We start from the raw sequence: 115,343 nt of genomic DNA, 5'->3' as shown, positions 1-115,343 counted from the left end.
CATGAGCGCGAAGCGGGTGGCGTTCCAGATCTTGTTGGCGAAGTTGCGCGAGCCCTGGACCCAGTCCTCGCCGATGGGCACGTCGGTGCCGGGGTTGGCGCCGCGGGCGAGGGTGAAGCGGACGGCGTCCGAGCCGTACTTGTCCATCCAGTCCAGCGGGTTGACCGCGTTGCCGAAGGACTTCGACATCTTCTTGCCGCGCTCGTCGCGGACCATGCCGTGCAGGGCGATGGTCTTGAACGGCGGGGTGCCGTCCATCGCGTACAGGCCGAACATCATCATCCGGGCGACCCAGAAGAAGAGGATGTCGTAGCCGGTGACCAGGACCGAGTTCGGGTAGAACTTCTCGACGCTCGGGGTCTTCTCGGGCCAGCCGAGCGTGGAGAACGGCCACAGGCCGGAGGAGAACCAGGTGTCCAGGACGTCCGTGTCCTGCGTCCAGCCCTCGCCTGTCGGCGCCTCGTCGTCCGGTCCGACGCAGACGACCTCGCCGTTCGGGCCGTACCAGACGGGGATGCGGTGGCCCCACCACAGCTGGCGCGAGATGCACCAGTCGTGGAGGTTGTCGACCCAGCCGAAGTAGCGGGACTCCATCTCCTTGGGGTGGATGTCCACCTTGCCGTCGCGGACCGCGTCACCGGCGGCCTTGGCCAGCGGGCCGACCTTGACCCACCACTGCATGGACAGCCGGGGCTCGATGGTCGTCTTGCAGCGCGAGCAGTGGCCGACCGAGTGGGTGTACGGGCGCTTCTCGGCGACGATCCGGCCCTCGGCGCGCAGCGCGGCGACGATCGCGGAGCGGGCCTCGAAGCGGTCCAGGCCCTCGAACGGGCCGTGCGCGGTGATCACGCCGCGCTCGTCCAGCACCGCGAGGTTGGGCAGGTCGTGCCGGCGGCCGATCTCGAAGTCGTTCGGGTCGTGGGCCGGGGTGACCTTGACCGCGCCGGTGCCGAACTCCGGGTCGACGTGCTCGTCCGCGACGACCGGGATGCGGCGGCCGGTCAGCGGCAGCTCGATCTCCGTGCCGACCAGGTGGCGGTAGCGCTCGTCGTCGGGGTGGACCGCGACGGCGGTGTCACCGAGCATCGTCTCGGCGCGGGTGGTCGCGACGACGATCGAGGCGCCCGCCCGTCGCCCGCCACCGCCCCCATGGGAGTCGCTTCGCTCCACACCTTCTGCATCCCCGTACCGGATCGAGACCAGCTCGCCCTCGTCGTCCTGGTACTCCACCTCGATGTCCGAGATGGCGGTCAGACAGCGCGGGCACCAGTTGATGATGCGCTCGGCGCGGTAGATCAGCTCGTCGTCGTAGAGCCGCTTGAAGATCGTCTGGACGGCCTTGGACAGGCCCTCGTCCATCGTGAAGCGCTCACGCGACCAGGCGACGCCGTCACCCAGGCGCTTCATCTGCCCGGAGATCTGCCCGCCGGACTCGGCCTTCCAGCGCCACACCCGCTCGACGAACGCCTCGCGGCCCAGGTCGTGGCGGGACACGCCTTCCTTGGCCAGCTCGCGCTCGACGACGTTCTGGGTCGCGATGCCGGCGTGGTCCATGCCGGGCTGCCACAGCGTCTCGTGGCCCTGCATCCGCTTACGGCGGGTGAGGGCGTCGATCAGGGTGTGCTCGAAGGCGTGCCCGAGGTGGAGCGAGCCCGTGACGTTCGGCGGGGGGATGACGATCGTGTACGGCGGCTTGTCGCTCTTCTCGTCCGCCTCGAAGTAGCCCCGCTCCACCCAGCGCTCGTACAGCGGCCCCTCTACCTCGGCCGGCGCGTACTGGGTCGGCAGTTCAGTGGGGCTGCTGTTCGTCGGCCCGCCGTCTCGGGGGCTCTGCTGAGTGTTCTCGGTCACGACGCTCAGTGTACGGGCGCGGATGTCGCGGTCTCGAATCGGTTTGGCCCCCGGGGCACCGGCTGACAGTGGCGTCGTACAGGATGTGGGAAACGCAGAGACATCAACTGTGACAGGCGTCATCGAGCGCCGTCAGTTGCCACGAGGGGAACCCGCTCCATGAGCTTCAACCAGCCGCCTCCCGGCCCGTACGGCCAGCCGCCCCAGCAGCCCGGCCCGTACGGACAGCCCGTACCGCAGCCGGTCGGGCAGCCCGGTCACGGCTATCCGCAGGGCGGCCAGGTTCCCCCGCAGCAGCCGTACGGCTACCCGCAGCAGACCCCCCAGCCCGGCTACCCGCAGCAGCCCCAGGCGCCGTACGGCCAGCCGCCGCAGCAGCCCCCGTACGGCCAGCAGGCCCCCTACGGCCAGCAGCCGCCCCCGAACGGCGGCAAGGGCAAGGGCCTGAAGATCGGCCTGAGCGTCCTGGCGGTGGCGGCCGTGGCGGGCATCGGCGTGGGGGCGTATTACGCGTTCGGGCCGGGCGGGGATGTGAAGCCGTACACGATCGCCCTGACGACCGCCGTCCTCGACGGTACGTTCAAGAAGGTGCCGGGCAAGGCCGACAAGGACGAGAACCTGGCCAATGATGCCGAGACCAAGGCGATGGGCATCACGGAGGCCAGGGGCGTCCAGGGGACCTACAAGAACGACCGGGAACAGGAACTGGTCATCACGGGTGTCTACGGCAAGGTCGCCGACCCCAAGAGCGCGGTGAACAAGTTGTTCGCCCGGTTCGACAAGAAGCTCGACGACACGGGCACCAAAGGCGCGAAGGTGGAGACCGTCACCCCGGTGACGGAGTTCTCCCCCGCCGGGTTCGACGGCTCGGTCATGAAGTGCAAAGCGCTCAAGAGCACCGCGTCGAAAGGCGTTCTCACCGCGACCGCCACGGTGACGTATTGCGCCTGGGGCGACTCCAGCGCGGTGGGCGTGGTCGTGAACAGCGGGCTGGAGGCGCCCACCAAGTCCACCGGCGCCGCCTTCCCGGCCAAGGAGTTCGCCGAGAAGACCAGCCAGATCCGCTCCGAGCTGCGGCGCGAGAAGTAACCACCGCGTCCGTACAAAGGACCGCCTCAGGGGGGACACAACATGAGCTTCAACCAGCCGCCGCCCGGCCCGTACGGCAGCAGCGGGCAGCCGCCGCAGGGCCCGTACGGCAGCAGCGGTCAGCCGCAGCCACAGGGCGGGGGCTTCGGTCCGCCCCAGGGGCCACCGCCGGGACCGCCGCCGCAGCAGCCCGGCCCGTACGGGTACGGGGCGGCCCCGCAGCCGCCGCAGTTCCCGCCGCCCGGCCCGCCCGGCGGCCCCAACGGCAGCAACACCGGCAAGATCATCGCCGGGGTGGCCGCGGGCGTCGTCCTCATCGGCGCCATCATCGGCGGGGCCGTCATGCTCACCACGAGCGGCGACAACGGCGGCCGGGCGCGGGCCGACGGCAACAACTCCCCCGCCCCCACGGCCGGATCGGACGCGAACAACTCGTCCGAGGAGTCGCCGGCCGCGGAGGGCACCGGTCGGCGGATGCGGCTGACGACGCCCCGTACGGTCGACGACGGCGCGTACACCCTGGAGAAGGACAAGGCGGCCCTCCAGCGCGACGGTCTGAAGCTGGGCTCGCCGCCGCCCGGTATGACGCAGGAGATCGCCCGCTACCGGGGCACCCGGGACAGCCGGACCACCGGTCTGATGATCTCCGGCGGCTACGGCACCATCTCCGACCCGGACAGCGTGGTGGACGGCATGTTCAGCGGCGTGGCCGACGGGGGCACCACGGTCGTGAAGCGGCGCGAGACGTTCCGGCCCGGCGGGGCCGGCGGCAGCGTCAAGATCGACTGTGAGGTGGTGCGGAACGCGACGTTCGGCTACGCGCCGGTGTGCGGCTGGGCCGACGGCTCGACCGCCGCGGTGCTGCTCTACATGAACGGCTCACTGCGCTCCTCCTCGGACGTCAACCTGTCGCAGTACGCGGACACCACCGCCGTGGTGCGCGGCGAGGTCCGTAAGCCGGAGTAGGCGCCGGGCGCGGACGAGGACAAGCGAAGGGCCGCCCCGCGACCAGTGGTCGCGGGGCGGCCCTCGCCGTCCGTGCGGGGGGAACGGACGGCGCGTGCTACGCGCTCTTCTCGTGGTGCTCGCCCGACTCGCCGCCGCGGTTGCGCGGCACCAGGGTCGGGTTCACGTTCGAGTGGACGACCTCTTCGGTGATGACGACGCGGGCCACGTCCTTGCGGGACGGGACCTCGTACATCACCGACTGGAGGACCTCCTCCATGATGGCGCGCAGGCCGCGCGCGCCGGTGCCGCGCAGGATCGCCTGGTCGGCGATGGCCTCCAGGGCCGGGCGGTCGAAGTCCAGCTCGACCCCGTCCAGTTCGAACAGGCGCTGGTACTGCTTGACGAGCGCGTTGCGCGGCTCCAGGAGGATCTGGAGGAGCGCCTCGCGGTCGAGGTTGTGCACCGAGGTCAGCACCGGCAGCCGGCCGATGAACTCCGGGATCATCCCGAACTTCACCAGGTCCTCCGGCATGACGTCCTGGAGCTGGTCCTTGGCCTCGACCTCGCGCTTGGAGCGGATGTTGGCGCCGAAGCCGATGCCCTTGGCGCCGGACCGGGCCTCGATGATCTTCTCCAGGCCGGCGAACGCGCCGCCCACGATGAACAGCACGTTCGTCGTGTCGATCTGGATGAATTCCTGGTGGGGGTGCTTGCGGCCGCCCTGCGGCGGCACCGAGGCGGTGGTGCCCTCCAGGATCTTCAGCAGGGCCTGCTGGACGCCCTCGCCCGAGACATCACGGGTGATCGACGGGTTCTCGCTCTTGCGGGCGACCTTGTCGATCTCGTCGATGTAGATGATGCCGGTCTCGGCCTTCTTGATGTCGAAGTCCGCGGCCTGGATCAGCTTGAGGAGGATGTTCTCGACGTCCTCGCCGACATAGCCGGCCTCCGTCAGCGCCGTGGCGTCGGCGAAGGCGAACGGGACGTTGAGCATCCGGGCGAGCGTCTGCGCGAGCAGCGTCTTGCCGGAGCCGGTGGGGCCGAGCAGCAGGATGTTGGACTTGCCGAGCTCGATGCCGTCGTCGCCGCCGCGGGCGCCGCCGTTCTCGCCCGCCTGGACCCGCTTGTAGTGGTTGTAGACGGCGACCGAGAGCGCCTTCTTCGCCGGCTCCTGGCCCACGACGTAGCTCTCCAGGAACTCGTAGATCTCCCGGGGCTTGGGCAGTTCCTCCCAGCGGACCTCGGAGGTCTCGGCGAGCTCCTCCTCGATGATCTCGTTGCAGAGGTCGATGCACTCGTCGCAGATGTACACACCAGGACCCGCGATGAGCTTCTTCACCTGCTTCTGACTCTTCCCGCAGAACGAGCACTTGAGCAGGTCGCCGCCGTCACCGATGCGTGCCACGAGGTGCTTCCCCTTCGCCTGGGATCCGCATTGCTCCGCGGACCCGGGTGCTTGCCTATCGACGGTACCTTGCCGGGCCCCCCGTACGGGCCCCCCTTGGACCGACTCGGTCAACCCGGTCCAAGGGGGCGTGTCTCCGGCTCACTTCGCGATGGGACGCGATCAGACCGAGGCGGCCGTCTTACGGGTCGAGACGATCTGGTCGACCAGACCGTACGCCAGGGACTCCTCGGCGGTCAGGATCTTGTCGCGCTCGATGTCGTCGCGGATCTTCTCGATCGGCGTGGTGGAGTGCTTGGCGAGCATCTCCTCCAGCTGCGTGCGCATCCGCAGGATCTCGTTGGCGGCGATCTCCAGGTCGGAGACCTGGCCGCGGCCGGTCTCGCTGTACGGCTGGTGGATCAGCACCCGGGCGTTGGGCAGCGCCATCCGCTTGCCGGGGGTGCCGGCGGCGAGCAGCACGGCCGCGGCGGACGCCGCCTGGCCCATGCAGACGGTCTGGATGTCCGGCTTGACGAACTGCATCGTGTCGTAGATCGCGGTCAGCGCCGTGAAGGAACCGCCGGGCGAGTTGATGTAGATCGAGATGTCCCGGTCCGGGTCCATCGACTCCAGGCACAGCAGCTGCGCCATGACGTCGTTGGCGGAGGCGTCGTCGATCTGCACGCCGAGGAAGATCACGCGCTCCTCGAAGAGCTTCGCGTACGGGTCGTACTCGCGCACGCCCTGCGAGGTGCGCTCGACGAAGCGCGGGACGATGTAGCGGGACTCGGCGGGCATGCCCTGGAACTCGGCCTGCGCGGCGTCGGGGCGCTCGTAGAGGCTACGGCCGGGGAAGTTGTTCATCTGGAGGTTCACCGTCCTGGTGGCGGTCAGAAGAGGCTGGGTCGGCTGCTGGGTGCGTCGTGCGGGGCGCTCAGGCCCCGGTGCCGCCCCCGCCCGGAACGCCCGCCGCGGTGGTCATGACGTCGTCGATGAGGCCGTACTCCTTGGCCTCCTGCGGGTCGAACCAGCGGTCCCGGTCGGAGTCGCGGGTGATCTGCTCGACGGTCTGGCCCGTGTGCTGGGCGGTGAGCTCGGCCATGCGCCGCTTGGTGTGCAGCAGCCGCTCGGCGTGGATCTTGATGTCCGACGCGGAACCCGCCAGGCCCGCGGAGGGCTGGTGGATGAGGATCTCGGCGTTCGGCAGCGCGAAGCGCTTGCCCGGGGTGCCGGCGCTCAGCAGGAACTGGCCCATCGAGGCGGCGAGGCCCATGGCGATGGTGACCACGTCGTTCTTGATGTACTGCATGGTGTCGTAGATCGCCATGCCGGCCGAGATCGAGCCGCCCGGGCTGTTGATGTAAAGGAAGATGTCCTTGTCCGGGTCAGCGGCGAGGAGCAGCAGCTGCGCGGTGATCTTGTTGGCGATGTCGTCGTCGACCGGCTGGCCGAGGAAGATGATCCGCTCGCCGAGCAGCCGGTTGTAGACCTGGTCGCCGAGGCCACCGAAGGTCGGCTCAGCGGCGGCGGAAGGCATCGGGATCGTCACGTGTCCACCTGCTCGTTGTCGGACGGCCCGAGGCCGTCTCAGCGTCGTCTTCTGGGGGCGTGGGGAGGGCGCGGCGTGGTCCGCCGGCGCGGTTTCGGGTACTCCCCTGCCCTCGTATCTACGGACCCTAACGCGCTGGTCGGCGGGCGCCATCCCGCATTGTCAACTGTTCGCTGTGAGCGCAGGCTCACCGGCGTCCGGAGGCCGTTCCGGGGCCCCGATGACGTACGGGCCCGAACACGCGGGCGTGGCGTGTTCGGGCCCGTACATACGACTGGCGCTGGCGGGCGGCCGGGGCCGCCCGTGCCACCGGGGCGGCCGGGGCTCAGCCCTCGGTCTTCTCGGCCTTCTCCGCCTGCTCGGCGTCGGTGCCCTCGGCCTCGGAGGCCTCGACGGTCTCCGCCGTCTCGTCCTCGTCGTCGAGGTCGACGACCTCACCGTTGGTGTCCTTGACCGTGGCGGCCTCGACGACGACCGCGAGGGCCTTGCCGCGGGCGACCTCGCCGACGAGCATCGGCACCTGGCCGCCCTCGACGACGGCCTGGGCGAACTGGTCGGGGGACATGCCGGAGGACTGCGCGCGGCGCATGAGGTGCTCGGTGAGCTCCTCCTGGCTGACGTTCAGCTTCTCCTTGTTGACCAGCTCGTCGAGGATGAACTGGGTCTTGATGCCCTTCTCCGCCTGCTCCTTGGTCTCGGCGTCGAACTCCTCCTCGGTCTTGCCCTGGATCTCCAGGTACTTCGCGAGGTCGAGGCCCATCTGGGCGAGCTGGTGGTTGACCAGGTTGTGCTTGCGGGTCTCGATCTCGTCCGCGAGCAGCTTCTCCGGCATCGGGACCTCGACCAGCTTCAGCAGCTCGTCGAGGACCTTCTCCTGCGCCTGGGTGGCCTGGTCGTACTTCTTCATCTGGGCGAGGCGCTTGGCGCTGTCGGCGCGCAGCTCCTCCAGCGTGTCGAACTCGCTCGCCAGCTGGGCGAAGTCGTCGTCCAGCGCCGGCAGCTCACGGGCCGCGACGGCGGTGACGTCGACCTTGACCTCGGCCTCCTTGCCGGCCGCCGAGCCGCCCTTCAGCTCGGAGGTGAAGGTGCCGGACTCGCCGGCCTTCAGGCCCTTGACGGCGTCGTCGATGCCGTCGAGCAGCTCGCCGGAGCCGACGGTGTAGCTGACGCCCTGGGCGACGCCGTCCTCCAGGACCTCGCCGTCGACCTTGGCCTCCAGGTCGACGGTGAGCACGTCGCCGTCCTCGGCGGCGCGCTCCACCGGCGTGGTGGACGCGAAGCGCTCGCGCAGCTGCTCGACGGACTTGTCGATGTCCTCGTCCGACACCTCGACGGCGTCGACCTCGACCTCGATGCCGGAGTAGTCCGGGATCTCCAGGGCCGGGCGGATGTCGACCTCGGCGGTGAAGGCCAGCAGCTCGCCGTCCTTCAGCTCGGTGATGTCGACCTCGGGCTGGCCGAGGACGTTCAGCTCACCCTCGTTGACCGCTTCGGTGTAGAACTTCGGGAGCGCGTCGTTGACGGCCTCCTCCAGCACGGCGCCGCGACCGAACCGCTGGTCGATGACGCGGGCCGGGACCTTGCCCTGGCGGAAGCCCTTCACCGTGACCTGCTGGTTGATCTTCTTGTACGCCGCGTCGAGGCTGGGCTTGAGCTCCTCGAAGGGCACCTCGACAGTGAGCCGAACCCGGGTCGGGTTCAGGGTCTCCACGGCGCTCTTCACGGTTCGGTCTCCTTGGGGCTGACTTCTGGGGTTCTGCTTGAGATCTGCCGGCGCCCGGGGTCCAGGCGCCCTGCGGATCGCGCCCGGGAGAAAGACACACGGGCACGCAGCTTGCATAGTAACCGCAAGCGGGTTGGCGGCCGCAATGTGATCTTGACGGTCCGCTTACGGGCGGGCCGGTCGGCGGCCGGGTGGCCGGTGGCCGGGACGGCCGGGTGACCGGGGCGCGGCGGCGCCACCGCGCCGTACGGCCGGCCGGGAGAACGGGCCGGGACGCCGTACGGCTGAACGAGGAGAACCTGCTGGTCGGGGTGGCCGGATTCGAACCGACGACCTTCCGCTCCCAAAGCGGACGCGCTACCAAGCTGCGCCACACCCCGTCGGTGCGACACGTAGGGTACATGGCCGCGGACGGCACGGCTGCCCGATATCCACGGGCGCCGGCCCCGGGCACGGGGCCGCGCACCGGCGCGCGGCGGGTGGAACGGGGCGGAGTGTGCGGCGGACCCGGATGACCCGCTACGATGCATCGCGTGCCACGGTCACCCGACCGGCGGCGCACGCGGGCGTAGCTCAATGGTAGAGCCCCAGTCTTCCAAACTGGCTACGCGGGTTCGATTCCCGTCGCCCGCTCCATAGGGTTCAGGGCCAGGTCAGAGGGTGTTTCCTCGATCTGGCCCGGATCTTTTCCCGGCTTTCTCCCCCAAAGCGGCCCTGGCGCCGCGCGAGCGGTACCAGACCTACGGCCCTCCGTGGCCCCGCCCGAGAACCCGCCCGCAATTTCTTGTCATCCGCCGAGCAGGACCGGCCGTTCCCCCCGAGCGCCTGGCTAGTACTCCAGCAGGACTTCGCTGTCTGACCTGTGGGTTTGGCTGGGCGGCTGGAGTGTAGCGGGCCGGAACATGGTCAGGGACGGTCATACGAAGGCCGCCCCTCGAACGTGTGATCCCGCCGTCGGTAATGACAGCGACGAGCGACTGCCTGGCGCCGACGGCGCCAGTTCGACCAGTTCACCGCGTGGTGTCTGCCTCGGTGTCCGTGTAGGTGCGGGGGCCGGGGACGACAAGCTGCCAGGAGTCGCCGAACCTCCGCCACGGTGAGCGCGGTGGCCCCGACTCTCTCACCGGTGGCGCCCCCTTTTCGCTCGCTTGGTGGGCGGTGACGGCCAGGAAGGCGTGGGCGAGCATGGCCAGGGTGATGTGCCGATACCAGCCCACGTAACGGCGGACTTCGTACTGGTCCAGCCCGCACTCGTTCTTCGCCGCCTGGAAACACTCCTCGATGGCCCACCGCGACCCGGCGATCCGCACCAGTTCCCGGACGGTGGCCTCCAGGGGGCCGTAGGCGAGGTAATAGGCGATCTCATCTGGGCGGGACATGCTGCGGCGGGCCAGCGCCCACCGCATCCGGAACGGGACGTCGCCCTGGTAGTCGAACTCGGCAACGGCCGGCAGCCGCACGGCCGCCCAGTGGTAGATGCGCGGTCCCTTCGCGCCGTCGCCGCAGGAAAGCGTCTGCCATGCCTCGGCCGGGGCCTGCGCGAACAGGTGGTCGATGCGGGGGCAGCCCACGGTGGACTGGGACTTGGGCACGGCGAGCACGTAGCCGACGCCGGACTGTTCCAGCAGCCGGCGCAAGCGGTCTTCCTGTCCGTAGGCGGAATCCGCGGTGACCCAGGTGACAGGCAGTGCTGAGGCCAGGGCCCGCAGCACCATGCGCCGCGCCAGTTGCCCCTTGGTGGCGAACGCCTGGGCCTCGGGGATCTTGGCCGCGCGGCAGCGTGTTTCGTCCTCGGCCCAGGACTTGGGGATATACAACTCCCGGTCTACCAGGGCCCGTCCGCGGCGAGAGGCATAGGCGGCGAAGACACCGATCTGACAATTCTCTGTACGGCCGGCGGTGCCGGAATATTGGCGTTGAACCCCGGCGGAGGTGCTGCCCTTCTTGAGGAAGCCGGTGTCGTCGACGATGAGGACGCCTTCATCCTCGCCGAGCTGGTCGGCGACGTATTGCTGCAGGTCATCACGGATGTCGTCAGGCTGCCACTTCGCGCCGGCCAGCAAGTGCTGCAGACCGTCGGGAGTGGCGTGGCCTGCCTGCTCGGCCAGCTGCCAGCTGTTCTTCCGGGCGACCGGGGCAAGCAGCCCGCGAACGTAGTCACGCATGCGGCGGCGAAGCTCCACCCGGCCGAAACGATGGCCGATGGTGATGAGAAGGTCATCGAGTTCCAGGTCCCACTGCGCGGCAGCCCGCTCTGTCATCACGAGGAAACCTTGCCCTCGTCGCTGTCATTACCGACGGCGGGATCACACGTTCGAGGGGCGGCCTTCGTATGACCGTCCCTGACCATGTTCCGGCCCGCTACACTCCAGCCGCCCAGCCAAACCCACAGGTCAGACAGCGAAGTCCTGCTGGAGTACTAGGCTGCCCCCATGGAGATCTGGCTCAATCCCGCGTGTTCCAAATGCCGTTCCGCCGTCGATCTGCTCGACGGGGAAGGGGTGCGGTACACGGTGCGGCGCTACCTCGAACAGCCGCCGACCGCCGCCGAGTTGCGTCAGGTGCTGGACCGGCTCGGGCTGGAGCCGTGGGACATCACGCGTACACAGGAGGCCGAGGCGAAGGAGCTGGGGATCGGCGACTGGGAGCGTACGGACGCCGAGCGCGAGCGGTGGGTCGAGGCGCTGGCCGGCCATCCGCGGCTGATCCAGCGGCCGATCATCACGGCGGACGACGGCACGGCGCTGGTGGGGCGCAGCGAGGAGGCCGTACGGGAGGCGGTCGCGCGGAGCGGACGCGACGACCGCTGACGTGCCGGCCGGGCCCCTGCGGGCGCGGTAGGGGCCCGGATGCGCTAGAAGCTGATGTTGTTGATCGTCTCGGCCACCGAGTTCAGGAACCGGTTGATGGACGGCGCGATGCCCGTGGAGGCGAGGAAGAAGCCGAAGAGGATGGCGACGACCGCCGGACCCGCCTTGAGCGATTTACCGCGTATCAACACGACCATGATGATGCCCAACAACAGCACGACGGACAGCGAAAGAGCCACAACTGATCACACCCTCGGTCGGAACGCCTGGCCGGCCCCGGAAGCATGCAGCCGCGCACACCCCCGCTCGGCACCATCGTGCCACCAAGTCCTTGCCCAGTGGAGGCGGGTGGCGAATCATCGGCCAAGGCTTTGCCCGGCCACGGGACGGCCGGGCGCCGGCCCGTGGCCGGACGGCGGTCGGCCGTACGGGAATTGACGTCACCGGCCGCGTTCCGGCCAACGGCCGGATCCTTTCGCAGGGTTCGGGTGAAGGTCCGCACGCTTCCCGGCCCCTCCTTTGTGCGTACGTGAATTCATCTGACGTGGACACGACCAACAGCCATCTCACCGCACCGACATACCGGTAGCGAAGTGGACATCACCCCCCGGTTTGACCGTAAGACATAGGCCCTTCGACGGCCGGACGTGATATGCGGAACCAGTTGTTCACCGGCACTCCGCAAAACAGCCGGAAGCACTTCCCCGGCACCATCCCGAACGCCACCCGAACGGGAATTCCCCGCCACACCGCCCGCAATACACATTCGACGGCGAGGGATTTACGCATTCACCGGCCTCCACCAGGGTGCGGCAGATGCTTTCCGCCGCACCGGCCTCACGACGTGTGCCCCCGCCGACCGCACGGGCTCCGGACCGGGACCCGGCGCCCGCGGCGGAGACCATACGGACCGGCGGCGGAAGCGGCCGGGACGCCTTCTTCGGCAATGCGAAGTACCTGGCGATCGTGCTGGCCGTCATGGGCCATTCCCGGGAGCCGCTGACCGGGCAGAGCCGCGCCGCCGATGCGCTCTACATGACGGTCTACGCCTTTCGCATGCCGGCATTCATCGTCATCTCCGGATATTTCTCGCGCGGTTTCGATCTGCGGGCGGACCGGCTGCGGCGGCTGGTCACCGGCGTCGTGGCGCCGTATGCCGTCTTCGAGACCGCCCACACCCTCTTCGCGCGCCGGGCGGCCCCCGACCCGGAAATGCCGGTCAGCCTCCTGGGCCCCTGGTACCTCACCTGGTTCCTGGCGGCGCTGTTCGTGTGGCGGCTGACCACTCGGCTGTGGTGGACCGTACGGTGACCGGTTCCGCTCGCGCCGGCCGTCGCCCACCGGCCTCGGTGTCCCCGGAGATCGGCGACGGCCTGGACATGCAACGGCTGCTCCAGTTCCTGCCGTTCTTCGTGCTGGGGCCGCGCCTGCGGCCGGAGCACTTCGCGCCGCTGCGGCGGCGGAGCCCAGGATGGCGTGGCGTTCCGAAGGGAACCGGCCGGGCACCGAGAGCCGGCCGCACCGCTCAGGCCGCCGCCCGCCGGGCGTGCCGGGCGAGGGCCGCCATCCGGGCCGCCACCTCTTCGGCCGAGGGCCGTTCTAGGCTGCCGGTGAGCGTGCCGTCGGCGAGGAAGAGGACCCGGTCGGCCCAGGAGGCGGCCACCGGGTCGTGGGTGACCATGACGACGGTGGTGCCGAGCGCGTCGACGGCGTGCCGCAGCAGGGCGAGGACCTCGGCGGCGGTGGCGGCGTCGAGCGCGCCGGTCGGTTCGTCGGCGAAGACCACGTCGGGGCCGGTGACCAGGGCGCGGGCGACGGCGACGCGCTGCTGCTGGCCGCCGGAGAGCTGACCGGGGCGCCGCCCGGCGTGCTCCGCGAGGCCCACCCGGGCCAGCGCCTCGGCCGTCCGCCGCCGGTCGGCGCGCTGTCCGGCGAGCCGCATCGGCAGGGCGACGTTCTGCTCGACGGTCAGCGACGGCAGCAGGTTGAACGCCTGGAAGACGAAGCCGAGGCGTTCGCGGCGCAGGGCCGTGAGCCGGCCCTCCCGCATGCGGGTGATGTCCGTGCCGCCGACGCGGACCGTGCCGCCGGTCGGCCGGTCCAGGCCCGCGGCGCACTGGAGGAACGTGGACTTGCCGGAGCCGGAGGGCCCCATCACGGCGGTGAAGCTGCCGTGCGGCAGGGCGAGGTCGATGCCGCGCAGCGCGTGCACGGCGCCCGCGCCGCGGCCGTACTGCCGCCGGACCCCGCGCAGCTCCACGGCGCAGGCGCCGCCGTCCGGCCCCGGCCGGTGCCGGCGTGCCTCGCCCTTCGGGCCCATCGCGTCGCCCCCCGTCTCCCGCATTCGGTCCATCCCTCGACCGTACGGAGCCGGGGTGAACCTGGGCCATGACGGCTGCCGGTGGCTTCGGGGTGGGGAAAACCCCAGGCAGGGCTCTCGACGGGAGGGCCGGGAAGGTCCCGGAGGCGGGTCGGTGGAGCGGTGGGCGGCAGTCCGGCGAAGCGGGAGGCGGAAGCGGACGTTCCAGCCGGAAAAGTCGTTTGGTAAACTAACTACTAACGCTTTCTTGACTCCCCCTTGACCGAACATCGTCCGGCCGAACCCCTGGAGGAGCCATCGGACACGCAGAAACCCTCCTCGCGATGGGCGGGGCCTTCCTGGCCGCCGCCGTCCTCGCCCGCCTGGGCAGCCGCATCGGGCTCCCCACGATCCCCCTGTTCATCCTGGCCGGAATACTGCTCGGCCCGCACACCCCCGGCATCGCCCTGGTCGACGACCCGCACGAGCTGGAAATGCTCTCCCTGCTGGGTCTGGTGCTGCTGCTCTTCTACCTCGGCCTCGAATTCCATATGGACGACCTCAAGGAGGGCGGCCGGAAAATGGCCGTCGCCGGGGCCGCCTACCTGGCGCTGAACGTCGGCGCCGGCCTCGTCTTCGGCTTCCTGGTCGGCTGGGGCACCTCCGAGGCGCTGGTCCTGGCCGGGGTGCTCGGCATCTCCTCGTCGGCGATCGTCACCAAGGTCCTGATGGACACCGGCCGCCTCGGCAACCCCGAGACCAAGCCGATCCTCGGCATCATCGTGGTCGAGGACATCTTCCTCGCGCTGTACCTGGCCGCCCTCCAGCCGGTGATCTCCGGCGCCGACTCGATGGCCTCGGCCGTGCTCGACGCGGGCAAGGCGTTCGGCTTCCTGCTGCTCCTGGCCGTGGTCGCCCGCTGGGGCACGACGGTGATCGGCAAGCTGATCGCCACCAAGGACAACGAGCTGCTGGTCATCTCCTTCCTCGGGGCCGCCGTCTTCGTGGCGGGCGTCTCGGAGTGGTTCGGCGTGGCGGACGCCATCGGCGCGTTCATGGTCGGCCTGATGCTCGGCAGCACCGGCTCCGGCAAGCGGATCATGGAGCTGGTGCACCCGCTGCGGGACGCCTTCGGAGCGATCTTCTTCTTCGCCTTCGGCCTGTCCATCGACCCCGGCGACCTGCCGTCGGTGGTGTGGCCGGTGCTGATCGCGGTGGCGCTGACGCTGGTCATGAACGTGGTCGCGGGGCTGGTCGCGGCCCGGATCTACGGCTTCGGGCCGCGCCCGGCCGCGAACATCGCCACCGCGCTGCTCGCCCGCGGCGAGTTCGCGCTGATCCTGGCGACGATGGCGGCGGGCGCCGGGCTGGACGAGCGGCTGGCGCCGTTCATCGCCGGGTACGTCCTGATCCTGGCCGTACTGGGACCGCTGGCGGCCGGCCGGTCGGCGTGGCTGGCCCGGCTCCTGCCGGGCGGCGGGGACCGGACGCTCACGGCATCGCCCACGGCTCCCGCGGCAGCGGGCGGCCGGTCTCCAGAAGCGTCTTGAGGTTGGCGAGCACCGCGGACCAGCCCCCGGCCGCCGCCTCCCGCGCGGCCTCGTCGGCCAGGTCCTCGTGCGTCAGGGTCAGCCGGACGATCTCCTCGTACGGCTCGACGCCGAACGTCACGGCGGAGACGCCCGGCTCGCCCCGGCCCGTCGGCCCGCCCGGCTCCGCCCACGTGGTCACCAGCCGCGTGGGCGGCGCGCTCTCCAGGACCACGCCCTCGACGTCGGCGATGCCCGAGCCGTCGGTGCGCCGGTGCTCCCAGCGCGAGCCGGGCCGCCAGTCGGAGACGTTGCCGTGCCCCCAGTACGCGGCCGACAGCTCGGGGTCGGTCAGGGCGTGCCAGACCTTTTCCGGTGTGCTCGCGAGGTACGTGACGTAGCGGAAGGTGAGGGTGCCGGCCATGCGTCCTCCATGGATCGTTCGAGGCGTCGGGTTCCCATGAAGCGCGGCGGGGCCGGGGCGACGGGGCTTTTCCCTCCCCCGGCGCAGCGTGTTCACCGGGTTGGCGGCCCGGGCACGGCCCGGCCGCGCCGTGAGGCTCGCCCTCGGCCCTCAGTCGCGGCAGATCAGCAGCAGCGCCCGGTCGTCGTTCACGTCCTTGGCCACCGCCTCGATCAGATGCCAGGCGGCGCCCGCGAAGCCGCAGGCCACATAGCGGTCGGCCTCGCCGGTCAGCCGGTCGATGCCCTCGGCGATGTCCCGGTCGGCGGCCTCGACCAGGCCGTCCGTGAAGAGCATCAGCACATCGCCGGGGCGCAGCGTCCCTTTGACGGGGTCGAACTGCGCCCCGTCGTACACCCCGAGCAGCGGCCCCTCCGCCGCCTTCTCCTCCCAGCGGCCGGTGCCCGCGCTGAGCTGGAGGGCGGGCAGGTGCCCGGCGGACAGCAGCTCGTAGTCGCCGGACTCCAGGTCCAGCACCAGGTGGATGGAGGTGGCGAAGCCCTCGTCCCAGTCCTGGCGCAGCAGGTAGCCGTTGGCGGCGGGCAGGAAGCCGTGCGGCGGCAGCGAGCCGAGCAGGCCGCCGAAGGCGCCGGACAGCAGCAGCGCGCGGGAGGCCGCGTCCATGCCCTTGCCGGACACGTCGGTCAGCACGACTTCGAGGATGTTGCCGCCGTGGGTGCGGGAGGCGACGACGAAGTCGCCGGAGAAGGACTGCCCGCCGGCCGGCCGCAGCGCCATCTCGTGGTGCCAGCCGGCCGGCAGCTTGGGCAGCTTGCTCTGGACGCGGATGCGTTCGCGCAGGTCGAAGAGCATCGTCCCGCCGCGCCGCCACGGCACGCCGACCCGGCTGCGGAACTGGGCGATCAGCAGCCCGGACAGGCCGACCGCGGCGACCACCAGGACGGTGCCCGGGGTGATCCGGTCGCGGCCCTGGTCGTACGGGCCGAGCAGCGACGCCTCGACGATCAGGGCGGCGGCGGACGTGCCGTACAGGGCGAGCAGGTTGGCCGGGCGCAGCAGCAGCCCGCCCGCGATGACCGGCAGGACCAGCGCGGTCGGCGAGATCCAGTCGGGCCGCCAGATGGTGCCGCAGGCGATGGCGGGGATGGCGATCAGGAGGGCGGCCAGGGCGATCCAGTCCGAGCCGTCGCCGCGGAAGTAGTCGACCCCGGCTTTGCGCACGCTGATGCGGGCCCGGTGGAACGCCTTGCGCCACCGGGCCGTCAGGGACTCCGCTCCCGTGCTGCTCGCCATTGTTCTGGGACCTTATCCACCCGTTCGGCGGCGCGTCGATTCGCGGCGCGCCGCCTGGCGCAATCGCCCGGAAACGGCGTTCGAAAAACGGTCGCGCGGCCGTAAGGCGTCCTGCTACGCATGGCCCATGACGACAGAGTTACGGCAGCTGCGTCCGGACGACTGGGACGACTGGTACGCATCGCTGGAGCGGGTGTTCGGCGGCACTCCGGAGGCCCCGGAGGAGCGCGCCCTGTGGCGGGGGCTCGGGGAGCCCGAGCGCAGCCTGACCGTCCGGGACGGGGGCGACGTCGTCGGCACGGCGGGGGCGTTCACCTTCCGGCTGTCGCTGCCCGGCGGCGCCGTCGTCCCGGCGGCCGGCGTGACGATGGTCAGCGTGCAGCCGACGCACCGGCGGCGCGGCCTCCTGCGCGAGATGATGCGCCGCCAGCTCGCGGACGTACGGGCCCGGCGCGAGCCGCTGGCCGTGCTGACCGCCTCCGAACCGGCCATCTACGGGCGCTTCGGGTACGGCACCGCGACCGAGGCGGTGGCCATGACGCTCGACACGCTGCGGCTGTCCGTGGCCGCGCCGCCCGGCGCCGACGCCGTACGGCTGCGGCTGGCCGACCCGGAAGCCGCGCTGACGGACTGCGAGAAGGTCTACGAACAGCTGGTCGCCGGCCGTCCCGGGATGCTCGCCCGGCAGCCCGGCTGGGAGCGGCTGCCGCTGCTCGACCCGGAGGCCGACCGGGACGGGGCCGGTCCGGTGCTGTGTGTGCTGGCCGAGGTGGACGGCGAGGTGCGCGGGTACGCGCGCTACGCGGTCACGGCGGGCTGGGACGCGGGCGGCCCGGACGGCACGGTGACGGTGCGCGACGTCGAGGCGCTGGACCCGGTCGTCTACGCGGCGCTGTGGCGCTATCTGTTCGGCATCGACCTGACGTCCCGGGTGCGGGTGCGCAACCGGCCGGCCGACGATCCGCTGCTGCACCTCGTCGACGACATCCGGCGCTGCCAGGTCAAGGTGCGCGAGTCGCTGTTCGTACGGCTGGTGGAGGTCGGCGAGGCGCTCGCGGCGCGGGCGTACGCGGCGCCGGTGGACGTGGTCCTGGAGGTGGCCGACGCCTTCTGCCCCTGGAACGAGGGCCGGTGGCGGCTGGCCGGCGACGGGCGGGGCGCTTCGTGCGAGCGGACCGGGGACCCTGCCGACCTGGCCCTGTCCGTACGGGAACTGGGCTCCGCGTATCTGGGCGGGTTCTCGCTGAGTGCGCTGGCGGCGGCGGGCCGGGTGCGGGAGCTGCGGCCCGGCGCGCTGCGCGAGGCGTCGGTGGCCTTCGGCTGGCACATCAAGCCGTGGCTGCCGCACGGCTTCTGAGGACCGCGCGGGGTGCCCCGGCCGGGGCCCTCACTTCGGCTGGCAGGTGGGGCACCAGAAGAGGTTGCGGTTGGCCAGGGGCGCGGTGCGGATCTCGGAGCGGCAGATGTGGCACTCCTGGCGGGCACGGCGATAGACGTAGACCTCGCCGCCGTGGTCGTCGACGCGCGGCGGACGGCCCATGGCCTCGGGGAGGTGTTCGGCGCGTACGGTGTCGATGCGATTGTGCCGCACCCCTTCGCGCATCAGGGCGACCAGATCCGCCCAGATCGCGTCCCATTCGGACCGCAGCAGATCACGCCCGGCACGGTACGGGTCGATGTTGTGCCGGAAGAGCACTTCGGCGCGGTAGACGTTGCCGACGCCCGCGATCACCTTCTGGTCCATCAGCAGCGCGGCGACCGACGTACGGCTGCGCGAGATCCGCGCCCAGGCCCGCTCGCCGTCGTCCCCGGGACGCAGCGGGTCGGGGCCGAGCCGGTCGTGTATCGCCTGCTTCTCGGCGTCGGTGAGCAGCGCGCAGGCGGTGGGCCCGCGCAGGTCCGCGTAGGACGCGTCGTCGGCCAGCCGCAGCCGTACGGTGTCGGTGGGCGGCGGCGCGGGGGCGTCACCGAAGTTCAGCTTGCCGAAGAGACCGAGGTGGACGTGGACCCACCCGGCGGGCCCGAAGCCGAGGAAGAGGTGCTTGCCGTGCGCCTCGGCGGTGGTCATGACCCGGCCGTCGATCAGCGCCGCGCTGTCGGAGAACTTGCCCTGGGGGCTGCTCGCCCGGACCGGCGCGCCCTCGAAGCGCGCACGGTGGTCCAGCGCGAGGCGGTGGATCGTGTGCCCCTCGGGCATGGGCCGGTGCCTCCTCGGCGGGGTGGGACGGGGTGCGTACGGCGTCCGCCCGCGCCGGCGGCGGCGCGGGCGGTACGACGGGCGGGGCTCAGCCCTGCTGCGGGTGGTGGGCCGGGATCTCCGGGAGCTCGCCGGTGGTCTCGTAGCGGGAGAGCATCTCGATGCGGCGGGTGTGCCGCTCCTCGTTCGAGTACGGCGTGGCGAGGAACGCCGCGATGAACTTCGTGGCCTCGTCCTGGGTGTGCATCCGGCCGCCGACCGAGATGACGTTGGCGTTGTTGTGCTCGCGGCCCAGCTTGGCGGTCTCCTCGCTCCAGGCCAGCACCGCCCGGACGCCCTTGACCTTGTTGGCGGCGATCTGCTCACCGTTGCCCGAGCCGCCGATCACGACGCCCAGGCTCTCCGGGTCGGCCGCGGTCCGCTCGGCGGCGCGCAGGCAGAACGGCGGGTAGTCGTCCACGGCGTCGTAGATGTGCGGGCCGCAGTCCACGGGCTCGTGGCCGTTGGCCTTGAGCCACTCGACGAGGTGGTTCTTCAGTTCGAAACCGGCATGGTCGGAGCCGAGATACACGCGCATGTGCTGAGTGTTGCACGAGTGTGTGGCCGATCAGGCCCGGGGTAGGCGTCGCCGGGGCTTCGGCCCGTCGGCCCTCCGGGTCCCCGCCCGCCATACATGCCATGTACACGCGATGACATGCGGAAATGAGATCCACGCAACGATCCGGATTCAGATCTTCCAAAGCGGCCGTTGACGAAGTTCTAATGCGGGGACTCGACACCGAGAACCACAGAAGGACGGTGCACATGGGCGCGCACCCGCCGACCATGAACGCGGGCCGGGCGACCGGGGATCCCGGTGGCGGCCCCGGCGGAGACCGGTCTCCCGACGGACTCAAAGCAGGTCTCAAGAACCGCCATCTGTCGATGATCGCCATCGGCGGTGTGATCGGCGCGGGCCTGTTCGTGGGCTCCGGCGCGGGCATCGCGGCCGCCGGCCCCGGCATCCTGATCTCGTACGCGCTCACCGGCCTGCTGGTCGTCCTGGTGATGCGGATGCTGGGCGAGATGGCCGCCGCCTCCCCCACCTCCGGCTCCTTCTCCGCCTACGCGGACCGGGCGCTGGGCCGCTGGGCGGGCTTCACCATCGGCTGGCTGTACTGGTTCTTCTGGTCGGTCGTGCTGGCCGTCGAGGCGACCGCCGCCGCCTCGATCCTCACCGGCTGGGTCCCCGCCGTCCCGCAGTGGGCGTGGGCGCTGCTGGTGATGATCGTGCTGACCGGCACCAACCTGATCTCCGTCGGGTCGTTCGGCGAGTTCGAGTTCTGGTTCGCCGGGATCAAGGTCGTGGCGATCGTGGTGTTCATCGTGATCGGCGCGCTGGCGATCTTCGGGCTGCCGCCCGGCGACCACGCGGTGGGCATGGCGAACCTGACCGGCCACGGCGGGTTCCTGCCGAACGGTCCGGGCGCGATCCTCTCCGGCATGCTGCTGGTGGTCTTCTCCTTCATGGGCAGCGAGATCGTCACGCTGGCCGCGAGCGAGTCGCCCAACCCGGTACAGGCCGTCCGCAAGGCCGTCAACAGCGTCATCTGGCGGATCGCGCTCTTCTACATCGGCTCGATCACGGTGATCGTGACGCTGCTGCCGTGGGACGACCCGGCGCTCGACAAGAGCCCGTACGTGGCCGTCCTGAAGTCGCTGGACATCCCGGCGGCCGGCACCGTCATGGACGTCGTGGTGCTCACCGCCGTGCTGTCCTGCCTGAACTCCGGCCTCTACACCGCCTCCCGGATGGCGTTCTCGCTCGGTGAGCGCGGCGACGCGCCCAAGTCCTTCGCGCGGGTGAACAAGGGCGGCGTCCCGGCGACCGCCATCTGGGCCTCGGTCGCCTTCGGCTTCGTCGCGACGATCTTCAGCTACACCTCGAAGGACACCGTCTTCGAGTTCCTGCTGAACTCCTCCGGCGCGGTGGCGCTCTTCGTCTGGCTGGTCATCTGCTTCTCGCAGCTGCGGATGCGCAAGGTCATCGAGCGGGACATGCCGGAGCGGCTGACCGTACGGATGTGGCTCTACCCGTACCTGACGTACGCGACGATCGCGCTGATCCTGTTCGTCGTCGGCTACATGTTCTACAACCCCGACGGCCGCAAGCAGATGGTGCTCTCGGTGGTCGCGGCCGTGGTCGTGCTGGCCGTGGGGCTGGTGCTGGACCGCCGGCGCCGGGCCGCGGGCGGCGCGGCACAGGCCGCCGCGGACGGCGGCGACGGCGGGCCCGCCGGTCACGGCGACGTGCGGAAGGACTCCTTGACCCGGTCGTAGGCGCGCCGGGCGGCGGCCCCGGCGGAGTCCAGGTACCAGAGGTTGATCTGGTAGGTGCGGTCCCCGGTACGGAAGCCGAGCTGCCGCCCGTGCGCCGGTTTGCCGTCCCTGAGGTAGGCGAAGTCCCACACGACGGCCGGGTGCCCCTGGAAGGTGGCGCGCTCCAGCCGCGTCCTGCGGTAGCCCGGCACATCGTGCTGCTGCGCCTCGTACTGCTGCCAGACGGTCAGCAGATCGCCGCCGGAGGACGGGTCCTGGCGCGCGGAGACGAGCGTGGAGCCGTCCTTCGTGCTGTAGGTGACGTGGCTGGACGACTCCTCGGTGCGGTTCCAGCCGGCGGGCGGAATCCAGCTGAACCCGTTCTCCGTACGGCGGGACCCGGCCGTGTCCGCCGGGCCGCCGGTCGTGGGCGCGGTGCCCGCGCCGGCCGTGGTCGGACGCCCGGACCCCGCCCCGGCCCCGGCCGTGCCGCCGGGGTCCGCGCCCTGGGCCAGCACGACGACCACCACGACCGCGGCGGCCGACACGGCGACGCCCCCGGCGGCGAGCAGCGCGTGGCGCTTGCGGCGGGGGCGGGCCGGTGGGGCTGCGGGTAAGGGTGAGGGTTCCGTGGCGGGGGGCCGCGCGGGGGCGGCTTCGGGCACCTGCGCTTCGGACGCCTTCGCTTCGGGCATCTGCGCTTCGGGTACCTGCGCTTCAGGCCGTATATGGGCTCCGGGCGGCACCTCGGCCCCCGGCGGCACCTCGGCTTCCGGCAGCGCCTCCGCTGCGGATGGTTCCACCGCCTCCCGCTCCCCCGCCCGCTTCCCCTCCGGCGGTGTACGCGTCGCGAAGGCCCCGGCCGGGAGGGCCCCGGCCTCCACCACCTCGATGCGCTCCGGTGCCGGATCGGCCACGGTGGGCGTACGGACGTCCACGGTCCCGGCCGCGCTCATCGCCGCCGTCGGGGCCGCCGCCGCGGCCTGCCGTGCCAGCGGCTCCAGCCGTGCCTCGACCTCCGTGAGGGTGGGGCGCGCCTCGGGCGCCTTGTCGAGCAGGGCGACCAGCACCTCGCGCAGCGGGCCCGCGGCGGGCGGGATCGCGGGCTCCTCGTGCAGTACGGCGTGCAGCGTGGCGAGGGTGGTGGCGCGGGTGAACGGTGACCGGCCCGCCACCGCGGCGCACAGGGTGGCGCCCAGCGACCACAGGTCGGAAGGCGGGCCCTGCTCCTGGCCCGCCACCCGCTCGGGCGCCATGTAGTCCGGCGAGCCGATGAGCATGCCCGCCATGGTGAGGGCGGTGGCGTCCTGCATGGCCGCGATGCCGAAGTCGGTGAGGACCACCGCGCCGCGGTCGTCGATCAGGACGTTGCCGGGCTTGATGTCCCGGTGCAGTACGCCCACCGCGTGCACCTCGCGCAGCGCGCGGGCCAGTCCGGTGCCGACCCGGGCCGCCGCTTCCGGGGACAGCGGGCCGTCCTGGGCGAGGACCTGTTCCAGGGAGCGGGCCTGGACCAGCTGCATCACGATCCACAGCCGGTCGCCCTCCTCGGCCACGTCGTGCACGCGCACCACGTTGGGATGGTCGATACGGGCGGTGGCGCGGGCCTCGCGCAGGCTGCGCTCGCGCTGCACCACGCTCTCCTCGCCGGCGCGTTCGTCGATCCGTATTTCCTTGACCGCGACCCACCGGTCGAGGATTTCGTCGCGGGCGCGCCACACCCGGCCCATTCCGCCGCGGCCGATCAATTCCAGCAGACGGTAACGGCCGGCCGCCAGCCGGCCGGGACCCGCCTCGCTCGTATTCCCCACCATGCCCAGCCCCCACAGCACCCGTGGAATCTTGTGGTACCCATCAAATACCTCGGCCGAGGATGCGGAAAAGGGGGGATCGAGAATGTACACGACCCGACCGGGAAATCGTGTGCGCATGGTGGCGGCGGTCGCGGCGGGGCTGGCCCTGGCGGCCGGTCCGGCGGCGCTGGCGGCCGATCCGACGCCCGGCAGCAGCGCGGGCGGGAAGGCCGGTTCCGCAGCGCCGGCCGGCTACCGGGTGACCACCGAGCTGCCGGAGCGGATATCGGTGAAGACCGCCACCGGCGCGACCACGCTGACCGCCAAGGTCACCAACAAGGGCGGCAAGGACACCGGCGCGATCCGGCTCACGGTGGCCGGATTCCAGGGGCTGACGGTGAAGAACGTGACCGGCTGCACGAAGGTGCCCGAGGCGCGGCTGCCGGAGGGGGCGAACAGCGCGTATTCGTGTGCGATCAGTTCCCTGGCGAGCGGCAAGAGCCATACGTTCGACGTCACCGCGCATTTCGATCTGAAAAAGCAGGGGCAGATCTGTCTGCCGGTGACACTGGGAAACTCGGAAACCGTGCTGTGGCAGCAGGGACCGGTGAATTTCGGCACCCGTAATCCGGTGTCGGACGCGCCGGACACACCGCTGATGCTGAACACGGCGAATGTGCCGGCCGGTTCGTCGACCACCTCGCCGGCGCCGTCGGAGTCCGGCTCCGCGGCGCCCGGGGAGCGGCTGCCGCAGACGGGCGCCCCTTCGGTGCTGCCGCTGGCGGGCGCCGCCGCCGCGCTGCTGGCCCTCGGCGGGGCCGGGGTCTGGATCACCACCCGTCGGCAGAGCCGCAGGTGAGCACGGGCCGCAGGGCCCGTACGGACCCGGAACCCGGCCGGGCCCCGCGCCGCCACGCGAGGTGGTGGTGCGGGGCCCGGTCCGTGCGGTGCGGGGCGCGGGGGGTCAGCCGCGGCGGCCGAGCAGCTTCCACGCGGTGGGCAGCGCGCCCATCGCCAGCGCGGCCTTGAGGGCGTCGCCGATCAGGAACGGCACGAGGCCGGCCGCGACCGCCTGGCCGAACGGCATGCCGGTGCTCAGCGCGAGGAAGGGCACGCCGACCGCGTAGATCAGGGCGGTGCCGACGGCCATCGTGCCGGCCGTGCGCAGCGGGCCGCGGTCGCCGCCGCGGCGGGCCAGCGCACCGACCGCGGTGGCGGCGAGGAGCATGCCGAGGACGTACCCGAAGGTCGCGCCGCCGGCGCCGGAGGCGCCGTTCGCGAACCAGGGCAGGCCCGCCATGCCGAGCAGCGCGTACAGGCCGAGCGACGCGAAGCCGCGGCCGGCGCCGAGCGAGGCGCCCACGAGCAGCGCGGCGAAGGTCTGGCCGGTGACCGGGACCGGGGAGCCGGGGACCGGGACGGCGATCTGCGCGGCGATGCCGGTGAGCGCGGCGCCGCCGGCGATCAGCGCGGCGTCGCGGACACGGGCGCGGGTGGCGCCGGCTGCGGGCAGCAGATCGGCGAGGACCGCACCGGGCCTGGTGGTTGCGTCGGCAGTGCTCATCGGGACTCCGCGGGTGTGAGGTCGTGCGGGGACAGTCTGGGGACGCGTTGACGTTAGTCCAGCGCCCCACGGCCGATCATCGTGTGGCGGCGACAAAGGCGCAATGGTCTCCTTGGAGAGTTCCGAACAACGCGCCGGGCCCCGGCCGGTGCCGGCCCGTCGGCGGTCTTCGCAGGTCACGTGATGCTCATCACGGAAGACGCCGCGGACGGGCGCGCATTTTGTGGTAGCGCGCGACGGGCGGGGAAACTGGGGGAACGACGCGGGGCCCTGTGGAGTTCCCCAAAGACCTTTTGCGAGAGTACGAGCCCATGCACGACGCACCGACCGCCGCCGGAACGCCGCCGCTCAGCGATGGGGCCGGGGAGCGCGAACCGCTGTCCGCCGGGCTCAAACAGCGCCATCTGACCATGCTCGGGCTGGGCGGGGTGATCGGCGCGGGCCTGTTCGTGGGCTCCGGCGCCGGCATCGCGGTGGCCGGGCCCGGCATCGTGCTGTCGTATCTGATCGCGGGCGCGCTGGCCATGCTGATCATGCGGATGCTGGGCGAGATGTCCTCGGCGATGCCCGCTTCCGGCGCCTTCTCGGTGCACGCGGAGCGCGCGCTCGGCCGCTGGGCGGGCTTCAGCGTGGGGTGGCTGTACTGGTTCCTGCTGGTGGTGGTGCTGGCGGTGGAGGCCACCGGCGCGGCGCAGATCGCCAACGGATGGGTGCCCGCGGTCCCGCAGTGGGGCTGGGTGCTGATCTTCATGCTGGTGTTCACGGCCGCCAACCTCACGGCGGTCAAGAGCTTCGGCGAGTTCGAGTTCTGGTTCGCGACGCTGAAGGTCGCCGCGATCGTGCTGTTCCTGGCGCTCAGCCTGCTCGCGATCTTCGGTGTGCTGCCGGACACCGACCCGGTCGGGCTGACCAACCTCACCGGTCAGGGCGGCTTCCTGCCCAACGGCTGGCAGGGCGTGGTCTCCGGCGTGCTCGCCGTCGCCTTCGCGTTCGGCGGCCTGGAGGTCGTCACCATCGCGGCGGCCGAGTCCGACGACCCGGCGCGCAACGTGGCGCGCGCGGTGCGCAGCGCGGTGTGGCGCATCCTCTTCTTCTATGTGGGCTCGATGCTGGTCGTGGTGACCCTGCTGCCCTGGTCGTCGATGCAGCCGGGCAAGAGCCCGTACGTGGCGGTGCTGGACAGCATCGGCGTGCCGGGCGCGGGCCAGATCATGAACGTGGTGGTGTTCGTGGCGCTGCTGTCGGCGCTCAACGCCAACCTGTACGGCTCCTCGCGGATGGTCTTCTCGCTGGCCGAGCGGGGCGAGGCGCCGCGTTCGCTGCTGAAGGTGACGGCGGGCGGGGTGCCGCGCCGGGCGGTGCTGTCGTCGGTGGCGTTCGGCTTCGTCTCCGTACTGCTGAATCTGCTGTGGCCGGACACCGTCTTCCTCTACATGCTCAACGCGGTCGGCGCGGTGCTGTTGTTCGTCTGGGGCCTGATCGCGGTGTCGCAGCTGCGGCTGCGGCGGCAGATCGAGCGCACGGCGCCGGAGAAGCTGACCCTGCGGATGTGGGCGTTCCCGTATCTGACCTGGACGGCGCTGGCGGCCATGGTGGCGGTGCTGGTGCTGATGCTCACCGACGACGGGGCGCGGCCGCAGCTGCTGTGGTCGGCCGCCGCGACCGGCGTGGTGCTGGCGGTCGCGGGCGTACGGGAGCTGCGGGCGCGGCGGGTGCGCGGCTGACCGCGCCGGGGGGCGCGCGGCGGGGCGGGCGAACGGCCGGAACCGGTCGCCCCACTTCCGCTCCGAATCACCCAGGGTCACGTGTCACAACGGTGTGAATGCGGCCAGTCACGATCTCGTCTGAATACCGAACAACTGCTGCACGACTGTTGCCCTGAGCGGACACGGACACTCAAACTGAGCGCGTTTTCCGTCGATCGTCTCGCTCCGCTCTCACTTAATGGGACAGGTACGACCATGAATCGGACACCTTCGTCCACCACGCCCGAGCGCGAGCGGACCGGCCGGGTCCCGGGCGCCGGGTCGTCCCCGGACGGCACCGGACCGGCCGCGGCGGGCCCGGACGCCGGCCCGCCGCTGTCCAACGGACTCAAGCAGCGGCACCTGTCGATGATCGCCCTCGGCGGTGTGATCGGCGCCGGGCTGTTCGTCGGCTCCAAGGAGGGCATCGCGGCGGCCGGCCCCTCGATCGTCCTCGCCTACGCCGTCTCCGGCTGCCTGGTCATGCTGGTGATGCGGATGCTCGGCGAGATGGCGGCGGCCAGCCCCGCCTCCGGTTCGTTCTCCGTGCACGCCGGGCGCTCGATCGGCCCGTGGGCGGGCTTCACCACGGGCTGGATGTTCACCGCGCAGCTGTGCGTGGCGGTCGCGGCCGAGGCGATCGGCGCCGCCGGGATCATGACCGGCTGGTTCCCGGACACGCAGCCCTGGATGTGGGTGCTGCTGTTCATGGTGGTCTTCTGCGGCGCCAACCTGGCGGCGGTCAGCAACTTCGGCGAGTTCGAGTTCTGGTTCGCGGCCCTGAAGATCACCGCGATCGGCATCTTCCTGGTCCTCGGCCTGCTGGCCATCTTCGGTGTGCTGCCCGGCACGTCCGCGCCCGGCGCGGCCCATCTGACCGGCGACGGCGGCTTCCTGCCCAACGGCTCGGACGGCCTGGTGATCGGCCTGCTGGCCTCCGTCTTCGCGTACGGCGGCCTGGAGACCGTGACGATCGCGGCGGCCGAGTCCAAGGACCCGGTGCGCGGCGTGGCGCGGGCCGTGCGCACCGCGATGTGGCGCATCGCGCTGTTCTACGTCGGCTCGATGGCGGTCATCGTGACCGTCATCCCCTGGAACAACGCGGACATCGCCAAGAACGGCCCGTACGTCGCGGTGCTGGACTACCTGCACATCCCCGCGGCCGGCCAGATCATGAACGTGGTCATCCTGATCGCGCTCCTGTCCGCGATGAACGCCAACATCTACGGCTCCTCCCGGATGGCGCACTCCCTGTCCGCCCGCGGGCAGGGCCCGCGCTTCCTGCGCACGGTCAGCGGCGGCGTGCCGCGCCGCGCGGTGGTCCTCTGCTCGGCCTTCGGCTTCCTCGCGGTGCTGTTCAGCTACTGGTGGCCGGAGACCGTCTTCCAGTGGCTGCTGAACATGGTGGGCGCGGCGATCCTCGTCGTGTGGGGCTTCATCGCCGTGGCGCAGCTGCGGATGCGCCGCCGGCTGGAGCGCGAGGCGCCGGAGAAGCTGGTCGTACGGATGTGGCTCTTCCCCGTGCTGACGTGGGTGGCGCTGGCCGGTGTGGTGGCGGTCCTGGTGCTGATGCTGCGGGACGAGAACCAGCGCATGCAGCTGTACTTCACCGGGGGATTCGGCGTGGTGCTCGTCGTCGTCGGTCTGCTCCGGCAGCGAATGGCCGGCCGGAAAACAGCCGAACGGGATCTGCCGGCCGTCACCCCGCCGAATTCCCACTAGTTCGGTAAGCCTTACCTCACTAATAGCGCGGCTCTTTTCGGAGACGGCGCCCGGCCTCGGACCGAGGTCGGGCGCCGTCTCCTTCTTTTGGCCCAGTCCCCTCCCCACGGCCGGTTCGTGATCACTCATGCTGATAACGTGCAGATGCAAGTCGGTTGCAATTAAAGGTCGTAAGCAGCTGGAGGGCTCGACATGGCCACGTACACACTTCCGGAACTTCCGTACGACTACTCGGCGCTCGCGCCCGTCATCAGCCCCGAGATCATCGAGCTGCACCACGACAAGCACCACGCGGCCTACGTCAAGGGCGCCAACGACACCCTGGAGCAGCTCGCCGAGGCGCGTGACAAGGATCAGTGGGGCTCGATCAACGGCCTGGAGAAGAACCTCGCGTTCCACCTCTCCGGCCACATCCTGCACAGCATCTACTGGCACAACATGACCGGCGACGGCGGCGGCGAGCCGCTGGAGAAGGACGGCGTCGGCGAGCTGGCGGACGCCATCGCGGAGAACTTCGGCTCGTTCGCCAAGTTCAAGGCGCAGCTGTCCAAGGCCGCCGCCACCACGCAGGGCTCCGGCTGGGGCGTACTGGCCTACGAGCCGGTCACCGGCCGCCTCATCGTCGAGCAGGTCTACGACCACCAGGGCAACGTCGGCCAGGGCTCGGTCCCGATCCTGGTCTTCGACGCCTGGGAGCACGCCTTCTACCTCCAGTACAAGAACCAGAAGGTGGACTTCATCGAGGCGATGTGGAAGGTCGTCAACTGGCAGGACGTGGCCAAGCGCTACACCGCCGCCAAGGAGCGCGCCAACAACCTGCTGCTCGCCCCGTAAGCGGCGGGCGCGGTCCGGCGCCGACAGGCGTCCTGCCTCGTGATCGTCTTCTCACCCTTCACCTGGCAGGCGGATGAAGGAGAGGCCCCCGTGAGGACGTGACTCGCGGGGGCCTTTCTGTGCGCGGCGGCGTGCCGGACCGACGCGCGCCGCGCCTCAGTCGAAGACCGGCCCCCGCGTCCGCGTCCGCTTGATCTCGTAGAAGCCGGGGATGGAGGCGACCATCAGGGTGCCGTCCCACAGCTGGGCGGCCTGCTCGCCCTTGGGTGCCGGGGTGACGACCGGGCCGAAGAAGGCGATCGGATCGCCGTCGGGGCCGGGGACCGCGATGACCGGGGTGCCCACCTCCTGGCCCACCAGGTCGATGCCCGCCTTGTGGGAGGCGCGCAGCTCCTTGTCGTACGTGTCGGTGCCGGCCGCGTCGGCCAGTGACGCGGGCAGGCCGGCCTCCTCCAGGGCGACGGCGATCGTCTCCTCGGTGCGCGGCAGGCCCTGGTTGTGGAAGCGGGTGCCGAGCGCGGTGTAGAGGGGGGCGAGGACCTCGGGGCCGTACTGCTGCTCGGCGGCGACGCAGACCCGCACCGGGCCCCAGACCACCCCGCCGGGGCGGTTCTTCTCGCGGTACTCCTCGGGCAGTTCGTCGAGCTTGTCCTCGTTCAGCACGCCCAGGCTCATCACGTGCCAGCGCACCTCCACCGGGCGCACCTTCTCCACCTCCAGCATCCAGCGGGAGGTCAGCCAGGCCCATGGGCAGGACGGGTCGAACCAGAAGTCGGCCGGGGTCTTGGCGGTCCCGGCGGCGGCAGGAATCTCGGACACGGTGGCTCCTCGGGCGTGCGGTTCGGTGGCCGATCGGCGGATCGGTGACCGCTTCAACCGGTGTCCGGCGTGCCATGATTCCCCGTGTTCGACATACGAGACGAGGGCGAGGGAGTCACGTCGTGCCCGGTGAGAATCTGACCCGAGACGAGGCCCGGGAGCGGGCCGGACTGCTGCGCGTCGAGGGGTACGACGTGGCGCTGGACCTGCGGTCGGCCGTCGGGGAGGGCGAGGCCGCGCAAACCTTCCGCTCCCGCACCACCGTGCGCTTCACCTGCGCCGAGCCCGGCGCCGCGAGCTTCGCGGACCTCGTGGCGCCGTCGGTCACCGCCGTCACCCTCAACGGCCGCGAGCTGGACCCGGCGGAGGTCTTCGACGGCACCCGTATCGCCCTGGCGGACCTGGCGGCGGAGAACACCCTGGTGGTGGACGCCCGGTGCGCGTACAGCCGCACCGGTGAGGGCCTGCACCGCTTCGTCGACCCCGAGGACGGCGAGGTCTACCTCTACACCCAGTACGAGCCCGCCGACGCCCGCCGGGTGTTCGCGAACTTCGAGCAGCCCGACCTGAAGGCACCGTTCCGCTTCGAGGTGACCGCGCCCGACGGCTGGGTGGTGCTCAGCAACGGCGCCCAGGTGGGCGAGCCGGAGGACGGGACGTACCGCTTCGCCGAGACACGGCCGATCTCCACGTACATCACGGCCGTCGTCGCGGGCCCGTACCACTACGTCTCGGACACCTACCGGCGCACCCTCGCCGACGGCACCGAGCTGGAGATCCCGCTCGGCGCGCTGTGCCGCAAGGGGCTGGCGCGGCACTTCGACCCCGAGGACATCTTCACCGTCACCAAGCAGGGCCTGGACTTCTTCCACGACCACTTCGACTACCCGTACCCGTTCGGGAAGTACGACCAGGCCTTCGTGCCCGAGTACAACATCGGCGCGATGGAGAACCCGGGCTGCGTCACCTTCCGCGAGGAGTTCGTCTTCCGCGGCAAGGTGACCGACGCGTCCTACGAGCGCCGCGCCAGCGTCATCCTCCACGAGATGGCGCACATGTGGTTCGGCGACCTCGTCACCATGCGGTGGTGGGACGACCTGTGGCTCAAGGAGTCGTTCGCCGACTTCATGGGCGCGCTGTCGCTGGTGGAGGCGACCCGCTTCACCAACGGCTGGATCACCTTCGCCAACGGCCGCAAGGCCTGGGCGTACCGCGCCGACCAGCTCCCCTCCACCCATCCGGTCACCGCCGACATCCGCGACCTGGAGGACGCCAAGCTCAACTTCGACGGCATCACCTACGCCAAGGGCGCCGCCGTCCTCAAGCAGCTGGTGGCGTACGTGGGGCGGGACGCGTTCCTGGAGGGCGCGCGGCGCTACTTCAAGCGCCACGCGTACGGCAACACCCGCCTGGCCGACCTGCTGTCCGTCCTGGAGGAGACCTCCGGCCGCGACCTGGCCACCTGGTCGCGCGCCTGGCTGGAGACGGCCGGCGTCAACGCGCTGACCCCGCAGGTCACCTATGACGCCGAGGGCCGCATCACCGAGCTGACCATCCAGCAGGAAGCGGTCTCCGAGCGCCCCGAGCTGCGGCCGCACCGGGTCGCGGTGGGCCTGTACCGGCGGGAGGGCGCGGACGGCGCGCTGGTCCGCTACGCCCGCGCCGAGCTGGACGTCTCCGGCCCGAGCACCGTCGTCACCGAGCTGACCGGCGCCGAGCGCCCGGAACTGGTCCTGGTCAACGACGACGACCTGACGTACTGCAAGGTCCGCTTCGACGAGCGGTCGCTGGCCACGCTGCGCGGCCACCTCGGCGAGATCACCGAGCCGCTGTCGCGCGCGCTGTGCTGGTCCGCGGTGTGGGGCCTGACCCGCGACGGCCTGATGCCCGCCCGCGACTACCTCGCGCTGGTGCTCTCCTTCGCGGGCCGCGAGTCGGACGTCGGCGTGCTCCAGACGCTGCACGCGCAGGCCCGCTACGCGCTCACCCACTACACGGCCGCCGGCCACCGCGACCTGGCAGCGCGGGAACTGGCGCAGGGCGCGCTGCACGAACTGCGGCTGGCCGAGCCGGGCAGCGGCCACCAGCTCTCCTGGGCGCGGTTCTTCGCCTCGGTGGCCACCACGGCGGCCGACCTCCAGCTGCTCCAGGGCCTGCTGGACGGTACGGCGCGCATCGACGGCCTCGACGTGGACCAGGAGCTGCGCTGGACGTTCCTGGAGCCGCTGGCCGCGCACGGCGCCGCCGACGAGGCGGCCATCGACGCCGAACTGCGGCGCGACGACACCGCCTCCGGCCGCCGCCACCACGTCCGCTGCCTGGCCGCCCGCCCCTCGCCCGAGGTCAACGCGCGGGCCTGGGCGGACGTGGTGGAGTCCGACGCGCTGTCCAACGCCCTGGTCGAGGCGACGATCTCCGGCCTCGTGCAGGCGAACCAGCGGGAGCTGCTGGCCCCGTACGCGCCCAAGTACTTCGCCGCCATCGAGCGCGTGTGGCGGGAGCGGTCGATCGAGATCGGCATGGCCGTGGTGCGGGGGCTGTTCCCGATGCTCCAGGGCGACCAGGAGACGCTGGACGCGGCGGACGCCTGGCTGACGGAGCACTCGTCGGCGCCGCCCGCGCTGCGGCGGCTCGTGTCGGAGGCGCGGGACGACCTGGCGCGGGCGCTGCGCGCGCAGGCCTGCGACACGCAGGCCGCGCGGTAGGCCCGGCCGCCGATCTCCCGCCCGGCGGGCGGGCGGTATGCGCACCCGGACACCCGTACAACTGACCGGGTGCGCACGCCGGCGCTCGCCGTGCCGGGCCGAACCTGCCGTTTTCGGCAGTCGAACGCCCGTACTTTAGGACGGCGTTGTCCGGGTTTGTCGACGGGCGTGTAACAGGCGTTAGGAGGCGGGGCGGGCGCGGGAATGGCCCGGGCATGAACCACACTTCCCCTGGCTCCGGCGGGGAGTCACCCACCCCGCTCTCCCCCCGTCCGCTGCACAGCCGCCCCGGTGCCGGGCCGCGCGTCCTGACCACCCGCCAGCTGCGCGAGCACGGCGTCGACGCCGCGGAGGCCGCCGAGCGGTGCCGCCCCGGCGGCCCCTGGCAGCAGGTGCTGCCGGGTGTGCACCTGCTCCACCCCGGGCCGCCCACCAGCGAGGAGCGGCTGCACGCGGTGCTGCTCTACGCGGCGCACCGGCAGCCCCCCGTCCCCGCGCAGGGCGGCACCGCGCCCGAAGGCGAGCCGATGATCACCGGGCTGGCGGCGCTGGCCCTGCACCGCTTCTCGTCCGCTCCCCCGCTGCTGTCCCTGGACCGGATCGAGGTCCTGGTGCCGCGCACCCGGCGGCTGCGCACCTCCGGCTTCGCGCGCGTCGTCCGCGCCCAGGTCATGCCGCGCCCGCAGCGGATCACCGGGGTGCCGGTCGCCCCCGTGCCCCGCGCGCTGGCGGACGCCGTCGGCAGGCTCACGGACGCCTGCACGGTACGGCGGCTGCTGACCGAGGCGGTGCGCGGCGGACACTGTGAAGCGGCCGCGGTGGTACGCGAGTTCAGCCAGGCCCGGCTGCTGAACCAGCCGCACGTGGTGGACGCGGTGGACGCGCTGCTGGCCGAGGGCCGCGCGATGGCCGAGGGCCGGCTGTACGACCTGGTGCGGGAGTACGGCCTGCCGGACCCGCTGTGGAACGTCGAGCTGCGGCTGCCCGGCGGCCCCCACCTGGGCGGGGTGGACGCGTACTGGCCCGAGCAGGCGGTGGCCGTGGAGATCGACGCGCGGGCGCCGCGCCAGGACGAGGACGCGCTCTGGTCGGAGTACGCCCGCAAGCGCGAGCACCTGGAGCAGCTGGGCATCACGGTCGTCCACGTCACCCCGCGCGCGCTGCGCGACGCCCCGGAACAGCAGGCGGCGGTGGTCCGTACGGCCCTGATGGCGGCGGACGGCGAGGAACCGGGCTCGTACGTGGTGGTGCTGCCGCGCTGAGCCCGCAGGCGCACGTCAGCGCCGCTCCAGCAGCAGCTCGGTGTTGCGGTCGCCGGGACCGCCGGCGAGATCGCTCCGCGCTCCCGGCGCGTTGCAGGACAGTTCGCGGTAGAGCGCCGCCAGGCCCCGCTGCGAGAGATCACCGAAGTCCGTACGGGACGGCGCGCCCGACTCCACGAGCGTGGTGAACAGGGACAGGGTGCCGTCGCGGTTGTCCGTCACCTCCACGACCCGGGCCAGCTGCGGGAAGTCGACGTGCGAGGCGGTGGTGACCTCCCAGAACGTGCCGTGCGGGGTGATCAGGTTGCGGTGGCTGTGGCCGTTGATCCACGCCCGTACGTTGCGGTGCCGCGCGAGCAGCGCCACCAGCTCGGCCCCGCCGTGCCGCCGCTCGGCCGGGTGGGCCGGGTCGGGCACGGCGTTGTCCATCGACGTACTGGTGTGGTGGCTGAAGACGAGGACGTGCTCGTACGGGTGGGCCCGCAGCGTGCGGTCGAGCCAGCGCAGCTGTCCGGAGCCGAGCGAGCCGGTGTGGTGGCCGCCGGGGTCGGTGGTGTCGAGGCTGATGCCCACCACGTCCTCCGCGATGCGGAAGGTGTAGTACAGCCGGTCCGCGTCGAGGTCGGCCGCCGTGTAGCCGTGGCCGCGCGGTCCCGGGCCGGTGTACCGGGGGTCCAGGTGCGCGCGCAGGTAACCGGCGCGGGTGAAGGGGACGCGGCGCTCGTCCGGGGTGACGGTGCGCGCCCGCCGCCCGTGCGCCTTCAGCAGGTCCGCGAACTCCCGCCGCCCGGGGCCGGGGCCGCCGAGCACCGCGAGGTAGGCGCGGATCGCCTCGTCGGCGGGCAGCAGTTCCAGCTTGCGTCCGCCGGTGGCGACCTCGGCCAGGAACGGGTCGTCGGGGGCGCAGCAGCCGCCGGGCAGCGAGTCGTGGTTGCCGGCGGTCGAGTACCAGGGCAGGCGCAGTCCCGGGCTGGTGACCGTGCGGGTCGCCGCCTCCAGGAAGCCGGGCACGCCGGGGAAGCCGCGCAGCTTGTCGGCGTCGCGCAGGTCGCTGTCCGGCTGCCAGTAGAGGGGGTGGCCGCTGTTCTGCACGCCTTCGTAGTGCCGGGGGTCGCCGGAGTTGGGGGTGATCCGGCCGCCGCTCAGCGCGGTGAGGAACCAGTCCAGTTCGATGCCGGAGTTGTTGTCGGTGTTGTCGCCGGTGGTCATCGCGAAGGACAGCGGCGCCCCGGTGGCGGGCCCGCCGGGCAGGCTGTTGACGCGTTCGACGAGGGAGACGGCGCCCGCGACGGACAGTGCCTCCTGCGGGCGCCAGGCACCGGCCGCCCGCACCCGCAGGTATTCGTGGCGCAGCGGGTGCTGCACATCGACCAGGTGCAGGTCGGTGAGCTGCACGAAGGAGGCCAGTACGGTGCGCCGGTCGTCCCGGCCGGGGCGCGCGGCGGCGAGTTCGGCGCGTACGACGCGGTGCCAGCCGGGGCCCTCGGCGAGCCTGCGGTAACCGGCGGCGCCGCGCGGGGTGGCCACCGAGGCGAGGGTGGTGCCCTCGGTGTACGGCACCCGGGGAACGGGCGGCGCGGCGACCGGTTCCGGGGCGACGAGGGGCGGGGCGGATCTGTCCGGCGCGGCGGTCGGTGCGGCACCGGTCCCGTACGCCAGCGCGAGCGCGGTCGTGGCGCCGACGGCGCCGGTGGCGGTGAGGAAGGCCCGGCGGTCCAGGCCGGGGACGGTGGGGGCGGCGGACCGTGTACGGGGCATGCGCGAGCTCCCTGGTACGGACGGGCAGCGGCGAGGGCAGCGCGGGACCCCCGCAACTGCCCTTTCACCAGGGAGCGTTGGCAGCCGGGATGGACCCCGGGTGAACCGTGCGGCAACGCCGGCCGCCGATCGCCGGACAGGGATCACAGCGGTCGGCGATGGTTACCGGGCTCTCGGACCAGGGGCGGGCCGAGGTCACCGGAGGTTCATGTCGCGGGGTAGGGGGGCGGCGGCCCGGACCGGCCGGGCGCCGGGTGCCGGGCGCCGGGTGCCGGGTGCCGGGCACCGGAAACCGGGCGAGGAAGACACCCGGCGTGCGGCCCGCACAGCCCGGACGAATGTTCACAATCTTGTGATCACATTCCTCCCCAAAAACCGCCCCCTTACGTCATATTGAGCGGTCATACAGGTCCGATTTCCGGACCCTTCACCCTGAAGAGGTGTGTGATGACCCCCGACACCCCCCGCCCGGCCGCCGGCCGGGCCAGACGCACGGCCCGGCTCGCGGCCGTCGCGGCCGTCGCCGTGGCGACCGCGGCCGGACCCGCCCTCACCGCCGCCGGCACCGCCCACGCCGCCGGAACCGACGCGGACCCCCGGATATCCGCCGGCACCACGGCCGAGCCCAAGGGCCCGCACGACAAGCTCGGTTCGCAGGACGCCGAGCTGCTGGCCCGCGCGAAGGCCGGCGGCGCCCGGTTCGTCTCGATGATGCTCGCCACCGCGCCCGGCGCCACCGAGCAGGCCGCCGCCGGCCTCGACTCCCTGAAGGGCGCCTCCGTCGGCCGTACGGACGACAAGCTCGGCTACGTACGCGCCACCGTGCCCACCGCCCAGGCCGACGCCGCCATCGCGAAGATGCAGAAGCTGTCGGACGTGCACGCCATCGACCTGCGGCAGGAGATCAAGCTGCCGGACCCGCGGCCCGACGCGGGCGGCGGGGCCAAGGGAAAGCCGCAGGCCGGCGGATACCCGGCGCCCGGCAAGGACACCCCGGCGAAGAACCCGTACCAGCCGTCCTTCGAGACCGGCGCGGTGGACTTCGTCCGCGACCACCCGAAGGCCGACGGCCGCGGCGTGACCATCGGCATCCTCGACTCCGGCGTGGACCTGGCGCACCCCGCGCTGCAGAAGACCACCACCGGCGAGCGCAAGATCGTCGACTGGGTGACCGCGACCGACCCGATCAGCGACGGCGACCAGACCTGGCGCCCGATGACCACCGCCGTCTCCGGCCCGTCCTTCACCTACAACGGCCGGACCTACAAGGCCCCCGAAGGCTCCTACCGGATCAGCACCTTCGCCGAGGCCGCCACCACCGGCGGCGACATGAAGGGCGACCTGAACCGCGACGGCGACACCACCGACCGCTGGGGCGTGCTCTACGACCCGGCCGCCGGCACGGTCCGGGTGGACCTGAACGACAACGGCGACTTCACCGACGACAAGCCCATGAAGCCGTACAAGGACGGCTTCGACATCGGATGGTTCGGTGCGGACAAGCCGGACACCCCGATCGCCGAGCGCATCCCGTTCACGGTGGAGATCCGCAAGGACGTGCCGATGGACCCGTACGGCGGGGACTGGGCGGGCAAGAAGGCCGACTTCGTCAACATCGGCGTCGTGGAGTCCGAGCACGGCAGCCACGTCGCGGGCATCACCGCCGCCAACGGCCTGTTCGGCGGGAAGATGAACGGCGCGGCGCCCGGCGCCAAGCTGGTCTCCTCGCGCGCCTGCACCTGGAGCGGCGGCTGCACCAACATCGCGCTCACCGAGGGCATGATCGACCTCGTCACCAAGCGCGGTGTGGACATCGTCAACATGTCGATCGGCGGCCTGCCCGCGCTCAACGACGGCAACAACGCCCGCGCCGAGCTGTACACCCGGCTGATCGACACCTACGGCGTCCAGCTGATCATCTCGGCGGGCAACAGCGGCCCCGGCGCCAACACCATCGGCGACCCGGGCCTGGCCGACAAGGTCATCAGCGTCGGCGCGTCCATCTCGAAGGAGACCTGGGCCGCCAACTACGGCTCGGCCGTGACGCGCAAGTACGCCATGCTCCCGTTCTCCTCCCGCGGCCCGCGCGAGGACGGCGGCTTCACGCCCGTCATCACCGCGCCCGGCGCCTCCGTCAACACCATCCCCACCTGGGAGCCCGGCGGCCCCACCGCCGAAGCGGGCTACGACCTGCCGCCCGGCTACGCCATGCTCCAGGGCACCTCGATGGCCGCGCCGCAGGCCACCGGCGCCTCGGCCCTGCTGCTGTCCGCCGCGAAGCAGCAGCGCGTCGCGCTGCCCCCGGCGAAGCTGCGCACCGCGCTCACCTCGACCGCCCGGCAGATCAAGGGCTTCCAGTCGTACGAGCAGGGCTCCGGCCTGATGGACATCCGGGCCGCCTGGTCCGCGATCCGGCACGGCGCCGCCGCGCACGAGTACACGGTCCGCGCCCCGGTGAAGACGGCCCTGTCCGACCACCTGAAGACGCCCGGCTACGGCACCGGCCTCTACGACCGCGAGGGCGGCCTCAAGGTCCGGCAGTCGCGTACGTACGAGATCACCCTCACCCGTACCACCGGCCCCGACCGTCCCGTCCGGCACGAGCTGGACCTGATCAACAACGACGGCACCTTCGATCTGCCGGACGAGGACGGCGCCGTCTGGCTGCCGCTGAACCGGCCGGTGACCATCGAGATCACCGCCAAGCCGCGCGCCGCCGGCCTGCACAGCGTCACCCTGGACCTGGACGACCCGCGCACCGAGGGCGTGGACCGCAAGATCCTCGCCACCGTGGTGGCCGCCGAGCCGCTGGCCGCGCCGTCGCACACCCTCGCCAAGTCCGGCACCGTCCAGCGCAACGCCACGACCTCGTACTTCATCGCCGTCCCGCAGGGCGCCAAGGCCCTCCAGGTCACGATGGGCGGGCTCGCGGCGGGCAGCCAGACGCGCTGGATAGCGATCACCCCGCAGGGCGTCCCGGCCGACCCGACCAGCACCCCGAACTGCTACCCCAACTACCCGAACCCGGCCAACACCTGCGACCCGGCGCGGCGCACGTACCAGAACCCGGCGCCCGGCGTCTGGGAATTCGAGGTCGAGGCGCGGCGCACCTCGCCGCTGCTGGACAACCCGTACACGGTCACCGCGTCCACCATCGGCACCACCTTCGACCCGGCCGTCCGCGTCCTGCCGGAGGTCAAGGCCGGCACCGCGACCGCGGTGGACTGGAAGGTCACCAACGCTTCCGCCGCCTTCGACGGCACCCTCAAGGGCGGCGAGCTGGGCTCGTCCCGTACGCAGCGCCCGACGGTCAAGGAAGGCGAGTCGCAGCGGTACGAGGTCGTCGTGGGCAGCGGGGTGTCCCGGCTGGACGCCGCGATCGGCGCGCCCGCCGACGCCAAGGCCGACCTGGACCTGAGCGTCCTGCTCGACGGCAAGGTCGTCGCCTCCTCGGCGACCGGCGGCTCGGACGAGTCGGTCAGCGTGGCCAAGCCCGCGCCCGGCACGTACACCGTCGTCGTGGACGGCTACGCGGTCCCCGCGGGCAGCACCGCCTACGACTACCGTGATGTGTATTACGCCGCCGCGCTCGGCTCGCTCAAGACGGACGAATCGAAACCGGTGAAGCTGGGTAGCGGAGCATCGGCGCAGGTCACGGCCGAGGTTACGGCCGCGGGCCCGGCCCCCGCCGGACGCGAGTTCTCCGGCGAGGTCCGGCTGCTGAACCCGTCCGGCACGGTCACCGGCAGCGGCGCCGTGCGCATCGAAAAGGTCGTGCCGTAGCGGCCTGAGATAGTGGACAGTAACGGGGCGGGTGCCCTCGAAAGCACCCGTTCCGCTGCTGTACGTACCGAACAAGGAGTGCCATGAGGATCGGAATCGTCGGAGCCACCGGTCAGGTCGGCGGCGTGATGCGGGGCATTCTCGCCGAGCGGAACTTCCCGGTGGAGCAGCTGCGACTGTTCGCCTCGGCCCGCTCCGCCGGGCGTACGCTCCCGTGGCAGGACACCGAGATCACGGTCGAGGACGCGGCCACCGCGGACTACTCCGGCCTGGACATCGTGCTGTTCTCGGCGGGCGGCGCCACCTCCAAGGCGCTGGCGCCGAAGGTCGCCGACGCCGGCCCGGTCGTGATCGACAACTCCTCCGCCTGGCGGATGGACCCCGACGTCCCGCTGGTCGTCTCCGAGGTCAACCCGCAGGCGATCTCCGAGCGCCGCAAGGGCATCATCGCCAACCCGAACTGCACCACCATGGCCGCCATGCCGGTGCTGCGCCCGCTGCACGCCGAGGCCGGGCTGGTCTCGCTGGTCGTCTCCACCTACCAGGCGGTCTCCGGCAGCGGACTGGCCGGCGTCGCGGAGCTGGACGAGCAGGTCCGCAAGGCCGTCGAGCAGGACGCCACCAAGCTCACCCACGACGGCTCGGCCGTGACCTTCCCCGAGCCGGACAAGTACGTCCGCCCGATCGCCTTCAACGTGCTGCCGATGGCCGGCTCCATCGTCGACGACGGTCTGAACGAGACCGACGAGGAGCAGAAGCTCCGCAACGAGAGCCGCAAGATCCTGGAGATCCCGGAGCTGAAGGTCTCCGGCACCTGTGTGCGCGTCCCGGTCTTCAGCGGCCACTCGCTCCAGGTCAACGCCCGCTTCGAGCGCGAGATCACCCCCGAGCGCGCCAACGAGCTGCTGGCCGGCGCCCCCGGCGTCGCCCTCTCGCACGTCCCCACCCCGCTCCAGGCCGCCGGCCAGGACGCGTCGTACGTGGGCCGCATCCGCAAGGACGAGACGGTCGACCACGGCCTGGCGCTGTTCCTCTCCAACGACAACCTGCGCAAGGGCGCGGCGCTGAACGCGGTCCAGATCGCCGAGCTGGTCGCGGCGGAACTGCGCGGCTGAGACGTTTCAGCGAGCACGTGCCGCGGGGCCCGTACGGACGTCCGTACGGGCCCCGCGGCGTACACGCGTGCCGCCTTACGGCCGCCGCACCTCGAAGTGGAAGCACCCGTATTCGAGGGCGCGGACGTGCACCAGCACCACGTCCGGCTGCGCGAACGCCTCCGCGATCGCCGCGTCGAACCCGGCGTCCGGGTCCTCGGGGATCTCGAAGAGCCGGCCGCCGACGATGTGCCCGTCCGCGTCGTAGCGCCGGATCGTCCGCAGCGCCCCCGGCCGCGCGAAGGGGTAGCCGGTCCGCCCGGCGTCCGGCCCGCCGCACTCCCCGGCGTGGATGAACACCGGCCCGCACTCGTCGTACGCCCCGGGCCGGGCCCACTTCTCCTCGGCCCACCGCCGGAGCGGCGCGTACGAGACGAGCGCGACCCGCTCACCCTCCTCGACGGGCCGCAGACAGCAGCGCAGCGGGCTGCCCACACTGCTGACGTGATCACTCGCGCTCCCGGCGGCGAACGGTTCCATGGCCCGGCCGGAGTCGTCCGAGACGCGCAGTTCCTTGAGGGCCGCTTCCGGGATGGGGAGGGGTGTGTACGTCGTCATACGTACAGGGTGGGCGGGCATCCGGCCCGTTTCCGGCGGAAATCGGACGTGGAGCTGCCCGGCCCGTTCAGAGCGCCAGATGCCTGCGCAGGGCCGCGTCCAGCCCGACCATCACCCGCGCCGGAACGCTGCCGACCCGCCGCCCCAGCCGCTCGACGGCCACCGCGCGCACCTGCTCGCACTGGGCCTTGGAGTCGCGCGGGAGCCCACAGTCGTCGGCGGTCAGCAGCACCTGGAACGGGTAGACCCGGGCGACGTTGGCCGTCACGGGCACGACCGTGACCACGCCCCTCCCGGCGCGCTGCACGGACCGGTTGGCCGCGTCGTTGGACACCAGCACCGCAGGACGGTACTTGTCGGCCTCGCTCCCCCGGACCGGCTCCAGATCGACCAGATAGAGGTCACCGCGCCGCATCGGCGCTTCCGATCCCGTCCCCCGAGACCCCGTCCCACAGCAGCGCGTCGTCGCTCTCGTCCCACTCCTCCCACGCCGAGGCGTAGTCCGCCTCCAGCTCGGAGGCCCGCAGCAGCTCGACCGCCGCGTGGATCACCGCCGACCGCGAATCGGCGTCGGTCTTCTTGCCGTACGCGTCGAGGAAGGCGATGTCCTCTTCCGGCAGGCTGACGCTGATCTTCATACCTCTGATGCTACTCGGGTGGGAACGCCCTTGCTACCCCGGCGCCCACCCCTACGCTTTCGCGGACGCATACGACCTGAACCGCCGCGTGTCGACCGCGAACGAGAACGGCTCGGGCAGCGGCACCGGCTCGCCGAACCGGTAGCGGTCCACCCGGCCGTAATCCAGGTCACCGGGCTGCGAGCGCAGCTCGACGGCGCCCTCGTTCAAGTCGACGAGCAGATGGAGCGGAATGCGGCTCCGCGCGTACCACCTGCGCTTCCTGGCGTAGTCGCTGTCCCGCTCGGACACGGCCTTTTCCACGACTTCCACGACCAGGTGCACCCGCTCCGCGGGGTAGGGGTGGCAGTTGTCCTGCATGGCCTCGTCCGTGGTGACGGTGAGGTCCGCCTTCGGCTCGAAGCCGGGGACGCCGGAGATGAGCGCCTGGCCGGACAGCCCCGCCCAGCCCGCCCGCTCCATCTGGGAGCCGAGCAGAGCGACGGTGCAGGTACGGAACGGCGGCCCCGATCGCCGCATGACGATCCTCCCCTCGACCAGCTCGATCCTGAGGTGATCCAGTTCCGGGCACTCCTCCAGAAAACGCAGTAGCCCGTGGTCGTCCGGGCCGCCCATGATGAGCTCGGCGGTGTCGTGCTTCGTCCTGGCCATCGTTGCCTCCCTGCCGCGGAGCGTAGGGACAGGGACGGGCCGGCCGGGCCGGAATTCCCCGGATGCCCCCGACCGAGTGGTCGGGAGCTCCGTGGAAGGATGGCCCAAAGTCCGAAGCGAAGGAGATGAACGGGTGCCTGGCACGAATCTGACCCGCGACGAGGCGCAGCAGCGGGCGCGGCTGCTGAGTGTGGACGCGTACGAGATCGATCTGGACCTCTCCGGGGCGCAGGACGCCGGTGAGGGCGGCACCTACCGGTCGGTGACCACGGTGCGGTTCGACGCCGCCGAGGCGGGTGCGGAATCGTTCATCGACCTGGTGGCGCCGACCGTGCACGAGGTGGTGCTGAACGGCGAGAGCCTGGACCCGGGCACGGTGTTCGCGGACTCGCGGATCGCGCTGCCGGGCCTGCGCGAGGGCCGCAACGAGCTGACGGTCGTCGCGGACTGCGCGTACACCAACACCGGTGAGGGCCTGCACCGGTTCGTCGACCCGGTCGACCAGCAGGCGTACCTCTACACGCAGTTCGAGGTGCCGGACGCCCGCCGGGTGTTCGCCAGCTTCGAGCAGCCGGACCTGAAGGCGACGTTCACCTTCACCGTCAAGGCCCCCGAGGGCTGGAAGGTGATCTCCAACTCGCCGGCGCCGGAGCCGGTGGACAACGTGTGGCGGTTCGAGACGACGCCGCGGATCTCCACGTACATCACCGCGCTGATCGCCGGCCCGTACCACAGCGTGCACAGCACCTGGGAGGGCGACGGCCGGTCCGTGCCGCTGGGCATCTACTGCCGTCCGTCGCTGGCCGAGCACCTGGACGCGGACGCGATCTTCGAGGTCACCCGGCAGGGCTTCGACTGGTTCGAGGAGAAGTTCGACTACGCGTACCCGTTCGCCAAGTACGACCAGCTCTTCGTGCCGGAGTTCAACGCCGGCGCGATGGAGAACGCGGGCGCGGTGACCATCCGCGACCAGTACGTCTTCCGCTCGAAGGTGACGGACGCCGCGTACGAGACGCGGGCCGAGACCATCCTGCACGAGCTGGCGCACATGTGGTTCGGCGACCTGGTCACCATGGAGTGGTGGAACGACCTGTGGCTGAACGAGTCGTTCGCCACCTACACCTCCATCGCCTGCCAGGCGCACGCGCCGGGCAGCCGCTGGCCGCACGCCTGGACCACCTTCGCGAACTCGATGAAGACCTGGGCGTACCGGCAGGACCAGCTGCCCTCCACCCACCCGATCATGGCCGAGATCCGCGACCTGGACGACGTGCTCGTCAACTTCGACGGCATCACGTACGCCAAGGGCGCGTCCGTCCTCAAGCAGCTCGTCGCCTACGTCGGCATGGACGAGTTCTTCCAGGGCGTCCAGGCGTACTTCAAGGCGCACGCCTTCAAGAACACCCGGCTGTCCGACCTGCTCGGCGCGCTGGAGGAGACCAGTGGCCGGGACCTGAAGACCTGGTCGAAGGCGTGGCTGGAGACCGCCGGCATCAACGTCCTGCGCCCGGAGCTGACGGTCGCCGAGGACGGCACGGTCACCTCCTTCGCCGTACGCCAGGAGGCCCCGGCACTGCCGGCCGGCGCCAAGGGCGAGCCGGTGCTGCGCCCGCACCGCATCGCGATCGGCTGCTACGACCTGAAGGACGGCAAGCTCGTCCGTACGGACCGGATCGAACTGGACGTGGACGGCGAGCGCACCGAGGTGCCGTTCCCGGCGGGCACCCGGCGCCCGGACGTCATCCTCCTCAACGACGACGACCTGTCCTACGCCAAGGTCCGCCTGGACGAGGACTCGCTGCGCGTCGTCACCGAGCACCTGGGCGACTTCACCGAGTCGCTGCCGCGCGCGCTGTGCTGGGCCTCGGCCTGGGACATGACGCGTGACGGCGAGCTGCCCACCCGCGACTACCTGGACCTGGTGCTGTCGGGCATCACCAAGGAGTCCGACATCGGCGTCGTCCAGTCCCTGCACCGTCAGGTGAAGCTGGCGCTGGACCTGTACGCGGCCCCGGCCTGGCGCGAGACCGGCCTGGCCAAGTGGACCGAGGCGACGCTGGAGCAGCTGCGGGCCGCCGCCCCCGGCAGCGACCACCAGCTGGCCTGGGCCCGCGCGTTCGCCGCCGCGGCCCGTACGGACGCGCAGCTGGACCTGCTCCAGGGCCTGCTCGACGGCACGCAGGAGATCCCGGGCCTGGCGGTGGACACCGAGCTGCGCTGGGCGCTGGTCGAGCGGCTGGCCGCGACCGGCCGCGCCGACGAGAAGGCCATCGAGGCGGAGCTGCAGCGCGACCGCACCTCGGCGGGCGAGCGGCACGCCGCGGCGGCACGGGCGTCCCGGCCGACCGCCGAGGCGAAGGCCGAGGCGTGGGCCTCGGTCGTGGAGAGCGACAAGCTCCCCAACGCGGTCCAGGAAGCCGTCATCAGCGGCTTCGTCCAGACCGACCAGCGCGAACTGCTGGCCCCCTACGTGGAGAAGTACTTCGCCGCGGTCAAGGGCGTGTGGGACAGCCGCAGCCACGAGATGGCGCAGCAGATCGCGGTCGGCCTGTACCCGGCCCTCCAGGTCTCCCAGGAGACCCTGGACGCCACGGACACCTGGCTCGCCGCGGCCGAGCCGAGCGCCGCCCTGCGCCGCCTGGTCTCGGAGTCCCGCTCCGGCATCGAGCGCGCGCTGAAGGCACAGCGGGCGGACGAGGCGACCGCGTAGGCCGCGCCTCACTGAGATACGGGAAAGCGCCCCGGGCCGATCAGGCCCGGGGCGCTTCGCCGTTCATGACCATCGCCGGCCGGAGTGGCACCAAGTGCCGTCGTACCGGCGGTCGCTCAGTGGTTGTTCAGGTACCAGGTGGCGCCCGCCGCCACGGCGACGATGCCGCTGCTCAACCAGCGGAGCAGCCGCGGGGAGACGTAAAGGCTCAGTTCGAAGTGGCCGTCCAGGTACATCTCCAGGCGCCTGCGGTGGCCTTGCCGGGGGCCGGAGACGTCCGCGGGGGTGACCGGGACGCCGGCTGCCGGAGAGAGGCCGAGGGGCGGTCCGGAGGGGGTGTGTCCGGCGCTGCCCGTGGTGCTGCCGACGTCACCGGCGGCCCAAGAGCCCTGGTGCCGGTTGGAGGTCGGTTCGTTCATCAAGGTGTCTCCTGTGGTCCGGCCGACTTCGTTGTCGGCTCCCTTGGGCGAGAAACCCGTGCCACGCCTTTTCCAACGGCCAAGTAGGGAAGGCGCGGACGGAGTGAACGCTGCTCCCCCGCTGCATGCGTCCAGACCATTAAGGGTGCCGGGGCCCGCGCTGGCAACCGAATCCGGTGACCTTGGGACCGGGCCGGGCCGGCTGGTTGTCAGCGGGCCGGAGTATGCTGCGGACCCCTTGGCCGGACATATGACGCCCATTCAACTCAAAGACCATGGACACCCCTCTTTCTACTCACGGGTAGCGGGTCGACCCTTCGGGAGTCCGGGCCGCGGCACCCCAGCGCACGACCGATTCGGCCACCCCGTGCAACGAGTACGTAACGTTCGGTCATGAGGTGCGCGTTACGTGTGTGACCAACGCGACAAGACCAAGCCCACTGGCCGCAGGGCCCTTTCATGATCGTTGCAGCTTCCTGTTCGTGAACCGACCGCTCGATACGGACGACTGGTTCACCAGTGAACCTCTTCCGCCGCGCCCCACCCACGCCGCTCCCGTGCCGCGCGGTGCTCGCCGGTCGGACCGGGGTGGAAGCGGCCGACAAGGCCTCCGGGCATCGCATACGCCGACGCCATGACAGGCTCTCACGCAACCACCGGTGACTAGTGGTTCACGCCGAAAAAGGATCACCCTTGCAAAGAATTATCCGGCCACGGGAGCCCGGACGGCATCCGGTCCGGCCCGCGAAAGACCGATCAGGAAACCGCCGCCCCCTCCCTACCTTGGCCGTTGGAACAGGGGCGGCGGCTCTCGCCGGACGCGGAGACCACGTCCTGAGCTGGCCGTCGTCCCGCCACGGGCATGTACAGGACACACCTGCGGCAGCCGGCCGACGGCCGGGCCCAAGGATAGTGTCGCAACGCCGCAAATCCGCGACGAAGTGACGCCAAACACTTCACCCCATCAAACCCAGGACTATTTCAGCGCCCCAGGTTCGACGGTTTAAGATGCTCAAATTTCCCTCAAATTGTCTTTCGTATTGCGCACGTTGATATAGAAATCTGTCGACAAGTGCCGCTACCGGAGCCGGTTCAATCTACGGGCGCTCAGCTTCCCTGGCGCATAGTCACTGTCCAGCGACCTCTACCCATGGCACCGCGTGCCACGAACAGGGGCCCGGCTCCCCTCCCGCCGGGCCCGGTGCCGTGCGGCGGGTCAGCCGCCCAGTGCGTCGAAGCGGCGGACCAGGCCGGCGCGGCCCTCGTCGGTGAGGTCGCCGTGCAGGCGCATGCGGGCCACGCCGCCGTCGGGGAAGACGTCCAGCCGTACGTGGGTGGCGGTCACCGGGCGCGGAAGCACGAAGCGGTGCGGGGTGTCGGGCTGGAGCCCGGTCCGCGGCAGGATCTCGAACCAGGACGCGTCGTCGGACGGGTCGGCGGTCTCCGCGTCGCATCCGTACAGGGCCGCCCAGCCCGCCGCGTTGCCCTTCAGGTACGCGGTGTCGATCTCGACGGCGCGTATCTCGCCCTGCGCGGCGAGGCGGAAGCGTACCCAGTCGTTGGTGTCGCGCACCCGGCGGCGGCGGTTCTCCCAGCCGTCGTCCATCTTGCGGGAGAGGTCGGGGCGGATGATCTGGGTGGGCGAGGAGTAGAAGCGGTCGGAGGCGTCCTCGACGACGCCGCCGTGCAGGACGGACGCCAGGTCGACGGTGCCGAGCACGTCCAGCCACGCCGGGTCGGGCACGACCTCGCCGTGGACCCGCAGCCGGGCGATGCCGCCGTCGGGGTGCTGCTTGAGGCGCAGGTGGGTGAAGCGGCGCTCGGCCGTCACTGCGAAGCCGTTGGCGGCGTGGCCGCGGACCGGCGTACGGGGGACGATCTCCTCCCACTTCACGTCGGCGGCGAGCAGGTCCTCGGGGGCCGGGCTGCCGGGGACGGAGGTGGCCTCGACGGTGATTTGCTGCGGGTAGTTTCCGCGGAAGTGGGCGGTGTCGACGATGACGCCCCGGACGACGCCGGGGGCGGCGAGGCGGATCAGCGCCCAGTCGTGCTCATCGTCGGCGGGGAAGGGGTGGGCGCCGTCGGCCCCGCGCCGCCGCCGGGTCTCCCAGCCGTCCATGATCTTGCCCTTGTGGCCGAAGCGCTCGGGGTCGAAGACCGCGGGGCCGGGCGTCAGCAGGTTCTCGCGCTCGGCGAAGAACTCGTCGTTCGCGGCGATGACACCGGCGCCGAGGCGGCGGTCGGCGAGGTCGACGAGCGAGGTGAAGGGGAAGTCCCCGCCGCGGTAGTCCGCGTACGGGTCACCGCCGCCGTACGGGGCGGCGTCGTTGGCGTGCGGGTCGGTGGCGGATGCGGCGGCCGGAGTGGTGGTCATCTCTGCCCTTCGGTGAGGGGGTGACGCGGACTCTTCGACCTTCGCAGGATCGTTTACTCCAGGTCTATCGAAAGTTTCTGGATGTTATGTTCAGGTGAGCTGAATGAACGCGCGCTTCGGTCATCGACCGCCGCCCGCTTCCGGCCCTACGGCCGGCCCCTCCGCCACCTCCTTCAGCCCGGCCAGGACGCGCGCCAGCCCCGGCGCCTCCTCCGCCCCGCGGCGTACGGCCGCCACGACGTGCCGCCGCGGCTGGTCGGCGCGGAGCACCCGTACCGCCACCGCCGTTCCCTGTACGGGGCCGTCGCCGCGGTCCGGCCCGGACCGGCCCCGCGCCCCGGACATCGCCATCCGCGGCACCAGCGCCACCCCCATGCCCGCGCCCACCATGGCCAGGATCGCGTCCCAGTCGGCGGCGGCGTGCGCCTGTTCCGGCACGAAACCGGCGTGCTCGCACGCGGTGGTGGTGATCTGCGACCAGGGGCCGCTGCTCCCGTAGATCCACCGCTCGTCCGCCAGGTCGGCCAGCCGCAGCCCGGGCTCGCCGGCCAGCGGGTGCCCGGCGGGCAGCGCCACGTCCAGCGGGTCGGCGAGCAGCGAGATGCGGGTGAACTTGGGGTCGCGCGGCGTCGGCGCGTGCGCGGCGAGCGAGAGGGCGAGGTCGACGCTGCCCTCGGCGAGCAGTTCGTACGCCTCGGCCGCCTCCGCCTCCCGTACGGACACGTGCAGCCCCGGATGCGAGTGGCGCAGCTCCCGTACGGCGGGGACGACCAGCGCGGGGATCGACGTGGAGAACGCGCCGACCCGCACCTCGCCCGCCTCGCCCTGGAGGTAGCCGAGCAACTCCGCGTCCGCGCGCTCCAGTTGCGCGAAGACGGCATCGGCGTGCCGCAGGACGAGGTGCGCGGCGTCCGTCAGGCGTACGCGCCGGCCGTGCGCCTCCAGGAGCGTCACCCCGAGCTGCCTGGCCAGCGCGGTCAGCTGCTGCGAAACCGCCGACGGCGTCAGGTGCAGCGCCTCGGCGGCGGCGGTGACCGTGCCCAGCTCGTGGAGGGTGCGCAGGATGCGCAGCTTCTTGATGTCCCAGTCGGCCATGCGGGCAGCGTACGCAGGCGGGAAGGGGGGTCTCCCCCGCCCGCGCCGCCCGTCCCGCCTCCCGGCCCGTTACCCCCGCGCCGCCCGGCGGGCCTCCCGGGCCGCCAGCCGCTCGTCGAACTTGCGGGCCTGGTCGTCCAGCCCGCCCATGAACAGCCCCAGTTCCTCCTGGGCCCGCAGCCCGGCCGGGCCCAGGCCGCCGATCTCCAGGACCTTCAGGTAGCGCAGCACCGGCTGGAGCACGTCGTCGTGGTGGATGCGCAGGTTGTAGATGCCGCCGATCGCCATCCGGGCCGCGGCGCGCTCGAAGCCGGGCATGCCGTGGCCCGGCATGCGGAAGCCGGTGACCACGTCCCGTACGGCGCACATGGTCTGGTCGGGGGCCAGCTCGAACGCGGCGGCGAGCAGGTTCCGGTAGAAGACCATGTGGAGGTTCTCGTCGGTGGCGATGCGGGCCAGCATCCGGTCGCAGACCGGGTCGCCGGAGTGGTGGCCGGTGTTGCGGTGCGAGATGCGGGTCGCCAGCTCCTGGAAGGCGACGTACGCGACCGAGTGCAGCATGCTGTGCGCGTTGTCGGACTCGAACCCGGCCGACATGTGCGCCATGCGGAAGTTCTCCAGCTCGACCGGGTCGACGGCCCGGCTGGTGAGCAGGTAGTCACGCATGACGATGCCGTGCCGGCCCTCCTCCGCCGTCCAGCGGTGCACCCAGGTCCCCCAGGCGCCGTCGCGCCCGAAGAGGCTGGCGATCTCGTGGTGGTAGCTGGGCAGGTTGTCCTCGGTCAGCAGGTTGACCACCAGCGCGATCCGGCCTATGTCGGTGACCTTGGACTGCTCGGGCGCCCAGGGCTCGCCGCCCATGACGCCGTCGAAGTTCCGGCCGTCGCTCCAGGGCACGTATTCGTGGGGCATCCAGTCCTTGGCCGCCTTCAGATGCCGGTTGAGCTCCTTCTCGACGACCTCTTCGAGCGCGAACAGCAGCCGGGTGTCACTCCATGCGGCCTGGCCGCGCTCCTGGGCGTGGCGGTCGGGGGCGATGGTCACGGGGACTCCTGGGGACGGGGTTACCTACGGGCCCGTAGGTTACGCCATCGTAGGTTAGGTCCGTGTGAGTACCGGCCCCCGGGTGGAATCCCGCCTTCCGCACGCGCCCGGCCGCACCGCGCGCCCGCCCGCGCACAACGCGAAAAGGGCGCCCGCCGGTTCTCGCGAACCTGCGGACGCCCTCGAAGAGGTGCGGAAGTGAGCCCCGGGTCAGGCCTTGGGCTGCTTGCGGGACTTGTCGCCGATCATGACCAGACCGGCGATGACCAGGAAGAGGACGATGGGAGCGGCCACGTAGAGGCCGAGCGTCTGGGCGACGCTCAGGCCCGGGCCCGGGTCGTCACCATCGTCGCGGGTGAGCGCGAACGCGGGGGACGACATCAGCAGCAGCAGGGCGGTGCCGGCCGTGACGGTTCCGGCGCGCAGGGCGTTCTTCTTGACCAGATTGCTCACGAGGTCAACGTATCGGACGCCGTTCACCCTCGCGCGCCCGGGGTGGCCTAACGGCTGACCGGGCCGGTCGGGGAGGGTTCAGGGGGTGTTCAGGGCCGTGCCGGGACCGCCGCGCGCCGGATCACCGCCCGGCCGCGGGTCCGACGGGGTCCGGCAGCGGGTCCGGCCGCGGGTCCGGCAGGGATCCGGCAGCGGCCCGGTCACCGCCCCGTCACCACCCGGCCAGATGCGCGGTCACCGGCTTCAGATGCGGGGTGGCGCGGGCCGCCAGGACCCGTACGCGTACGGCGTCGGCGGTCACCGGCGCGGGCAGCGCCAGGATGCGCCGGTGGCCGGCCGTCGTCCCCGCGGCGATCCGCCGCCACGTCCCGCCGGTCCGCGCCTCGACGGCGAACCGTTCCACCCGCTGCCCGTGGCGCAGGTCCTCGCCGATCCCGACCCGGTCGAAGGTGACCGCGCCCGAGGCCCGGCCGCCCGCCAGCAGATCGCGGCCGTACGTCTCCCGCACGGCCCGCCCGAAGGCGGTGAGCGAGGCGGTGTCGGCCGCGCCGATCCGGCCGTCACGCCCCGGCGGCACGTTGAGCAGCAGCGACGCGTTGCGGCCCACGCTCTTCTCGTACAGGTCCAGCAGCTGTCCGGGCGTCTTGGGCCGCTCCCATGGATGGTGGAACCAGCCGGGACGGATCGAGACGTCCGCCTCCGCCGGGTACCACTGGAGGTACTTGGTGGTGGGGGCCAGCAGTTTGGCGCGGGAGCCGATGTCGGCGTCGGTGGAGTCGTTCGGCAGGCCGCCGGAGAGCACCGACCAGGGGTCGACGGCGGACGGGGTGACGCTCCACTCCGTCTCGCGCGCGACCCCCTTCTCGTTGCCGACCCAGCGCACGCCCTGCGGCCCCTGGAAGACGACGGTGCGCGGCGAGAGGCGGCGGACGGTCTCGAACCACTGGCGTACGCGGTACGGCTGCGTGATCCCGGCGTCCGCCCACGGGTTCGCGCCGTCCAGCCACAGTTCCTCGACCGGACCGTACTGGGTGAGCAGTTCGTAGACCTGGTTGAGGTAGTACGCGTCGTAGTCGTCGGCGCGGACGGTGAAGGAGGGCAGCCGCCCGCGGCGTACGGCGTCGGCGCGGTCGTCGCCGGGGACGAGGGTCGGGATGGTGCGCTCGGTGACGGGGCTGCCGTTGCCGAAGCGGCCCAGACCGGCGGGTGCCCGGCCGCGGTCCTCCAGGGCGACCCGCTCGGGCAGGCTCAGCGGCCCGCCCTCGGCCTGCTTGCGCCGGATCTCCTCGACCCAGCGCGCGTGCCAGGCGTGCGGCAGCTCGGCGCCGTCCGACGGGGAGAGGTACAGGCCCACCTTGAGCCCGGCCGCGCGGGCGGCCCGTACGTACGCGCCGACGACGTCCGGCTTCCCGGGCGCGGCGAGGACGGAGTGCGGGGTGTAGCGGCTGGGGTAGAGCACGAAGCCGTCGTGGTGCTTCACGGTCAGCATGACCTGCTCGGCCCCCGCCGCCTTGTACGCGCGCATCCACTGGGCGACGTCGACGCGCGGCGGCGCGAACCGCTTCGGGTCCTCGGTGCCGGAGCCCCACTCGCGGCCGGTGAAGGTGTTCATGCCGAAGTGGGTGAACGCGGTGACCTCCCGCTGCTGCCAGGCGTGCTGGGCGGCGGTCGGCACGACGTTGGCGGCCTTCTCGATGATCCGGGCCGGGGTGTCGCAGGGCTCCACGGTCAGCTGGGAAGCGGGGCGTACGGGGGTGTGGCAGGGGCGTGCGGCGGGCCGGTGCGCCGGAGCGGGAACGGACGGGCCGGCGGCGATGGCCGTGAGCGGGACCGGCGGCGTGAGGGCGGCGGCGACGGCGAGCGCCAGGACCGTGCGGAGGCGGGCGCGGGATCGGCTTCTTGCCATGGTTCCCTCCAACTCCCCGACCGGAATTGGTCGGATGTCTGGACGGCGTCCACGGCATGGTGCCGTACGGCCCGGTGGACCGGAAGAGCGGCGGGCGGAGCCGCTCGGCCGGTCACCGGCCGAGCGGCTCCGCCCGCGCCCCCTTCTCCTGCTTCTTCCTCTGCTTCTCCTTCTTCCGCTGCTATCGCGGCATCGCGCGCAGTTCGCTCATCAGCGCATGCAGCCGGGGCGACGCGGCGATCTCCTCCAGCGACAGCGGGCGCCCTTCCGGATTGGTGATCGGCAGGCGCCAGTTGGGGTATTCATCCCATGTCCCCGGGAGGTTCTGCGGGCGCCGGTCGCCCACCGCGTCCGGCAGCCACACCCCGACCATCCGGGCCGGGGTGCGCAGCAGGTAGCGGTGCAGCGCCTTGACCGCGGCCTCCTCGTCACCCCGGCCCTCGGGCAGCAGCCCCAGCCGTATCAGCACCGCCAGCCACTCGCCCACCTCGACCGCCTCCGCCGCCCGCTCCTCCTGGAGGGAGCGGTCCAGCAGGCCCAGGCCGTGGCGCAGTTCGGTGTGCTCGCCGGTCAGCCGGGCCGCCGTACTGGGCAGGTCGTGCGTGGTGACCGTGGCCAGGCAGCCGGCCCGCCAGCTCTCCGGCGGCAGCGGCCGGGCGGGCTCCTTCGCGTAGTCGCGCTCGAACCACAGCACGGACGTGCCGAGCACACCGCGCTCGGCCAGCTCCGTACGCACCACCGGCTCGACCGTCCCCAGGTCCTCGCCGATGACGGCGGCTCCCGCGCGGTGCGCCTCCAGGGCCAGGACGGAGAGCATCGCCTCGGCGTCGTAGCGCACGTACGCGCCCTCCGTCGGCGGCCGGCCCTCCGGCACCCACCACAGCCGGAACAGGCCCATGACATGGTCGATGCGCAGCGCGCCGGCATGCCGCAGGATGCCGCCCAGCAGATCGCGGTACGGGGCGTAGCCCTGGGCGGCCAGCGCGTCCGGCCGCCAGGGCGGCAGGCCCCAGTCCTGGCCGCGCGAGTTGAAGGCGTCGGGCGGCGCGCCGACGGACATGCCCGCCGCGAAGGCGTCCTGCCGGGCCCAGGTGTCGGCACCGGAGGGATGGACGCCGACGGCCAGGTCGTGCACCAGCCCGATGCCCATCCCGGCCTCCTCGGCGGCGCGCTGGGCGGCGGCGAGCTGCTGGTCGGTGAACCACGCGAGCCGGCTGTGGAAGTCGATGCGGTCCAGCAGGCAGCCGCGCATCCGGGCCGTACGGGCGGAGCGCGGGTCGTCCAGGCCCGTGGGCCAGCCGCGCCAGTCGGGACCGTACCGCTCGGCCAGCGCGCACCAGGTGGCGTGGTCCTCCAGGGTCGCGCCCTGCTCCGCGAGGAAGTCGCAGTAGGCGGCGCGCCGGCCGGGGCTCAGCGGCACCCTCCAGACCAGTTCCAGCGCCTCCTTCTTCAGCTCCCACACGGCGTCCCGGTCGATCAGCGCGCCCTCGCGGAGCACCGCTTCGCGCAGCTTCCGGGCGCGGACGAGCAGTGCGTCGACCTTGCCGCGGGCAGCGCCGTCGAGCCGGGTGTATTCGGGGATGTCCTCGATCCGGAGATGGACGGGATCGGGGAAGCGGCGGGAGGAGGGGCGGTACGGCGAGGGGTCGGTGGGCGCTCCGGGAACGGCCGCGTGCAGCGGGTTGATCTGCAGGAAGCCGGTGCCGAGCGTGCGCCCGGACCAGGCGGCCAGGTCGGCGAGGTCGCCCAGGTCCCCCATGCCCCAGGAGCGGCCGGAGAGCAGCGAGTAGAGCTGCACCATGAAGCCGTGGGTGCGGCCGGGCGGTTCGGGCATCCGGTCGGGGGCGACGACCAGATGCGCGCGGGCGGAGCGGCCGTCGGGCGTGTGGGCCCGCAGGGTGTGGACGCCCAGGGGGAGGCGGCCCACGTAACCGTCCGGCCCTCGGGCGCGGGTCCGGCCCCCGGCGCGGCCGCGGTGGGGCGTCCGGTCGCCGGTGCGGCCCGGGGACCGGCCGGAGGGCCCGTACGCGTACTCCTGGACGGCGGGCCCGTACGCGTGACGCTGCCCGGGCGGTCCGTGCGCGTGGTCCGGGTCAGGCGGCTCGTACGCGTAATCCGCACGGCCGCCGGGGTCCGGCCCCCAGTCCAGCACCTCGCCCGACTCGGTCTCCACCCGCAGGGCGGTGCCCTCGGGCAGCCGGGACAGCTCCGGGATGCGCCCGGGGCGCACCACGACGGTGGGCGGGAGCAGGGCGCGGCCGGGGCCGTGCTCGTACGCCTCCAGCGCGGCGCGTACGGCCTGCGGTGTCGAGGCGTCGACCCCGAGGGCGGCGAGGACGGCGACGACCGTGTCGTCACCGACGTGGACGGTGCGGCCCGGCGCGGGCTCGTAGGACGTGCACACGCCGTGCAGACCGGCGAGCCGCGGTCGGCCCATCAGACCTCCATGGACTCCGTGCCCAGGCCGGCCGCGGTGGGCTCGCTGGTCAGCGGAAGCTCGGCGGCGATCGGGGACTCACTGGTGAGCGGGGCGGCGTCGGCGAGCGGGGGCTCGCTGGTCAGGGGCGGTTCGCAGAAGCACAGGGAGCCGGAGCCGTCCAGGCCGGAGTCGGGGTCGGAGACTCCGGCGAACAGATCCGGCTCGGTGGGTTTCTCCGGCTCGGTTTTCTCCGGTCCCGGGGATTCACGCCGGGCTTCGGGGTACTCGGGGGCGGACGACAGTGCGTCGAGGAGGAGCTGAGCGGACGCGGCCACGGAGGGCCTCCCGTTCGTCGGTAGTGGGACACGACCTGCCCTACCCACTCGGGGCGGTCGCAGACGTACCCATTCAATCAACGTGGCCCAGGTCACACATCCCTCGTGCAGGCGATTTACCGGTGGCGGACGGGTGGCGGCGCAGAGATGCCCACCGGGGAGGCGTTCCGGAGGAAGTCCTCCGGGGCGGCCGAGCGGGGCGCGCCGCCGGGGCGGGGCGCCCCGGGCGCCACCCGGGCCCCGGCCCACGGCGCTCCGCCGACACGCCGCGACACGCCGGTCACACAGGGCATACCCGGCACTTCGCCTTCCGCCGTTGACACCCTCACCACCACAGTGGTGGGCTCACTGCCGAAGGCTTGTCCGGCGGGGTTCCACGGGGTGCAGGGCCCCGCCGCGAGAGTCGGCTCAGGGGCGCGCGGCCGCGGGGCGGCCGGGCAGCGGCCGGCCGGTGCGGACACCGGTCGGACGGTGTGCAGGATTACGGGGACTGAGGAGAGACCGTGCGAGTCCGGAACGGCGTTCGGGGCGCCGGAGAGATGGGCAGGCAGGGCGAGGGGACCGGGAGCGGCGGCACGCGCCCGGGCGGCGCGGGGGACGACGGCGCACACCGTACGAACGGCGCCGACCGCGCGTACCCGGCCGACCGCACATATACAGCCGACCGTACGTACCCGACCAACCGCCCGCACCCGGCCGACCGCACATACCCGGCCGGACCCACCAGCATCGGCACCGGCAGCGTCGGCCGCCTCGGCTCCGTACGGGCGCGGGCCCGTACGCGCGTCGCCGGGGCCACCGCCCTGGCCGCCGCCGTCATCGGCGGGCTGCTCGCCGGCACCGCCCCCGCCCACGCGGCGCCCGCCGACCCGGTCGTCGGCACGCCGGACCTGCCCCGGCAGAACGACGGCCGGACCACATCCGCCGGGCAGTTGCCCGCCGTGTGGCCGCGCCCGCAGTCGATGCGCGCGGGCGGCGCCGCCGTACGGCTGGGCGACGAGGCCGCCGTCGTCGCCGCGCCGGACTCCGACCCGTACGCCCTGGAAGCGCTGCGCGCCCTGCTGCGCGACGCCGGGGTCCGTACGGTCCACGACGTCGCGCCGGGGCAGAAGCCGCCCGGCGACGACCCGGTCTTCCGCGTCGGCGGCGCGGACGCGGAGACCGCGCTGCGGGCCCTGCGCGCACCCGCCCGTGGCGACCTGCCGTCCGGCGGCTACCGCCTCGCGGTCGGCGAGGTCGCGGGCCGGGACACCGTCGCCCTGGACGGCGTCGGCCCGGACGGCCTCTTCCACGCCGTGCAGACCCTGCGGCAGCTCGTCGTGGACCGTTCCGCGGGCGGCGCGGGCTCGGAAAGTGACGGCAAGGGCGGCAAGGAACTGGCGCCCGCGGTCGTCCGCGACTGGCCGGGCACCGCCGTACGCGGCATGACCGAGGGCTTCTTCGGCCAGCCCTGGACCTCGCAGCAGCGCCTGGACCAGCTCGACTTCATGGGCCGTACCAAGCAGAACCGCTACCTCTACGCGCCCGGCGACGACCCGTACCGCCAGTTCCGCTGGCGCGAGCCCTACCCCGCCGCGCAGCGCGAAGAATTCCGGGCGCTGGCCGAGCGGGCCCGCGCCAACCACGTGACGCTCGCCTGGGCCGTCTCCCCCGGCCAGGCCATGTGCATGTCCTCCGAGGACGACATCAAGGCGCTGCGCCGCAAGGTGGACGCGATGTGGGCGCTGGGGGTGCGCGCCTTCCAGCTCCAGTTCCAGGACGTCAGCTACAGCGAGTGGCACTGCGACGCGGACGCCGACACCTTCGGCTCCGGCCCGGAGGCCGCCGCCAAGGCGCACGCGAAGGTGGCGGACGCGCTCGCCGACCACCTCGCCAAGAAGTACCCCGGCGCGGCGCCGCTCTCCCTCATGCCGACCGAGTACTACCAGGACGGCTCGACCGCCTACCGGGACGCGCTCGCCGCCGCGCTGTCCGACCGGGTCGAGGTCGCGTGGACCGGCGTCGGCGTCGTCCCGCGCACCATCACGGGCGCCGAACTGGCCAAGGCCCGCCAGGCGTTCGGCCACCCGATCGTCACGATGGACAACTATCCGGTCAACGACTACGCGCAGGACCGTATCTTCCTCGGCCCCTACACGGGCCGCGAACCCGCCGTCGCCACCGGTTCCAACGCGCTGCTGGCCAACGCCATGGCGCAGCCCACGGCGTCCCGCATCGCGCTGTTCACCGCCGCCGACTTCGCCTGGAACCCGCGCGGCTACCGGCCCGGCGCGTCCTGGCAGGCCGCCGTCGACGACCTGGCCGGCGGCGACGCCGCCTCCCGCGCCGCGCTGCACGCGCTGGCCGGCAACGACGCCTCCTCGGTCCTCGGCACCGACGAGTCCGCGTATCTGAAGCCGCTGATCGAGACGTTCTGGAAGACCCGCGCCGCCGCCACCAACAGCGGCGACCGGGAGGACGACGAGCGCTACGCCCAGGCCGCCGCCCGGCTGCGGGCCGCCTTCCACACGATGAGCGGCGCCCCGGAGCGGCTCGCCCCCGCCCTGGCCGACGAAGTGCGTCCCTGGGCCCGCCAATTGGCCCGCTACGGCTCGGCGGGCGAGCGCGCCGTGGACATGCTGGTGGCGCAGGCCCGCGGGGACGGCGCCGCCGCGTGGTCCGCGCAGCGCGCCGTGCAGGACCTCCGCAAGAAGATCAAGAAGAGTCCGGCGACGGTCGGAAAGGGCGTTCTCGGGCCCTTCCTCGACCGTGCGATGACCGAGTCCGACGCCTGGACCGGCGCCGCCTCCGACAACAGCGCCCGCCCCGGCACCACCCCGCGGCCCGAAGAGGGCGCCGGCCCGGCCTCCCTGTCCGTCCCGTTCGGCCGTCCCCGCCCGCTGACCGCGATCACCGCGCTCACCGAGCCGAGCCCGTCCTCGGCCGCCGTCTCCGTGGAGGCGCACGTCCCCGACGAGGGCTGGCGCCGCCTCGGCGGCCTGTCCGACTCCGGCTGGACGCAGACCGAGGCACGCGGTCTGAAGGCCGACGCGATCCGGCTGGCCTGGAAGGACGGCACCGCCCCGCCGTCCGTGCACTCCTTCACCCCGTGGTTCGCCGACACCCCGGCGGCGGGCCTGGAACTGTCCCGGGACACGCTCGACGCCGACACCGGCGGCACCGCCTCCGTGGACGCCCGGATCTTCTCCCGCCGCCCCGCCGACGTGGAGGGCAAGCTCACCGCCAAGGCCCCCAAGGGCTTCACCGTACGGGCGCCGGAACACGTCACGGCCCCGCGCGGCGGCACCGCCACCGCCCGTATCGAGATCACGGTCCCCAAGGACGCGCGGTCCGGCACGTACGAGATCCCGGTCACCTATGGAGACCAGAAGCGGACGCTGACCCTGCGCACCTACCCGCCCACCGCCGGGCCCGACCTGGCCCGCGGCGCCACGGCCACCTCCTCCGGCGACGAGACGCCCGACTTCCCGGCCACCGCCGCCACCGACGGCGACCCGAAGACCCGCTGGTCCTCCCCCGCCCGGGACGACGCCTGGCTCCAGCTCGAACTGCCGCGCCCGGTCCGCCTCGGCCGTCTCGTCCTCACCTGGCAGGAGGCGCACGCCGCCGCCTACCGCGTGCAGGTCTCCGCGGACGGCGTCACCTGGCGTACGGCGGCCACCGTCCGCGACGGCAAGGGCGGCCGGGAAACCGTGCGCATGGACGCCGGGAACACCCGTTACATCCGCATTCAGGGCGACAAGCGGGCGACCCGCTTCGGCTACTCGCTGTGGAGCGTGGAGGCGTATGCGGTGAAGGGCTCGGACCAGCAGCAGCCGAAGCCGCCCCGGCCGCCGGGCAACTCACAGCCCGGCATACCCGCCCGGCCCACGCCCGCCGGGAACACGGCCGGTGGCGGGCCATCGGCCGACGGCATGTGGACGGGCGACGGCCGGTAGCCGACGCGCACCCCGGGCCCGGACGACGGCCGATGAACGATGCGCGTCCCGAATCCTGGACCGGGACGACGTCCGACAGACGACGCGCACCCCGGACCCCGGGCCCGGACGACGTCCGGGCCCGGCCGGGAGCGCCCCGCCATGCAAAAACCCGGACCTAAGCCGATACGGCGTCGATCCGGGCCAGCGCGTCATCCGCCCCGTACGGCTGCAGATATGGCAGCCAACGGGGGTCCCTATGCCCCGTGCCGATGATCCGCCAGGCCAGGCCGGACGGCGGGGCGGGCTGGTGCCGCAGCCGCCAGCCGATCTCGGCGACGTGCCGGTCGGCCTTGACGTGGTTGCAGCGGCGGCACGCGGCGACGACGTTCTCCCAGGTGTGCTGGCCGCCGCGACTGCGCGGGACGACGTGGTCGACGCTGGTTGCGACGCCACCGCAGTACATGCACCGGCCGCCGTCACGGGCGAACAGCGCTCGACGGGTCAGGGGGACGGGACCGCGAAAAGGCACCCGCACGAACCGCTTGAGGCGGACCACACTCGGGGCGGGCATCACACGGGTCGCGCTGTGCATCAGGGCGCCGGACTCCTCAAGGCTGACGGCCTTTTCGTTGAGGACGAGGATGAGCGCGCGGCGGAGCGGTACGACGCCGAGCGGCTCGTACGACGCGTTGAGGACCAGGACATGCGGCACGGGTGCCTCCTTGTACGCCGGCGGCGCGTGGCTCGCGCCGGGACGATCTCTCCACAGTGTCCCCCGGTGCCTGGTCGTGGCGCCACCATCACCGGGTAACGGGTCCGAGGTGTTTTCGACCACACACCTTTACTTCCCCCCAAAAAGTCCCGCAATTGGTCCGGTCACTCTCGAACACCGGCGCGGACCGCCCCCGTTGCCCCGTTAGTGTGGTTGGTCTGCCCGGGTCACGGTCCGTCCCGACCCTGGGTCTGCTGTCCCACACGGAGGTCCCTGCTGTGTTCTGGTCCGCTTCCCCAGCCGCCGCGACGCCCGGCCCGCACCGCCGGGCGTCACTCGACGACGCCACGGAGAAGGCCACCAACGCCGCCGGATGGGTGGAGGAGAACTGGGCGACCTGGCTCACCTCCGCCCTGCAGATCGCGCTGATCATCGTCATCGCCGTCATCCTGCGGCATGTGATCCGGCGCACGATCACCAAGCTCATAGAGCGGATGAACCGCACCGCGACGGCCGCCCAAGGCACCGCGCTGGGCGGGTTCCTGGTCAACGCCGAGCGCCGCCGGCAGCGTTCCGAGGCCATCGGCTCGGTGCTGCGCAGCGTCGCCTCCTTCGTCATCCTGGGCACCGCCGCGCTCACGGTGCTGTCCGTCCTGAAGATCAACCTGGCGCCGCTGCTGGCCAGCGCCGGCGTCGCGGGCGTCGCCATCGGCTTCGGCGCCCGCAACCTGGTCACCGACTTCCTCTCCGGCGTCTTCATGATCCTGGAGGACCAGTACGGGGTCGGCGACGAGATCGACGCGGGCGTGGCCACCGGTACGGTCGTCGAGGTCGGCCTGCGCGTCACCAAGCTGCGCGGCCCCAACGGCGCCATCTGGTACATCCGCAACGGCGAGGTCAAGCGCATCGGCAACCTCAGCCAGGGCTGGTCCACCGCCACCGTCGACGTCATGATCGCCCCGGACCAGGACCTGGACCGCGCCCGCGACGTCATCAAGGCCGTCGGCGAGGAGATGTCCGGTGCCGAGCCCTGGAACGAACAGCTCTGGGAACCGGTCGAGGTCCTCGGCCTCAGCGAGGTCCACCTCGACTCCGTGACGATCAGCGTCTCCGCCAAGACCATGCCCGGCAAGGCCCTCGGCATAGAACGCGAACTCCGCTGGCGCATCAAGAAGGCCCTGGACGCGGAGGGCATCACCCTGGCGCCGCGCCCCACCGCCGCCGCACTCGCCGACGAGCCCCCGGCCCCGGACCCCAGCGCCGCGGTCGCCGCGCCGTCGGCCCTCGCCAGCCCGACTTCCCCGCAGTCGCTGGCCACTGCGCCCATACCGGCGCCGAATCTGAGCAAGTAGGGCGCCCGACCGCTGAGACGGCACTGCCCCGGTCCGAGCATGTCCGGACCGGGGCAGTTCGCGTACAGCCGCCGCGCCGGGGAATCCCGGAGGCCGGTCCGGCTCCGCACCACCACGGACGCCCCCGATCGCCCCGACCGGCCCTCTGCCTTACGGGCGCATCACCCACATGCCCCCGTTTACCGCCCCCTCCCCTGGTGACTCGCCCCACCATGGAGACCGAGATCAGGCTGCGTGTCGACGGGCAGGAGCACGAGGTGGCGGTGGATACGCGGACCACCGTGCTGGATGCGTTGCGGGAGCGGCTGGGGATCACCAGTCCCAAGAAGGGGTGTGACCACGGGCAGTGCGGGTCGTGCACCGTGCTGCTGGACGGGCGGCGGGCCACGACCTGTCTGGCGCTGGCGGTGGCGCACGACGGGGCGGAGATCGTCACGGCCGAGGGTCTGGGTACGGACGGCGAACTGCATCCCGTACAGGAGGCCTTCGTGGACCACGACGCGCTGCAATGCGGGTACTGCACGCCGGGCCAGGTGTGTTCGGCGGTCGGTGTGCTGCGGGAGGCGGCGCAGGGGTGGCCCAGCGTGGTCACCGAGGTGGGCGCGGAAGGCGACATCGTGCTCGATCAGGAGGAGATCGCCGAGCGGATGAGCGGCAATCTGTGCCGTTGCGGGGCGTATGTGAACATCGTTTCGGCGGTCGCGGCCGCCGCCGAGGCCGAGGGAGCGGGCCGGTGAAGCCGTTCCGGTACGAGCGTGCCACCGACGCCGCGCACGCGGTGGCCACCGTGGCGGCGCACCCGGGGGCCGCGTTCCTCGGCGCCGGCACCAACCTCGTCGATCACCTGAAGCTCGGCATCACCGCCCCCGACCTGCTGGTCGACGTCAGCCGGCTGCCCCTGGACGAGGTGGCGGAGCTGGACGACGGCGGCCTGCGGGTGGGCGCCAACGTCCGTAACGCCGATCTGGCCGCGCACCCCGCCGTACGCGCGCGCTACCCGGTGCTCTCCCAGGCCCTCCTCTCCGGCGCGTCCGGGCAGCTGCGCAACCTCGCGACCACCGGCGGCAACCTCCTCCAGCGCACCCGCTGCGCCTATTTCCAGGACCCCAGCACCCCCTGCAACAAGCGCGACCCCGGTTCCGGATGCGCCGCCCTGGAGGGCTGGACCCGCTATCACGCCATCCTGGGGGCGTCCTCGCACTGCGTGGCCGTGCACCCCTCCGACATGGCGGTGGCGATGGCCGCCCTGGACGCCGTGGTCGTGACCCTGGGCCCGGACGGCGAGCGCCGTATCCCGGTCACCGATTTCCACCGGCTGCCCGGTGACGCGCCGCACCGGGACACGGTGCTGCGGCACGGCGAGCTGATCACCGCCGTCGAGCTGCCCGGCCTGCCGTGGGCGGCCCGCTCCCGCTACCGCAAGGTGCGCGACCGCGCCTCGTACGCCTTCGCGCTGGTCTCCGTGGCGGTGGCCCTCGATCTGGAGGACGACGGCCGCACCGTACGGGAGGCGCGGATCGCGCTGGGCGGGATCGCGCACAAGCCGTGGCGGGCCGAGCGTGCCGAACAGGCGCTGCGCGGGCTGCCGGCCACCGAGGAGAGCTGCCGTACGGCGGCCGACGCCGAGACGGCCGACGCCCACCCGCTGCGGGACAACGCGTTCAAGATCCCGCTCGTCCACAACACACTGGTCGCCGTCGTACGCGATCTCGTACCGGAGACCCCGGGCAGCAGCTTGGAGGGGGCACGATGACGAGCACATCCGGGAGCCGCCGGGCCGTCGGCGCGGATCTGGAGCGCGCGGACGCCCGGGCCAAGGTGGCCGGCAAGGCCCCCTACGCCTTCGAGCACCGCGTGGAGAACCCCTGCTACGCGCACGCCGTGCTGTCCTCGGTCCCCCGCGGCCGCATCACGGCCGTCGACGCCGAGGCCGCGCGCCGGGAGGACGGCGTCATCACCGTACTGACGTACGAGAACGCCGAGCGGCTGGCGTCCACGGAGGACGCGGAACTGGCGATCCTCCAGGAGCCCGAGGTGGCGTTCCGCGGGCAGATCGTGGCGGCGGTGATCGCCGAGACGCCGGAGGCGGCACGGCACGCGGCCTCGCTCGTACGGATCACCTACGCCACCGAACCGCACACGTCCGAACTGAAACCGGACGAGAACGAGCTGTACCGGCCGGAGTCGGCCAACGGCGGTGCGGACACGGACAGCATCCTGGGCGACCTGGACGCCGCCATGGAGGCGGCCGCGGCGGACCCGGACGCGGTGGCGCTGGACGAGACGTACGTGACGGCGATGACCCACTGCAACCCGATGGAACCGCACGCGACGATCGCCGTGTGGCAGGGCGACGAGCTGACGCTGTACGACTCGTCCCAGAGCGTGCACGGGCACCGCGACACCCTGGCCGAGGTGTTCGGCCTGGACCGCGGCCGGGTGCACATGATCTGCCCGTACGTCGGCGGCGGCTTCGGCTCGAAGGGCGAGCCGCACGCCCACTCCGTACTGGCCGCGCTGGCGGCCCGCGCGGTGCCCGGGCGGCCGGTGAAGTTCGCGCTGACCCGGCAGCAGATGTTCACCCTCGTCGGCTACCGCACCCCGACGTACCAGCGGGTACGGCTCGCGGCCGGCGCCGACGGGCGGCTGACCGGCATCGGCATGGACGCCGTCGAGCAGACCGCGCGCATCAAGGAGTTCGCCGAGCAGTCCGCCAATCCGACGCGCACCATGTACGCGGCGCAGCACCGGCGCACCACCCACCGGCTGGCCCGCCTGGACGTGCCGGTGCCCTCCTGGATGCGGGCGCCCGGCGAGTGCCCCGGCATGTTCGGGCCCGAGGTCGCCATGGACGAACTCGCCGAGCGCCTCGGCATGGACCCGGTCGAGCTGCGCATCCGCAACGACGCGCCGGTGGACCCGGAGACCGGCAAGGCCTTCTCCAGCCGCAATCTGGTGGCGTGCCTGAAGGAGGGGGCCCGCCGCTTCGGCTGGCGCGACCGCGACCCGCGCCCGGGCGTACGGCGGGACGGCCGCTGGCTGGTCGGTACGGGCGTCGCCTCGTCGGCCTACCCGGTCAACCGCGTTCCCGGCTCGGTCGCCGCGGTCGAGTACCTGGGCGGGGGACGGTACCGGGTGGACATCGCCGCGGCCGACCTGGGCACCGGCGCCTGGACCGTGCTCGCCCAGATCGCCGCGGACCGGCTGGACGTCCCCCTCGACGCCGTCGAGCTGCGCATCGGCGACACCGCCCTGCCCAAGGCGACCGTCGCGGGCGGCTCCGCCGGTACGGCGATGTGGGGTTCGGCGATCGTGGCGGCGGTGCGGACGTTCCGCAAGCGCCATGGGCACGACCCGTCCCCCGGCGACCACGCGCAGGCCGAGACCCCCGGCAACCCGCACGCCGAACGCTTTGCGATGCACGCGTTCGGCGCCCAGTTCGTCGAGGTGCGGGTGGACGCCGACACCGGCGAGATCCGCGTACCGCGCCTCCTCGGCGTCTTCGCGGCGGGCCGCATCATCAACCCGCGCACCGCCCGCTCCCAGCTGATCGGCGGCATGACGATGGGCCTGTCCATGGCCCTCCACGAGGAAACCGTCACCGACCCGCGCTACGGCCTCCTCGTCAACCACGACCTGGCGAACTACCACGTCACCGCCAACGCGGACGTCCGCCGGATCGAGGCCCACTGGATCGACGAGGACGACCCCTACGTCAACCCCCTGGGCATCAAGGGCATCGGCGAGATCGGCATCACGGGCACGGCGGCGGCCGTGGTCAACGCGGTGCGGCACGCGACGGGGGTGCGGGTGCGGGAGGCGCCGGTGATGTTGGACAAGGTGCTGGAGGGGATGGAGTCGGGTGAGGGGGCCGGGGCGGGTCTCGGAGAACGGGGCGGCACGTAGCCGACACTGCGGACCGGGTGCGGCGGCGATCCGGCAGGAGGCGGCCGTTCTCTCGCAGCCGAGCACATGGGCCCAGAACCCGGGCAGCTCGTGGAAGATCAGGTCGCTCTCGGCCTGCGGGGGCACTGCCCTGCCGAACCCACGCCCGCCGCTGCCCATGCATCCATGATCGGTTGTCAGTGCCGTGCGGTTCACTGTTCACAGCACGACGGACCGGTGAGGACGAAGGAAGTACGGGGGGGCTGACCGATGAGTGGGACTGCAACGGAAACGGGACAGCAGGCGGGCGCTGCCGCCGTGGACCGGGAAGCACTGCTGGCCGCGGCTCTGGAGCCGACGGCGGAGTGGCTGGAGTCGGTCTTCGGCGCCGGGGCGCTGTGGCGCCCCACGGAGGGCGAACTCCCCGAGCGACTGGAACACGCGGAAACCCGCACATTCCTCACCGAGGTCGGATTCCCGTCCGTCCACCTCGGCTTCGTGGACTACGACTCCACCGATCTGCCCCGGAAAGGCCCCTGGGCCGAAGACCCGGACGAACTGTTCGGCAACCGCTACCCGGACGACGACTCCCCGCCGAAGTCGTACGCCTACGGCATGGGCGAGTCGCTGAACTATTCCCTGATGCTCATGGGCAACACCGGCCGCATCTCCCTGTACGACCCCAACGGCTGGGACCACGCGGCCGGATACGCGGGCCACGTGGCCGACAGCCTGCCGCTGCTCGCGGGGGCACTGGGCCTGCTGGCGTCCTACGAGGACCGGCTCTTCGGGGATGACCACGAGGCGGTCCTGCACGAGCTCCGCGAGCTGATCGACGCATTGGAGCCGGTAGAGGGGTGCCGGTTCTGGGAGGAGATATTCCAGTGGCTGGAGGACCAGTAGCCGTCAGTCGCGGGCCGCTTTCACGGAGGCGATGAAGGCCGCCCAGGCCGGGGCGGGGAAGAGGAGGTGCGGGCCGTTTGGACGCTTGCTGTCACGTATGGGGACGGGTGAGTGGGCCGGGAGGCTGTCGGCTATCTCCAGGCATTCGCCTTGGCCGCCGCTGTAGGTGCTCTTGCGCCAGGTGACACCCGTGACGTTCACGCTCGGTACTCCTTGGAGATGATGCATTCGATCCGGGCCACGGACTCCGCGGGCGAGAGGGCCGACGTGCGGGCGTCGTCGAAGAGATCACGGTAGCGCGCGACCTCCGATTCCTGCTCCAGCCAGATGTGACCGGTGGGGTGCTCCATGAGCACAACGTCCAGAGCCGACACCTGCGGAAAGCTCAGCAGCAAGTACGGACCGAACATACCTCCATGAGCGCCACGCGAGAACGGGAGCACCTGAACCGTCACGTTCGCCAGCCCGGTCATGGCAACCAGGTGTTCCAACTGGGCGCGCATCACCTCAGCACCGCCCACCCGTTGGTGCAGCACGCCCTCCGCCATGACGGCCCAGACGGACAAGGGCTGCTCAGCGGTGAGCCGTTCCTGGCGGGCAGCTCGCACTTTGACGAACTGCTCGATCTCATCCGGCGTCTGCCAGGCTTTCGAGGCCACGGTGACAGCCCGCGCGTAGGCGGGTGTCTGTAGCAAACCGGGAATCAGCTGGCTCTGGTAGGTCCTGATGCTGTCGGACACGGCCTCAAGGGCGATGTAGTCCCGGTACGTGTCCTCCAAGACGGGCCCGTACTGATTCCACCAGCCCTCGCGGCGCCGCCGGTTGGCGGAGCGAGCGAGAGTCGTAAGCCGCTCCAGGACTTGGCCGTCACCGACACCGTATGTGTGCAGCAGCGCCATCAAGTCGGGTACCCGAACCGGAACACGGCCGTTCTCGATACGACTGATCTTCGCTTTGGTGCAGTCGAGAGCTTCGGCGGCAGCTGAGGTGGACAGCCCGGCAGCTTCCCGGTACTGCCTCAGTTCATCACCCAACTGTCGACCCAGGACGGTGGACGGCTGAACGGTGGAGCGTCGTGCGGACATGCAACCTCCCCTGGCGAGCGGCCAGTTTGGCGAACCCGCGACGAGGTCCGCAACGGAACTTCACTCTTTCGTGGCACCAAGAAACGTTGCTCGAAGTAATTGGATGGGTGCAGTCTGCTGAAGGTCCGTTCTCGCACCCTCCGAGGGGTTCGCCATGATCGAGCAATCGCTTCGCCCTGCCTCCGTGACCCACCGGTTCCCCCGTAACAGGCGAAGCCCCGGCCAGGCGCGGCGGGCCTTCCGGAAGTGGGCCGCCGCCCAGGGGCTCAGGCCCGTCACCATCGAGGCCGGTGAAGTGGTGCTCGGCGAGCTGGCCTCCAACGCCGTGCTGGCCGCCACCGGGCCCGGGCGGCGGATCGAGATCCACTTCGCCCTGACCGGCGACACCCTTCGCATCGAGGTCTCGGACGCCGGGGACGGAACCCCCGTCGTCCGCTCCCCCGGGCCCCTGGACGAGCACGGCCGCGGCATGGTGGTCGTGGAAGCGTTGGCCGACGCGTGGGGTGTGGTGGACCGCGCCGGGCCGGGTAAGACCGTGTGGGGCGCGCTCAAAGTCAATGGTCCAGACCCATTGACGTCCCGCTGACGCGGCGCTTACGTTCCTGTGCATCGATTGGAAACTTTCCTAACAGAACGCGACGGAGCGGGAATCGGGGCGGGCGTCATGGCCACAGGGCAGGGCGGGCAGGGGACTCCTGGTACGCCGCGGGTGTTGCGGGCCATGAACGACCGGGCCGCGCTCGACCTGCTCGTGGCGCAGGGGCCGCTGACCCGTACGCAGATCGGCGCGCTGACCGGGCTGTCCAAGCCCACCGCGTCGCAGTTGCTCGGGCGGCTGGAGGCGGCCGGGCTGGTGCGTACGACGGGCAATGTGACCGGACGGCCGGGGCCGAACGCCCAGTTGTACGAGGTGAACCCGGACGCCGCCTACGTGGCCGCGCTCGCCGTCGACCAGGGCGGGATCACCGCCGCGGTCGCCGATATCGCCGGGCGGGTGCTCGGGGAGGAGCGGGTCGGTACGGACGCGGTGGAGGACGACGCGCCCCGTAAGACGGCGCAGCTCGTGGCCTCCGCCGTGGACGGGGCGCTGGAGAAGGCCGGGCTGACGCGGGAGCGGCTGCACGGGGCGGTGATCGGGACGCCCGGCGCGCTCGACCCGCAGACCGGTGTGCTGCGGTACGCGCCCCACCTGCCCGGCTGGCACTCGCGGGCGCTCCAGGAGGAGCTGGCCGGCGTGCTGGGCGTGCCGATCGTGATCGAGAACGACGTGAACCTGGCGGCGGTCGCCGAGCAGCACGACGGCGCCGCGCAGGACTTCGACGATTTCGTGCTGGTGTGGGCCGACGAGGGGGTCGGCGCGGCCATCGTGCTCGGCGGGCAGGTGCTGCGCGGGGCCACCGGAGGCGCCGGCGAGATCGGCTACATGCCGCTGCCGGGCGCGCCGCTCGCCCGCGGCGGCGACCGCGACGCGGCCCGGCCGGACGCCGGCGGGGGCTTCCAGCGCCTCGTCGGCTCGCCGAGCGTCGTGGAGCTGGCGCGGGAGTACGGCGTGGCGGATGCGCGTACGGTTCCCGAGGCGCTGCGCGACGCCCGCGTACGTGCCGAGGTGGCACGGCGCCTGGCGACCGGGCTGGCGGCCGTGGTCGCCGTCGTGGACCCCCGGCTGGTGGTGCTCTCCGGGGAGGTCGCCCAGGCGGGGGGCGAGGTGTTGCGCGAACTGGTCGAGGGTGAATTCACCGGGCTCGCGCTGCCCCGGCCGGAGATCCGGATCAGCGATGTCGAGGGGAATCCGATGCTCATCGGCGCGCTGCGAACGGCGCTCGCCGAGGCGCGCAACGCCGTATTCGACACGGCGCGATGAGACGGTGCACAGGACCGGCAACGGTACGGACGGACACCGCCGCCACGGGCCGATTATCCGGCGGTCGGCGCATCGCTCGGGCACATCGCCCACACGCGTCGCCCAGACGCATCGTTCAGACGTTTTCACCCACACCATGAGCCCGGACGGCTCTCCTCGTGCCGGACGCGCCCGGTCCCGCACCGGCGCCGGAAGGCCCGCACACGCACCCAGTCGCACCACCTCCTGTCATCACCCCTGCCGTAAAGGAAGTCCGCCATGCCGCGTCCGCGCATGCGCATCTGCCTGTCAGCGGCGCTCGCCGGGGCCGGTCTGATTCTTTCGGGCTGCGCCAATCCGAGCGTCGGCAGCGATCGCGACGACCCGACCCAGCCCGTCACGCTGAAGTTCTGGCACGGCTGGTCCAACCAGGCCGAGGTGAAGGCGGTCGACGACAGCATCGCCCGCTTCGAGAAGCTGCATCCGAACATCAAGGTGGAGACGGTCAACAACGTCACCGACGAGACCGTGAACCAGGCGCTGCGGGCCGGCGGGGACGACGCGCCGGACGTCGTGTCGTCGTTCACCACGAACAACGTGGGGCAGTACTGCTCGTCGGGCATGTGGGCGGATCTCGACCCCTTCATGAAGAAGACGGGTGTGGAGAAAGAGAAGGTCTTTCCGAAGACGTTCCTGGACTACACGAGTTATCAGGGCAAGCAGTGCGCCCTGCCGCTGCTCGCCGACTCGTTCGGCCTGTACTACAACAAGGACGCGTTCAAGGAGGCCGGTATCGAGCGGCCGCCGCGGACCATGTCCGAGTTCAAGCGGGACGCGGCCAAGCTCACGAAGCGCAAGCCGGACGGCTCGTACGAGCGCGCCGGTTTCGTGCCCAACTTCCGGCTGTACCAGAACAGTCCGGACCGGCTGTTCGCGCAGTGGGGGCCGGCCTACTTCGACAAGAAGGGCAAGGCGCAGCTCGCCAGGGACCCGCGCACCAAGCAGTTCCTCACCACACAGCGGGAGCTGCTGGACGCGCAGGGCGGATATGCCGCGCTGGAGAAGTTCCGTACGACGTTCGGCGACGAGATGTCGTCGCAGAGTTCCTTCATGACGCAGAAGGCGGCGATGCACCTCGACGGTGAATGGCGCGGGCTGATGCTGAAGGAGGGCAAGGCGAAGTTCGACTGGGGGTCGGCGCCGCTGCCGGTGCCGGACGACCAGGCGGACACGTACGGGCGGGGCTATCTGACCGGCACCGTCGCGGGCATCGCGCACGGCAGCAAGCATCAGAACGCGGCGTGGGAACTGCTGAGGTTCCTGACGGTGGACACGGACCAGGTGGTGCGGTTCGCCAATGCCATCCACAATGTGCCGTCCACCTTCGCGGCGCTCAAGTCGCCGAAGCTCGACGCCGACCCCGCGTTCCGTACGTTCATCGACATCGCGCGGAATCCGCACAGCCAGGCGATGCCGCCGTCCATCAACGGCGGGCAGTACATCACGGCGTTCCAGGATTTCGCCTACGACGCCGAGGCCGGGAAGGTGCCCGATCTCGACAAGGGGCTGCGTGAGCTCGATGCCCAGATAGACGCCGACAACCTCCAGTCCGTGAACTGACGGAGTCCCGCCATGTCCCTCGTCGAATCCCCCGAACGCCCGGCGGCCACCGCGCCGCGCCCGAAGGCTCCCGCACTGCGCCGCAAACACCTCAGGCAGCGGCTGCGCACCCTCGGTTTCCTCTCCCCCTGGCTGGTCGGTTTCAGCGTCTTCTTCGGCTATCCGCTGCTCGCCACCGTCTATTTCTCGTTCATGCACTACAACCAGATCGAGCAGCCGTCCTTCGTCGGGCTGCGGAACTGGAAGTACGTCTTCACGCAGATGCCGCTGTTCGGGCCCGCGCTGTGGAACACGCTGTGGCTGGTCGTGGTGATGGTCGCGCTGCGGGTGGTCTTCGGGCTGGGCATCGGCCTGCTCGTCACGAAGATCAAGTCGGGCGTCGGCTTCTTCCGTACCGCCTTCTACCTGCCGTATCTCGCCCCGCCGGTCGCCGCGACGGTCGCCTTCGTCTTCCTGCTCAACCCCGGCACCGGGCCGGTCAACGAGATCCTGGAGGCGGTCGGCATCCCGGCGCCCGGCTGGTTCAACGACGCGGCGTGGGCCAAACCGTCACTGGTCATGCTCTCCCTCTGGGGCATCGGCGACCTGATGGTGATCTTCATGGCGGCGCTGCTGGACGTACCGAAGGAGCAGTACGAGGCCGCCGAGCTGGACGGGGCGGGGGCGTGGGCGCGGTTCCGGTACGTGACGTGGCCGTCGATCACGCCGATCGTGCTGTTCGCGGTGGTCACCGGGGTCGTGCAGACCATGCAGTACTACACGCAGGCGCTGGTCGCCGGGAAGCTGGCCTCCGGCGTCACCATCGGGCCCGGCACGGTCATCCAGCCCGGCTACCCGGACCACTCCACCCTCACCGTGCCGCAGCTCGTCTACTCGCTCGGCTTCCAGAACTTCAACACCGGCGCGGCGTGCGTTCTCTCGCTCGTGCTCTTCGTGATCGCCATGGCCGTCACCACCCTGCTGATGCGCAAGCGCGCCGGCCTGCTCCCGGCGGAGGACTGAACCGACATGACCACGACGACCCTGAGAGCGGGCAGCGCGCCCGCCCGCACCGGCACCACCGACCGGGGGCCCGCCGCGTCCCGCGCCCGCCGCAAGCGGCTGCTGCACTGGATAGCGGTGCACTCCGTCGCCGTCGCCGCCGCGCTGTTCTTCGTCCTGCCGTTCGTGTTCGTCTTCCTGACCTCCGTCATGAGCGACGACCAGGCGATGAGCGGCGAACTGTGGCCGCACGAATGGAACTGGTCGAACTACGCGACGGTGTTCTCCACCCCCGGATTCCTGGACTGGTGGCGGAACTCGCTGATGTACGCGGGACTGGGCACACTGTTCACCGTCTGCTCGGCGATACCGGTGGCGTACGCGCTCGCCAAGTTCCGGTTCCGGGGCCGGCGTACCGCGATGCTGCTGGTGATTTCGACGATGATGCTGCCGCCGCAGGTCATCGTGATCCCCATGTACCTGGTATGGGCGCAGCAGCTGCATCTGTCCGGGTCGCTGTGGCCGCTCATCATCCCGATGGCGTTCGGCGACGCGTACTCCATCTTCCTGCTGCGGCAGTTCCTGCTCACCATTCCGCAGGAATACATCGAGTCGGCGAAGGTGGACGGCTGCGGCGAGGCCCGTACTTTGCTGCGCATCATCGTGCCGATGGCGAAGCCGGGTATCGCGGCCGTCGCGCTGTTCCAGTTCTTCTACTGCTGGAACGACTACTTCGGACCGCAGATCTACGCCGCGCAGAACCCCGCCGCCTGGACGTTGAGTTACGGACTCGAATCGTTCAAGAGCGCGCACAGCGTCAACTGGAACCTGACCATGGCCGCGACGCTGCTCGTCATGGCACCCGTCATCATCGTCTTCTTCTTCGCCCAGAAGGCGTTCGTCGAAGGCGTCACGCTCACCGGAGTGAAGGGCTGATCGATTTCATGCTGTCGTCCGCCGGGACCCCGTCCCCATCCGCCGGGACTCCGTCCCCGTCCGCCGGGACCCCGTCTCCGTCCGCCGAGGGAGCGCCCTCGGCCGCCGGGGGCCCGCCCCCACACCCCCGCCTCAAGATCGCCGTGGTCGGCGGAGGCTCCACCTACACCCCCGAACTCATCGACGGCTTCGCCCGGCTGCGGGACGCCCTGCCGCTGGCGGAACTGGTCCTGATCGACCCGGCGGCCGACCGGCTGGAGCTGGTCGGCGGCCTGGCCCGGCGGATCTTCGCCCGGCAGGGCCACCCCGGCCGCATCTCCTGGACCGCCGACGTGGACGCCGGCGTGGACGGCGCGGACGCGGTCCTCCTCCAGCTCCGCGTCGGCGGGCAGGCGGCCCGCAACCAGGACGAGACCTGGCCCCTGGAGTGCGGCTGCGTCGGGCAGGAGACGACCGGCGCGGGCGGGCTCGCCAAGGCGCTGCGCACCGTCCCGGTCGTCCTGGACATCGCGGAGCGCATCCGCCGCCGCAACCCCGACGCGTGGATCGTGGACTTCACCAACCCGGTCGGCATCGTCACCCGCGCGCTGCTGTCGCACGGCCACAAGGCCGTCGGCCTGTGCAACGTGGCCATCGGCTTCCAGCGGAAGTTCGCGCGGCTGCTGGGCATCGCACCGGAGCGGGTGGAGCTGGAGCACGTCGGGCTGAACCACCTGACGTGGGAGCGCGCCGTACGGGTGGACGGCGAGGACGTGCTGCCCCGGCTGATCGCCGAGCACGGCGCGGCCATCGCCGAGGACCTGCACATGCCGCGTTCGCTCGTGGACCGGCTCGGCGTCGTACCGTCGTACTACCTGCGCTATTACTACCAGCACGACGAGGTCGTGGAGGAACTGCGCAGCAAGCCGTCGCGGGCGGCGGAGGTGGCGGCCATCGAGAAGCAGCTGCTGGACATGTACGGCGACCCGTCGCTGGACGAGAAGCCCGAGCTGCTGGCCAAGCGCGGCGGCGCCTTCTACTCGGAGGCGGCGGTGGCGCTGACCTCGGCGCTGCTGGGCGACACCGGCGACGTGCAGATCGTGAACACGGTCAACAACGGAACCCTGCCCTTCCTGCCGGACGACGCGGTCATCGAGGTACCGGCGACGGTGGGTGCCGGCGGGGCGGAGCCGCTGCCCGTACGGCCGCTGGAGCCGCTGTACTCCGGGCTGATCGCCAACGTCACCGCGTACGAGCACCTGGCGCTGGAGGCGGCCCTGAAGGGCGGCCGGGACCGGGTCTTCGAGGCCCTGCTCGCCCACCCGCTCATCGGCCAGATCGCCTACGCGGACCGGCTGACCGACGAGCTGATCGCGCACAACCGGGAGCACCTCACGTGGCTCTGAGCAAGGACGAGGGGGGCGGGGCGGTGCCCCGGCCGACCGGGGCACCCCGGCCGGATGGCTCACCCCGGCCGGCTGGGGCGGCCGGAGCCGACGCACACGCCGACGGGCTGTTCCTCGCCGTCGACGCGGGCAACAGCAAGACCGACGTGGCGCTGGTCGGCGCGGACGGGACCGTACTGGCGACGGTCCGCGGCGGCGGTTTCCGCCCGCCGGTGGTCGGCGTCGCACAGGCCGTGGGCGACCTGGCGGCACTGGTGGACACCGTACGGGAACGGGCCGGCGTCACCGGCCCGGTGAGCCAGGTGTCCGCCTACCTGGCCAACGCCGACCTGCCCGTCGAGGAGACGGAACTGGCCGCGGAGATCAGCTCGTACGGCTGGGCCCCCGCGGTCACCGTCGCCAACGACACCTTCGCGCTGCTGCGCACCGGACTGCCGGACAGCGGCGAACCGGTCGGCGTCGCGGTGGTGTGCGGCGCCGGCATCAACTGCGCGGGCCTGGGCCACGACGGCCGTACCGCCCGGTTCCCGTCCATCGGGCGGATCTCCGGCGACTGGGGCGGTGGCGGGCACCTGGCCGAGGAGGCGCTGTGGTGGGCGGCGCGGGCCGACGACGGGCGCGGCGAACCGAGCGCGCTGGCCTACGAGGTCCCGGCCTACTTCGGGCTGACCACCATGCCGGAGCTGATCGAAGCGCTCCACCTGGGGCACATCCCGCGCGAGCGCCGTTACGGGCTGACGCCGCTGCTGTTCGCGGTGGCCGCGTCCGGCGACCCGGTGGCGCGGGCCCTGGTGCACCGGCAGGCGGAGGAGATCGCGCTGCTGGCGTCGGTGGCGCTGAAACGGCTCGACCTGCTGGACGAGCCGACGCCACTGGTCCTGGGCGGCGGCGTACTGGCCGCCCGGCACCCGCTCCTGCACGACGAACTGACCCGCCTACTGGCGGAGCGCGCCCCGAAGGCGGAACCGCGCGTGGTGACGGAGCCCCCCGTCCTGGGCGCGGCCCTGCACGCACTGGACCGGGCCGGGGCGGGGGTGGAGGCGTATCGGCGGGTTCGGGGGGAGTTTGGGGGAGATGTTCGGAGGGGGCTTGAGGGGGCTTGAGGGGGCTGGGGGTGGGGGTGGGGAGTTTGGTGGGGGTGGGGAGTTTGGTGGGGGTGAGGGTTTGAGGGAGTGAGGGTTGACGGGATGGGTGGGATGGGTGGGATAGGCGGGATGGGCGGGATGGGAGCTTTCCGGCTACCGGGATCCTTTGGCAGGCCCGGTTCGTTCCCCCACTCAGGGGGAGTTGTCAGGCGGGATCGTTTCGCCGAGCGGGCGTTGTCGGCGCGGTCGCCCCACCTCGCGACCGCTCGTAGCGCGACAGCTCGTAAGCGACCATCCGTCTCGCGACTGCCCCTCTCTCGACCGCCCGTCTCCCAAGGGCAGGCCGGGTGGGACCCGTCGGGGGCGGGTTCCGCCCGTGCCTCGCGGCCGGGCACCGGATTCCCCGGCGAATGCCACGAATTGCGTATACGCGTGTCCTTTCGGGAACCGTGTCCGGCGGGCCGCGCGTGTTGGCGGTCGGGGGAACACGGATGCCCGCCGGACGGGAGGGTTCGGCGGGGCCTGATCCGCACATGATCCAGGCAATAACGGTGTGGTTGTCAGTCCCTGCGGCCATACTGACTGCTGGCCGTGCATCTGTTCCCGTGCGCCCGTCGCACGGGTCCGGGGCCGCCGTCCGCGACCAGGGGGAGGTTCCGTGTCCAACCCGCAGACCGGCACTGCGCCGCCGTCCGGCCGCGCCGCCGTCCCCGGTTCCTCCTCCACCGGCTTCTCCTCCGCCGCCTCCTCCACCGGTTCGGGCACGTTCGCGGGGTCCGGGTCCGCGGCAAATTCCAGCCTCTCTTCGGGTACGGGTACAGGGGCGGGGGCGGGCGCGAGTGCGGGTGCCGCCCGGCGGCGTACGGCGTGGGCCGACGGCGTGGACCAGTTGCGGGCCGCCGCCACGACCGAGCCCGGCCGGCTGCGCATCATCGGGGCCGTACTGGCCTTCCTGGTCGTGGCGTTCGGCGCCGCGACGGCCTGGCAGGTCACCGACCGGTCCGCCGCCGCGCACGACGTGGTGGAGCGCAGCCAGCCGCTGAGCGCGGACGCCGCGGACATCTACCGCTCCCTCGCCGACGCCGACACCACCGCCGCGAGCGGCTTCCTGGCGGGCGGCAAGGAGACCCAGGCCACCCGCGACCGGTACGAGGCCGACATCGCCATGGCCGCCCGACTGCTGGCCAAGGCATCGTCCAACACGAGTGGTTCGGACGCCGCGGCCCGCCAGATCGGAAAGCTCAACAGCCTCCTCCCCCGGTACACGGGCCTGATCGAGACGGCCCGCACCAACAACCGCCAGGGCCTCCCCCTCGGCGGCGCCTACCTGCGCTACGCCAACGCCCAGATGCGCGGAGAACTCCTCCCGGCTGCGCGCGAGTTGTACGTGGCTGAGACGGCGCGCCTCAGTGAGGACTACGACTCCGCGAAGGCGTGGCCCTGGCTGGCGCTCTCCACCGGCGTGGTGGCGCTCGGCGCCCTCGTCTGGGCCCAGCGGCGCAACTACCGTCGTACGAACCGGGTGTTCAACCGCGGCCTGCTGGCGGCCACGACCGCGTCCGCCGTCGTCCTGCTGTGGCTGGCGGCCGGCCACTCCGTGGCCCGCGCGGGCCTGAACACGTCGTACGAGGACGGCGCCCGTTCGCTCAGCGTCCTCAACGAGGCGCGCATCGACGCCCTCCAGGCCCGCGGCGACGAGAACCTGACCCTGGTCGCGCGCGGCGCCGTGGTCACCAAGGACCAGCAGGACTTCTACGAGGTCGGCTACCGCACCGGCATGAAGGACCTGGCGGGCGACGGCCGGAGCGGCGCCGCGGCGGACAGCAAGCTGGGCTCGGCCCTCGCGCTCGCCGACGACGAAGCGGGCCGCCGCCCCGTACAGGAAGCGGTCGAGACCGTACGGCAGTGGCAGGCGCGGCATGCCGAGGCCCGCACCGCCGACGACCAGGGCGACTACGACCGGGCACTGGCCAAGGTGATCGGCGGCGACGGCGCGACCGGGCAGTCCTTCGACCGGGTGGACACCCAGCTGGCCAGGGCGCTGGACCACGAACAGCGGCAGCTCAGGCAGGCGGCCGACGACGGGCGCGGGGCGCTGACGGGCCTTGTCACGGGCGCCGTGGTGCTGGCCCTCCTGGGCGCGACGGGCGCGGTGCTGGGCATCGGGCGCAGGCTTTCGGAGTACCGGTGATGGGGCGGCCTGGTGATGCGGACATGACGATGCGCGCGAGGGGATTGCGGAACCTGCGGGCCGCGCTGGCCCCGGTGGCGGCCGGGGTGTGCGTGATGGCGGCGACGGCCGCGGTCCTCGTCCCCGTCCTGAGCGGTGGCGGCCCGGCGCCCCGCCCCGCGCCGTACGGGACACACGGCGCCCGCGCCGATGCCGCGGCGGCGGACTGCACGCCCGCCAACGCCGCCGCGAGCCTGCGGCCCTCCCCGGAGGCCGGCCGGGCGGTGGAGGAGATCAAGGCACGGGGGCGGCTGGTCGTCGGCGTCGACCAGAACACGTACCGCTGGGGCTACCGCAACCCGGCCACCGGTGATCTGGAGGGCTTCGACATCGATCTGGCCCGGGCGATAGCCGAGGACATCCTCGGCCCGAACCCGAAGATCACCTTCCGGGCGATCCCCACCAGCCAGCGCATCCCCGCCCTCCAGAAGCGCACCGTCGACCTGGTCGTGCGGACCATGACGATCAACTGCGCCCGCAAGCGGCAGGTCGCCTTCTCGACCGCGTACTTCCAGGGCGGCCAGCAGGTGCTGGCGCCCAAGTATTCGGCGATCACGGGCTTCGACGACTCGCTGAAGGGCAAGCGGGTCTGTACGGCGACCGGTTCCACGGGCGAGTCCCGGCTGGCCGAGGACCGGCACGGCGCCCGGGTCGTGACCGTGCCGAACCAGCTCGACTGCCTGGTACGGCTCCAGCTCGGCGAGGCCGATGCCGTGGTCACGGACAACGCGCTGGCCGCCGCGCAGGCCGCACAGGACCCGACGGTGCAGCTGAAGGGGAAGCCGTTCACCGACGAGCCGTACGGCGTCGCGGTCAACCGCGACGACACCGACCTGGTGCGGCGGGTCAACCAGGTGCTGGAGGACTACCGCCGGGGCGGCGGCGAGAGCCGGTGGATGGCCGCCTACCGGAAGTGGCTCCAGGCGGACCTCCCCGGCATATCCAAGGCGCCCGAGCCCCAGTACAGCGACTGATCCGTGCGGGGGCCGGGCGTCCTGCCGTCGTCCGGCGTCGGGCCGGAGCCGGACCCGCATGGGACCTGCGTGGGGCCGACGCGGGGCCAGCCGGAGACCTGCGTGGGGCCGACGCGGGGCCAGCGTGGGACCCGCGTCGGGCCGGTGCCAGGCCGGTGCCGGGCCGGAGCCGGGCCGGTGCCGGGCCGGAGCCGGGCCGGTGCCGGGCCGGAGCCGGGCCGGTGCCGGGCCGGAGTAGAACCGGCGTTCGCCCGCCGGTGGAGTCACCATGGAGGGAACCCGCAGGCGCGGAGAAGGGCCCGCAGGCGCGGAGAAGGGGAGGAGGGAGGAAGGGAGCGGGGAGGAGGGAGGAAGGGAGCGGAGAGGGGGGAGAAGGGGGAGCAGCGGAGCGCCGGGAAGGACGCAGGAGGACAGGCGACACCGACGGAGGCGGCAGCGCCGCAGGGCCGCGGGCGCCACGCCCCCAACCGCCACCGCAGACACCACCGCAACCGCCACCGCAACCACCAACGCAGCCGTACCGCCGTACCGCCGTACGACCAGCCGCGACGGACGTGACGACCGCCGCGCACCACACGCACTTGGAGAGGTGATCGATGGGGGTCCCCGGATCCTTCCCCGGCTCGCCGGGGAAGCCCCAAGCCCCGGTGATGGACCGGGAGGAGGTGGACCGCGCCCTGGGCCGGCTCGGTGCCGAGCACGAGGCGATCGAGACCTCGCTGCTCGCCCTACAGGACCACGCGGGCCGCCGCCTCCTGGAAGGCGCCGAACTGACCGGCGTCACCAAGGACCGATGGGCCGCCACCGAACAGTCCATCACCGTCCTGTGGGCGCACTTCGACGCGTACACGGCAGCGCTCACCACCGCCCGCGAGCTGCGCGCCCGCCGCCGCTGGCCGTCCCCCGACGACCTGGCCGAACTGACCGAACTCCTCCGTGGCGCCCGCGTCACGGTCTCCGGCGCGGCCACCGTCGGCACCGCCGGAGCCGGGCAGTTCGCCGGCCCCGCGCGGCTGAGCGAACAGTTCAGCCTGGAGGAACTGGTCGGGCGGATGAACGCGCTGTACGCGGAGGCGCTGAACGTCATCGTCTCCGCCGACGCCGTGTGGTCCGCGCTGCCCGCCCGGATAGACCTGCTCGCCGCCGAACTGCGGCGCACGCTGTCCCTGGCCCGGTCGGTCGGCGTACGCCCCGGTGAGCACCCGGCCGGCGACGACCTGGAGCGGATCACGTACGAACTGACCCAGCTGCGCGCCCAGGTGGTGTCCGACCCGCTGGCCTTCTGGGTCCCGGACGCCGACCGCAGCGCCGCGCCCGGCGGCGGCCGCCCGGACACCGCCCGCTACGACCGCGCGGCGCGCGCCCTGGAGGACGCCCGGCGGGAGATCGAGGCCGTGCTGGACGTACGGCAGGACGCCGAGCGGCGGCTGATGCAGCTGCGCGACGTGCTGTCCCGCGCGGACCGTACGCTCACCGAGGCGCGGCAGGCGCGCGGCGAGGTGCTCGCGAAGATCGCCGCGTCCGAGGTGCCCGCCGTCAGCGGCCCGCCCACCGCGCTGCACGAGCAGTTGGCCACCGCCGCCGAGTACCGCCGGCACGCCCAGTGGCACCGCCTCTCGCCCCTGCTCGACAGCCTGGAACAGCGCGCCGAGGACGAACTGCACCGCGCCCGCGAGTCGCTGACGGCGGTCACGGCGCCGCTGGCCGTACGGGCCGAACTGCGCGGGCGCCTGGACGCGTACAAGGCCAAGGCCGCGCGGCACGGCCTGGCCGAGGACCCGCTGCTGACCGAGCGGTACGACGTCGCGCGGCGGATGCTGTGGAGTGCGCCGTGCGACCTGCGGGCGGCCGAGCACGCGGTGCTGCGCTACCAGCAGGCGGTGGCCGAGGCGCTGCTGCCGCCGGGACCGGATTCCGGACCGGCGGACGGACCTCAGGGGGGATCATGACCGAGGAGCACACCGGCGGCGCCCCGTGCCAGCGGCGCGACTGCCCCGGCACGTACGAGGACGTGGGCGCCGGCGAACTGTACTGCGACACCTGCGGGCTGGCCCCGGTCGTGTCACCGGACGGGATGGTGGGGTCACCGCCTACGGGGGTCACGGCGGGGCGGAGGGGCCGGGGTGGAGCAGGGGGTGGGGGTTCGGGCGGGTCTGGTGGGCCGGGAGGTTCAGGGGGTTCGGGGGGCTCGGGCGGGTCGGGGGGTTCGGGAGGGCAGGCTTCCGGTTCCGCTGCCGGATACGGTTCCGGCGAGGGATCCGGATCCGGCCCGGGATCCGGATCCGGCCCGGTATCCGGTTCCGGTGAGGGCCGGACCTCCGCGGCCTCCGCCCGTTCCGCGACCTCGCGGCGCTCCGTCTCCGGCCGGCTCTCCCGCTCCCTGCCGGGCACCGCGACGCGCTCCATGTCGGTGTCCGTGCGCAGCGTCGGCCGTGGCAGCAGCTCCGGACCGGCGCGCGGGCGGCTGGGCGCCGGGCTGGTGACGGTGCCGGAGGTGCCGCGGCCCGATCCGCGTACGGCCGTCCTGAAGAATCCGGAGGTCCCGGAGCGCAAGCGGTTCTGCAGCCGCAGCGACTGCGGCGCCCCGGTGGGGCGGGCGCGCGGCGACCGGCCCGGCCGTACGGAAGGTTTCTGCACCAAGTGCGGCCACCCGTACAGCTTCGTGCCCAAGCTGCGCCCCGGCGACGTGGTGCACGGCAGTTACGAGGTCGTCGGCTGTCTGGCGCACGGCGGTCTGGGCTGGATCTACCTGGCCATCGACCGCGCGGTCTCCGACCGCTGGGTGGTGCTCAAGGGCCTGCTGGACACCGGCGACGAGGAGGCGCTGGCGGCGGCCGCGTCCGAGCGCCGCTTCCTCGCCGAGATCGAGCACTCCAACATCGTCCGCATCTACAACTTCGTCGAGCACCTGGACCGTACGACCGGCAGCCTGGACGGCTACATCGTCATGGAGTACGTCGGCGGCAAGTCCCTCAAGGACATCGCCAACGAACGGCGCACACCGCACGGGCGCCGCGACCCGCTGCCGGTCGAGCAGGCGTGCGCGTACGGCATCGAGGCCCTGGAGGCGCTCGGCCACCTGCACAGCCGCAACCTCCTGTACTGCGACTTCAAGGTCGACAACGCCATCCAGCAGCACGACCAGCTCAAGCTGATCGACATGGGCGCGGTGCGCCGGATGGACGACCACGAGAGCGCGATCTACGGCACGATCGGCTACCAGGCGCCCGAGGTCGCCGAGTCGGGCCCGTCCGTCGCCTCCGACCTCTACACGGTCGCGCGCACCCTCGCCGTGCTCACCTTCGACTTCCAGGGCTATACGAATGTTTTCGTCGACTCGCTGCCCGACCCGGACCATATCGAGGTCTTCCGTACGTATGAGTCCTTCTACCGCCTCCTGGTACGGGCCACCGACCCCGACCCGGCGCGGCGCTTCTCCTCGGCGGAGGAGATGGCGGAGCAGCTGACGGGGGTGCTGCGGGAGGTCGTGGCGCTCCAGACGGGCGAGCAGCGGCCCTCGCTGTCCACCCTCTTCGGGCCGGAGCTGCGCGTCGTGGACACGGATGTGGTGGCGCGGGCGGAAGGGGACACCTCCCTGCTGGGAGCCCGGCCCCTGCTGGGAGCCCGGTCCTTGCTGGGAGCCCGGCCCCTGCTGGGAGCACGAGCCGGCGCCAATGGCCGTACGGGGCGCAGGGGCTGGGCCGGGTTCCTGGGCCGGCGCACGGGTAAGGCGGTGGTCGGCCCGGCCACCGGGATCGGTGCACCGGGTGGCGTCGGTGGTACGGGCGGCACGGGCGGTACGGGTACAGGCGGTACGGGTACAGGCGGCAGAGGTGCCGGCGGTACGCGGTCCTCCGGTGCTCCGGGCGGTGTCGGCGGGCCGGTCGCGGCTCCGGCGGGCCGTGGCACCCAGCCCGCCGTTCCCGCCCAGGTCGCGTACGAGGTCACATCGGCGACCGGCCCTCGGCCGGAGACCGGCGGAACGCGCGGCGCACCCACCCTGCGACCGCTCGACATCGGGCTCGCCGTGCTCGCCCTGCCCGTACCGCGCGTCGATCCGGCCGACCCGAACGCGGGCTTCCTGGCCGGGCTGCTGGCCGCCGCCCCCGCGGAGCTGATCAGCGCGCTGCGCGCGGCCCCCGCAGACACCCTGGAGACGCGGCTGCGCAAACTGCGCGCCCAGTTGGAGATGGGCGACGGCGAGGCGGCCCTGCGCGAACTGCGCGCCATCGAGGCGGAGCCGGACCGGGACTGGGCGGCGGACTGGCGGGTGGTCTGGTACCGCGGGCTGGTGGCGCTGACGAACGACGACCGTGAGACGGCGGCGCTGTCGTTCGACGCGATGTACGACGCGTTCCCCGGCGAGTCCGCGCCGAAGCTGGCGCTCGGCATCTGCGCCGAGGTGCTGGGCCAGCTCGACAACGCGGCGGAGTACTACCGGCTGGTGTGGACGGCCGACCACAGTTATGTGAGCGCGGCGTTCGGGCTGGCCCGGGTGCGGCTCGCGGACGGCGACCGGGCCGGCGCGGTGGCCGCCCTCGAATCCGTACCGGAATCCTCCATTCACTACACTGCCGCGCGCATCGCGGCGATCCGGGCCCGGCTGCGGCAACGCTCCCCGCTGGACCCGCTCCTGGAAGACCTGCGGGCGGCGGCCGGTGAGGTCGAGCGGCTGGCGGAGTCCGGGCTGGACGCGGAGCGCCGCGAGCGGCTGACGACCGAGGTGCTGGGCTGCGCGCTCGACTGGGTACTCTCCGGTAGCCGCGGTGCCGAGCAGCGGGGGCGTACATTGCCGTCCGGGGGCCAGGACCCCGGTTCCGGCGGCACCGCCGCCCGGCCCGGTCTGCTCGGCAGCGCACTGGACGAACGCGGCCTGCGCTTCGGCCTGGAGCGGTCGTTCAGACTGCTCGCACGGCTGGCGCAGCGCGGCGAGGAAAGGATCGAGCTGGTGGAACGGGCCAACCGCTTCCGCCCCAGGACGTGGGTGTGACATGGGTGTGACAGGGCCGTTCCGGTGTGCGAGCTGCGACGAGCCGCTCGAACCGGGGGACAACTACTGCGGGTTCTGCGGCGCCGACGTCGTGGCCCCCGCCGGACCGGACGGTTCCGGTGACCGTCCTACGGTTCCGCTGGGCGACGCTGCGGGACATGTGGCGGGGTCGGCGGGACCGGCGGGAGCGGTGGGGTCGGCGGGAGCGGCGGGGTCGACGGGGGCGGTGACGCTGCCCGCGGGGTTTTTGATGCCGGGGGCGGGTGGGGCGCCGGAGGCGGTGGCTGGTTCAGTACAGGCACCCGGTTCGGTTCCGGCATCGGGTCCGGTTCCGGCATCCGGTCCGGTTCCGGCTCCCGGTGTCGGCTCGGCCGCTGGCTCGGTTCCGGCTCCCGGTGCCGGTTCAGCTGCTGGTCCCGGCTCGGCTCCCGGTCCCGGCTCGGCTCCCGGACCCCGTTCGGCTCCCGGACCCCGTTCGGCTCCCGGCTCGGTTCCGGCCCCAGGCTCCGTCCCACCCCCTGAGCCGGTGGCCGCTCCCGCACCGAGCCCGGCCCCGCCGTACGCGCACGCCGCCGCATACGGTACGCAGACGCCCGCGTACGGCGCCCGGACTCCTGCGTACGACGCCCGGACTCCCGCGTACGGTACGCAGCCCCCCACGGCATACGGCGGCGCCCAATCCGGGCATGACGGCAACACCCCGTACGCGCCCGGCGCCACCCACCCGAACAGCGCGACGCCCGGCCGGCACGCCCCCGTACCGCCGCCTCCGCCCGGTTACGCGCCCGGCGGACCGCAGGCGGACGCGCAGTCGCGGGCGCCGCACGCGGAGGCGAGCGTTCCGCCGTCGTCCGGTCCCGCGCCGGGCCCGCACGGCGGCGCGCCGGATCCCCGGATCGTCGGTTACGGAGCCCGAGCTGAGGCCGGGGCCGGGGCCGAGTCAGGGCACGGCCCTTCGGGCGACCGTACGCCCGGTGCGTCAGGAGAACCGGCGCAGCCGACGCAGCCTGACCAACCATCGCAAACGGCACAACCGGCCGGGCCGGGTTCCTCCCCCGAACACCAGACCCCCGCGCAAGGCACCCGAATCTGCGCGTTGTGCCACGCGGGGACGGTCGCCCAGGACGGTTACTGCGAGAACTGCGGCCACGCGCAGCCCCGCGAGCGCGACCACATGGAGCGGGAACTGCCGGGCGTGGCGGCGGTCAGCGACCGGGGCCACCGCCACCACCGCAACGAGGACTTCTTCGCGATCGCCGAAGGCGCCCTGCCGGACGGTTCGCCCGCGGTGCTCGCGGTCGTCTGTGACGGCGTCTCCTCCGCGTCCCGGCCCGACGACGCGTCCGCCGCCGCGTCCGGGACCGCGGCCCGGTCGCTGCTGGCCGCCCTGCCCGGCGGTACGCACCCGCAGCGGGCCATGCACGACGCGATCATCGCCGCCGCCAAGGCCGTCAACGCCCTGGCCGCCGCGCCCCACCAGCCCCAGCAGCACGACCCGTACCGCCAGCAGAACGCGCCCGCCTGCACGTTCGTCGGCGCGGTGGTCGGCGGCGGGCTGCTCGTCATCGGCTGGGTCGGCGACAGCCGCGCGTACTGGGTCCCCGACGACCGCAGCGCCTCCCCCGTACGCCTCACCGAGGACGACTCGTGGGCGGCGCAGATGGTCGCCAACAACCTGATGTCGGAGGCCGAGGCGTACGCGGACGACCGCGCGCACGCGATCACGGGCTGGCTGGGCGCGGACGCGTACGAACTGGAGCCGCACACGGCCTCTTTCAAGCCCGACGGACCGGGTGTAGTGGTGGTGTGCACGGACGGACTGTGGAACTACGCCGAGGCCGCGGAACAGCTCGCCGCGGTACTGCCGGCCGACGCCCACGACCGGCCGCTGCACAGTGCGCGGACCCTGGTCGCCCATGCGCTCGCGGGGGGCGGCCACGACAACGTAACAGTGGCGGTGGTGCCGTTCCCGGCGCCACCGGGAGGGGCAGGATCGGCCTGAGCGCCGCCTGCCCGGACGTGCCGCCGCCCGCGCGGCGGCACCGGCGGCCGGAAGCCGGGGAGCTTCCGGCCGCGACCAGATGATCCGTAACAGCGACCGCAACCGCACCGCTACAGCCCAGCACCGCACCGCACCGCGACAGCACCGAGCCGGGCCGGACCGGACCGATCAGAGCCGGACCGAACCGGGCCGGACCGATCAGAGCCGGACCGAGCCGGGCGAACCGAACCGAACAGGCCGGTTCCCGTGAGCCGACCGGCATGCGGGCCGGCGGCCCGGCGCGCCGGCGCTCGGCGTCCCGGTGAACCGCACCACACAGACCCATCACGTGTACGGCGCCAACGGGGGGATGACCACGGGGACTTCCGCCCGACCATGTGTCTCGTCACCGCCGTGCGGCTTCCGTGACGGAGCCGCGCGACGGACCGAAGGAGCGGAACAGATGGCCAATTTCGCCAAGTCCAGCGTGCCGCGGTTCTCCGCAGAGGTCTATCAGAACGAGTATCTGCCCGAGGGCGGGCGCGAGGTGAACGCCATCGTCACCGTCACCGCCACCGGCGGCGGCACCAGCGGCGGCCTGCCGCTCTTCGCCGCCGGTACGGACGCGGGCGGCCTCGGCGCCGCGCACGGCCACGGGAACCCGGGCGCCGTCCGGCACGCGGGCGTCGTGATCATGGTGGACTGCTCCGGTTCGATGGACTACCCGCCCACCAAGATGCGCAACGCGCGCGACGCGACCGCCGCCGCGATCGAGGCCGTACGGGACGGAGTCGCCTTCGCCGTGGTCGCCGGCACGCACCAGGCCGCCGAGGTCTACCCGGGCGGCGGCCGGCTCGCCACCGCGGACCCGACCACCCGCGCGCAGGCCAAGGAAGCGCTGCGCAAACTGAGCGCCGGGGGCGGCACCGCCATCGGCACCTGGCTACGGCTGACCGACCGGCTGCTGACCGACGCGGACGTCGGCATCCGGCACGGCATCCTGCTCACCGACGGCCGCAACGAGCACGAGTCGCCCCAGGACCTGCGCGCCACCCTCGACGCCTGTGCCGGGCGGTTCACGTGCGATGCCCGTGGTGTCGGTACGGACTGGGAGGTCAAGGAGGTCACCGGCATCGCCTCGGCCCTGCTCGGCACGGCCGACATCGTCGCCGACCCGTCCGGGCTGGCCGCCGACTTCACACGAATGATGGAGGCGGCGATGGGCAAGGAGGTGGCCGACGTCACCCTGCGGCTGTGGACACCGCAGGGCGCGGAGGTCGCCTTCGTCAAACAAGTGGCACCGTCCGTGGCGGACTTGACCGGCCGCCGTACCGATTCCGGCCCGCGGACCGGCGACTATCCGACAGGTTCCTGGGGCGACGAGTCCCGCGACTACCACATCTGCGTACGGGTTCCGGCCGCCGAGGTGGGCCAGGAGATGCTGGCCGCGCGAGTTTCCCTGGTCCTCCCCGAGTCCGGCGGCGCCACCTCGCAGACGCTGGCGCAGGGCCTCGTACGGGCGGTCTGGACGGACGATATGGCCGCTTCGACCACGATTAACCCCCAGGTCGCCCATTACACGGGGCAAGCCGAACTGGCACAGGTCATTCAGCAGGGGCTGGATGCCCGCAAGTCGGGCGATGCGGACGGCGCCACGGCCAAGCTGGGACGAGCCGTACAACTGGCGAGCGCCTCCGGGAACGAGGACACTGCGAAACTGCTTGCGAAGGTGGTGGACGTCGTCGATGCGGCGACCGGTACTGTGCGACTGAAGGCGAAGGTCACGGAGGCGGACGAGATGACGCTCGAAACGCGCTCGACCAAGACAGTTCGCGTCAAGAAATAACAACCTAGACGTACTACCGAACACAATCGGTACTGAGGGGGAAGATCCGACATGCCGACCTGCCCGAACGGCCACCAGTCGGTGGCCGAAGACTGGTGCGAGGTGTGCGGCCACCGGATGGCGGGCGCTGTTCCCCCGCCGCCCTCCCTGCCCGCCGGATTCCTCAACACGCCACCGGCCGGCCAGCCGACACCGCCACCCGCTCCGCAGGGCGGTCCGGGTGCGCAGAGCGGCCCGGCGCAGGGCGGTCCGGGTGCGCAGGGCGGCTCGGGCTCGCAGGTCGGTCCTGGCCCTCAGACCGGAGGTTCCGGAGGCCCCGGAGGCCCCGGTGACTCCCAGGGCGGGCAAGGCTTCCCCGGCGGCTCCCAAGGGGGCCAGGGTTTCCCCGGGGGCTCTCAGGGTGGACAGGGTTTCCCCGGCCCCGGCCAGCCCTCGGCACCGGCCCCGGCCCCGGTCCCGCAGAACGCAGCGCCTCCGGCCCCAACCCCTCAGGGACCGGCATCCCAGGGACCGACGTCCCAGGGTCCCGCATCTCAGGGCCCTCCGCCGCCCGCGCCGCAGGGTGGGCCCGTAGGCCAAGGTCCGGGAGCGCAGGGACCGATGGGCCAGGGCGGTCCCGGCAGCAGCCAGGGCGGTCCCAGCAGCCAGGGCGGACAGGGTGGGCAGAGCGGACAGGGTGGCTACGGTTTCCCGCCCCCGGCCTCCGGCCCGAGCGTCCCGCCGCCTCCCTCTCAGGGTCCCGGCCCGGACCAGTCCGCCCAGCCGGGCCCGCCCCCGCCTCCGAACCCGCAGGGCCAGCCGGGTCAGCCGGGTCAGCCGGGCCCGCATGGCAGGCCAGGTCCGCAGGGCCAGCCAGGCCAGCCGGAGCTGTGCCCGCAGTGCCGTACGCCGCGTGAGGCCATGGCTCCGTTCTGCGAGGAGTGCCGTTACAACTTCCTGACGCACTCGGCGACCTCGTACGCCCCGCCGCCCCCCGGCCCGCAGGGCGGCCCGGGCCCGCAGGGCGGTTACGGCTTCCCGCCGCCGCAGCAGGGCCCGCCGACCCCGCCGCAGCAGTACGAGTACCAGGGCTCGCGTCCGTCGCAGATCAACCGTCCCGCCGAACCGCTCGCTCCCGAGCAGTCGGGTCAGTTCGGCATGCCTCCGCAGGGAGGCCAGCAGGGACCGGCCGGCCGGCCCGGCCACCCCACGCCGCCACCCGGGCAGCAGCCGCCGGGCCAGCAGCCCGGCGCGCCCACGGGACAGCGCGGCCCGACGCTCCCGCCCCGGGCGGCCGACGACGACTGGCCGCTGCCGCCACCCAGCTCGCAGTCCGCACCTCCGTCGCCCGCGCAGCCGGGTCCGCAGGGCGGCCCGGAGCACAGCCAGGGCGGGCAGGCCAGTCAGGGCCCGCAGGGCGGTTACGGCTTCCCGCCGCCGCAGCAGGGCCCGCCGACCCCGCCGCAGCAGCCCGGCCCGTACGAACCCCAGCAGCCTGCCCAGCAGCAGCCGCAGGGCCCCTTCGAATCACAGCAACAACCGCCGCAGGCTCCCTTCGAGCCCCAGCAGTCCGCGCAACAGGCTCCGTCGCAGGCTCCGTTCGAGCAGCAGCAGCCCGGCCCGTTCGGCCAGCCGCCGCAGCAACCGGGCCCGCAGCAGCAGCCGCAGCCGCAGCCCGAGCACCAGTGGAACGCTCCTGCTCCCGGCCCGGCCGCGCCTCCCGGGCCGCCGCCCGTCGTCGGTGACGGCTGGGTCGTGGCGATCGCACCGGACCGCGAGTACTTCATGGCCATGATGGGCCGCAGCGGCCCGGAGGCGGCGGGCCTCAACCTGCCCGCGTACTCCCCCGAGCAGCAGGTCCCGCTCGCCGGCGGCCAGATCACCATCGGCCGCCGCCGGCACAGCACGGGCGAGTCCCCGGACATCGACCTGGGCCGTCCCCCGGAGGACCCGGGCGTCTCGCACCAGCACGCCCTCCTGGTCCAGCAGCCGGACGGCAGCTGGGCGGTGGTCGACCAGAACTCCACCAACGGCACCACCGTCAACCTCGCCGAGGACCCCATCCAGCCCTACGTCCCCACCCCGCTCCACGAGGGCGACCGCATCCACGTAGGCGCCTGGACCACCCTGACCGTCCGCCGCGCGTAGTAGCGGAAACGGAAAAGGAAAAGGAGAGCGCCGGCCCCGGCACCCACGCCGCGGCCGGCGCTTTCCGATGTCCGGCGGGCGCACGCCGCGTACGGGGTCACCCTCCGCCCAGCGGCCAGCGATGGGGCCCGCCCGGCGCATCGAGCCAGGCGTACTGCTCGGCCCCGTCGACCGTGACGCCGAAGCGCTCACGGTGCGGATGCCCTTCGCGCCGCCACAGACCGAGGATCTCGTCCAGGGTGAGGCTGCCGGCGGCCAGCGACCACAGGAAGTGGAACCGGTCGTCACGCAGCACGTCGCGCGGCAGAACGTCGCGCGGGGCCCGGCGCCTCCCGCCGACGGGGGCGGAGTCCGTACGGCCATGACTGTAGCCATGACTATGGCCGTTGCCATTGCCGTTGCCATTCCCATTTCCGTTGCCGTTGCCATTGCCGTTGCCGTGATCGTGGCTGTGGGTACGGATGGGAGCACGTAGCGGTACGAAGTACGCGGGCGTGGCCAGGAAGCGGCCCTCCGCCCGTACGGCTTCGGGCTCCGACACCCGGAGCGCGATCAGCCCGGTGGCGAGGGGAGCCAGGATGAGCGCACCGGCCGTGCACTGTTCGATCCACGCCGTGGGGACGGACGGCAGCGCGCAGGTGGCGATGATCCGGTCGTACGGTGCCCGCTCCGGCCGGCCGAGGGCGCCGTCGCCGGTCACCACGGCGGGCCGGTACCCCGCCGCGGCCAGCCGGTCCCGCGCCGGGCCGGTGATCTCCTCGTCCAGGTCGACGGTGGTCACGCGGTCCGCGCCCAGCCGGTGCGCCATCAGGGCCGCGTTGTAACCGGTGCCCGTACCGATCTCCAGGACGCGGCAGCCGCTGTCGGCGCCCTCCCGCTCCTCGACCCGGAGGTCCTCCAGCATCATGGCCATCAGCGACGGCTGGCTGCTGGAGGACACCAGCTCGCCGTCCCGCATGCACGTCGCCAGCGCCATGTCCGCGTAGACGCCCGCCAGCCAGCGCGCCCGCCGCTCCGGGTCGTCGTCGGAGCCGGACAGCCGCTGGTAGCCGCGGGCCGTGGCCACGAAGAAGTACGGCACGAACAGGTGCCGTGGCACCTCCTCGAAGGCCGCGCGCCACCGCGGGTCCGCGAGGTGACCGCCCTCCCTGAGCTGCCGGACCAGCTCGGCGCGCGCCGCGGCCGCCGGTTCGCGGCCCGGCCGTGGACCGGACTCTGCACCGCTCATGTCTCCACTGTCCTACGTCGCAGGTCCTCGGCCGAGCCGGCCGGCACCGCCGAGTCGTCTGACACCATGGACGGGTGAACAAGATTCCGCGCGGCACGCTTCAGGAACAGACCTTCTACGAGCAGGTCGGCGGCGAGCCGACCTTCCGCCGCCTGGTGCACCGTTTCTACCAGGGGGTGGCCGAGGACCCGCTGCTGCGGCCGATGTACCCGGAAGAGGATCTGGGACCGGCCGAGGAGCGGCTCGCGCTCTTCCTCATGCAGTACTGGGGCGGACCCCGAACGTACAGCGACAACCGCGGCCACCCGCGCCTGCGCATGCGGCACGTGCCCTTCAAGGTCGACCGTGCCGCCCATGACGCCTGGCTCAAGCACATGCGGGACGCGGTGGATTCCCTTGAGCTGTCCCCCGAGCACGAAACGCAGCTGTGGAACTACCTGACGTATGCGGCGGCTTCGATGATCAACACGGCTGACTGAGCGTTCGCCGGCCGATGCCGACCGAGGATTCGCCGGTCGATGCCGACCGAGGATTCGCCGGTCGATGCCGACCGAGCGTTCGCCGGTCGCTACGGCCGACGGTGCCGCCGTTGAGCTCGGACGTGCGTCAGGGCCGGTACGGAGATCTTCGTACCGGCCCTGACGCGCGTCCGAGGCGACTGCCCGCCTTCCTAGGCCGGCATGACCGGCAACGCCGACATCCCGCCCGTACGGACCGCGACCGATCCGTACGGCGTCCGCAGCCGCAGCCAGCCGCCCGCGGCCAGCAGGGTCAGCGTCGGCGGCTCGGCCAGCGCGGCCCAGGCGGCGTGTCCGGTGCCCGCGGGCCCGTGACCGGCCGCCTGCGCCTCGGCCCGTACGGGACGCAGGAAACCCAGGGACTGGGCGGCGTGCGCGGCGCGCAGCGGCAGGTGGGTGTCGCCCAGCGTACGGGACCAGATCTCGCGCCCGATGCGGTCGCGCTCGGCGCGCGTACGGCGCTCCGGCGGCAGCGCCTCGTCCCGGGCGCGGAACTCGGCGACGGCCAGCGCCACGGTCCGGCCGAGCGCCTGCGGCGACGGCAGTCCCGGCACCTGCTGCCAGCCGCCGCGCGGCGGCAGGACGCCGGTCCACGGCGGGCCGGTGACGGGAGCGGGCAGCGCCAGGCTGTCCGTCGACTCGTCAATGCCTTCGAGCAGGTCACCGGCGGAAACGGTGAGATCGAGACCGGCACCGGGGGCGGTCTCGGGCGTGGGCCCGGGCAGCGCCCCGGGAGCGGTCTCGGACGCGGAACCGGGCAGCGCCCCGGGAGCGGTCTCGGACGCGGGCCCAGGCAGCGCCCCGGAAACGGATCCGGGCGCGGTCTCGGGCAGGGTCCCGGGCGCGGCCGGTGCCAGCCGGGCCGTACGGATCGCCAGCACCTCGAAGGACGGCGGGCGGCCGAACACCGCGAGCACGCCGTCCCCGGCCTGCAACCGCACCGCGGCGGCGCGGTCGTAGTGGATCAGCCGGGCCAGGAAGGCGGCGAGGTCCGCCGCCTCCCCGGCATCGGCCAGGCGCAGCGCCGTCATGCGGCGACGGCCCCCTCCTGCTGCTTCGCGTCGTCCCCGGCGCCGTCGTCCAGGTACTCCCGGAGGAACGCCTTCTCCTCCGCGGTGATGCGGCGGGGCCGCTGCTGGGCGAAGTCGTACGGGACGACGACGGTCGAGGCGCGGACGTACACCGTCTCCTCGTCCTTGATCTCGTACGCGATCGTCATCGACGCGGCGCCGATCTTCGTCACCCACGACTCGACGGTCACCGGCGCGTGCCGGTGCACCAGCGGCCGTACGTAGTCGATCTCGTGGCGGGCCACCACGGACCCGCCCGAGAAGGACGTGCTGCCCTCGCCCGGCGCCAGCCGCCACATGAAGTCGATCCGCGCCTCTTCGAGGTAGCGGACGAACACCGCGTTGTTGACATGGCCGAACGCGTCCATGTCCGACCAGCGCAGCGGGCAGGAGTAGAGGTGTCGCACGCGGCTCAGCCCCGGGTGAGCTTCTTGTACGTGGCGCGGTGCGGACGGGCCGCGTCCGGGCCCAGGCGCTCGACCTTGTTCTTCTCGTACGACTCGAAGTTGCCCTCGAACCAGAACCACTTGGAGTCGCCCTCGTACGCCAGGATGTGCGTGGCGACGCGGTCCAGGAACCAGCGGTCGTGGGAGACGACCACGGCGCAGCCGGGGAACTCCAGCAGCGCGTTCTCCAGCGAGGACAGGGTCTCGACGTCCAGGTCGTTGGTCGGCTCGTCGAGGAGCAGCAGGTTGCCGCCCTGCTTGAGGGTCAGCGCCAGGTTCAGGCGGTTGCGCTCACCGCCGGACAGCACGCCGGCCGGCTTCTGCTGGTCCGGGCCCTTGAAGCCGAACGCCGAGACGTAGGCGCGGGACGGCATCTCGACCTGGCCGACGTTGATGTAGTCCAGCTCGTCCGACACCACGGCCCAGAGGGTCTTCTTGGGGTCGATGTTGGAGCGGTTCTGGTCGACGTAGGAGACCTTGACCGTCTCGCCGACCTTGATCTGGCCGGAGTCCGGCTCCTCCAGGCCCTGGATCATCTTGAACAGCGTGGTCTTGCCGGCGCCGTTCGGGCCGATGACGCCGACGATGCCGTTGCGCGGGAGGGTGAACGACAGGTCGTCGATGAGGACCTTGTCGCCGAACGCCTTGTTCAGGTGCTCGACCTCGACGACGACGTTGCCCAGACGCGGGCCCGGCGGAATCTGGATCTCCTCGAAGTCCAGCTTCCGGGTCTTCTCCGCCTCGGCCGCCATCTCCTCGTAACGGGACAGACGGGACTTGGACTTGGCCTGGCGGCCCTTGGCGTTGGAGCGGACCCACTCCAGCTCTTCCTTCAGACGCTTCGCACGCTTGGCGTCCTTCTGGCCCTCGACCTTCAGGCGGGCGGCCTTCTTGTCCAGGTACGTGGAGTAGTTGCCCTCGTAGGCGATCGCGCGGCCGCGGTCCAGCTCCAGGATCCACTCGGCCACGTTGTCGAGGAAGTACCGGTCGTGGGTGACGGCGACGACGGTGCCGGCGTACTGGGCGAGGTGCTGCTCCAGCCACTGCACGGACTCGGCGTCCAGGTGGTTGGTGGGCTCGTCGAGGAGCAGCAGGTCGGGGGCCTCCAGCAGCAGCTTGCACAGCGCGACGCGGCGGCGCTCACCACCGGAGAGGTTGGTGACCGGCCAGTCGCCGGGCGGGCAGCCCAGCGCGTCCATGGCCTGCTCCAGCTGGGTGTCCAGGTCCCAGGCGTTGGCGTGGTCCAGGTCCTCCTGGAGCTTGCCCATCTCCTCCATCAGCGCGTCGGAGTAGTCGGTCGCCATCAGCTCGGCGACCTCGTTGAAGCGCTTGAGCTTGTCCATGATCTCGCGGGCGCCGTCCTGGACGTTTTCCAGGACCGTCTTGGACTCGTCCAGCGGCGGCTCCTGGAGGAGCATCCCGACGGTGAAGCCCGGGGTCAGGAACGCGTCGCCGTTCGACGGCTGCTCAAGACCGGCCATGATCTTCAGCACCGTCGACTTGCCGGCGCCGTTGGGCCCCACGACACCGATCTTCGCGCCAGGCAGGAAGCTCAGCGTCACGTCGTCAAGGATGACCTTGTCGCCGTGCGCCTTGCGCGTCTTGCGCATCGTGTAGATGTACTCAGCCAAGAGAAACCGTCCGGCAGTCTGGATCTGTCATGGTCAATGCGGCTCCGCCGCGTGGGCCGATGAGCGGCTCCGCCGCGCGAGGGCAGATACACCCCATCTTGCCGTACGGCCAGCCCACGATGGAAACGAGTACCTCACGGGGCGGGATCGTCGGGGTGGGACCGGGGGCGAGGTCCGGGGTCCCATGATCGGAAGAAGGGCCCGGAGCCGGGCCGGGGCCGGGGCCGGGAAACGACGACCGCCCTCCGTGGCCGAGGAGCGGTTTCGGCTCGGCCACGGAGGGCGGTGCGTGTTCTGCTGATCATCCGGGCCACGCCGGTCCGGCCACCGGGTTGCTACCGCACCTCGGCGGCCGGATGACGTACGCGCCGTGATTACTGGGTGACGCCCGCCTTCTTCTTACGGAGGAAGAAGACCGCGCCGCCGCCGACCACGACCAGCGCGACCGCGACGCCCGCGATCACCGGGGTGGCGCTGCTGGAGCCGGTCTCGGCCAGGTCGCCGCCGCCGGTGGTGCCGCTGGTGCCGGCGCTGCTGCCGCCGGCCGTGGCCGGGCTGGGCTGCGACGAGGGCTTACCGGGGGTGGTACCGGCGGTCTTGCAGTCGAGGACCCCGGTGAAGGTCTTCGTGAAGCCGCCCTCGCCCTTGACCGTGATCTCGTACGCCTGGTCCTCGCCGACCGGGACGGTGATCGTCTCGGACTTGCCCGGCGCGATCACGTGCTCCTTGCCGGAGAGCTGGAAGCGGAACGGCGCGTCACCCTTGTTGCTGGCCGTGACGTCCACGCCGCCCTTGGCGCAGTTCTTCTCCGCGGTCACGGCCGGGGCCGCGCCCTGCTTCTTCCAGGAGGCGGTGGCGGTCGCGGTCGCGGTGGACTCGCTGGAGCCGGCCAGGATCATGGTCTGGCTCTTGACGCGGCCGACGCTGCCGGTGAAGGCCCGGCCGACCGACACCTTCGTGGCGGCCTGGGCGGTCAGCGACATGGCGCCGTCCTTGGCACCGGCCGGCACGTCGAAGAAGAGCTGGGTGCCGTTGGACGCCTTGGTGACGGGCTTGCCGTCCGCGCCGACCACCTTCACACCGGCGGGGGCACCGGCACCCGGGGAGACGGTCACGCTGCCGGCGTTGGTGTGCACGGTGACCGGGCCCAGCTTGCTGCCGGACTTGCCGGAGACGGCCGGCGGGTCCAGCTTCAGCGAGGCCTCGGGCTCGCTGAGGCTCTGCGCGCTCTTCTCCAGGTAGTCGGCGAGCTTCTCGGCCGCGGGGTCGAGCGCGTCGACCTTCACGTGGTCGGAGAAGCGCCAGATCGCGACCTGCGTACCGGCAGCAGCGGTCTTCTCGCTCAGGCTCGGCGCACCGGCCTTCTTGGCAAGCGAGGCCAGGTCGTTCACCTGGGGGTACGAGTTCTGCAGGATCCAGCGGATCTTGCCGGCGTCCTTGTTGTCGTGCAGCGAGGACGCGCTCCAGGGCACCTCCTGGTACTTCGCCATCTGCTGCGTCGGCGTGCTGATGTCGATGCAGTACGTCTGGAGGGTGCCGCCGTTGTCGACCTTCATCTCGAAGAGCCCGGCGCCGATCTGCTGGTCGTGGCCGTTGGCGTGGAGCACCGCCTGGCCGTAGGTCTTCAGACCGTCCAGCGTCGCGCTGGCGCCCCCGTGAGCGGGCGTCGCATCGTCCGCGGCAGCCGGACCCGCGGTCGCTATCGCACCCGCCGCGACCAGGCCCGACGCCAGGACCGCGGCGGCAAGGCGGGCTGCGCCCCGCCTCTTCACTGAAATCATGAATTTCCCCTCTGGGCGAGGCGGGATCGATTGGGGAGAGGCCTCGCCGGAATGAACCCAAGGAACTCAAAAGCCGAATACATCAGCCCCCGTGAGTACTCGTGAGTACCCGACGGATCCTAGAGAGCGGGCGTAACAGGGTCCCCCGGAATACCGTCCCATAAGCGATCCGAATCACAATCGTTACCGACTGCACCCCCCTTGACCTGGCATTATCGACAAATCTCCGGGACTTTCCGGGCACTGACGCCTTCTCAGGCGTATCGCACACCGAGGTGGCCGGGACGGCACCGGAAGTGGTAAAGCGACGGCTCCCGGTGGCGCTCCGATTACGCATTGTCAGGCCCCGGCAACAGCGGTCTCTGACGCGGTGATTGGGTCCGGTGCACGGCAGTCGTCCACGCCTGGCGCCGACTTGTCGCCCAATTCGGCGGCCGTGCCCTGAGGCGGGCCGCTGCCGCCCGTGGCTCCGGGCTTCGCCCCGGCCATCGGTTCGGCCATCGGTTCGGCCGTGTTGCCGGTCGCCGCCGCTCCGGGGACCGCACCGTCCGGCGGATCCGGGGACGCCCATTCGGGTTCGGCCAGTGCGCGATCCCCCGGCGGCACATGCGGTGCCGCTCCGTGCGGAGACGATGCAACCGGTGGCACCGCTGTCCGAGCGTCGGGCGCCCAGGCTTCGGCGGACGGCACCATCGCCTCCATACGCGGCCGGTTGGCCCGGCGGAACGCGGAGGTGCCGCGCGTCAGGTCGTGTCCGACCGCCACCGCATCGACCTCGACCGACACCCGCCGCTGTCCGCCCTTGTCCTCGGGCAGTTCCCGGTCCCACACCCGCATGCGGCCGTGTACGACGAGTGGTTCACCGCGTGAGACCGACGCCGCGACGTTGTCCGCGAGCGCCCGCCACGCGCGGACCGTGTAGAAGCTCGGGTCCCCGTCGACCCAGCAGCCGCGCTCCTTGTCCCAGCGCCGTGCGGATGTCGCCAGGCGGAACCGCGCCATCGAAATGCCCGCCGTGGTCTGCCGGTGCTCCACCGCCGTCGCGGCGTTCCCCACCAGCGTCACCATCGTGTCGTACATCATCCTCAACTCCCCCGTCGCGGGCCCCCGGCGGGCCCTCCGCCTCCGGCCCGGTCCCGGGCCTGCTCGCGTGGAACCCATGCTGCACGGATTCGCCGGAGCCCGCCGGAGCCTGTGCGTAACCACCGGGTTGTGGACAACTGCGTCACCCGGACGGGACTCACGCCCGGCCGAGGCTCACACTCCGCCGGCGCTGCCCCGCCGGGGCTCGCACTCCGCCGAAGCTGCCTTGCCGGGGCTCGCAGCCCGCCGAGGCCCTCCTGCCGGGGCTCGCACGCGCCCCGCCGAGGCTCCCCCCGCCAGGGCTCGCCCCCGCCGAGGCGCTCCTGCCCGCTGAGGCCCTCCTGCCGGCCCCCCGGCCGGGCTCACCCCCGATCGAAAATCACACCCTGGCCGAGCATCACATCCTGGCCGAGCATCACACCCCGGCCGAGCATCACACCCCGGCCGAGCATCACACCCCGGCCGAGCATCACATCCCGGCCGAGCATCACATCCCGACGCACCGCCACGCCCACGCTCACAACCCCGCCGCCACCGCGTACTGCTCCCGTACCTCCCGGTAGCGGAACAGCTCGGCGGCGACCGGTTCCAGCACCGCGGCACGTCCGCAGACCGCCGCCGCCGTACGCAGCCGGCGCTCCGCCTCCTGGCCGTACCGGCGGGCCGGACCGCGCCCCGCCACGCCGCACGCCCACGACAGCGCCGGGCCGCCCACCATCCCGACGGCCGTCACCAGCAGCGCGGACAGCCACTCGCCCGCCTCGGCCGCGCCCACCGCCACGGCCAGCAGCCACAACACCCCGGTGACGTGCAACAACGCCAGCATCCCCTGCACCACTGCGGCCACCGACCACCACCGCGGCCGTACCTGCGGCCCGGCCCGGAGGGCTCCCTCCGAGACCGCCGCCGCCCGGTCCAGCGCCTCCGGCAGCCCCTCGGCACCCCGGGCCGCCGCCTCGCGCACCGCCTGCGCCCAAGGTCCGGGCAGCCCCTCCGACGCCTCACCCGCCACGGTCCGTACGGCCTGCTCCACCAGCGGCCGCGCCGTCGCCCGCCCGTCCACCGGAACCCAGCCGCTCACCGTTGCACGCGCCCCGCCCCCGCCCGCATCGGTGTCGACGCCGGTGCGGGCGTCCACCTCCGCACAGGCGTCCCGGTGCCACAGCCGCGACGCCCCCGTACGGCCAGGACTCGTACGACCAGGACTCGTACGCCCCAGGCCCGTACGCCCGCTGCCCGGCCGTCCGGCCCGGCCACGCGCCCCCGCCCGTCTGCGCAGCCGTAGCCGCTGCCAGGGCGTGCCGCACGCCCGCTCCGCGTGCCGCAGCCAGTCGCGCTCCGCCGCGCGCCCCATCGCTCCGGCGCCGACCGCCTCGGCGAGCCAGTCCTCGAACTCCTCCCGGGCCGGTTCCGTCAGTCCGTACCGCCCGTCCGCCACGTACGCGGGCCACAGCCGGCCCGCCGCCGCGTCGACGTCCGCGGTCAGCCGCCGGTCCGCGGCGCCCCGCTCCGCCACGAACTGCCGCAACATCTCCCTCAGTTCCCCGACGCCCTCCCCCGTGGCCGCCGACAGCGCCAGTACGGCCGCGCCCGGTTCGCCGTGCTCCCCGAGGGCCAGCCCGTCCTCGTCCAGCAGCCGCCGCAGGTCGTCCACCACCTGTACGGCGGCGTCCCCCGGCAGCCGGTCCACCTGGTTGAGCACGACGAACGTGACCTCGGCATGGCCCGCCAGCGGCCGCAGATACCTTTCGTGCAGCACCGCGTCCGCGTACTTCTCCGGGTCGACGACCCAGATCACCGCGTCCACCAGTTCCAGCATCCGGTCGACCTGCTCGCGGTGCCCTACGACTGCCGAGTCGTGATCGGGCAGGTCCAGGAGGACAAGGCCGGGCAGTACGGGGGCGCCGGGCGCCGGCGCGTACCGGCGGCGCGCCGACACCCCGAGCCTGTCCAGGAGCGCTTCCGCGCCCGGCCAGCCGCCGGACCACACACAGGCCACCGGTTCCGCGGTCGTCGGCCGACGGGCGCCCACGTCCGACCGGTCCGCACCCACAAGCGCGTTGAACAGCGACGACTTGCCGCTTCCGGTCGCGCCGGCGACCGCGACGACGGTGTGCTCACCGGACAGCTGGTACCGCTCGTCCGCCGCATCCAGCACCCGCCCCGCCTCGGCCAGCGTGGCCCCGTCCAGCCGCGTCCGGGACAGCCCGATCAGCTCACGCAGGGCGTCCAGCCGCGGCCGCAGCCGCTCCGCCGGGGACCGCCGCTGCCTGATGGGCGAGGGCCCGTACCCCTGCATCTCCGACAGGCGATCCCGTCTGCCCCGCGGCTCCTGCACAGGTTCCCCGGGCTCCTTCAGTACGGACAGCACGGCTTCGAGCTCGCTCTCCCCCTCGTCCTCCCACTCCTGCCAGTCCCGCTGCCTGCGCCACTCGTCGTCGTCCAGCCACTCGTCCTGCGCGAGCCACTGATCCCGCTCGTCCCACTCCCGCGACTCGGCCCATTCGCGCCACTCAAGCCGCCCACCGCCACGGGACTCCGCCGCCGCGCCCGACTCGGACGCGGGACGGCGCCCGCCGGCGTACTTCGCGTCGGAGCCGCCTTTCGCACGGCGGGCGATCAGACCGTCGTCCCAGGAGGAGGGGCTTTCGGAGGTGCTGGGGGACGGGGCGACATCCGGGGGTGGGGCGGCTTCCTGAGACGGGGCAGTTTCCGGGGGTGGGGCGGTTCCTGAGGATGAGGCGGTTCCCGGGGATGAGGTGGTTCCCGGAGGTGAGGCGGTTCCCGGGGATGAGGCGGTTCCCGGGGATGAGGCGGTTCCCGGGGATGAGGCGGTTCCCGGGGATGAGGCGGTTCCCGGGGATGGGGCATCTGAGTGCGGTGCGTCCGGTCCGGTGACTTCCGAGGTCAGGGCGGGCTGGGGGGCGGGGGCGAAGGCGCCGGTGTCGGGGTCGGCGTCGGCGTCGGCGTCAGAGGCGGGGGTCAGGGGCGGGGTCGGGCTCAGGATCGGGTCCGGGCCCGGCCTCGGGTTCGAGTTCGGGTTTGGGTTCGGGCTCGCGTCGGGCTCGCACCTGGGCGCGGTCTCCCGCAGTGCGCCCTGTACCGCCGAATCCACACTCGCCGAATCTGCCTCTTCGGGAGCCCCTACCGGGGCCCCGGTAGGCCCCCCGCCCCCCTCCCCGTACTCTCCACGCTCCCCATGATTCCCCCACTCCCTCCGCCGCCTCCCGAACTCCCCCTCAGAACGCCCTACAGAAGCAGTCACCGCGTCACCCTCTCCTTCTGAAGTTGAGACAGCGCGGCGATCAGCGCGGCCTGGTGGTCCGGCCGTACGCCCAGCGACTCCAGCGGCGCCAGGCGCCGTTCCCGTTCGCCGTCCAGCGCGCGCTGAAGGTACGTTTCGAGCAGTCGGCTTCCCCGGTCGCGCAGCCGCGCCCCTGCCTGAGCGCCCATCAGGTCGGCGAGCGCCTCGCCCGCCGTACGGGCCCGTCGGCCGCCCAGCAGTGTGGTGGCCAGCAGGGCCGCCGCTTCTTCGGGGTCGGCCGCGGCCTTGGTCCGTTCTCCGGCCCGCACTGTCCCGCGCCCCGCGCGCCCGCCGCGGGCCGCGCGCGCCTCCCGTACGCCCTCCTCCGCCAGTTCCTCCAGGCAGCGCCGCCAGCGCCGTACGACGACGCCCAGGCGGGCGGCGGAGGCCGTCGCGTCCGCCGCCTCGGCCAGCGGCGCGTCCGCCGACGCGGGGTCCCGGCCCCAGGCCTCGGCGGCCCGTTCGTCGGCCTGTTCCACGGCGCAGCGCAGCAGGGAGGTGAGGCCGTGGGTGAGCGCGTCCAGGAGTTCGTCGGGGCGGCCGCCGAGTTCGTGGTCGCGCCAGTGGGCCCGCGCGTCCCCGGACAGCACCTCCCCCTGTTCGATCTCCCGCCGCACCCGCGCCGCCGCCGCCTCGTACGCCTGCTCCACCTGGTCGGCCAGGCGCAGCGCGGCCGCGTGCTGGGCGGCGGAGGCGCCGGCGAGAGCGGGCATACGGGAGCGCAGCGAGGCGAGGACCCCGGCGGTGGTACGGGCCGCCGCCGCGTTCCGTACCGCGATGTCCTGGGCGTGCCGTTCCAGCCAGCGCCGCAGCGCCGCGACCGCCGTAGCGGGCAGCAGGCCACTGCCGCCACCGGCCGACTCGGGCAGTTCGGGGATCGTGAAGCGGGGCACGTCGCCGAGGCCCGCGCGGGTCAGCAGGGCCGCGTACCGGGCCGAGATGTCGGAGGCGATCTGGTGCGGCACCCGGTCCAGCACCGTCACCAGCGTGACGTCGTACTCCTTCGCCGTACGCAGCAGGTGCCACGGCACCGCGTCCGCGTACCGGGCGGCGGTGGTGACCAGAACCCATACGTCGGCCGCGCAGATCAGCTCGGCGGCCAGTTCACGATTGCGCGCGACGAGCGAATCGATGTCCGGTGCGTCGAGGAGGGCCAGGCCGCTGGGGAGCGCCGGGTCCGTCTCGACCCGCAGAGGGGCCACGCCCACCGAGCCGGCCACGCCCCCGGCCACGCCCCCGGCCGCTCCCTCAGCAGCCGGCCTTCCGCCCGCCGGGGACTCTCCCTCCTCATACGCCCCTGCCCCGCCGTACGGGCACGTCGCGTCGTACGGACCCGTCCCGTCGTACGGCCCCGTCCCGTCGTACGGACCTGTCTCGTCGTACGGGCGCGTCTCGTCGTACGCCTCCGTACCGTCGTACGGTCCCGTACCGTCGTACGCCTCCGTACCGTCGTACGCGTCCATGCCGTCCGGGCCGTCCTGCTCGGGCACCCGGACCCGGGTGAACCGCGGCAGTACGCGCCGGTCGGCGAACCAGTGCCGGTCGTCCGGATGGCACACGAGCACCGGCGTACGTGTCGTCGGGCGCAGCACACCGGCCTCGCTGACCCGGCGGCCGACCAGCGAATTGACCAGCGTGGACTTGCCGGCCCCGGTCGATCCGCCGACGACCGCGAGCAGCGGGGCCTGAGGAGAGCGCAGCCGGGGCATCACATAATCGTCGAGCTGGTCCAGCAACTCGGACCGGGTACGCCGGGCGCGGGCGGCGCCGGGCAGTGGCAGCGGGAAGCGCGCGGCGTCGACGCGGTCGCGCAGCGCGGACAGAACGTCAAGGAGCCGGGGTTGTACGTCCAAGGTTGCCACACGTGCAGAATGCCCAATTTTGGCGGGTTTTTGAAGCGTATAGCCCTCTGTGCGCGCCGCATAAATCGACACAGAACGGGATCAGCGACGCATGAGGCAGTCGCGATCAGAGGGACGCAGGCATAACGAGTGCACAACACCCGACGCGTGAGGCGCCAAAAACGGTGCAGAATTCGTACCTGCCTGCGATTATCGGGACCGCTTCACCGAACCTCCACAACGTGCCACGGAGGTGAAGCAACCGGGACGAGGCACACGGAGCCCTATCCTTGTCGGCGGCCCGTGATCCACGCCCACCACCTGGCCCCCGTAGCTCAGTGGATAGAGCAGGTGCCTTCTAAGCACTTGGCCGCAGGTTCGAGTCCTGCCGGGGGCGCCACGTCTCCCCAGGCGAGGGAGCATTGTGAACCCTTCGCAAGAGCGCTTGTGAAGGGTCTCGGGCAGCCATGCGCCACCTGCGAAGACCGAGCCGTGTGACGGCTGAAGCTTCGGCGCCCCCGACTGGCGTCCGGAGCCGCCGACCCAGGTCGGTCCGTAGCGCCTCCGCCGACGGTGACGACCTGCCCGGTGATCGCACATCGACGTCCCGAAGACCGCGTCGAACGTTTTGTCGCTCAGGTCGGCCGAGGGGCAGGACCGTCGTCCCGGCGCACCACGTCGCCCGCTCCCCTCCCCCTCCCCGTATGGAACGTCCCCCTGTACGGACCGCCCTCCCCGTACGGACCGTCCTCCCCGTACGGACCGCCGCCTACTTCCCCTGCTCGCGCTTGAGCGCCCGGCGTTCGCGGGCGCTGGGATGGCGGATCACGACGCCGGCCATGCCGACGGAGCCGGTGAGGCGGATCAGCGGGGTGCCCGGGAGCCGGTCGGGGGTGGTCTTGTCCCTGAGGGTGCCCATGCCGGGGGTGATGCCGTCGGTGTCCGCGGCCCAGCCCTCGGGGATGATCACCGTGACGCCCGCCATCTCGCCGTACGCCTCCACCTCGACCTCGGGGAGCCGGCACTCGGTACGGGTGAAGTCCAGCCGGACGCCGCCCATGCCGCCGTGCGCGGTGATGTGCGCGGGTACCTGCCAGCGCCCCGTCCGGGCGGCGCCGTGGAAACCGCCCTTGAGGACCAGCGGCTCGCCCGGGTCCAGTACGGAGGCGGAGCGGGGCAGGTCCGCGGTGAGCGGGGTCAGGTCGGCGAAGGTCTTGGCGGTGAGCGCCTGTTCCAGCCGGGCTTCCAACTCGTCGAGGTCGAGGCGGCCCTCGGCCGCCGCTTCCCTGAGCCGCTCCACCACGGCCTCCCGGTCGGCGTGGGAGGCGCGCAGCTCGCCCCAGGCGGAGGAATCCGGAGTCTTGGCGGTCATGGGGCCGATGATACGAACAAAGGGGCGCTGTAGGGCGCGTGCCCGCTGCGCACGCGCCGCCATGAGGGGCGCGTGACCGTTCCGCCCGCGCCCCATGGGGTGCTGGCACCCAGGCGTACGGGAGGGTTTGCCCCACCACGATCGGGGCCCTGGCCCGACTGTATTCCGCCGCTCCGCGCACCAGCATGGAAGGCGATCGGCGATCACCTTCATGACGGACATCCGACCGGCCCGCGACACCCCCGCGGGCCGGTCGTGTGCGAGGAGAGGAATGCTGCCATGCCGCGTCCCGCTGTGCGGTGCCCCACCATTCCGCGTACCGCCGTGCCATGTACTGCCGCGCGGGGCACTGCCGCGCCGCGCCCCACCGCGCCGCGCCCCACCGCGCCGCGCCCCACCGCGCCATGTGCCGCCGTGCCGCGCCCCACCGGAAGAGCGGGTGCCGGAGCATGAGCCTGGACGAACGGGCCCGCCCCCGCACTCCGCGCCCCGACCCGACCACCGGCAATCCCTACCCGACCACCGGCGGCCCCGCCCCGACCACCGACAGCCCCTACCCGACCACTGGCGGCCCCGCCCCGACCACCGGCAGCCCCGACCCGGTCCGGCGTGACCGGGCGATCGACGGGCTGCGGGCGCTGGCGCTGCTGGCCGTGCCGACCGGCCATTGGCTCATCGGCGGGTTCGTCCGCGACGCCGACAGTTCGCTGCACAACGCCAGCCCGCTGTCCTGGTTCGCCCCGCTGGCGCCGATCACCTGGGTGCTCCAGATGCTGGGCATCTTCTTCCTCGTCGGCGGCTACGCCTCCGTGCTGTCCTTCCGGCGCGCCGCCGAGCGGGGCACGTCGCCGAGCGCCTGGCTGCGCGGACGGCTGGCCCGGCTGCTACGCCCGGCCGTCGGCGTCACCGCCGTCTGGGCCGTGCTCGCCGCCGCCCTGTACGCGGCCGGTGTACCCGTCACGACGCTGCACACGGCCGCCACTCTCGTCGTCCAACCGCTGTGGTTCGTAGGCGTGTACGCGGTGGTGACGGCACTGACTCCGTACTGCATGGCGGCTTCGCGACGGCTCGGGGCCTGGGCGGCGGCGCCACTGGCGGCGGTCATCGCCGTCATGGACTTCCTGCGCTACGGCCCGTTCGCCGACTCGATCCCGTACTGGGTGACGCTGATCAGCCTGATACCCGGCTGGATGTTCGGCTACCAACTGGGCGTCTCCTGGGGCGAGAAGCGGCTCGGCAGACGCGGCGCCTGGCTGCTGTTCGCCGGAGGCACGACGCTCTTCGCTCTGCTGCTGGTCGTCTTCCACTACCCCGTGAGCCTGGTCGGCGTGCCCGGATACGACCGTACGAACTCGCATCCGCCGTCGTTGCTCGTGATCGCCCTGGCCGCGGCGCAGTCCGGCGCGGCGATCCTGCTGCGCGACCGGATCGCGGCCCTGCTGCGACGGCCCGCGCTCTGGGCGCCGGTCACGGCCGTCAACCGGTCCGCGATGACGATCCTGTGCTGGCACCAGACGGCGATGCTGACGATCGCCGTACCGGCCTCCTTCATCGGTACGACGGTGCAGGGCCTGACGACCGCCCCGGACTTCCCCGCCTGGATGGCGACCCGCCTGCCGTGGCTGCCGCTCTTCGCCGTGGCGCTCGTGCTCATCGCCCGGGTGGCGCGGCGGCTGGAGATGCCGTGGACAGGGGTGTCGCGAGGGCGGCGGGTATGCGCGGGAGTGCTGGCGGTGGGGTTCGCGGCGTTCGCGCTGCGGTTGACGCTGGTGTAGCGGCGGGAGAGGGACAGGGCAGGGAGGCGGAGCAGGAAGAGCCTGGGGAAGCGTGAATGGGAGGTGCCACCCCGCGACGGGGTGGCACCTCCCATTCACTACGCGCGGTCGACGGCCAGCCCAGTCGCGCTCGGCGCGGCCTGCCCGGGCGCACTCGGCGCCCGACCGGTGCCGTCCGTACGCGGCAGCGGCTCGTACTCAGTCGGCCATGGCCTCCGCCAGGCTGCGGGGCCGCATGTCGGTCCAGTGCTCCTCGACGTAGTCCAGGCACGCCTGGCGGCCCTCCGGGCCGTACACGCTCTGCCAGCCGGCCGGGATCTCCGCGAACGCCGGCCACAGCGAGTGCTGGTTCTCGTCGTTCGTCAGGACGTGGTACTGCGCCTCCGGGTCTTCGAAGGGGTTCGTCATGCGGGTGACCTCTCGGTGAAGGAGTTACCGGTGAGATTTGGATTATGCGGGAGGAGGCACCGGTACCGAAGCGCAGGGAAGGGATTCAGGGTTATTTGGGCGAATTCGGCAGATTCGTCGGCCGTTCGGTGGCATGCTAGGAGCTTCTCGAATCCCCTCGGCCTTCCCCGGCTCTCTCCAGCCCCCTCAGGCTTCCCCGGCTTCCTCCGGCCCCTCAGCCTTCCTCAATCCCCTCCGGCCCCCTCAGGCTCCCCCGGCCCCTCCGACTCCCTCAGCCCTCTCCGATCCCCTCCGACCCCCTCAGCCCCCTCCGGCTTCCCCAGGCTCGCTCAGATCCCCGGCAGTCGGCCCCGGCCCGCCACGAGCGAGCGGAACCGGCTCAGTTCACCGCCAGCGAGTGCAAATACCGCATCAGCGTCATCAGCACATCGCGGCTGGAGGACCGCAGCCGGGCGTCGCAGTCGACGATCGGCACCTCCGGGGGCAGGTCGAGGGCACCCCGTATCTCCTCGATGGGGTGGACCGGCGCGTCCGGGAAGGAGTTGATGGCAACGACGAACGGGACGCCACGCTCCTCCAGACGCCCGATGACGTCGAAGCTGACCTCCAGGCGGCGGGTGTCGATGAGGACCACCGCGCCCAGCGCGCCGTCGAACAGGCCGTTCCACAGGAACCAGAAGCGCTGCTGGCCCGGCGTACCGAACAGGTACAGCACCAGTTCCTCGTTGAGGCTGATGCGGCCGAAGTCCATCGCGACGGTCGTCGAGGTCTTGCGTTCGATGCCGACGATGTCGTCCACGCCGACACCGGCCTGGGTCATCGTTTCCTCGGTGGTCAGCGGGCGGATCTCGCTCACCGAGCCCACCAGGGTCGTCTTGCCGACCCCGAATCCGCCCACGATCACCACCTTGACCGCGGCGGCGGCCGTCTCGGGCAGTTCGTCCTCGCTCCGTGGCCCCTGGGCGGGGTGTTCGACAAGCATCTCAGAGCTTTTGAAGTCCATGGATCACCGCCTCAATAAGGGCACGGTCGGGAAGTTGGGCGGGTGGCACGGGCGCGCGTGCCACCACCCGCCCGTCAGCCAGCAGGTCACCGAGCAGGACGGTGACCACGCTGACCGGCAACTGCAGGTAGGCGGAGAGTTCCGCCACGGACAGCGGTGAGTGGCACAGCCGGACGATCGACGCCTGCTCCGGCTGCATGCCCGGTGTGGGTCCGGTTTTCGACACGATCAGCGTGACCAGGTCGAGGGAGGCGGTGTGGCCGGAGGCGCCGCTGCGCCCGCCGGTGATCACGTAGAGCCGCTCGGGGCTCTGGTCCTCCCAGTCCTGGTCCGCTCCGCTCATGCCGTGTCCCCGCTTCGCCCCGCCGTGCCCCCGCGCGGCCCCGGCCGCCTGCCGATCCGTTCGCCGCCCTGGGTCATGCGCCCTGTCCGTCGTGGCGCGGTGGGCTGCTGAGGTGCTCGCCGATACGGGCCACCAGGTCCCGCATCCGCTGCCCTATCAGCCCGGCGTCCACACCCTCATCGGCCAGGACGGCCAGGTAAGCGCCGGCGCCCGCCGCCATCAAGTAGAAGAAGCCACCGTCCAGTTCGATCACGACCATGCGCATCCGGCCGTCGCTGTGCGGGAACTCCGCGGACACCGCGCCCGCCAGGCTCTGCAGGCCGGCGCAGGCCGCCGCCAGCCGGTCGGCGGTATCGGTGTCCGTACCGTACTGGGCCATGCGCAGGCCGTCCGAGGACAGCACGACCACGTGACGGGTCTGCGGAACGCTCTCCGCGAGATCCTTGAGCATCCAGTCCATGTTGGGCCGGTGCTGAATCATGGCTACTCACTCTTTTCCGACGACTCGTCACTCTTCTCACTGGCTGCACTTGCGGCACTGACTGAAGTCCCCGTACCGGCCGTGGAGGCCGGGTTGCCGGTCCGGTCGGTGACCGGGCCGAACTGCTCGGCGGGCAGGCCCGGGTGTACGTGCCCCGGCCGGTCCGGCGAATCCGGGTGGCCGAAACGTTTCGGCTGACCCGGAAGGCCAGGCTCATTCGCCCGTACTGACTGGTCCGGCAGTCCTGCCTGGTCCGGCTGTACTGCCTGATCAGGCTGACCTGACCGGCCCGACTGCCCCGAATTCCCCGCTTGCCTCACATTCCCCGACTGATCCGTGTTCCCCGACTGATCCGTATTCCCTGACCGGCCCGTATTCCCTGACTGGCCCGAATGGCTTTCGCCGGACAGGCCGCTCTGGAACGCGGCGAGCCACATACCGGGCTGCACCGGCGCGGCGTCCTCCGCCCCTCCGGTGGAGGGGGCGGCGGAAGAGGAGGTGGCGGGAGCCGCGTGCGCGCCGGGGGCCACCGGGGGCATGGGCGCGGTGACACGGGACTTGCGGCGCCGCTGCGGAAGCCCGTTGGCGGTCCGCTCGGTCACCACGGGGAGGTCATCCTGGGTCTCCTCCCGGACGGCGTCCCGGTACTGCGGGGGCGCTGCCGCTGCGGCAGGGGGCGTGGACGGCGCGAACGGAGCCGAAGCCGGGGGCTGCGCTTGGGCCTGAGCCGGGAATCCGTTCTGGGCCTGAGCCGGGATGCCGTTCTGAGTGTGAGCCGGGAAGCCGTTCTGGGCTTGAGTCGGGAATCCGTCCTGCGCTGGGGCCGGGCTTCCGTGACGGACCTGGGCCGGCACGGTGTGCTGCGGGCCGGTGGCCTGCGGAGCCGCGCTCACCTCGCGGCGTTCCGTACGGGACGTACGCGCCGTACGCGGGCCGGAGGACGCGCCGATGCCGTGCGCGCGGCCGGTTGCGGCGGCCGTGGTGATCAGGTCCTGCGGAACGATCAGTACCGCGCGCACACCACCGTAAGCGGAAGGCCGCAGCGAAACCTGGAAGTTGTACGCCTGCGCCAGCCGGCCGACCACCGCGAGGCCGAGGCGCGGGGTCTCGCCCAGGTCGTTGACGTCGATGCCCTGCTGCGCCTGCTGGAGCATCCGCTCGGCCCGCCTGCGGGCCTCCTCGCTCATGCTGACACCGCCGTCCTCGATCTCCACGGCGATGCCGGACTGCACCTCGACGGCGGTCAGGTGCACCCGGGTCTGCGGCGGGGAGTAGCGGGTGGCGTTGTCGAGCAGCTCGGCGAGGGCGTGGATCAGCGGCTCGACGGCGGTGCCGACGACCGCGACCTCCGACACGGAGTGCAGATCGACGCGCTGGTAGTCGATGATCCGGGACATCGCGCCACGCAACACGCTGAACAGCGGAACCGCCCGGCTCCACTGGCGGCCGGGGCGCGCGCCGCCGAGGACGGCGATGGAGTCGGCGAGGCGGCCGATCAGGGCCGTACCGTGGTCCAGGCGCAGCAGGTCGCCGAAGACGTCCGGGGACTGGCCGTGCCGGTCCTCCATGTCCCGCAGTTCCTGCGCCTGTTGGTGGACGATCGCCTGCACTCGACGGGCGATGTTCACGAACGCGCGCTGGGCGGACTCGCGCAGGTCCTCCTCGCCGACGACGGCGTCGAGGACGGAGCGCAGTACGGCCTGGTGCGCCGCGGCGAACTCGGGTGTCAGGCCCGCCTCACGTGCATGACGCGTGATCCGCTCGGTCATCGCGGCGTACACGTCCTCGGGGAACTCACCGCGTCCGAGCCGGGCCACCACCTCGGGCAGCAGTTCCTCGGCCAGCCGGACGGTCTCGGTCTCCTGCCGGCCGAGTGCGACCTGCTGTGCCGCGGTCCGCTCACGGAGCGCGGCGAGCGCACGGCCGCGACGAGTGACCTCGCCGGTCACCAGCGCGACGGCCACCGTGGCGACCGCGCCGATCCAGATCACCGGCGTGCTCGCCTGCGAGGGGACCGTCGTGGTGGCGACGGCCGCGGCCACGGCGGTGGCCGCGGCGGGCAGTATCCACGCGAGAACCGAGGTAGGACGCGGCCCCTCGGGCGACGATCCTTCTCGAACCATCTGCACCCTAAAACCCTCAAAACATCGACAGATCACAGGACGTCTAGCGGGCCCCAGCTCCCCGTACGGCGCCGCCACAGAGTGACCTGCGGTAACTGCCTTCATACACTGGGCCGGTAGTAGCATAACCGCCCTTGATCAAGGACTGACGCCAGGTCATGACACGTCAGTGGCAGGCGGATCGGGTCACTCCGCCAGGGCCGTTGGTCCTTTGCCGACGGTACGGACGGACCTTGTCACGCGAACGACCGGTCGGCGAAGAATGCCACCTTTAACTGGACCTACGAGCTGCGCGCGCGTGGTGGGTGCGCCTTGGTGGCTGGCTTGGGCGGGCTACTTGGTGGGGGCGGGCGGGTCCCTTCGGCGGGCGGCAGAGGGCGGTTTCGGAGGGCTGCGGGGGGGGCTTGGGAGCTGGTCCGCTCCGAGTGGCACCTTGACGGGATACGCGGGTTGACGGGATACGCGGGTGAGAATGACGGCATGACCACCCCGACTCGATTCCGCATGTACTACGAGGATGAAGACCTGTGGCTGTACTTCGAGACGGATGAGGAGGGATGGGCAGCTCGGCATATCGAGATCCGCGGCAAGGACGCCCGCCCCGTGACGGCTGCCTCCCTGAAAGAGGTGCTGCACCTGCGTGACCACGCAGGAGTCCCGGCAATGCTCCGCTACGAGCGCCGGTACGGCATCCTGGCCGAGGGCCCCCTGGACGGCTGGCAGGATCAGCCCCACGCAGCCGAACTGACAGCGGAAGAGTTCGACCGTCTCTGGACTGAAGCAAGGCAAACGTTGGACGCCCGGGCCGAACTGGCCAAGGAGTCGCCGTAGAACGCCGCTGCTCTCTCCCCTCCCGTAATTTCTCTGTTTCTCTGCGCACAGCCCGTCGGATGCGCTGTGGGCAGCGCGGCAGCGCCCGCTTGAGGCCGTACCCCCGTCGCCAACCTTCTTCGAAACAACAACGGGAAGTCCCGCAGCCCCCGTCTCATATTTCGGGACTCACGCACGCAGCCCCCGCCCCTCCCCTCCCCCCTTCCCCCACCCTCCCCCTTACCCCCGCCCCTCGGCCTCGTATGCGCGCAGCTCAATGGCTGCGGATATGTCCTCGCCCTCCTGGAGCATCGCGGCCACGGCCTGCGGGTTGTTCAGCAGGTCGTTACGGGCGTCGATGGCCTCCTGGGTGGGTGGAGCCAGGAACTCGCCGGCGCGACGGCCGCCCTCCTGGCACTGCGTGACGAAGGGTCGCAGCCGCTCCTCGTAGCGCGCGAACGCCCTGCCGTGGTCACCACCGGCCGCCGCCAGTTCGCCGGCGAGGACGTACGCACCCACGACGGCCGCCCCTGTGCCCATGCCTCCGACAGTGGCGCCGTACGCCGCATCGCCGAGCAGGGCTATTCGGCCCGTGGACCAGCGCGGCACGTCCACCCGGCTGATGGAGTCGAAATAGAGCCCGCCGGTGCCCCACACCGTCTGTGCCAGTTCCTCCGTCCGCCAGCCGCTTCCCTGGTACGCCCGGGTTATCAGCTTCTTCTGCCCTTCCGCGTCCCGTCGGTCGTAGGTCAGCTCATCCGAGGCGAAGACGCAGAACGTCTCGCCCGCGTATCCCGGCTCGCCTGACCGTCTGGCCGTGCGGCCCACGCTGATGAAGCGGCCGGGCTCGTTGTAGCCGACGGGCCGGGCTCCGAGATCTTCGCTGCCGGCCGGCAGGTCCCAGCCCGCTATGTAGTAACCGAGGTGGCTGACGAACTCTTCTTCGGGAGCGAAGGCCAGGCGCCGCACGGTGGAGTGCAGACCGTCCGCGCCGATCACAAGGTCGAAGGTGCGCGGGGCTCCCCGTTCGAAGGTGACGTGCACACCGTCCGCCACCTCGGTCAGGGAAGCTATGGAGTCGCCGAAGACGTACTCGACAAGCGGCGCGTTCGCTGCGCTGCCCTCCTCCGCGAGCGGTTCGGCACCGTACTCCTCCGGCCCGCGCTCAGGCTGCCCGCACGGATCGGAGCCGGAGCGGGCGTGACCGTACAAGCTGTGCTCGTAGAGGATGCGGGAGAGGTCGGAGCGGAGGAGCTCCACTTCTCCTCCGGTGAACTCTGGGGGGAGCGCGGCGATCTCGCGTCCGCGATCGTCGATGAAGCTCATCGGGCTGCCGCTGGTGCGATGCCGCCGGATCTCGTCCAGCACCCCCATCCGCTCCAGCACCGTCAGGCTCGCTTTGCCGCGGAAGTCGACCGCGAACCCACCGCCGCGCAGCGCCGGGGCCACTTCGATCACGGTCGGGCGGTAACCGTGGCGCCTGAGCCAGTAAGCCACGGCCGGGCCGGCGACGCTTGCCCCCGAGATCAGCACGGTCGGCCCGTCGGCCGCGCATGTCGTCTTGTACGTCATCACACGCTCCCCACGTTGAGTCGCCACTGCGACAAGAAAAACTGTATCCGTCGGACACTGTTTTGTATACCCCGGACACAGTTTTAGGATGCGGAGGTGGGCGGAGACGGGACGAGCAAGAAGATCGAGAAGAGCCGGAAGAGCCAGAGCGGCGAGGACACCGGTGAGGGGACCGGGCAGATTCCGGAGGTGGCGGCCGATGTGTTCGCGGAGCAGGCGGGGAGCATCGAGTTGCTGTGGGGCGGTCGTGAACGGCCGAGCCGCGGCCCCAAGCCCGCGCTGAGCCTGGACCGGATCACACGGACGGCGATCGCGCTCGCCGACGCGAGCGGGCTCGCGGCCGTCTCCATGCAGCGGATCGCGGGCGAGCTGAACTTCACCAAGATGTCCCTCTACCGCTATGTCCCGGGCAAGACCGAGCTGGTCGCCCTCATGATCGACACCGCGATGGGGGAGCCGCCCGCCCCGCGCACCGGCTCGGGCTGGCGGCCCGCGTTGCGCGCATGGGCCGAGAGCCTTTCCGCCGTCTTCCACCGCCACCCTTGGCTGCTGCCGGCGACGGTGGGCCCCCGCGTCATGGGCCCCAACGAGCTCGGCTGGGTGGAGAGCGCCCTCGCCGCCCTCGCCGACACCGGCCTGAACGGAGCCGAAAAACTGGACGCCGTGGTCGTGGTCAACGGCCATATCCGCACCCTCGCCCAGGTCGCCGTGTCCATGGGCGTCGGCAGCACGCGGGCAAGGAACCCCGAGCAGGTCATGAGCGCGGCGCTGAACGAACTCCTCATCGGCCGTTCCGACCGCTACCCCGCGCTCACCGCCGCCGTCGCGTCAGCCGCGGCCGACGACTCCCATGACCAGGCACTCGAATTCGGTCTGGAGCGGATCTTCGACGGCCTGGAGAGTTTCATGCACCGCCGGACGGCGCGGCACGCCAAGCCCGAGGCCGGGGCCGAGCCCGGGGCGAAATCCGGCGCTCCCTGAGACGACACCGGACTGCTCGCCGGCACGCCGGTAAGCCGGTAAGCCGGTAAGCCGATACACCAGTACACCGTACGTCGACACAAAGCCAGCACACCGGTACGCCAGCACAGAGCAGCCCACCGGAGAAAATGGGCGATCGCAACACGCCTTCAGCGAGCACCAGCACCCGCACCCCCTACCAGCCCCGCGGCACCTAGAACCCCATCAAAGTTCCTCGCCGGACAGCAGCGGTTCGAAGCGCTGATAGGCGGCGTAGTCACGGAAGTGCCGCGCGTACAGGTCGGCGTCCTGTGTCAGGTCCTCGTCGAGTACCGCACTCACGTCCACCACGCGCTTGAAGCTCCAGGACACCGTTTCGCCCCGGTCGTTGAGGTAGCTGGTCTCCCGGGAACGGGCCCTCCGCTCGGCCCGGACCCGGGCGTCCGACTCGTCCGCCGCGTACACGAGGATCACGCTCTCCTCGTACAGCGGATCGCTGCCGCCCGTGCCCGGCGATTCCATCAGCACCACCGCGATGTGCGGCCGAGGTCCCCGCACCGTGCCCCCCTTCCGTTCGGCACCCGTAGCAAGGGCGCGCCCCGTATCCTCTGCGGCCGACCGGCCGTGCGCGACTGCCCAGCGGCGTGGCGGCACGGAATCCGTCCGCACCCGTTCGGCCGGCTGGAGAACCTTTGGATTCAGCATGGGAGTCAGCTTCCAAAGCCGGATGTGGACGTACGCACCTCTTCGGGCCCGTGTCCGGGCAGAGGCACATGTACATGTACGGGCACACGTACAGGCGCAGGCACATGCACAGGGGCGATCACGGCCCAGCCGGCCGGCAATCGCGCCGTCCCCGCTACGGCGGGCATGACCGGCCTCGCACCGATCGTGAGCGCCATCCCGTTCGGCATGACCGTTCCTCCCAGGGCGACGGTTACGCACCGCGACCGGCCTCGCGGCCGGCGCAATCATCTTCACCCGTTCCGGGGGTTACCGCATGTCGGCGCGTCCGGTGGCCTGCGGACGGGAAGGCGCCGCCCGCGCCGCTCACCGGGAGCCGCGGCCCACCCCCGACAACCCCGCCCCAGGACGGCCCGGAAACCAGCCGGTCCAACCTCTCAAAGCCGCACGGCCTTCCGGGGCTGCTCCATAGCCCCCGCCAACAGCCCCTGTAGCGACGCGAATTCGTCCACGCACCGCCCCGTGCCGTTGACCACGCAGTCCAGCGGATCGTCGGCGACCACCACCGGTACACCCGTCTCCTGGCGCAGCCGCTGGCTCAGGCCGCGCAGCAGTGCGCCGCCACCGGTGAGCGCGATACCGCGCTCGATGATGTCGCCGGAGAGCTCGGGCGGGCACTCGTCGAGGGTGCGGTGCACGGCCTGGACGATGGCGTCCACCGGCTCGGCGAGCGCGGAGCGGATCTCCTCCTCGGTGATCTCCTGGATGCGCGGCAGGCCGCTGACGTGGTCGCGGCCGCGCACGGTGTAGGACGTGCGGCGCTCGGGCTCGCCCTCCTCGTCCACGTCGACCGGCGTCCAGGCCGCCGACCCGATCGCGATCTTGATGTCCTCGGCGGTGCGCTCCCCGATCGCCAGCGAGTGCTTCTTCTTGACGTACGACATGATCGCCGCGTCCAGCGCGTCGCCCGCGACCCGTACCGACTGGGCGGTGACGATGCCGCCCAGCGAGACGACGGCCACCTCGGTCGTGCCGCCGCCGATGTCCACCACCATGCAGCCGACCGGCTCGGCCACCGGCAGCCCGGCGCCGATCGCCGCCGCCATCGGCTCCTCGATCAGGTGCACCTCGCGGGCGCCGGCGCTGCGCGCCGAGTCGATGACCGCCCGCCGCTCGACGCCGGTGATGCCGGAGGGCACGCAGATCACGACCCGCGGCCGGGAGAAGCGGCGGGTGGGCAGCGCCTTCTTCATCAGGGCGCGCAGCATCTGCTCGGCCGCGTCGAAGTCGGCGATCACGCCTTCCTGGAGGGGACGCATCGCGGTGATGCCGGACGGCGTACGGCCGATGGTGCGCTTGGCCTCCGACCCGACGGCGATCACCTCGCCGGACGCGTTGACGGCGACGACGGACGGCTCGTTCAGGACGACGCCCTTGCCGCGTGAGTAGACCAGGGTGTTGGCCGTGCCCAGGTCGATGCCTATGTCGTACGTACCGGACGAAGTGCTGGACGCCATGGGAGGTTCGCTTGCTCTCTCTCGACTGGACGACAGGGCCCCGCACGCGGCGCCCCCGAACATCGCGCCCCCGGGCGGCGCGCGTGGCTCGCGGAGCCGGTGGCACGGGGAGCCCACCGGGCTCGTCGAGCTCGCCAATGGCGCCATTTGCGGGCAATTATCAAGACTACAGGCGCCGCCGAACGGTTCCGGGTGGGCGCGTTTCAGCTCTGCGGGGAAGACGGGAGCCGTGCGGACCGGGAGGGCGGGGCGCCGTTCCCAGCGGTGGTCCCCCGCGCCGCGCGGTTCTTGCCGCCCGGCCCCCGGGACAGCGCCTCGGCCAGGTCGTCCAGCGCGTCCAGCAGCAGTTCGGCGCCGCGCAGCGCGACCCCACGGGTCTCGGACCGGGCCTCCCACCGCTCCC

The 115,343-nt window shown here is 72.1% G+C and carries 89 protein-coding genes, 3 tRNA genes and 1 pseudogene (2 of these 93 cut by a window edge); 42 read left to right on the top strand and 51 right to left on the bottom strand.

Features of this window, described 5'->3' with window-relative positions; translation table 11 throughout:
- Positions 1 to 1,851: the 5' portion of a valine--tRNA ligase gene (locus tag CP973_RS07965; RefSeq protein ID WP_150238823.1), read on the bottom strand. It extends 843 nt beyond the left edge of the window; only the first 1,851 of its 2,694 coding nucleotides appear in the window; its start codon is at positions 1,849 to 1,851; its stop codon lies off the left edge, out of view.
- Between the two features lie 159 nt (positions 1,852 to 2,010).
- On the opposite strand from CP973_RS07965, the gene CP973_RS07960 reads away from it, so the two are divergent.
- The gene (locus CP973_RS07960) at positions 2,011 to 2,940 is read left to right on the top strand and encodes a hypothetical protein (RefSeq protein WP_150238821.1); all 930 of its coding nucleotides are present in this window, start codon (positions 2,011 to 2,013) and stop codon (positions 2,938 to 2,940) included.
- A 42-nt stretch (positions 2,941 to 2,982) separates the two neighbouring features.
- Positions 2,983 to 3,906, top strand: a complete 924-nt coding sequence (locus tag CP973_RS07955) for a hypothetical protein (RefSeq protein ID WP_150238819.1) — start codon at positions 2,983 to 2,985, stop codon at positions 3,904 to 3,906.
- Between the two features lie 97 nt (positions 3,907 to 4,003).
- Here the strand turns inward: CP973_RS07955 and clpX are convergent, their stop codons facing one another.
- From clpX to CP973_RS07930, 5 genes are all read right to left on the bottom strand, one after another.
- Positions 4,004 to 5,293: an ATP-dependent Clp protease ATP-binding subunit ClpX gene (gene clpX, locus CP973_RS07950; protein ID WP_030588820.1), complete on the bottom strand. Its 1,290-nt coding sequence runs from the start codon at positions 5,291 to 5,293 to the stop codon at positions 4,004 to 4,006.
- Positions 5,294 to 5,455: 162 nt separating this feature from the next.
- Positions 5,456 to 6,139 (bottom strand): ATP-dependent Clp protease proteolytic subunit, encoded by a 684-nt coding sequence (locus tag CP973_RS07945; RefSeq protein WP_150238817.1) that lies wholly within the window; start codon positions 6,137 to 6,139, stop codon positions 5,456 to 5,458.
- A gap of 70 nt (positions 6,140 to 6,209) precedes the next feature.
- On the bottom strand, positions 6,210 to 6,812 hold the full coding sequence (locus tag CP973_RS07940) for an ATP-dependent Clp protease proteolytic subunit (protein ID WP_167538428.1): 603 nt from the start codon (positions 6,810 to 6,812) through the stop codon (positions 6,210 to 6,212).
- Positions 6,813 to 7,149: 337 nt separating this feature from the next.
- Positions 7,150 to 8,547, bottom strand: coding sequence for a trigger factor (gene tig / locus CP973_RS07935; protein WP_150238815.1), 1,398 nt, complete (start codon positions 8,545 to 8,547; stop codon positions 7,150 to 7,152).
- 303 nt (positions 8,548 to 8,850) lie between these two features.
- A tRNA-Pro gene (locus CP973_RS07930) sits at positions 8,851 to 8,927 on the bottom strand.
- Between the two features lie 182 nt (positions 8,928 to 9,109).
- Here CP973_RS07930 and CP973_RS07925 point away from each other — a divergent pair.
- A tRNA-Gly gene (locus CP973_RS07925) sits at positions 9,110 to 9,183 on the top strand.
- 374 nt (positions 9,184 to 9,557) lie between these two features.
- Here the strand turns inward: CP973_RS07925 and CP973_RS07920 are convergent.
- Positions 9,558 to 10,808 (bottom strand): IS701 family transposase, encoded by a 1,251-nt coding sequence (locus tag CP973_RS07920; RefSeq protein WP_167538286.1) that lies wholly within the window; start codon positions 10,806 to 10,808, stop codon positions 9,558 to 9,560.
- 171 nt (positions 10,809 to 10,979) lie between these two features.
- Here CP973_RS07920 and CP973_RS07915 point away from each other — a divergent pair, with 171 nt between their 5' ends.
- On the top strand, positions 10,980 to 11,357 hold the full coding sequence (locus CP973_RS07915) for an arsenate reductase family protein (protein WP_150238812.1): 378 nt from the start codon (positions 10,980 to 10,982) through the stop codon (positions 11,355 to 11,357).
- Positions 11,358 to 11,401: 44 nt separating this feature from the next.
- Here CP973_RS07915 and CP973_RS07910 read toward each other — a convergent pair whose 3' ends face one another.
- On the bottom strand, positions 11,402 to 11,596 hold the full coding sequence (locus CP973_RS07910) for a hypothetical protein (protein WP_150238810.1): 195 nt from the start codon (positions 11,594 to 11,596) through the stop codon (positions 11,402 to 11,404).
- A 577-nt stretch (positions 11,597 to 12,173) separates the two neighbouring features.
- On the opposite strand from CP973_RS07910, the pseudogene CP973_RS07905 reads away from it, so the two are divergent.
- Positions 12,174 to 12,823: pseudogene (locus CP973_RS07905) on the top strand (acyltransferase family protein); the annotation flags it as partial.
- Between the two features lie 59 nt (positions 12,824 to 12,882).
- Here CP973_RS07905 and CP973_RS07900 read toward each other — a convergent pair.
- Complete coding sequence (locus tag CP973_RS07900; RefSeq protein ID WP_150243276.1) at positions 12,883 to 13,677, bottom strand: ABC transporter ATP-binding protein; 795 nt, start codon at positions 13,675 to 13,677, stop codon at positions 12,883 to 12,885.
- A gap of 323 nt (positions 13,678 to 14,000) precedes the next feature.
- Between CP973_RS07900 and CP973_RS07895 the strand changes: the two genes are divergently transcribed.
- Positions 14,001 to 15,206, top strand: coding sequence for a cation:proton antiporter (locus tag CP973_RS07895; protein ID WP_150238808.1), 1,206 nt, complete (start codon positions 14,001 to 14,003; stop codon positions 15,204 to 15,206).
- On the opposite strand, the gene CP973_RS07890 is transcribed toward CP973_RS07895, so the two are convergent.
- Both CP973_RS07890 and CP973_RS07885 read right to left on the bottom strand, forming a co-directional pair.
- Positions 15,148 to 15,609, bottom strand: coding sequence for an SRPBCC family protein (locus CP973_RS07890; protein WP_150238806.1), 462 nt, complete (start codon positions 15,607 to 15,609; stop codon positions 15,148 to 15,150). The genes CP973_RS07895 and CP973_RS07890 overlap by 59 nt on opposite strands.
- A gap of 150 nt (positions 15,610 to 15,759) precedes the next feature.
- Positions 15,760 to 16,902, bottom strand: coding sequence for a PP2C family protein-serine/threonine phosphatase (locus CP973_RS07885; RefSeq protein ID WP_150238803.1), 1,143 nt, complete (start codon positions 16,900 to 16,902; stop codon positions 15,760 to 15,762).
- A 127-nt stretch (positions 16,903 to 17,029) separates the two neighbouring features.
- On the opposite strand from CP973_RS07885, the gene CP973_RS07880 reads away from it, so the two are divergent.
- Positions 17,030 to 18,259: a GNAT family N-acetyltransferase gene (locus CP973_RS07880; RefSeq protein WP_150238801.1), complete on the top strand. Its 1,230-nt coding sequence runs from the start codon at positions 17,030 to 17,032 to the stop codon at positions 18,257 to 18,259.
- Positions 18,260 to 18,289: 30 nt separating this feature from the next.
- Here the strand turns inward: CP973_RS07880 and CP973_RS07875 are convergent, their stop codons facing one another.
- Complete coding sequence (locus CP973_RS07875; protein WP_150238799.1) at positions 18,290 to 19,099, bottom strand: Fpg/Nei family DNA glycosylase; 810 nt, start codon at positions 19,097 to 19,099, stop codon at positions 18,290 to 18,292.
- Between the two features lie 88 nt (positions 19,100 to 19,187).
- Positions 19,188 to 19,676: a ribose-5-phosphate isomerase gene (locus CP973_RS07870; protein WP_150238798.1), complete on the bottom strand. Its 489-nt coding sequence runs from the start codon at positions 19,674 to 19,676 to the stop codon at positions 19,188 to 19,190.
- 227 nt (positions 19,677 to 19,903) lie between these two features.
- On the opposite strand from CP973_RS07870, the gene CP973_RS07865 reads away from it, so the two are divergent.
- Positions 19,904 to 21,418 (top strand): amino acid permease, encoded by a 1,515-nt coding sequence (locus tag CP973_RS07865; RefSeq protein WP_150238797.1) that lies wholly within the window; start codon positions 19,904 to 19,906, stop codon positions 21,416 to 21,418.
- On the opposite strand, the gene CP973_RS07860 is transcribed toward CP973_RS07865, so the two are convergent.
- Positions 21,379 to 23,229 carry a serine/threonine-protein kinase gene (locus CP973_RS07860; protein ID WP_244409324.1) on the bottom strand — a complete coding sequence of 617 codons (1,851 nt, stop codon included), beginning with the start codon at positions 23,227 to 23,229 and terminating at the stop codon, positions 21,379 to 21,381. The genes CP973_RS07865 and CP973_RS07860 overlap by 40 nt on opposite strands.
- Here CP973_RS07860 and CP973_RS07855 point away from each other — a divergent pair.
- Positions 23,210 to 24,049, top strand: coding sequence for a hypothetical protein (locus CP973_RS07855; RefSeq protein WP_244409323.1), 840 nt, complete (start codon positions 23,210 to 23,212; stop codon positions 24,047 to 24,049). The genes CP973_RS07860 and CP973_RS07855 overlap by 20 nt on opposite strands.
- A gap of 105 nt (positions 24,050 to 24,154) precedes the next feature.
- Here CP973_RS07855 and CP973_RS07850 read toward each other — a convergent pair whose 3' ends face one another.
- Positions 24,155 to 24,754, bottom strand: coding sequence for a biotin transporter BioY (locus tag CP973_RS07850; RefSeq protein WP_150238795.1), 600 nt, complete (start codon positions 24,752 to 24,754; stop codon positions 24,155 to 24,157).
- A 311-nt stretch (positions 24,755 to 25,065) separates the two neighbouring features.
- Here CP973_RS07850 and CP973_RS07845 point away from each other — a divergent pair, with 311 nt between their 5' ends.
- The 3 genes from CP973_RS07845 (at position 25,066) to CP973_RS07835 (ending at position 29,055) form a co-directional block, all read left to right on the top strand.
- Positions 25,066 to 26,478 (top strand): amino acid permease, encoded by a 1,413-nt coding sequence (locus tag CP973_RS07845; protein ID WP_150238793.1) that lies wholly within the window; start codon positions 25,066 to 25,068, stop codon positions 26,476 to 26,478.
- 237 nt (positions 26,479 to 26,715) lie between these two features.
- Positions 26,716 to 28,221 carry an amino acid permease gene (locus CP973_RS07840; protein WP_150238791.1) on the top strand — a complete coding sequence of 502 codons (1,506 nt, stop codon included), beginning with the start codon at positions 26,716 to 26,718 and terminating at the stop codon, positions 28,219 to 28,221.
- A 192-nt stretch (positions 28,222 to 28,413) separates the two neighbouring features.
- Positions 28,414 to 29,055, top strand: coding sequence for a superoxide dismutase (locus CP973_RS07835; protein ID WP_150238789.1), 642 nt, complete (start codon positions 28,414 to 28,416; stop codon positions 29,053 to 29,055).
- A 156-nt stretch (positions 29,056 to 29,211) separates the two neighbouring features.
- Here the strand turns inward: CP973_RS07835 and CP973_RS07830 are convergent, their stop codons facing one another.
- Positions 29,212 to 29,874, bottom strand: a complete 663-nt coding sequence (locus CP973_RS07830) for a DsbA family protein (protein WP_150238787.1) — start codon at positions 29,872 to 29,874, stop codon at positions 29,212 to 29,214.
- A gap of 122 nt (positions 29,875 to 29,996) precedes the next feature.
- On the opposite strand from CP973_RS07830, the gene pepN (CP973_RS07825) reads away from it, so the two are divergent.
- A complete protein-coding gene (gene pepN / locus CP973_RS07825) occupies positions 29,997 to 32,579 on the top strand; it encodes an aminopeptidase N (RefSeq protein WP_150238784.1) in 2,583 nt (860 codons plus the stop codon).
- A gap of 215 nt (positions 32,580 to 32,794) precedes the next feature.
- Positions 32,795 to 33,841 carry a hypothetical protein gene (locus tag CP973_RS07820; protein WP_208853148.1) on the top strand — a complete coding sequence of 349 codons (1,047 nt, stop codon included), beginning with the start codon at positions 32,795 to 32,797 and terminating at the stop codon, positions 33,839 to 33,841.
- Positions 33,842 to 33,856: 15 nt separating this feature from the next.
- Here CP973_RS07820 and CP973_RS07815 read toward each other — a convergent pair whose 3' ends face one another.
- Positions 33,857 to 35,599: a TIGR03767 family metallophosphoesterase gene (locus CP973_RS07815; protein WP_150238782.1), complete on the bottom strand. Its 1,743-nt coding sequence runs from the start codon at positions 35,597 to 35,599 to the stop codon at positions 33,857 to 33,859.
- Between the two features lie 447 nt (positions 35,600 to 36,046).
- Here CP973_RS07815 and CP973_RS07810 point away from each other — a divergent pair, with 447 nt between their 5' ends.
- Together CP973_RS07810 and CP973_RS07805 are read left to right on the top strand one after the other, a co-directional pair.
- Positions 36,047 to 39,382 (top strand): S8 family serine peptidase, encoded by a 3,336-nt coding sequence (locus CP973_RS07810; protein WP_150238780.1) that lies wholly within the window; start codon positions 36,047 to 36,049, stop codon positions 39,380 to 39,382.
- 83 nt (positions 39,383 to 39,465) lie between these two features.
- Positions 39,466 to 40,497 carry an aspartate-semialdehyde dehydrogenase gene (locus CP973_RS07805; protein ID WP_150238778.1) on the top strand — a complete coding sequence of 344 codons (1,032 nt, stop codon included), beginning with the start codon at positions 39,466 to 39,468 and terminating at the stop codon, positions 40,495 to 40,497.
- Between the two features lie 75 nt (positions 40,498 to 40,572).
- Here the strand turns inward: CP973_RS07805 and CP973_RS07800 are convergent, their stop codons facing one another.
- The 4 genes from CP973_RS07800 to CP973_RS07785 all read right to left on the bottom strand — a co-directional run bounded on the left by CP973_RS07800 (position 40,573) and on the right by CP973_RS07785 (position 42,383).
- The gene (locus tag CP973_RS07800) at positions 40,573 to 41,094 is read right to left on the bottom strand and encodes a DUF1203 domain-containing protein (protein ID WP_150238776.1); all 522 of its coding nucleotides are present in this window, start codon (positions 41,092 to 41,094) and stop codon (positions 40,573 to 40,575) included.
- A gap of 67 nt (positions 41,095 to 41,161) precedes the next feature.
- Positions 41,162 to 41,509 carry a type II toxin-antitoxin system PemK/MazF family toxin gene (locus CP973_RS07795; RefSeq protein WP_150238774.1) on the bottom strand — a complete coding sequence of 116 codons (348 nt, stop codon included), beginning with the start codon at positions 41,507 to 41,509 and terminating at the stop codon, positions 41,162 to 41,164.
- On the bottom strand, positions 41,496 to 41,732 hold the full coding sequence (locus tag CP973_RS07790) for a ribbon-helix-helix domain-containing protein (RefSeq protein WP_003982452.1): 237 nt from the start codon (positions 41,730 to 41,732) through the stop codon (positions 41,496 to 41,498). Before CP973_RS07790 ends, CP973_RS07795 begins: the two co-directional genes overlap by 14 nt.
- Before the next feature lie 51 nt (positions 41,733 to 41,783).
- Entirely contained in the window at positions 41,784 to 42,383 is a 600-nt protein-coding gene (locus CP973_RS07785) for a Uma2 family endonuclease (RefSeq protein ID WP_150238772.1), read from the bottom strand.
- A 133-nt stretch (positions 42,384 to 42,516) separates the two neighbouring features.
- Between CP973_RS07785 and pepN (CP973_RS07780) the strand changes: the two genes are divergently transcribed.
- Entirely contained in the window at positions 42,517 to 45,093 is a 2,577-nt protein-coding gene (pepN, locus tag CP973_RS07780; RefSeq protein ID WP_150238770.1) for an aminopeptidase N, read from the top strand.
- A 116-nt stretch (positions 45,094 to 45,209) separates the two neighbouring features.
- Here the strand turns inward: pepN (CP973_RS07780) and CP973_RS07775 are convergent, their stop codons facing one another.
- The 8 genes from CP973_RS07775 to CP973_RS07740 form a co-directional block, all read right to left on the bottom strand.
- On the bottom strand, positions 45,210 to 45,512 hold the full coding sequence (locus tag CP973_RS07775) for a hypothetical protein (protein WP_150238768.1): 303 nt from the start codon (positions 45,510 to 45,512) through the stop codon (positions 45,210 to 45,212).
- Positions 45,513 to 46,728: 1,216 nt separating this feature from the next.
- The gene (gene alc / locus CP973_RS07770; protein ID WP_150238765.1) at positions 46,729 to 47,886 is read right to left on the bottom strand and encodes an allantoicase; all 1,158 of its coding nucleotides are present in this window, start codon (positions 47,884 to 47,886) and stop codon (positions 46,729 to 46,731) included.
- Positions 47,887 to 48,006: 120 nt separating this feature from the next.
- On the bottom strand, positions 48,007 to 48,981 hold the full coding sequence (locus tag CP973_RS07765; RefSeq protein WP_150238763.1) for a LysR family transcriptional regulator: 975 nt from the start codon (positions 48,979 to 48,981) through the stop codon (positions 48,007 to 48,009).
- Between the two features lie 69 nt (positions 48,982 to 49,050).
- The gene (locus CP973_RS07760) at positions 49,051 to 50,025 is read right to left on the bottom strand and encodes an acyl-ACP desaturase (protein WP_150238761.1); all 975 of its coding nucleotides are present in this window, start codon (positions 50,023 to 50,025) and stop codon (positions 49,051 to 49,053) included.
- Positions 50,026 to 50,235: 210 nt separating this feature from the next.
- Positions 50,236 to 50,478, bottom strand: a complete 243-nt coding sequence (locus CP973_RS07755) for a hypothetical protein (protein WP_150238759.1) — start codon at positions 50,476 to 50,478, stop codon at positions 50,236 to 50,238.
- Between the two features lie 211 nt (positions 50,479 to 50,689).
- The gene (locus CP973_RS07750) at positions 50,690 to 52,384 is read right to left on the bottom strand and encodes an alpha-L-fucosidase (RefSeq protein ID WP_150238757.1); all 1,695 of its coding nucleotides are present in this window, start codon (positions 52,382 to 52,384) and stop codon (positions 50,690 to 50,692) included.
- A gap of 181 nt (positions 52,385 to 52,565) precedes the next feature.
- Positions 52,566 to 54,821: a 4-alpha-glucanotransferase gene (gene malQ / locus CP973_RS07745; protein WP_150238755.1), complete on the bottom strand. Its 2,256-nt coding sequence runs from the start codon at positions 54,819 to 54,821 to the stop codon at positions 52,566 to 52,568.
- Complete coding sequence (locus CP973_RS07740) at positions 54,821 to 55,138, bottom strand: hypothetical protein (RefSeq protein WP_150238753.1); 318 nt, start codon at positions 55,136 to 55,138, stop codon at positions 54,821 to 54,823. The genes malQ and CP973_RS07740 overlap by 1 nt, the downstream gene beginning before the upstream one ends.
- A gap of 539 nt (positions 55,139 to 55,677) precedes the next feature.
- On the opposite strand from CP973_RS07740, the gene CP973_RS07735 reads away from it, so the two are divergent.
- On the top strand, positions 55,678 to 59,076 hold the full coding sequence (locus tag CP973_RS07735) for a glycoside hydrolase family 84 protein (RefSeq protein WP_425281994.1): 3,399 nt from the start codon (positions 55,678 to 55,680) through the stop codon (positions 59,074 to 59,076).
- Positions 59,077 to 59,233: 157 nt separating this feature from the next.
- Here the strand turns inward: CP973_RS07735 and CP973_RS07730 are convergent, their stop codons facing one another.
- On the bottom strand, positions 59,234 to 59,770 hold the full coding sequence (locus CP973_RS07730) for an HNH endonuclease (protein WP_003982442.1): 537 nt from the start codon (positions 59,768 to 59,770) through the stop codon (positions 59,234 to 59,236).
- Positions 59,771 to 60,048: 278 nt separating this feature from the next.
- Here CP973_RS07730 and CP973_RS07725 point away from each other — a divergent pair, with 278 nt between their 5' ends.
- The 5 genes from CP973_RS07725 to CP973_RS07705 all read left to right on the top strand — a co-directional run bounded on the left by CP973_RS07725 (position 60,049) and on the right by CP973_RS07705 (position 65,910).
- Positions 60,049 to 61,122: a mechanosensitive ion channel family protein gene (locus CP973_RS07725; RefSeq protein ID WP_150238751.1), complete on the top strand. Its 1,074-nt coding sequence runs from the start codon at positions 60,049 to 60,051 to the stop codon at positions 61,120 to 61,122.
- A 212-nt stretch (positions 61,123 to 61,334) separates the two neighbouring features.
- Complete coding sequence (locus CP973_RS07720; RefSeq protein WP_150243267.1) at positions 61,335 to 61,859, top strand: (2Fe-2S)-binding protein; 525 nt, start codon at positions 61,335 to 61,337, stop codon at positions 61,857 to 61,859.
- Entirely contained in the window at positions 61,856 to 62,875 is a 1,020-nt protein-coding gene (locus CP973_RS07715) for an FAD binding domain-containing protein (protein WP_150238749.1), read from the top strand. The genes CP973_RS07720 and CP973_RS07715 overlap by 4 nt, the downstream gene beginning before the upstream one ends.
- Positions 62,872 to 65,028 (top strand): xanthine dehydrogenase family protein molybdopterin-binding subunit, encoded by a 2,157-nt coding sequence (locus CP973_RS07710; RefSeq protein ID WP_150238747.1) that lies wholly within the window; start codon positions 62,872 to 62,874, stop codon positions 65,026 to 65,028. Before CP973_RS07715 ends, CP973_RS07710 begins: the two co-directional genes overlap by 4 nt.
- Positions 65,029 to 65,277: 249 nt before the next feature.
- A complete protein-coding gene (locus CP973_RS07705) occupies positions 65,278 to 65,910 on the top strand; it encodes an SUKH-4 family immunity protein (protein ID WP_150238745.1) in 633 nt (210 codons plus the stop codon).
- A gap of 3 nt (positions 65,911 to 65,913) precedes the next feature.
- On the opposite strand, the gene CP973_RS07700 is transcribed toward CP973_RS07705, so the two are convergent.
- Together CP973_RS07700 and CP973_RS07695 are read right to left on the bottom strand one after the other, a co-directional pair.
- Positions 65,914 to 66,111: a DUF397 domain-containing protein gene (locus CP973_RS07700; RefSeq protein WP_150238743.1), complete on the bottom strand. Its 198-nt coding sequence runs from the start codon at positions 66,109 to 66,111 to the stop codon at positions 65,914 to 65,916.
- Positions 66,108 to 66,995, bottom strand: a complete 888-nt coding sequence (locus CP973_RS07695; RefSeq protein WP_150238740.1) for a helix-turn-helix domain-containing protein — start codon at positions 66,993 to 66,995, stop codon at positions 66,108 to 66,110. Before CP973_RS07695 ends, CP973_RS07700 begins: the two co-directional genes overlap by 4 nt.
- Positions 66,996 to 67,149: 154 nt before the next feature.
- Here CP973_RS07695 and CP973_RS07690 point away from each other — a divergent pair, with 154 nt between their 5' ends.
- The 14 genes from CP973_RS07690 (at position 67,150) to CP973_RS07620 (ending at position 88,990) form a co-directional block, all read left to right on the top strand.
- A complete protein-coding gene (locus CP973_RS07690; RefSeq protein ID WP_150238738.1) occupies positions 67,150 to 67,581 on the top strand; it encodes an ATP-binding protein in 432 nt (143 codons plus the stop codon).
- A gap of 135 nt (positions 67,582 to 67,716) precedes the next feature.
- On the top strand, positions 67,717 to 68,856 hold the full coding sequence (locus CP973_RS07685; RefSeq protein WP_150243265.1) for an ROK family transcriptional regulator: 1,140 nt from the start codon (positions 67,717 to 67,719) through the stop codon (positions 68,854 to 68,856).
- Between the two features lie 258 nt (positions 68,857 to 69,114).
- Positions 69,115 to 70,455 (top strand): ABC transporter substrate-binding protein, encoded by a 1,341-nt coding sequence (locus tag CP973_RS07680; RefSeq protein ID WP_208853147.1) that lies wholly within the window; start codon positions 69,115 to 69,117, stop codon positions 70,453 to 70,455.
- Between the two features lie 12 nt (positions 70,456 to 70,467).
- Positions 70,468 to 71,457 (top strand): carbohydrate ABC transporter permease, encoded by a 990-nt coding sequence (locus CP973_RS07675; protein WP_150238737.1) that lies wholly within the window; start codon positions 70,468 to 70,470, stop codon positions 71,455 to 71,457.
- Positions 71,458 to 71,463: 6 nt separating this feature from the next.
- Entirely contained in the window at positions 71,464 to 72,372 is a 909-nt protein-coding gene (locus CP973_RS07670) for a carbohydrate ABC transporter permease (protein ID WP_150238736.1), read from the top strand.
- 137 nt (positions 72,373 to 72,509) lie between these two features.
- Positions 72,510 to 73,757, top strand: coding sequence for a 6-phospho-beta-glucosidase (locus CP973_RS07665; protein WP_150243261.1), 1,248 nt, complete (start codon positions 72,510 to 72,512; stop codon positions 73,755 to 73,757).
- A gap of 107 nt (positions 73,758 to 73,864) precedes the next feature.
- Positions 73,865 to 74,860: an N-acetylglucosamine kinase gene (locus CP973_RS07660; protein ID WP_150243259.1), complete on the top strand. Its 996-nt coding sequence runs from the start codon at positions 73,865 to 73,867 to the stop codon at positions 74,858 to 74,860.
- An 862-nt stretch (positions 74,861 to 75,722) separates the two neighbouring features.
- Positions 75,723 to 77,033, top strand: coding sequence for a hypothetical protein (locus CP973_RS07650; protein ID WP_244409320.1), 1,311 nt, complete (start codon positions 75,723 to 75,725; stop codon positions 77,031 to 77,033).
- Positions 77,034 to 77,056: 23 nt separating this feature from the next.
- A complete protein-coding gene (locus CP973_RS07645; protein ID WP_167538284.1) occupies positions 77,057 to 78,046 on the top strand; it encodes a glutamate ABC transporter substrate-binding protein in 990 nt (329 codons plus the stop codon).
- 596 nt (positions 78,047 to 78,642) lie between these two features.
- Positions 78,643 to 79,995 carry a hypothetical protein gene (locus tag CP973_RS07640; RefSeq protein WP_150238732.1) on the top strand — a complete coding sequence of 451 codons (1,353 nt, stop codon included), beginning with the start codon at positions 78,643 to 78,645 and terminating at the stop codon, positions 79,993 to 79,995.
- Complete coding sequence (locus tag CP973_RS07635) at positions 79,992 to 83,036, top strand: serine/threonine-protein kinase (RefSeq protein ID WP_244409319.1); 3,045 nt, start codon at positions 79,992 to 79,994, stop codon at positions 83,034 to 83,036. Before CP973_RS07640 ends, CP973_RS07635 begins: the two co-directional genes overlap by 4 nt.
- A 526-nt stretch (positions 83,037 to 83,562) precedes the next feature.
- Positions 83,563 to 85,038, top strand: a complete 1,476-nt coding sequence (locus tag CP973_RS07630) for a PP2C family protein-serine/threonine phosphatase (protein WP_244409318.1) — start codon at positions 83,563 to 83,565, stop codon at positions 85,036 to 85,038.
- Positions 85,039 to 85,480: 442 nt separating this feature from the next.
- Positions 85,481 to 86,863 (top strand): vWA domain-containing protein, encoded by a 1,383-nt coding sequence (locus CP973_RS07625; protein WP_150238728.1) that lies wholly within the window; start codon positions 85,481 to 85,483, stop codon positions 86,861 to 86,863.
- 900 nt (positions 86,864 to 87,763) lie between these two features.
- Positions 87,764 to 88,990 carry an FHA domain-containing protein gene (locus CP973_RS07620; protein WP_244409317.1) on the top strand — a complete coding sequence of 409 codons (1,227 nt, stop codon included), beginning with the start codon at positions 87,764 to 87,766 and terminating at the stop codon, positions 88,988 to 88,990.
- Between the two features lie 97 nt (positions 88,991 to 89,087).
- Here CP973_RS07620 and CP973_RS07615 read toward each other — a convergent pair whose 3' ends face one another.
- Positions 89,088 to 90,218: a methyltransferase domain-containing protein gene (locus tag CP973_RS07615; RefSeq protein ID WP_150238726.1), complete on the bottom strand. Its 1,131-nt coding sequence runs from the start codon at positions 90,216 to 90,218 to the stop codon at positions 89,088 to 89,090.
- A 74-nt stretch (positions 90,219 to 90,292) separates the two neighbouring features.
- On the opposite strand from CP973_RS07615, the gene CP973_RS07610 reads away from it, so the two are divergent.
- A complete protein-coding gene (locus tag CP973_RS07610; RefSeq protein WP_150238724.1) occupies positions 90,293 to 90,697 on the top strand; it encodes a globin in 405 nt (134 codons plus the stop codon).
- Between the two features lie 191 nt (positions 90,698 to 90,888).
- Here CP973_RS07610 and CP973_RS07605 read toward each other — a convergent pair whose 3' ends face one another.
- From CP973_RS07605 to CP973_RS07565, 8 genes are all read right to left on the bottom strand, one after another.
- Positions 90,889 to 91,767, bottom strand: coding sequence for a DUF8010 domain-containing protein (locus tag CP973_RS07605; RefSeq protein ID WP_150238722.1), 879 nt, complete (start codon positions 91,765 to 91,767; stop codon positions 90,889 to 90,891).
- Positions 91,764 to 92,213, bottom strand: coding sequence for an acyl-CoA thioesterase (locus CP973_RS07600; protein ID WP_341874799.1), 450 nt, complete (start codon positions 92,211 to 92,213; stop codon positions 91,764 to 91,766). Before CP973_RS07600 ends, CP973_RS07605 begins: the two co-directional genes overlap by 4 nt.
- A 5-nt stretch (positions 92,214 to 92,218) precedes the next feature.
- Positions 92,219 to 93,883 carry an energy-dependent translational throttle protein EttA gene (gene ettA, locus CP973_RS07595; protein WP_150238720.1) on the bottom strand — a complete coding sequence of 555 codons (1,665 nt, stop codon included), beginning with the start codon at positions 93,881 to 93,883 and terminating at the stop codon, positions 92,219 to 92,221.
- Between the two features lie 374 nt (positions 93,884 to 94,257).
- Positions 94,258 to 95,664: an LAETG motif-containing sortase-dependent surface protein gene (locus CP973_RS07590; protein WP_150238718.1), complete on the bottom strand. Its 1,407-nt coding sequence runs from the start codon at positions 95,662 to 95,664 to the stop codon at positions 94,258 to 94,260.
- 339 nt (positions 95,665 to 96,003) lie between these two features.
- Positions 96,004 to 96,747 (bottom strand): single-stranded DNA-binding protein, encoded by a 744-nt coding sequence (locus CP973_RS41565; RefSeq protein WP_341874798.1) that lies wholly within the window; start codon positions 96,745 to 96,747, stop codon positions 96,004 to 96,006.
- A 362-nt stretch (positions 96,748 to 97,109) separates the two neighbouring features.
- Positions 97,110 to 97,262 (bottom strand): hypothetical protein, encoded by a 153-nt coding sequence (locus tag CP973_RS07580; protein ID WP_150238716.1) that lies wholly within the window; start codon positions 97,260 to 97,262, stop codon positions 97,110 to 97,112.
- A gap of 2 nt (positions 97,263 to 97,264) precedes the next feature.
- On the bottom strand, positions 97,265 to 99,367 hold the full coding sequence (locus tag CP973_RS07575; protein ID WP_425281993.1) for a YfjP family GTPase: 2,103 nt from the start codon (positions 99,365 to 99,367) through the stop codon (positions 97,265 to 97,267).
- A gap of 641 nt (positions 99,368 to 100,008) precedes the next feature.
- Positions 100,009 to 101,904 carry a dynamin family protein gene (locus CP973_RS07565; RefSeq protein WP_150243247.1) on the bottom strand — a complete coding sequence of 632 codons (1,896 nt, stop codon included), beginning with the start codon at positions 101,902 to 101,904 and terminating at the stop codon, positions 100,009 to 100,011.
- A 312-nt stretch (positions 101,905 to 102,216) separates the two neighbouring features.
- On the opposite strand from CP973_RS07565, the gene CP973_RS07560 reads away from it, so the two are divergent.
- Positions 102,217 to 102,292, top strand: a tRNA-Arg gene (locus CP973_RS07560).
- 369 nt (positions 102,293 to 102,661) lie between these two features.
- On the opposite strand, the gene CP973_RS07555 is transcribed toward CP973_RS07560, so the two are convergent.
- Complete coding sequence (locus tag CP973_RS07555; protein ID WP_150238712.1) at positions 102,662 to 103,264, bottom strand: DUF1707 SHOCT-like domain-containing protein; 603 nt, start codon at positions 103,262 to 103,264, stop codon at positions 102,662 to 102,664.
- A gap of 449 nt (positions 103,265 to 103,713) precedes the next feature.
- Between CP973_RS07555 and CP973_RS07550 the strand changes: the two genes are divergently transcribed.
- Complete coding sequence (locus tag CP973_RS07550) at positions 103,714 to 105,039, top strand: acyltransferase family protein (RefSeq protein WP_244409316.1); 1,326 nt, start codon at positions 103,714 to 103,716, stop codon at positions 105,037 to 105,039.
- A gap of 198 nt (positions 105,040 to 105,237) precedes the next feature.
- Here the strand turns inward: CP973_RS07550 and CP973_RS07545 are convergent, their stop codons facing one another.
- The 5 genes from CP973_RS07545 to CP973_RS07525 form a co-directional block, all read right to left on the bottom strand.
- A complete protein-coding gene (locus CP973_RS07545) occupies positions 105,238 to 105,447 on the bottom strand; it encodes an MbtH family protein (protein WP_003980093.1) in 210 nt (69 codons plus the stop codon).
- Positions 105,448 to 105,826: 379 nt separating this feature from the next.
- Complete coding sequence (locus CP973_RS07540; RefSeq protein ID WP_150238710.1) at positions 105,827 to 106,450, bottom strand: GTP-binding protein; 624 nt, start codon at positions 106,448 to 106,450, stop codon at positions 105,827 to 105,829.
- Positions 106,431 to 106,793 (bottom strand): DUF742 domain-containing protein, encoded by a 363-nt coding sequence (locus tag CP973_RS07535; RefSeq protein ID WP_150238708.1) that lies wholly within the window; start codon positions 106,791 to 106,793, stop codon positions 106,431 to 106,433. The genes CP973_RS07540 and CP973_RS07535 overlap by 20 nt, the downstream gene beginning before the upstream one ends.
- Before the next feature lie 73 nt (positions 106,794 to 106,866).
- Complete coding sequence (locus CP973_RS07530) at positions 106,867 to 107,274, bottom strand: roadblock/LC7 domain-containing protein (protein ID WP_030376561.1); 408 nt, start codon at positions 107,272 to 107,274, stop codon at positions 106,867 to 106,869.
- Positions 107,275 to 107,276: 2 nt separating this feature from the next.
- Positions 107,277 to 109,397, bottom strand: coding sequence for a sensor histidine kinase (locus CP973_RS07525; protein ID WP_483025199.1), 2,121 nt, complete (start codon positions 109,395 to 109,397; stop codon positions 107,277 to 107,279).
- Between the two features lie 480 nt (positions 109,398 to 109,877).
- Between CP973_RS07525 and CP973_RS07520 the strand changes: the two genes are divergently transcribed.
- On the top strand, positions 109,878 to 110,228 hold the full coding sequence (locus CP973_RS07520) for a hypothetical protein (RefSeq protein ID WP_150238706.1): 351 nt from the start codon (positions 109,878 to 109,880) through the stop codon (positions 110,226 to 110,228).
- A gap of 219 nt (positions 110,229 to 110,447) precedes the next feature.
- Here CP973_RS07520 and CP973_RS07515 read toward each other — a convergent pair whose 3' ends face one another.
- Positions 110,448 to 111,779 carry an FAD-dependent monooxygenase gene (locus tag CP973_RS07515; protein WP_150238705.1) on the bottom strand — a complete coding sequence of 444 codons (1,332 nt, stop codon included), beginning with the start codon at positions 111,777 to 111,779 and terminating at the stop codon, positions 110,448 to 110,450.
- A 201-nt stretch (positions 111,780 to 111,980) separates the two neighbouring features.
- Between CP973_RS07515 and CP973_RS07510 the strand changes: the two genes are divergently transcribed.
- Positions 111,981 to 112,760: a TetR/AcrR family transcriptional regulator gene (locus tag CP973_RS07510; RefSeq protein ID WP_167538426.1), complete on the top strand. Its 780-nt coding sequence runs from the start codon at positions 111,981 to 111,983 to the stop codon at positions 112,758 to 112,760.
- Positions 112,761 to 112,964: 204 nt separating this feature from the next.
- Here the strand turns inward: CP973_RS07510 and CP973_RS07505 are convergent, their stop codons facing one another.
- The 3 genes from CP973_RS07505 to CP973_RS07495 all read right to left on the bottom strand — a co-directional run.
- On the bottom strand, positions 112,965 to 113,297 hold the full coding sequence (locus CP973_RS07505) for a DUF4288 domain-containing protein (RefSeq protein ID WP_208853145.1): 333 nt from the start codon (positions 113,295 to 113,297) through the stop codon (positions 112,965 to 112,967).
- Between the two features lie 563 nt (positions 113,298 to 113,860).
- Complete coding sequence (gene mreB / locus CP973_RS07500) at positions 113,861 to 114,940, bottom strand: rod shape-determining protein (RefSeq protein ID WP_150238701.1); 1,080 nt, start codon at positions 114,938 to 114,940, stop codon at positions 113,861 to 113,863.
- Positions 114,941 to 115,143: 203 nt separating this feature from the next.
- Positions 115,144 to 115,343 carry the 3' portion of an FUSC family protein gene (locus CP973_RS07495; RefSeq protein ID WP_150238699.1) on the bottom strand. The gene runs 1,963 nt beyond the window's last position, so 200 of the gene's 2,163 nt are visible here — the last part of the coding sequence; its start codon lies beyond the right edge, outside the window; the stop codon is at positions 115,144 to 115,146.

Source organism: Streptomyces albofaciens JCM 4342 (assembly GCF_008634025.1).
GTDB classification, from domain to species: Bacteria; Actinomycetota; Actinomycetes; order Streptomycetales; family Streptomycetaceae; genus Streptomyces; species Streptomyces albofaciens.
The sequence above is the reverse complement of the archived record's forward strand: the minus strand, read 5'-3'. Positions and strand labels throughout refer to the sequence as shown.

Excerpts from the sequence above, each read along its gene's own strand:
- CP973_RS07915 (WP_150238812.1), top strand. The coding sequence starts at position 10,980 with ATGGAGATCTGGCTCAATCCCGCGTGTTCCAAATGCCGTTCCGCCGTC.
- CP973_RS07885 (WP_150238803.1), bottom strand. The coding sequence starts at position 16,902 with ATGGCGAGCAGCACGGGAGCGGAGTCCCTGACGGCCCGGTGGCGCAAG.
- CP973_RS07895 (WP_150238808.1), top strand. The coding sequence starts at position 14,001 with ATGGGCGGGGCCTTCCTGGCCGCCGCCGTCCTCGCCCGCCTGGGCAGC.
- CP973_RS07845 (WP_150238793.1), top strand. The coding sequence starts at position 25,066 with ATGCACGACGCACCGACCGCCGCCGGAACGCCGCCGCTCAGCGATGGG.
- CP973_RS07635 (WP_244409319.1), top strand. The coding sequence starts at position 79,992 with ATGACCGAGGAGCACACCGGCGGCGCCCCGTGCCAGCGGCGCGACTGC.
- CP973_RS07900 (WP_150243276.1), bottom strand. The coding sequence starts at position 13,677 with ATGGGCCCGAAGGGCGAGGCACGCCGGCACCGGCCGGGGCCGGACGGC.
- CP973_RS07625 (WP_150238728.1), top strand. The coding sequence starts at position 85,481 with ATGGCCAATTTCGCCAAGTCCAGCGTGCCGCGGTTCTCCGCAGAGGTC.
- CP973_RS07785 (WP_150238772.1), bottom strand. The coding sequence starts at position 42,383 with ATGGCCAGGACGAAGCACGACACCGCCGAGCTCATCATGGGCGGCCCG.
- CP973_RS07685 (WP_150243265.1), top strand. The coding sequence starts at position 67,717 with ATGAACGACCGGGCCGCGCTCGACCTGCTCGTGGCGCAGGGGCCGCTG.
- CP973_RS07645 (WP_167538284.1), top strand. The coding sequence starts at position 77,057 with ATGACGATGCGCGCGAGGGGATTGCGGAACCTGCGGGCCGCGCTGGCC.
- CP973_RS07945 (WP_150238817.1), bottom strand. The coding sequence starts at position 6,139 with ATGAACAACTTCCCCGGCCGTAGCCTCTACGAGCGCCCCGACGCCGCG.
- CP973_RS07590 (WP_150238718.1), bottom strand. The coding sequence starts at position 95,664 with ATGATTTCAGTGAAGAGGCGGGGCGCAGCCCGCCTTGCCGCCGCGGTC.
- CP973_RS07920 (WP_167538286.1), bottom strand. The coding sequence starts at position 10,808 with ATGACAGAGCGGGCTGCCGCGCAGTGGGACCTGGAACTCGATGACCTT.
- CP973_RS07515 (WP_150238705.1), bottom strand. The coding sequence starts at position 111,779 with ATGACGTACAAGACGACATGCGCGGCCGACGGGCCGACCGTGCTGATC.
- CP973_RS07855 (WP_244409323.1), top strand. The coding sequence starts at position 23,210 with ATGCCCAGCCCCCACAGCACCCGTGGAATCTTGTGGTACCCATCAAAT.
- CP973_RS07840 (WP_150238791.1), top strand. The coding sequence starts at position 26,716 with ATGAATCGGACACCTTCGTCCACCACGCCCGAGCGCGAGCGGACCGGC.
- CP973_RS07890 (WP_150238806.1), bottom strand. The coding sequence starts at position 15,609 with ATGGCCGGCACCCTCACCTTCCGCTACGTCACGTACCTCGCGAGCACA.
- CP973_RS07820 (WP_208853148.1), top strand. The coding sequence starts at position 32,795 with ATGAACCACACTTCCCCTGGCTCCGGCGGGGAGTCACCCACCCCGCTC.
- CP973_RS07680 (WP_208853147.1), top strand. The coding sequence starts at position 69,115 with ATGCCGCGTCCGCGCATGCGCATCTGCCTGTCAGCGGCGCTCGCCGGG.
- CP973_RS07615 (WP_150238726.1), bottom strand. The coding sequence starts at position 90,218 with ATGAGCGGTGCAGAGTCCGGTCCACGGCCGGGCCGCGAACCGGCGGCC.
- CP973_RS07850 (WP_150238795.1), bottom strand. The coding sequence starts at position 24,754 with ATGAGCACTGCCGACGCAACCACCAGGCCCGGTGCGGTCCTCGCCGAT.
- CP973_RS07880 (WP_150238801.1), top strand. The coding sequence starts at position 17,030 with ATGACGACAGAGTTACGGCAGCTGCGTCCGGACGACTGGGACGACTGG.
- CP973_RS07735 (WP_425281994.1), top strand. The coding sequence starts at position 55,678 with ATGGGCAGGCAGGGCGAGGGGACCGGGAGCGGCGGCACGCGCCCGGGC.
- CP973_RS07555 (WP_150238712.1), bottom strand. The coding sequence starts at position 103,264 with ATGACCGCCAAGACTCCGGATTCCTCCGCCTGGGGCGAGCTGCGCGCC.
- CP973_RS07790 (WP_003982452.1), bottom strand. The coding sequence starts at position 41,732 with ATGAAGATCAGCGTCAGCCTGCCGGAAGAGGACATCGCCTTCCTCGAC.
- CP973_RS07620 (WP_244409317.1), top strand. The coding sequence starts at position 87,764 with ATGGCTCCGTTCTGCGAGGAGTGCCGTTACAACTTCCTGACGCACTCG.
- CP973_RS07720 (WP_150243267.1), top strand. The coding sequence starts at position 61,335 with ATGGAGACCGAGATCAGGCTGCGTGTCGACGGGCAGGAGCACGAGGTG.
- CP973_RS07520 (WP_150238706.1), top strand. The coding sequence starts at position 109,878 with ATGACCACCCCGACTCGATTCCGCATGTACTACGAGGATGAAGACCTG.
- CP973_RS07750 (WP_150238757.1), bottom strand. The coding sequence starts at position 52,384 with ATGGCAAGAAGCCGATCCCGCGCCCGCCTCCGCACGGTCCTGGCGCTC.
- CP973_RS07690 (WP_150238738.1), top strand. The coding sequence starts at position 67,150 with ATGATCGAGCAATCGCTTCGCCCTGCCTCCGTGACCCACCGGTTCCCC.
- CP973_RS07695 (WP_150238740.1), bottom strand. The coding sequence starts at position 66,995 with ATGTCCGCACGACGCTCCACCGTTCAGCCGTCCACCGTCCTGGGTCGA.
- CP973_RS07545 (WP_003980093.1), bottom strand. The coding sequence starts at position 105,447 with ATGACGAACCCCTTCGAAGACCCGGAGGCGCAGTACCACGTCCTGACG.
- CP973_RS07955 (WP_150238819.1), top strand. The coding sequence starts at position 2,983 with ATGAGCTTCAACCAGCCGCCGCCCGGCCCGTACGGCAGCAGCGGGCAG.
- CP973_RS07865 (WP_150238797.1), top strand. The coding sequence starts at position 19,904 with ATGGGCGCGCACCCGCCGACCATGAACGCGGGCCGGGCGACCGGGGAT.
- CP973_RS07605 (WP_150238722.1), bottom strand. The coding sequence starts at position 91,767 with ATGACGGCGCTGCGCCTGGCCGATGCCGGGGAGGCGGCGGACCTCGCC.
- CP973_RS07670 (WP_150238736.1), top strand. The coding sequence starts at position 71,464 with ATGACCACGACGACCCTGAGAGCGGGCAGCGCGCCCGCCCGCACCGGC.
- CP973_RS07940 (WP_167538428.1), bottom strand. The coding sequence starts at position 6,812 with ATGCCTTCCGCCGCCGCTGAGCCGACCTTCGGTGGCCTCGGCGACCAG.
- CP973_RS07875 (WP_150238799.1), bottom strand. The coding sequence starts at position 19,099 with ATGCCCGAGGGGCACACGATCCACCGCCTCGCGCTGGACCACCGTGCG.
- CP973_RS07835 (WP_150238789.1), top strand. The coding sequence starts at position 28,414 with ATGGCCACGTACACACTTCCGGAACTTCCGTACGACTACTCGGCGCTC.
- CP973_RS41565 (WP_341874798.1), bottom strand. The coding sequence starts at position 96,747 with ATGATGTACGACACGATGGTGACGCTGGTGGGGAACGCCGCGACGGCG.
- CP973_RS07675 (WP_150238737.1), top strand. The coding sequence starts at position 70,468 with ATGTCCCTCGTCGAATCCCCCGAACGCCCGGCGGCCACCGCGCCGCGC.
- CP973_RS07765 (WP_150238763.1), bottom strand. The coding sequence starts at position 48,981 with ATGGCCGACTGGGACATCAAGAAGCTGCGCATCCTGCGCACCCTCCAC.
- CP973_RS07775 (WP_150238768.1), bottom strand. The coding sequence starts at position 45,512 with ATGAACGAACCGACCTCCAACCGGCACCAGGGCTCTTGGGCCGCCGGT.
- CP973_RS07810 (WP_150238780.1), top strand. The coding sequence starts at position 36,047 with ATGACCCCCGACACCCCCCGCCCGGCCGCCGGCCGGGCCAGACGCACG.
- CP973_RS07550 (WP_244409316.1), top strand. The coding sequence starts at position 103,714 with ATGAGCCTGGACGAACGGGCCCGCCCCCGCACTCCGCGCCCCGACCCG.
- CP973_RS07800 (WP_150238776.1), bottom strand. The coding sequence starts at position 41,094 with ATGACGACGTACACACCCCTCCCCATCCCGGAAGCGGCCCTCAAGGAA.
- CP973_RS07960 (WP_150238821.1), top strand. The coding sequence starts at position 2,011 with ATGAGCTTCAACCAGCCGCCTCCCGGCCCGTACGGCCAGCCGCCCCAG.
- CP973_RS07535 (WP_150238708.1), bottom strand. The coding sequence starts at position 106,793 with ATGAGCGGAGCGGACCAGGACTGGGAGGACCAGAGCCCCGAGCGGCTC.
- CP973_RS07540 (WP_150238710.1), bottom strand. The coding sequence starts at position 106,450 with ATGGACTTCAAAAGCTCTGAGATGCTTGTCGAACACCCCGCCCAGGGG.
- CP973_RS07640 (WP_150238732.1), top strand. The coding sequence starts at position 78,643 with ATGGGGGTCCCCGGATCCTTCCCCGGCTCGCCGGGGAAGCCCCAAGCC.
- CP973_RS07795 (WP_150238774.1), bottom strand. The coding sequence starts at position 41,509 with ATGCGGCGCGGTGACCTCTATCTGGTCGATCTGGAGCCGGTCCGGGGG.
- CP973_RS07710 (WP_150238747.1), top strand. The coding sequence starts at position 62,872 with ATGACGAGCACATCCGGGAGCCGCCGGGCCGTCGGCGCGGATCTGGAG.
- CP973_RS07525 (WP_483025199.1), bottom strand. The coding sequence starts at position 109,397 with ATGGTTCGAGAAGGATCGTCGCCCGAGGGGCCGCGTCCTACCTCGGTT.
- alc (WP_150238765.1), bottom strand. The coding sequence starts at position 47,886 with ATGACCACCACTCCGGCCGCCGCATCCGCCACCGACCCGCACGCCAAC.
- CP973_RS07870 (WP_150238798.1), bottom strand. The coding sequence starts at position 19,676 with ATGCGCGTGTATCTCGGCTCCGACCATGCCGGTTTCGAACTGAAGAAC.
- CP973_RS07705 (WP_150238745.1), top strand. The coding sequence starts at position 65,278 with ATGAGTGGGACTGCAACGGAAACGGGACAGCAGGCGGGCGCTGCCGCC.
- CP973_RS07530 (WP_030376561.1), bottom strand. The coding sequence starts at position 107,274 with ATGATTCAGCACCGGCCCAACATGGACTGGATGCTCAAGGATCTCGCG.
- CP973_RS07815 (WP_150238782.1), bottom strand. The coding sequence starts at position 35,599 with ATGCCCCGTACACGGTCCGCCGCCCCCACCGTCCCCGGCCTGGACCGC.
- mreB (WP_150238701.1), bottom strand. The coding sequence starts at position 114,940 with ATGGCGTCCAGCACTTCGTCCGGTACGTACGACATAGGCATCGACCTG.
- CP973_RS07805 (WP_150238778.1), top strand. The coding sequence starts at position 39,466 with ATGAGGATCGGAATCGTCGGAGCCACCGGTCAGGTCGGCGGCGTGATG.
- malQ (WP_150238755.1), bottom strand. The coding sequence starts at position 54,821 with ATGGGCCGACCGCGGCTCGCCGGTCTGCACGGCGTGTGCACGTCCTAC.